This window comes from Streptomyces sp. SCL15-4, from assembly GCF_033366695.1.
Lineage (GTDB): Bacteria > Actinomycetota > Actinomycetes > Streptomycetales > Streptomycetaceae > Streptomyces.
Map to the genome: position 1 here is coordinate 2,291,291 of NZ_JAOBTQ010000001.1, position 115,343 is coordinate 2,406,633.

General features: G+C 72.1%; 92 protein-coding genes, 4 pseudogenes and 1 riboswitch (2 of these 97 running past the window's edge). Of the genes and pseudogenes, 33 read left to right on the forward strand and 63 right to left on the reverse strand.

All coding sequences use genetic code 11. The annotated features are described in order from the left end of the window. Both SCK26_RS09470 and SCK26_RS09475 read right to left on the reverse strand, forming a co-directional pair. Positions 1–1,542, reverse strand: partial view of a ribonuclease J gene (locus SCK26_RS09470; protein WP_318200839.1) — the 5' portion only. The gene continues 144 nt to the left of window position 1, outside the view; only the first 1,542 of its 1,686 coding nucleotides appear in the window; it begins with the start codon at positions 1,540–1,542; the stop codon falls past the left edge of the window. Positions 1,543–2,108: 566 nt separating this feature from the next. Next, a complete protein-coding gene (locus SCK26_RS09475) occupies positions 2,109–2,312 on the reverse strand; it encodes a cold-shock protein (protein ID WP_014145516.1) in 204 nt (67 codons plus the stop codon). A 304-nt stretch (positions 2,313–2,616) separates the two neighbouring features. Between SCK26_RS09475 and SCK26_RS09480 the strand changes: the two are divergent. Together SCK26_RS09480 and SCK26_RS09485 are read left to right on the forward strand one after the other, a co-directional pair. After that, positions 2,617–3,119, forward strand: a pseudogene (locus SCK26_RS09480) (transposase). 122 nt (positions 3,120–3,241) lie between these two features. Further along, positions 3,242–3,631 (forward strand): VOC family protein, encoded by a 390-nt coding sequence (locus SCK26_RS09485; RefSeq protein WP_318200840.1) that lies wholly within the window; start codon positions 3,242–3,244, stop codon positions 3,629–3,631. 283 nt (positions 3,632–3,914) lie between these two features. On the opposite strand, the pseudogene SCK26_RS09490 reads toward SCK26_RS09485, so the two are convergent. Then, a pseudogene (locus SCK26_RS09490) lies at positions 3,915–4,253 on the reverse strand (RHS repeat-associated core domain-containing protein); the annotation flags it as partial. Between the two features lie 89 nt (positions 4,254–4,342). Here SCK26_RS09490 and SCK26_RS09495 point away from each other — a divergent pair. Continuing rightward, positions 4,343–4,807, forward strand: a pseudogene (locus tag SCK26_RS09495) (DUF4383 domain-containing protein); the annotation flags it as partial. Positions 4,808–5,019: 212 nt separating this feature from the next. Here SCK26_RS09495 and SCK26_RS09500 read toward each other — a convergent pair. Further along, positions 5,020–5,187 carry a hypothetical protein gene (locus tag SCK26_RS09500; protein ID WP_318200841.1) on the reverse strand — a complete coding sequence of 56 codons (168 nt, stop codon included), beginning with the start codon at positions 5,185–5,187 and terminating at the stop codon, positions 5,020–5,022. Between the two features lie 292 nt (positions 5,188–5,479). Here SCK26_RS09500 and SCK26_RS09505 point away from each other — a divergent pair, with 292 nt between their 5' ends. Continuing rightward, on the forward strand, positions 5,480–6,922 hold the full coding sequence (locus SCK26_RS09505; protein ID WP_318200842.1) for a GAF domain-containing SpoIIE family protein phosphatase: 1,443 nt from the start codon (positions 5,480–5,482) through the stop codon (positions 6,920–6,922). Beyond that, positions 6,922–7,353 (forward strand): STAS domain-containing protein, encoded by a 432-nt coding sequence (locus tag SCK26_RS09510; protein WP_318200843.1) that lies wholly within the window; start codon positions 6,922–6,924, stop codon positions 7,351–7,353. The genes SCK26_RS09505 and SCK26_RS09510 overlap by 1 nt, the downstream gene beginning before the upstream one ends. A 226-nt stretch (positions 7,354–7,579) precedes the next feature. Here SCK26_RS09510 and SCK26_RS09515 read toward each other — a convergent pair whose 3' ends face one another. The 4 genes from SCK26_RS09515 to SCK26_RS09530 all read right to left on the reverse strand — a co-directional run bounded on the left by SCK26_RS09515 (position 7,580) and on the right by SCK26_RS09530 (position 12,824). Further along, positions 7,580–8,245 carry an ATP-binding protein gene (locus SCK26_RS09515; protein WP_318200844.1) on the reverse strand — a complete coding sequence of 222 codons (666 nt, stop codon included), beginning with the start codon at positions 8,243–8,245 and terminating at the stop codon, positions 7,580–7,582. Positions 8,246–8,314: 69 nt separating this feature from the next. Beyond that, positions 8,315–8,485, reverse strand: coding sequence for a hydrophobic protein (locus SCK26_RS09520; RefSeq protein WP_318200845.1), 171 nt, complete (start codon positions 8,483–8,485; stop codon positions 8,315–8,317). Between the two features lie 774 nt (positions 8,486–9,259). Next, positions 9,260–10,588: a class I SAM-dependent RNA methyltransferase gene (locus SCK26_RS09525; RefSeq protein WP_318200846.1), complete on the reverse strand. Its 1,329-nt coding sequence runs from the start codon at positions 10,586–10,588 to the stop codon at positions 9,260–9,262. A 187-nt stretch (positions 10,589–10,775) separates the two neighbouring features. Further along, positions 10,776–12,824 carry an APC family permease gene (locus SCK26_RS09530; protein ID WP_318200847.1) on the reverse strand — a complete coding sequence of 683 codons (2,049 nt, stop codon included), beginning with the start codon at positions 12,822–12,824 and terminating at the stop codon, positions 10,776–10,778. A 372-nt stretch (positions 12,825–13,196) separates the two neighbouring features. On the opposite strand from SCK26_RS09530, the gene SCK26_RS09535 reads away from it, so the two are divergent. Next, complete coding sequence (locus tag SCK26_RS09535; protein ID WP_318200848.1) at positions 13,197–13,868, forward strand: potassium channel family protein; 672 nt, start codon at positions 13,197–13,199, stop codon at positions 13,866–13,868. After that, positions 13,868–14,536, forward strand: coding sequence for a potassium channel family protein (locus SCK26_RS09540; RefSeq protein WP_318200849.1), 669 nt, complete (start codon positions 13,868–13,870; stop codon positions 14,534–14,536). Before SCK26_RS09535 ends, SCK26_RS09540 begins: the two co-directional genes overlap by 1 nt. A 178-nt stretch (positions 14,537–14,714) precedes the next feature. Here SCK26_RS09540 and SCK26_RS09545 read toward each other — a convergent pair whose 3' ends face one another. From SCK26_RS09545 to SCK26_RS09575, 7 genes are all read right to left on the reverse strand, one after another. Then, positions 14,715–15,506, reverse strand: coding sequence for a DUF3159 domain-containing protein (locus tag SCK26_RS09545; protein WP_318200850.1), 792 nt, complete (start codon positions 15,504–15,506; stop codon positions 14,715–14,717). Positions 15,507–15,509: 3 nt separating this feature from the next. After that, on the reverse strand, positions 15,510–15,908 hold the full coding sequence (locus SCK26_RS09550) for an OB-fold nucleic acid binding domain-containing protein (RefSeq protein ID WP_078844252.1): 399 nt from the start codon (positions 15,906–15,908) through the stop codon (positions 15,510–15,512). Between the two features lie 59 nt (positions 15,909–15,967). Then, positions 15,968–16,654, reverse strand: a complete 687-nt coding sequence (locus SCK26_RS09555) for a response regulator (protein ID WP_318200851.1) — start codon at positions 16,652–16,654, stop codon at positions 15,968–15,970. Beyond that, positions 16,651–19,206: a sensor histidine kinase KdpD gene (locus SCK26_RS09560; RefSeq protein WP_318200852.1), complete on the reverse strand. Its 2,556-nt coding sequence runs from the start codon at positions 19,204–19,206 to the stop codon at positions 16,651–16,653. Before SCK26_RS09560 ends, SCK26_RS09555 begins: the two co-directional genes overlap by 4 nt. Before the next feature lie 204 nt (positions 19,207–19,410). Beyond that, complete coding sequence (locus SCK26_RS09565; protein ID WP_318200853.1) at positions 19,411–20,172, reverse strand: DUF3710 domain-containing protein; 762 nt, start codon at positions 20,170–20,172, stop codon at positions 19,411–19,413. Position 20,173: 1 nt separating this feature from the next. Beyond that, positions 20,174–20,725, reverse strand: a complete 552-nt coding sequence (gene dut, locus SCK26_RS09570) for a dUTP diphosphatase (RefSeq protein ID WP_318200854.1) — start codon at positions 20,723–20,725, stop codon at positions 20,174–20,176. Further along, positions 20,722–21,306 carry a PaaI family thioesterase gene (locus SCK26_RS09575; protein ID WP_318200855.1) on the reverse strand — a complete coding sequence of 195 codons (585 nt, stop codon included), beginning with the start codon at positions 21,304–21,306 and terminating at the stop codon, positions 20,722–20,724. Before SCK26_RS09575 ends, dut begins: the two co-directional genes overlap by 4 nt. Positions 21,307–21,364: 58 nt before the next feature. On the opposite strand from SCK26_RS09575, the gene SCK26_RS09580 reads away from it, so the two are divergent. Then, on the forward strand, positions 21,365–21,829 hold the full coding sequence (locus SCK26_RS09580) for a DUF3093 domain-containing protein (protein ID WP_318200856.1): 465 nt from the start codon (positions 21,365–21,367) through the stop codon (positions 21,827–21,829). Between the two features lie 22 nt (positions 21,830–21,851). Here SCK26_RS09580 and SCK26_RS09585 read toward each other — a convergent pair. The 4 genes and pseudogenes from SCK26_RS09585 to SCK26_RS09600 form a co-directional block, all read right to left on the reverse strand. Further along, positions 21,852–22,785, reverse strand: a pseudogene (locus tag SCK26_RS09585) (hypothetical protein). Positions 22,786–22,798: 13 nt separating this feature from the next. Then, the gene (locus SCK26_RS09590) at positions 22,799–23,095 is read right to left on the reverse strand and encodes a DUF4193 domain-containing protein (RefSeq protein WP_005481602.1); all 297 of its coding nucleotides are present in this window, start codon (positions 23,093–23,095) and stop codon (positions 22,799–22,801) included. Positions 23,096–23,487: 392 nt separating this feature from the next. After that, a complete protein-coding gene (locus SCK26_RS09595) occupies positions 23,488–24,744 on the reverse strand; it encodes a sensor histidine kinase (RefSeq protein ID WP_318200857.1) in 1,257 nt (418 codons plus the stop codon). A 5-nt stretch (positions 24,745–24,749) separates the two neighbouring features. Then, positions 24,750–25,403 (reverse strand): response regulator transcription factor, encoded by a 654-nt coding sequence (locus SCK26_RS09600; protein ID WP_007387794.1) that lies wholly within the window; start codon positions 25,401–25,403, stop codon positions 24,750–24,752. Positions 25,404–25,816: 413 nt separating this feature from the next. Here SCK26_RS09600 and SCK26_RS09605 point away from each other — a divergent pair, with 413 nt between their 5' ends. Then, positions 25,817–25,990, forward strand: a complete 174-nt coding sequence (locus tag SCK26_RS09605; RefSeq protein WP_167345744.1) for a hypothetical protein — start codon at positions 25,817–25,819, stop codon at positions 25,988–25,990. A 103-nt stretch (positions 25,991–26,093) separates the two neighbouring features. Here the strand turns inward: SCK26_RS09605 and SCK26_RS09610 are convergent, their stop codons facing one another. Then, entirely contained in the window at positions 26,094–26,909 is an 816-nt protein-coding gene (locus SCK26_RS09610; protein ID WP_318200858.1) for an inositol monophosphatase family protein, read from the reverse strand. A gap of 8 nt (positions 26,910–26,917) precedes the next feature. Further along, complete coding sequence (locus SCK26_RS09615) at positions 26,918–28,045, reverse strand: ferrochelatase (protein ID WP_318200859.1); 1,128 nt, start codon at positions 28,043–28,045, stop codon at positions 26,918–26,920. Between the two features lie 195 nt (positions 28,046–28,240). Between SCK26_RS09615 and SCK26_RS09620 the strand changes: the two genes are divergently transcribed. Both SCK26_RS09620 and SCK26_RS09625 read left to right on the forward strand, forming a co-directional pair. Further along, on the forward strand, positions 28,241–29,482 hold the full coding sequence (locus tag SCK26_RS09620; protein WP_318200860.1) for an MFS transporter: 1,242 nt from the start codon (positions 28,241–28,243) through the stop codon (positions 29,480–29,482). Continuing rightward, positions 29,442–30,761, forward strand: a complete 1,320-nt coding sequence (locus SCK26_RS09625) for a D-arabinono-1,4-lactone oxidase (RefSeq protein WP_318200861.1) — start codon at positions 29,442–29,444, stop codon at positions 30,759–30,761. Before SCK26_RS09620 ends, SCK26_RS09625 begins: the two co-directional genes overlap by 41 nt. On the opposite strand, the gene SCK26_RS09630 is transcribed toward SCK26_RS09625, so the two are convergent. Further along, positions 30,685–31,455: a hypothetical protein gene (locus SCK26_RS09630; protein ID WP_318200862.1), complete on the reverse strand. Its 771-nt coding sequence runs from the start codon at positions 31,453–31,455 to the stop codon at positions 30,685–30,687. The two genes, SCK26_RS09625 and SCK26_RS09630, sit on opposite strands and share 77 nt — an antisense overlap. 482 nt (positions 31,456–31,937) lie before the next feature. Between SCK26_RS09630 and sepH the strand changes: the two genes are divergently transcribed. Beyond that, the gene (gene sepH / locus SCK26_RS09635; protein ID WP_318200863.1) at positions 31,938–32,978 is read left to right on the forward strand and encodes a septation protein SepH; all 1,041 of its coding nucleotides are present in this window, start codon (positions 31,938–31,940) and stop codon (positions 32,976–32,978) included. A gap of 85 nt (positions 32,979–33,063) precedes the next feature. On the opposite strand, the gene SCK26_RS09640 is transcribed toward sepH, so the two are convergent. After that, positions 33,064–33,915, reverse strand: coding sequence for a sulfurtransferase (locus tag SCK26_RS09640; RefSeq protein ID WP_318200864.1), 852 nt, complete (start codon positions 33,913–33,915; stop codon positions 33,064–33,066). Positions 33,916–34,232: 317 nt separating this feature from the next. On the opposite strand from SCK26_RS09640, the gene SCK26_RS09645 reads away from it, so the two are divergent. Next, positions 34,233–35,024, forward strand: coding sequence for a VOC family protein (locus tag SCK26_RS09645; protein ID WP_318200865.1), 792 nt, complete (start codon positions 34,233–34,235; stop codon positions 35,022–35,024). A 4-nt stretch (positions 35,025–35,028) separates the two neighbouring features. Here SCK26_RS09645 and SCK26_RS09650 read toward each other — a convergent pair whose 3' ends face one another. The 4 genes from SCK26_RS09650 to SCK26_RS09665 all read right to left on the reverse strand — a co-directional run bounded on the left by SCK26_RS09650 (position 35,029) and on the right by SCK26_RS09665 (position 40,798). Then, positions 35,029–35,679 (reverse strand): thymidine kinase, encoded by a 651-nt coding sequence (locus SCK26_RS09650; protein WP_318200866.1) that lies wholly within the window; start codon positions 35,677–35,679, stop codon positions 35,029–35,031. Positions 35,680–35,720: 41 nt separating this feature from the next. After that, positions 35,721–36,911 (reverse strand): alkaline phosphatase family protein, encoded by a 1,191-nt coding sequence (locus tag SCK26_RS09655; protein ID WP_318200867.1) that lies wholly within the window; start codon positions 36,909–36,911, stop codon positions 35,721–35,723. Next, positions 36,911–37,498, reverse strand: coding sequence for a DUF5998 family protein (locus tag SCK26_RS09660; RefSeq protein ID WP_245172793.1), 588 nt, complete (start codon positions 37,496–37,498; stop codon positions 36,911–36,913). The genes SCK26_RS09655 and SCK26_RS09660 overlap by 1 nt, the downstream gene beginning before the upstream one ends. A 453-nt stretch (positions 37,499–37,951) precedes the next feature. Next, complete coding sequence (locus SCK26_RS09665; protein WP_318200868.1) at positions 37,952–40,798, reverse strand: GNAT family N-acetyltransferase; 2,847 nt, start codon at positions 40,796–40,798, stop codon at positions 37,952–37,954. Between the two features lie 178 nt (positions 40,799–40,976). On the opposite strand from SCK26_RS09665, the gene SCK26_RS09670 reads away from it, so the two are divergent. Further along, the gene (locus SCK26_RS09670; RefSeq protein WP_030609104.1) at positions 40,977–41,258 is read left to right on the forward strand and encodes an HPr family phosphocarrier protein; all 282 of its coding nucleotides are present in this window, start codon (positions 40,977–40,979) and stop codon (positions 41,256–41,258) included. A 205-nt stretch (positions 41,259–41,463) separates the two neighbouring features. On the opposite strand, the gene SCK26_RS09675 is transcribed toward SCK26_RS09670, so the two are convergent. The 4 genes from SCK26_RS09675 to SCK26_RS09690 form a co-directional block, all read right to left on the reverse strand. Continuing rightward, on the reverse strand, positions 41,464–42,150 hold the full coding sequence (locus SCK26_RS09675) for a GntR family transcriptional regulator (protein WP_318200869.1): 687 nt from the start codon (positions 42,148–42,150) through the stop codon (positions 41,464–41,466). A 198-nt stretch (positions 42,151–42,348) separates the two neighbouring features. After that, positions 42,349–43,104, reverse strand: a complete 756-nt coding sequence (locus tag SCK26_RS09680) for a M23 family metallopeptidase (protein WP_318200870.1) — start codon at positions 43,102–43,104, stop codon at positions 42,349–42,351. Between the two features lie 12 nt (positions 43,105–43,116). Then, a riboswitch (cyclic di-AMP (ydaO/yuaA leader) is annotated at positions 43,117–43,269 on the reverse strand. A 231-nt stretch (positions 43,270–43,500) separates the two neighbouring features. Continuing rightward, positions 43,501–44,889: a pitrilysin family protein gene (locus SCK26_RS09685; RefSeq protein WP_318200871.1), complete on the reverse strand. Its 1,389-nt coding sequence runs from the start codon at positions 44,887–44,889 to the stop codon at positions 43,501–43,503. Continuing rightward, complete coding sequence (locus tag SCK26_RS09690) at positions 44,886–46,289, reverse strand: pitrilysin family protein (protein WP_318200872.1); 1,404 nt, start codon at positions 46,287–46,289, stop codon at positions 44,886–44,888. The genes SCK26_RS09685 and SCK26_RS09690 overlap by 4 nt, the downstream gene beginning before the upstream one ends. 318 nt (positions 46,290–46,607) lie before the next feature. On the opposite strand from SCK26_RS09690, the gene SCK26_RS09695 reads away from it, so the two are divergent. Further along, complete coding sequence (locus SCK26_RS09695; RefSeq protein ID WP_318200873.1) at positions 46,608–49,064, forward strand: DNA topoisomerase IV subunit A; 2,457 nt, start codon at positions 46,608–46,610, stop codon at positions 49,062–49,064. Between the two features lie 599 nt (positions 49,065–49,663). Here the strand turns inward: SCK26_RS09695 and SCK26_RS09700 are convergent. Further along, positions 49,664–50,755: a GTP-binding protein gene (locus tag SCK26_RS09700; RefSeq protein ID WP_318200874.1), complete on the reverse strand. Its 1,092-nt coding sequence runs from the start codon at positions 50,753–50,755 to the stop codon at positions 49,664–49,666. Between the two features lie 172 nt (positions 50,756–50,927). On the opposite strand from SCK26_RS09700, the gene SCK26_RS09705 reads away from it, so the two are divergent. The 4 genes from SCK26_RS09705 to SCK26_RS09720 all read left to right on the forward strand — a co-directional run bounded on the left by SCK26_RS09705 (position 50,928) and on the right by SCK26_RS09720 (position 55,630). Further along, complete coding sequence (locus SCK26_RS09705) at positions 50,928–52,184, forward strand: citrate synthase (RefSeq protein WP_318200875.1); 1,257 nt, start codon at positions 50,928–50,930, stop codon at positions 52,182–52,184. 53 nt (positions 52,185–52,237) lie between these two features. Beyond that, positions 52,238–53,179: a sucrase ferredoxin gene (locus tag SCK26_RS09710; protein WP_318200876.1), complete on the forward strand. Its 942-nt coding sequence runs from the start codon at positions 52,238–52,240 to the stop codon at positions 53,177–53,179. 97 nt (positions 53,180–53,276) lie between these two features. Beyond that, on the forward strand, positions 53,277–54,953 hold the full coding sequence (locus SCK26_RS09715) for a sensor histidine kinase (protein ID WP_318200877.1): 1,677 nt from the start codon (positions 53,277–53,279) through the stop codon (positions 54,951–54,953). Further along, complete coding sequence (locus tag SCK26_RS09720) at positions 54,950–55,630, forward strand: response regulator (RefSeq protein WP_318200878.1); 681 nt, start codon at positions 54,950–54,952, stop codon at positions 55,628–55,630. Before SCK26_RS09715 ends, SCK26_RS09720 begins: the two co-directional genes overlap by 4 nt. A gap of 105 nt (positions 55,631–55,735) precedes the next feature. On the opposite strand, the gene SCK26_RS09725 is transcribed toward SCK26_RS09720, so the two are convergent. From SCK26_RS09725 to SCK26_RS09740, 4 genes are all read right to left on the reverse strand, one after another. Continuing rightward, positions 55,736–56,425: a response regulator transcription factor gene (locus tag SCK26_RS09725; protein ID WP_318200879.1), complete on the reverse strand. Its 690-nt coding sequence runs from the start codon at positions 56,423–56,425 to the stop codon at positions 55,736–55,738. Beyond that, positions 56,422–57,573, reverse strand: a complete 1,152-nt coding sequence (locus SCK26_RS09730) for a sensor histidine kinase (RefSeq protein ID WP_318200880.1) — start codon at positions 57,571–57,573, stop codon at positions 56,422–56,424. The genes SCK26_RS09725 and SCK26_RS09730 overlap by 4 nt, the downstream gene beginning before the upstream one ends. Then, positions 57,570–58,091 (reverse strand): CcdC protein domain-containing protein, encoded by a 522-nt coding sequence (locus SCK26_RS09735; RefSeq protein ID WP_318200881.1) that lies wholly within the window; start codon positions 58,089–58,091, stop codon positions 57,570–57,572. Before SCK26_RS09735 ends, SCK26_RS09730 begins: the two co-directional genes overlap by 4 nt. 651 nt (positions 58,092–58,742) lie before the next feature. Then, the gene (locus SCK26_RS09740; protein WP_318200882.1) at positions 58,743–60,866 is read right to left on the reverse strand and encodes a DNA topoisomerase IV subunit B; all 2,124 of its coding nucleotides are present in this window, start codon (positions 60,864–60,866) and stop codon (positions 58,743–58,745) included. Positions 60,867–61,306: 440 nt separating this feature from the next. Here SCK26_RS09740 and SCK26_RS09745 point away from each other — a divergent pair, with 440 nt between their 5' ends. After that, positions 61,307–61,537 carry a hypothetical protein gene (locus SCK26_RS09745; protein ID WP_318200883.1) on the forward strand — a complete coding sequence of 77 codons (231 nt, stop codon included), beginning with the start codon at positions 61,307–61,309 and terminating at the stop codon, positions 61,535–61,537. Positions 61,538–61,635: 98 nt separating this feature from the next. Here the strand turns inward: SCK26_RS09745 and SCK26_RS09750 are convergent, their stop codons facing one another. From SCK26_RS09750 to SCK26_RS09775, 6 genes are all read right to left on the reverse strand, one after another. Then, complete coding sequence (locus tag SCK26_RS09750; RefSeq protein ID WP_318200884.1) at positions 61,636–62,496, reverse strand: serine protease; 861 nt, start codon at positions 62,494–62,496, stop codon at positions 61,636–61,638. A gap of 122 nt (positions 62,497–62,618) precedes the next feature. Further along, the gene (locus SCK26_RS09755) at positions 62,619–64,175 is read right to left on the reverse strand and encodes an RNA polymerase sigma factor (RefSeq protein ID WP_318200885.1); all 1,557 of its coding nucleotides are present in this window, start codon (positions 64,173–64,175) and stop codon (positions 62,619–62,621) included. Between the two features lie 435 nt (positions 64,176–64,610). Beyond that, the gene (locus tag SCK26_RS09760) at positions 64,611–65,498 is read right to left on the reverse strand and encodes a FadR/GntR family transcriptional regulator (RefSeq protein WP_318200886.1); all 888 of its coding nucleotides are present in this window, start codon (positions 65,496–65,498) and stop codon (positions 64,611–64,613) included. A 162-nt stretch (positions 65,499–65,660) separates the two neighbouring features. Then, positions 65,661–68,174, reverse strand: coding sequence for an ATP-binding cassette domain-containing protein (locus SCK26_RS09765; protein ID WP_318200887.1), 2,514 nt, complete (start codon positions 68,172–68,174; stop codon positions 65,661–65,663). A gap of 188 nt (positions 68,175–68,362) precedes the next feature. Next, positions 68,363–69,121 carry an NUDIX hydrolase gene (locus tag SCK26_RS09770; protein ID WP_318200888.1) on the reverse strand — a complete coding sequence of 253 codons (759 nt, stop codon included), beginning with the start codon at positions 69,119–69,121 and terminating at the stop codon, positions 68,363–68,365. Positions 69,122–69,416: 295 nt separating this feature from the next. Continuing rightward, a complete protein-coding gene (locus tag SCK26_RS09775; protein WP_318200889.1) occupies positions 69,417–71,000 on the reverse strand; it encodes a DUF4192 domain-containing protein in 1,584 nt (527 codons plus the stop codon). 142 nt (positions 71,001–71,142) lie between these two features. On the opposite strand from SCK26_RS09775, the gene SCK26_RS09780 reads away from it, so the two are divergent. Further along, the gene (locus tag SCK26_RS09780) at positions 71,143–73,308 is read left to right on the forward strand and encodes a RecQ family ATP-dependent DNA helicase (protein ID WP_318200890.1); all 2,166 of its coding nucleotides are present in this window, start codon (positions 71,143–71,145) and stop codon (positions 73,306–73,308) included. Between the two features lie 292 nt (positions 73,309–73,600). Next, positions 73,601–74,221 (forward strand): hypothetical protein, encoded by a 621-nt coding sequence (locus SCK26_RS09785; RefSeq protein WP_318200891.1) that lies wholly within the window; start codon positions 73,601–73,603, stop codon positions 74,219–74,221. Positions 74,222–74,688: 467 nt separating this feature from the next. Here the strand turns inward: SCK26_RS09785 and SCK26_RS09790 are convergent, their stop codons facing one another. The 3 genes from SCK26_RS09790 to SCK26_RS09800 all read right to left on the reverse strand — a co-directional run bounded on the left by SCK26_RS09790 (position 74,689) and on the right by SCK26_RS09800 (position 76,784). Continuing rightward, the gene (locus tag SCK26_RS09790; protein ID WP_318200892.1) at positions 74,689–75,309 is read right to left on the reverse strand and encodes a hypothetical protein; all 621 of its coding nucleotides are present in this window, start codon (positions 75,307–75,309) and stop codon (positions 74,689–74,691) included. Positions 75,310–75,377: 68 nt separating this feature from the next. Then, positions 75,378–76,079: a ribonuclease HII gene (locus SCK26_RS09795; protein ID WP_318200893.1), complete on the reverse strand. Its 702-nt coding sequence runs from the start codon at positions 76,077–76,079 to the stop codon at positions 75,378–75,380. An 81-nt stretch (positions 76,080–76,160) separates the two neighbouring features. Then, positions 76,161–76,784 (reverse strand): TetR/AcrR family transcriptional regulator, encoded by a 624-nt coding sequence (locus SCK26_RS09800; RefSeq protein ID WP_318200894.1) that lies wholly within the window; start codon positions 76,782–76,784, stop codon positions 76,161–76,163. 183 nt (positions 76,785–76,967) lie between these two features. Between SCK26_RS09800 and SCK26_RS09805 the strand changes: the two genes are divergently transcribed. Further along, entirely contained in the window at positions 76,968–78,518 is a 1,551-nt protein-coding gene (locus tag SCK26_RS09805) for an MFS transporter (protein ID WP_318200895.1), read from the forward strand. Positions 78,519–78,863: 345 nt separating this feature from the next. Here SCK26_RS09805 and SCK26_RS09810 read toward each other — a convergent pair whose 3' ends face one another. The 3 genes from SCK26_RS09810 to SCK26_RS09820 form a co-directional block, all read right to left on the reverse strand. Continuing rightward, positions 78,864–79,769 (reverse strand): ADP-ribosylglycohydrolase family protein, encoded by a 906-nt coding sequence (locus SCK26_RS09810; protein ID WP_318200896.1) that lies wholly within the window; start codon positions 79,767–79,769, stop codon positions 78,864–78,866. 12 nt (positions 79,770–79,781) lie between these two features. Further along, the gene (locus tag SCK26_RS09815) at positions 79,782–80,441 is read right to left on the reverse strand and encodes a histidine phosphatase family protein (RefSeq protein ID WP_318200897.1); all 660 of its coding nucleotides are present in this window, start codon (positions 80,439–80,441) and stop codon (positions 79,782–79,784) included. 210 nt (positions 80,442–80,651) lie between these two features. Further along, a complete protein-coding gene (locus SCK26_RS09820; RefSeq protein ID WP_318200898.1) occupies positions 80,652–81,257 on the reverse strand; it encodes a YdbC family protein in 606 nt (201 codons plus the stop codon). A gap of 141 nt (positions 81,258–81,398) precedes the next feature. Here SCK26_RS09820 and SCK26_RS09825 point away from each other — a divergent pair, with 141 nt between their 5' ends. Then, a complete protein-coding gene (locus SCK26_RS09825; protein WP_318200899.1) occupies positions 81,399–81,932 on the forward strand; it encodes a TerD family protein in 534 nt (177 codons plus the stop codon). 70 nt (positions 81,933–82,002) lie between these two features. Here SCK26_RS09825 and SCK26_RS09830 read toward each other — a convergent pair whose 3' ends face one another. Together SCK26_RS09830 and nrdR are read right to left on the reverse strand one after the other, a co-directional pair. Then, positions 82,003–84,894 (reverse strand): vitamin B12-dependent ribonucleotide reductase, encoded by a 2,892-nt coding sequence (locus SCK26_RS09830; protein ID WP_318200900.1) that lies wholly within the window; start codon positions 84,892–84,894, stop codon positions 82,003–82,005. A gap of 164 nt (positions 84,895–85,058) precedes the next feature. Then, positions 85,059–85,607, reverse strand: a complete 549-nt coding sequence (gene nrdR, locus SCK26_RS09835; RefSeq protein WP_318200901.1) for a transcriptional regulator NrdR — start codon at positions 85,605–85,607, stop codon at positions 85,059–85,061. Between the two features lie 560 nt (positions 85,608–86,167). Here nrdR and lexA point away from each other — a divergent pair. Next, positions 86,168–86,947, forward strand: a complete 780-nt coding sequence (gene lexA / locus SCK26_RS09840; protein WP_318200902.1) for a transcriptional repressor LexA — start codon at positions 86,168–86,170, stop codon at positions 86,945–86,947. A gap of 141 nt (positions 86,948–87,088) precedes the next feature. On the opposite strand, the gene SCK26_RS09845 is transcribed toward lexA, so the two are convergent. The 4 genes from SCK26_RS09845 to SCK26_RS09860 form a co-directional block, all read right to left on the reverse strand. Next, complete coding sequence (locus SCK26_RS09845) at positions 87,089–89,065, reverse strand: ATP-dependent DNA helicase (protein WP_318200903.1); 1,977 nt, start codon at positions 89,063–89,065, stop codon at positions 87,089–87,091. Positions 89,066–89,405: 340 nt separating this feature from the next. Further along, positions 89,406–90,176: a GNAT family N-acetyltransferase gene (locus SCK26_RS09850; protein WP_318200904.1), complete on the reverse strand. Its 771-nt coding sequence runs from the start codon at positions 90,174–90,176 to the stop codon at positions 89,406–89,408. A gap of 44 nt (positions 90,177–90,220) precedes the next feature. Continuing rightward, positions 90,221–92,251: an IucA/IucC family protein gene (locus SCK26_RS09855; RefSeq protein ID WP_318200905.1), complete on the reverse strand. Its 2,031-nt coding sequence runs from the start codon at positions 92,249–92,251 to the stop codon at positions 90,221–90,223. A 219-nt stretch (positions 92,252–92,470) separates the two neighbouring features. Then, positions 92,471–94,075, reverse strand: coding sequence for a diaminobutyrate--2-oxoglutarate transaminase family protein (locus SCK26_RS09860; protein WP_412080729.1), 1,605 nt, complete (start codon positions 94,073–94,075; stop codon positions 92,471–92,473). Positions 94,076–94,472: 397 nt separating this feature from the next. On the opposite strand from SCK26_RS09860, the gene SCK26_RS09865 reads away from it, so the two are divergent. Next, entirely contained in the window at positions 94,473–95,696 is a 1,224-nt protein-coding gene (locus SCK26_RS09865; RefSeq protein WP_318200906.1) for a hypothetical protein, read from the forward strand. Between the two features lie 72 nt (positions 95,697–95,768). Here SCK26_RS09865 and hflX read toward each other — a convergent pair whose 3' ends face one another. From hflX to miaA, 6 genes are all read right to left on the reverse strand, one after another. Then, positions 95,769–97,256 carry a GTPase HflX gene (hflX, locus tag SCK26_RS09870; RefSeq protein ID WP_318200907.1) on the reverse strand — a complete coding sequence of 496 codons (1,488 nt, stop codon included), beginning with the start codon at positions 97,254–97,256 and terminating at the stop codon, positions 95,769–95,771. A 160-nt stretch (positions 97,257–97,416) separates the two neighbouring features. Next, positions 97,417–98,997: a M1 family metallopeptidase gene (locus tag SCK26_RS09875; RefSeq protein WP_318200908.1), complete on the reverse strand. Its 1,581-nt coding sequence runs from the start codon at positions 98,995–98,997 to the stop codon at positions 97,417–97,419. A 394-nt stretch (positions 98,998–99,391) separates the two neighbouring features. Further along, positions 99,392–101,674, reverse strand: a complete 2,283-nt coding sequence (locus SCK26_RS09880; protein ID WP_318200909.1) for a RelA/SpoT family protein — start codon at positions 101,672–101,674, stop codon at positions 99,392–99,394. 185 nt (positions 101,675–101,859) lie between these two features. Then, positions 101,860–102,729 (reverse strand): diaminopimelate epimerase, encoded by an 870-nt coding sequence (gene dapF, locus SCK26_RS09885; protein WP_318200910.1) that lies wholly within the window; start codon positions 102,727–102,729, stop codon positions 101,860–101,862. A 44-nt stretch (positions 102,730–102,773) separates the two neighbouring features. Continuing rightward, the gene (locus SCK26_RS09890; protein ID WP_318205970.1) at positions 102,774–103,226 is read right to left on the reverse strand and encodes a hypothetical protein; all 453 of its coding nucleotides are present in this window, start codon (positions 103,224–103,226) and stop codon (positions 102,774–102,776) included. A gap of 416 nt (positions 103,227–103,642) precedes the next feature. Further along, positions 103,643–104,581 (reverse strand): tRNA (adenosine(37)-N6)-dimethylallyltransferase MiaA, encoded by a 939-nt coding sequence (miaA, locus tag SCK26_RS09895; RefSeq protein ID WP_318200911.1) that lies wholly within the window; start codon positions 104,579–104,581, stop codon positions 103,643–103,645. Positions 104,582–104,813: 232 nt separating this feature from the next. On the opposite strand from miaA, the gene SCK26_RS09900 reads away from it, so the two are divergent. After that, positions 104,814–105,098: an antitoxin gene (locus SCK26_RS09900; protein ID WP_318200912.1), complete on the forward strand. Its 285-nt coding sequence runs from the start codon at positions 104,814–104,816 to the stop codon at positions 105,096–105,098. A gap of 75 nt (positions 105,099–105,173) precedes the next feature. On the opposite strand, the gene SCK26_RS09905 is transcribed toward SCK26_RS09900, so the two are convergent. Then, on the reverse strand, positions 105,174–105,887 hold the full coding sequence (locus SCK26_RS09905; RefSeq protein ID WP_318200913.1) for a class III extradiol dioxygenase subunit B-like domain-containing protein: 714 nt from the start codon (positions 105,885–105,887) through the stop codon (positions 105,174–105,176). Positions 105,888–106,191: 304 nt separating this feature from the next. After that, positions 106,192–107,721, reverse strand: coding sequence for a tRNA (N6-isopentenyl adenosine(37)-C2)-methylthiotransferase MiaB (gene miaB, locus SCK26_RS09910; protein WP_318200914.1), 1,530 nt, complete (start codon positions 107,719–107,721; stop codon positions 106,192–106,194). Positions 107,722–108,226: 505 nt separating this feature from the next. Here miaB and SCK26_RS09915 point away from each other — a divergent pair. After that, complete coding sequence (locus tag SCK26_RS09915; protein ID WP_318200915.1) at positions 108,227–108,682, forward strand: regulator component; 456 nt, start codon at positions 108,227–108,229, stop codon at positions 108,680–108,682. After that, the gene (locus SCK26_RS09920; RefSeq protein WP_318200916.1) at positions 108,669–109,844 is read left to right on the forward strand and encodes an MAB_1171c family putative transporter; all 1,176 of its coding nucleotides are present in this window, start codon (positions 108,669–108,671) and stop codon (positions 109,842–109,844) included. Before SCK26_RS09915 ends, SCK26_RS09920 begins: the two co-directional genes overlap by 14 nt. 12 nt (positions 109,845–109,856) lie before the next feature. Here SCK26_RS09920 and SCK26_RS09925 read toward each other — a convergent pair whose 3' ends face one another. Beyond that, on the reverse strand, positions 109,857–110,675 hold the full coding sequence (locus tag SCK26_RS09925) for an SDR family oxidoreductase (RefSeq protein WP_318205971.1): 819 nt from the start codon (positions 110,673–110,675) through the stop codon (positions 109,857–109,859). A 413-nt stretch (positions 110,676–111,088) separates the two neighbouring features. Here SCK26_RS09925 and SCK26_RS09930 point away from each other — a divergent pair, with 413 nt between their 5' ends. From SCK26_RS09930 to SCK26_RS09945, 4 genes are all read left to right on the forward strand, one after another. After that, positions 111,089–112,111, forward strand: a complete 1,023-nt coding sequence (locus SCK26_RS09930) for a LacI family DNA-binding transcriptional regulator (RefSeq protein WP_318200917.1) — start codon at positions 111,089–111,091, stop codon at positions 112,109–112,111. A gap of 634 nt (positions 112,112–112,745) precedes the next feature. Beyond that, positions 112,746–113,873, forward strand: coding sequence for a GH12 family glycosyl hydrolase domain-containing protein (locus SCK26_RS09935; RefSeq protein WP_318200918.1), 1,128 nt, complete (start codon positions 112,746–112,748; stop codon positions 113,871–113,873). Between the two features lie 118 nt (positions 113,874–113,991). Then, positions 113,992–115,116, forward strand: a complete 1,125-nt coding sequence (locus SCK26_RS09940; protein WP_318200919.1) for a lytic polysaccharide monooxygenase — start codon at positions 113,992–113,994, stop codon at positions 115,114–115,116. 218 nt (positions 115,117–115,334) lie between these two features. After that, positions 115,335–115,343: the 5' end (the start) of a cation:proton antiporter gene (locus SCK26_RS09945; protein ID WP_318200920.1), read on the forward strand. It continues 1,251 nt past the right edge of the window; only the first 9 of its 1,260 coding nucleotides appear in the window; it begins with the start codon at positions 115,335–115,337; its stop codon lies beyond the right edge, outside the window.

A 115,343-nucleotide genomic window follows, 5' to 3' on the forward strand; every position in this document is an offset into this window, starting at 1 on the left:
GATGACAGGGATGACCGGCTCGAAGGTGGTGTCGTCGTGGACGAAGCCGCGGGCCAGGAAGTCGGGGGCCTCGGCGAGCGCGCCGGTGTCGGCGTCGACGATCGCCACCACCGTGACCACGCCTTCGGCGGCGAGGGTGAGGCGGTCCTTGAGGGAGGCCTCGGTGGCGCCGCCGACTTCCATGCCGTCCACATAGACGTTGCCGGCGGGGACCTTGCCGGTGATGGACGCGCGCCCGTCGACGAGGTCGACGACGACGCCGTCCTCGGCGATGACGACCCGGTCGGGGTCGACGCCGGTACGGATGGCGAGGTCGCCGTTGGCCCGCAGGTGACGCCATTCGCCGTGGACCGGCATCACGTTGCGGGGTTTGACGATGTTGTAGCAGTAGACGAGTTCACCGGCGCTCGCGTGCCCGGAGACGTGCACCTTGGCGTTGCCCTTGTGGACCACGTGGGCGCCCCACCGGGTGAGCCCGTTGATGACCCGGTAGATGGCGTTCTCGTTGCCGGGGATGAGGGAGCTGGCGAGCAGGACGGTGTCGCCCTTGCCGATGCGGATCATGTGGTCGCGGTTGGCCATCCGTGACAGCGCGGCCATCGGTTCGCCCTGGGAGCCGGTGCACACGAGGGTGATCTTGTGGTCCGGGAGCTTCTCCAGCTCCTTGGTGCTCACGACCAGACCGGACGGGACCTTCAGATAGCCGAGGTCACGGGCGATGCCCATGTTGCGGACCATCGATCGGCCGACGAAGGCGACCTTGCGGCCGTGCTGGTGGGCGGCGTCCAGGACCTGCTGGATGCGGTGCACATGGCTGGCGAAGCTGGAGACGATGACCCGGCGGGGCGCGGTGCGCATGACCTGCTCGATCGCCGGGTTCAGCTCACGCTCGGAGGTGGTGAAGCCGGGCACCTCGGCGTTGGTGGAGTCGGTGAGGAACAGGTCCACGCCTTCCTCGCCGAGGCGGGCGAAGGCGCGCAGGTCGGTGATGCGGTCGTCGAGCGGGAACTGGTCCATCTTGAAGTCGCCGGTGTGCAGCACCATCCCGGCCGGCGTCCGGATGGCGACCGCCAGACTGTCCGGGATGGAGTGGTTGACCGCGACGAACTCGCAGTCGAAGGGACCGAAGCCGCGCCGGTCGCCCTCCCGCACCCGCACCGTACGCGGCCGGATCCCGTGTTCCTTGAGCTTGGCCTCCAGGAAGGCCAGCGTCAGCTTGGAGCCGACGACCGGAATGTCGGACCGCTCGCGCAGCAGGTACGGCACGCCGCCGATGTGGTCCTCGTGGCCGTGGGTGAGGACTACGGCCACGATGTCGTCCAGCCGGTCCCGGATCGAGGTGAAGTCCGGCAGGATCACGTCCACGCCGGGCTGGGTCTCCTCGGGGAACAGCACGCCGCAGTCGACGATGAGCAGTTTGCCCGCGTGCTCGAAGACGGTCATGTTGCGGCCGATCTCACCCAGGCCGCCCAGGGCAATGACCCGCAGCCCTCCTGCAGGCAGGGGAGGGGCGGCTTTCAGTTCCGGGTGTGGATGACTCATACCTTGACGGTACCCGGAGAGGGGGAGGGGATGATTCATTGCCTCTGTGATCTCTTCTTCGGTACCGCCTCCGGTGGGTCAGCCGCGAGCCCGGTCGTGCCGGCGGAGGTCTCCTGCCCCTTGTCCCGGCGGCCGGCCTCCCGGTGCGCCCCGCCGCTGCGCCACCAGGTGTACGGCAGTGCTCCAGCGCCGTCGGCACTGCGCCGGAAGTGTGTCCGGTCTTGCCCAGATGCCCGCCGTCTCCTCGGCCGGGCAGCGCTCCCGGCGTCCGTGACGGCGCACTGCCACTCGGAGATCGGCTGCCGCCCCTGCCGGAGTCGGTACTGCCCTCACGGCGGAACGTGAAAACGAATCCGACCGGCGAGAAATCCGTGCAAACACAGGCGCTGGAACGGGCGGCGCGAAACGGACGCAATATCCGGACGTCCGGACGCTTGGCATACGGCGAGCCTACGGGATTACCTGATTGCCGTCCGCAAGTAAAACTACCGGGGAGAAATGCGAGTAGCTGGGGCCCGCACCCCGAAGGATGCGAGCCCCAGCTACAAGCTACGTGACAGGCAGCGTCAGGCGAGAACGATGTTCTCGGCCGTCGGGCCCTTCTGGCCCTGCGCGATGTCGAAGGTCACCTTCTGGCCCTCCAGCAGCTCACGGAAGCCCTGGGCGGCGATGTTCGAGTAGTGGGCGAACACATCGGCGCCGCCACCGTCCTGCTCGATGAAGCCGAAGCCCTTTTCCGCGTTGAACCACTTCACGGTACCAGCAGCCATTTCATTTCTCCTTTGGGGCAGTGCATCGGGATCCGCACTGCGCGGACCCAGTGTCGCCGCGATGATCACCCCGCCCGGAAAAAAGAACCGGCTAACAAAAGCGCCTCCAGCGGCACAGAATGCCACCGCGAGGCACTTGAGGTTTTGGGAACCACAACTGCAACTGACACCGACAGTAGCACGCCGCAGCGGCCCGTGTGCGGCAAAGAATCCCACTCCACTTAATGCGGCAGAGAATCTGTCTACCTGTTCCGCCGAAATCTCAGCTCACGAGTACAGATATTGAATGAGCCGGAGCGTAACGTTGGTCGCGCTTCCGATTCTGAGGGAGTCAGGCGGTCAACGTCTCTCCCCCCGACCCACGCAGGAACCTGCCCTTGGGCGAGTGGTGGATGGTCCGGCCCTGCGGCCTGGACGGGTGCTGCGGATTGGTGTTGCCTGGCGCGACGTCCCCGCCGAGACCGTGGACTGCTCCGGAGTCACGGCCTGGCGCCGGCTACGGGACTGGACCGAGGCCGGAGTCTGGCCGCGCCTGCACGCCGTCCTGCTCACCGAACTGCGCCGCGCCGGCTCGCGCCTACCGCCGCCTTCTTCGGGGGCGCGGCATCAAACCACTGATCGCCCGTCGTGGCGTCGCCCACGGCTCCGGTCTGGGCAGGATCCGGTGGGTGGTAGAGCGCACGTTCGCCTGGCTGCATCAGTTCAAGCGACTCCGCACCCGCTACGAACGACGTGCCGACCCATCAGGGCCTGCTCGAACTCGCCTGCAGCATCATCTGCCTCCGACGACTCCGAAGGGCGTTCTGAAACGATCAGTTACTACGTAGACGACAGGACGACGACAGGACTAGGGTCTACGGCAGCATCGCGTGTCGGTCACCGGCCGGGTGAGACATGGAGGTGCCGGGACATGCCTTCGGAGGCATTCCTTGTCAGTCGAGTTGAACCACACGATCGTCCATGCCCGGGACAATCGGGAGTCCGCAGAATTCTTCGCGAACCTGCTCAGCCTTGAGATCACCGCTAAGTGGGGTCCGTTCATCGCGGTCAGCCTGAGCAACGGCGTCACTCTGGACTTCGCCACTGTTCCCGCGGACAGCATCACCCCCCAGCACTACGCCTTCTTGATCTCCGAGGAGGAGTTCGAGGCGGCGTACGCGCGGATCAGACAGCGCGGCATCGAGCACTACGCCGACCCCCACCGGAAGCAGCCCGGCACGATCAACCACAACGACGGTGGCCGCGGCGTGTACTTCATGGATCCGGCGGGCCATGCCATGGAACTCATCACCGTGCCGTACGGCGGCTGGACCTCGTAACCACGTGCATCGAGGGCCGCATCCCCGGCGCGGAGTGCGGCCCTCAACCGCTGTATGTGCCCCACGTGATCGCCTCCGCCGCCCGGGCGCCGTCAGCATCAAAGGCGCGGTGGGTGATCCTTGTCCGGCCCCCTGTCGTTGCGTTGGGGTACCGACGTGGTGCACTACTTGCGTCTCGTACGTCCTATTACGGCTGCGACTGCCAGGACGGCTACGATTGTGATCACCAGAATTGAGATCGGCGTTCCGGACGGCCAGCCTTTGTAGGCCATCGTCACGTAGTTCATTTCACCTCACGAAGTGGCTCGGTCATAGATTCCTGAGTCGCAATTCTCCATGGGGCATCGGACACAAAACCGGCCTTCTTAGACGCAGACTCCGCAAAACTCATGAATGAGGTTCCGCTGGGATCGATGCGGTTGACGGGGTCGCCGGCAGCGTAGAGGTACGGATTCTGTTCCTGGCCGGAGGGGTCGGGCTGGGTGAAGCGGCCGATGTTGGCGTCGTAGTAGCGGGCCTGGAGGTGGTAGAGGCCGGCGGGGTCTTGGTAGTTGCCGGCGAACCGATGGGGTTGGTCGACCGGTTCACCGGACTGGGCGGGCAGGTGGACGCCGCAGGGACTGGTACACATGCTTCCCCCCGTTAGGTTTTTCGCGGTCCTGCAACAGAGCCGTTGGCCTCCGGGTCCGGCATGGCTGTTCCCCCGCCAAGCTCCTGGGCGTCTTCCAGGTGTCCATCCTGCACAACATCACCCACCTGCTCTTCGGTATCGCCGGCCTCGCTCTGGCCCGCAGCATCAGCGCCGCCCGCGACTACCTGCTGCTCCCTGCTGTCTCCGGTTCGGGCGGCGGCGAACCGGCTCCGCCGCCCGAACCGCGTCCGTCGGCATCCTGTCCGCCACCGGGCTGTGCCCGGCCGCCGCTTGCCGGCTGTGCGGACCCGCACCCTGCCGGACGCCGCGTGCTATCCCGAGGCCGCAGCCCGGCCCGCCAGCCGCGCCACCGTCCGTCCGTCCCATTCCGGTCTGCGCCGCGCGCGGGTCGTTCGCGCCCGGACTGGCGCCCGCCGTCCCTCGCCCGCTGTGCGTGTGCCCGGGTCGGCCGACTTCCGGTCCCGGTCCGGGACGTTCGCTCTTGGCATCACGGAGAGGCGTGCTGGCCCGTCCGGCCTACGTGAGTGACTGCGTGGTCTGCGCAATCCCCCACGGCCGGGCTGCAGCCGTCGAGGACGTGGTTGCAGCGCCTCCTGCCGGTGGCCCGCCCGGAGGGCGGGAACTTCAGCACTGCGCCCCGCGGACCGCTCGCGCTTGGGCACCGTGCCGCTGTCAGCGCGGCGACATCAGGTGAGAACGTCGGTGGGGTGGGTGCGCTGTCGGCGGGCGGGTGGCGCTACGGGCCGGAGGCGTCACGGGCGACGTCGAAACCGACCTCCACCACCAGCTCGGAGTCCGCCAGCGTGACGTCCAGCTGCTCCTTGCCGCCCACCCGGCGGGGGAACGACCAACGTCGTGACTGCTGAGCAGCGGGGCGCCAGACCGTCATCCGATCGGTGGCCACGCTGAAAGAGCTCACTGGTCGCGACCCCGACGGCATCCTGGACGGCGAGCGGTGGATCGAGTGGCGCGGCGGCCTGGCTCACCAGTGGAGCGCCGCCTGAGCGCAACCCTCTGCCAGGCGGGGTTCGAGTCCTTCGAACATGCGAGGTCACAGCGAAGCGCCGGAAGGAGGTCAGCGATGCTGCCGCAAGCAATCCGGCCTTCACCGCGATATTGGCGTTGGGACGTGTACTCGATTTAGGCTGCGTCGGTTCGTGCCGCTCGCGGCAGCCCATCGACCGAGTGGAAAGCCGATGATCCAGCAAGCGTCGGTCACCGACCCGGCTCCCGGGCGCCGCCCCGAGCTGGTCCCGGACCTGGATGTGGAAGCGGCCCGTATAGCGGCGGTACGCCGCTACGACATCCTCGACACGCCGCCCGACGGCGCGTTCGACCGGGTGGCGGCGATGGCGGCACGCCTCTTCGACGTACCTGTGGCGACGGTCACGATCGTGGACACCGACCGCATCTGGTTCAAGGCCGCCCACGGCCTGGAAGGCGTCAAGGAGATCGGCCGCGACCCGGGACTGTGCGGCTCGGCGATTCTGCGCGATGACGCCCTGGTCATCCCCGACACCCTTCAGGACCCGGTCGCAGTGGACAATCCGCTGGTCGCCGGAGAGATGGGTGTGCGCTTCTACGCCGCCGCACCGATCATCACCCCCGACGGGCACCGGCTCGGCACGGTCAACGTCCTCGACACCAAACCGCGCTCCATCACCGAGGACGACACCGCCACCCTGGCCGATCTCGCCGCAATCGTGCTGGACGAGATGGAGCTGCGGCTATCGGCGCTGCGCGCCCTGCGCGACGAACAGGAGCGGCGGGAGGCGGAACGGGCGGCGCGGGAGCGGGCGGAGCAGGACAAGGCCGCCATCGCCGCGTTCGCCTCCACCCTCCAGCGCACCCTGCTGCCCCCGGCACTTCCCGTGGTGCCCGGCCTGGAGCTGGCCTGCCACTATCGCACCGCCTCCATCCACGACGTGGGCGGCGACTTCTACGACGTCTTCCCCGTCGACAGCGGCCGGTGGGCGTTCTTCCTCGGTGACGTGTGCGGCAAGGGCCCCGAGGCGGCGACCGTCACGGCCCTGGCCCGTCACACCCTGCGCGCCGCGGCCCAGATCGACCCGGAGCCGGTCACCGTCCTTCGAACGCTCAACACCGCCCTGCTCACCGACGTCACTGCCGGAAGCAGATTTTGCACCGCCCTCTTCGGCCTCCTGGTACGCCGGGAGGATGGCGGCTTCACCGTCACCCTGGCCACCGGCGGTCACCCGCAGGCCTACCATGTGCGTCCCGACGACAGCGGCGCCGTATGGGTCAAGGCGGTACGCCCTGAAGGTGGCATGCTCGTCGGCGCCTTCCCCCAGGCATCCTTCGCCCGGACCACTTTCTCCCTGGCTCCCGGGGAGAGCCTGTTCCTCTACACCGACGGGCTGACCGAAGCCCGCACCGCCGAGGGCGCCATGCTCGGCCAGGACGGTCTGACCGGCTTCCTCCACCAGCGCACCGGGCCCGTCACCGCCACCTCCCTGGTCGAGGACACCGTTACGCTGCTGGCCTCGCTGCCCGACGGAGCCGGCGACGACGTGGCCCTGCTGGCCCTGTCCGTGCCCGGCCCCCAAACCGCACCCGACAGTGGTGTCGCCGCCACCGCCCACACCGCCGCCGCACCCGAACACTTCGGCCAGGAGTGATGACCGACGTGACCGACACGCTTCACCTGACCGTTCAGCACCCCAGCCCCGGCCTTGCCGTCGCCGCGGTCGTGGGGGAGGTGGACATGCACACTGCGCTCACCCTGCACTCCGAAGCCCTGGAGATCATCCAGCGGGGACACCCGCGCCTGGTCCTGGACCTGGCACAGGTCGGGTTCTGCGACTCCGCCGGTCTGAGCGCGCTCATCCGCATCTGGCACGCGGCCCAGGCGGCGGGCGGCTCGCTCAGCGTCGCCGCTGTCCCCGACCGTCTGATGCGCATGCTCTGCATGACCGGTGTCGACTCACTTCTGCCGGTCCATGCCACAGCCGCCGAAGCGGTCGCCGCCATGAGTGCCGGCCAGTCCACGAGCGCAGATGTGCACGGCTCCGTCACCAGCTCTTCCACCGGGGCGGGTACGGCGAGCTGACCGAGGGCGAGCAGGTGGCCTTCGACAACGCTCAGGGGCAGAAGGCACCGCAGGCGCAGAACGTCGTTCAGGGCTGAGCGGACGCGCGGAAGCCCGGAGTGCGCGGTCCGGCGGACCACTCATGCGCACAACGTCGACGGCGAACTACAGGCCGGGAAGTGACCGCTGCGCTGCACGCCGCCCTGTAAGAAGCTCTCGAACCTCCCCCGGAACCCGTCTCACGGACTTATGGTTCTGCCGAGCCTGCTGGTGTGCTGCGGTACAACAGGTGGGCGGTGATCCGCTTTCCCGTAGCGCGCAAGGCGACGACGACTTTCTTGCTGACGGTCTCGACCAGATGCAGGCCATGACCACCGATGCGGCGCGGGTCGGCCTTCTTCGGCGCCGGCTTCTCGGTGGAGCTGTCCCACACGGTGATCGTCAGCTCTTCTCCGGACAACCGCAGGGTCATCCCGCAGGGACCCCGAGTGTGCCGGACGGCGTTGGTGACCAGTTCACTGACGGCGAGTTCGGCGTCCATGGCCAGGGTGGACGGCACGTTTTGGCGGCCGGTTCGCGGGGCGTGGGCGAGGAAGGCCCGCAGGGAGCGACGGGCGTCCGTGACCTGGGCCGCTCCCTCGTCCCAGCTCGCGTGGTAGCGCAGTGTGGCTTCCTCCTCCGTGCCCGTGGTGTCTGCCGTCTGTTTCCTCGGCGGATGGGCCCATGCGGATTCTTTCAGGGGAAGCTCCTCTAGGTGCGGGCTTGAGGTGACGCGGCGGTCGAGGTGCGGGCTGGAGCCCGGTGGTTGGAGGTGGTTCCACTGCGTTACCGGGCCCCAGCTGTGAGTCCTGGTGCCCGCGAAGGGGACATTCACGCCCTTTGGTGCGTGATGACCCTCTGACGCGCGAGGCATGCATGCCAGTGGGCCCCGGAAAATATTCCGGGGCCCACTGATGGCTCGTGTCGGTTCGTGCCGACTGGTCTACCAGCGATACCAGCGGCCCTTACGGCCGCCGCTGTCCGCAGTGCGGATGACGAAACCCAGCAGCCAGATCACCAGCACGATCACGGCGATCCACCACAGCGCCTTCAGCGCGAAGCCCGCGCCGAAGAGGATGAGAGCCAGCAGGAGAACGAGAAGCAGGGGAACCATAGTTATCAACCTCCGCCGCTCCTCGTGCCCCTCGAAAGGCGGAAACACACTGCCGAATTCCCAGGTTTCTTCACCGCGCCTGCGGGCATCGGACTCAAGTTCCCTCACCTGGATCGACCGGTTTGGTCGGCGCTTCTGCAGCAACACCACCCGCTCGGCTCATGGCCGTGGCCAGAGCCGGCGGTACCGCCGTCGTCCAAGCCGCCGGCACCGACGCATGGACCGGTCCGCCCGCCGAGTACGGACATACGGAGTTCGGCGAGCAGGACCTGGCCGAAGCGGCCGGGGACGTCGCGGATACGTGCGCGCAGGAAAGAGACGTGCACACCGTGGAGGTGGAGCGGTCGGCCATCACCGTGCCGGAACCACTGGCCGACCTGCTCGCGCTGGTCGAGTCGGAGATCGAGCTGGAGGCCCCGCCGAGCCCGCTCCCCTGGACGACCCATGGTCGGTCACATCACCCGGACAACTGTGCACTTTGCTGGTGGCACTGGCGGCTGACTTCCCCCGGGACCGCGCCTGGACAGCAAACAGGCGGGCTCGGGGGCTGTGGGCCGGTGACGGTGGTGGCTGGGCGAGCGGCTCGATGTCTCCGGCAGCCCGCCACACCTACGAAACCAGGAGACCGCCTGAACAGCGACGCGATAGACCTGACGCCCCACCAGAACGAGCGTCAAATGAGCGTCAAGACACCTCGCAGAGCGTCATTCGAGCCTCAAGATATCGCCCGTAACGCCCATAGCGCACATCATGCGCACCCATCGAAACCGCAGGTCAGCGGCCCTTCTCGGCAGGCTCCAGAATCGCCACGCACTCCACATGATGCGTCATCGGAAACAGATCGAACGCCCGAAGCGTCCGCACCCGGTATCCGCCCTCCCGGAAGTACGCCAGGTCCCGGGCCAGCGCGGCGGGGTCGCAGGCGACGTAGGCGATGCGGCGGGCGCCGAGGGTGGAGAGGTGGGACACCGTTTTACGGCCGGCGCCCGCTCGCGGGGGGTCGAGGACGATGAGGTCGACCTCGGTGATTCCGGTGCGCGGCAGGACCGACTCGACCTTGCCCTGCTCGATGCGGACCCGCGGGAAGTCGGCCAGGTTGTGCCGCGCGTCCTCCACCGCCCGCTTGCCGGACTCGATGCCGAGCACCGCGCCCTGCTCGCCGAGGCGGTCGGCGAGGGCGCCGGCGAAGAGGCCGACGCCGCAGTAGAGGTCCAGCGCCATGTCGCCCTTGCGCGGCAGCAGGCCCTGCATGACCGCCGTGACCAGCGTGTCCGCCGCCTTCGGGTGGACCTGCCAGAAGCCGCCGCCGCCCACCCGGTACGTCCGGTCGTCCGCCCGTTCGCGGACGAAGGGACGGCCGTGGACGCGGTGCACGCCGCCGGACTTCTCGTCCACCCGCAGGACCGACACCGGCCGGTCCAGCTCGACCAGCGGCAGGCGGCCGCCGGGGCGCGGGGTGAGGACCACCTGACGGTCCTGCGAGCCGGTCGCCGCGATCGCCTCGACCGACTCCATGCCGGTCCAGTCCCGCGTCTCGATGCCCAGCTCGCTGACGCCCGCCGCCGCGATCATGCAGTGGTCGATGCGCTCGACCTCGTGCGAGCGGTGCCGGCGCAGACCGGCGTGGCCCTCGGCGTCGACGGCGTACTGGACCCGGGTGCGCCACTGCGGGACCTGACCGGCGGGCAGCTTGTCGCCCTCGGCCGGGACCACCGTGCCGTCCCAGCCCGCCTCCTCGGGAGTGAGGCCGGCCAGCCGCTGGAGCTGTTCGGCGATCACCTCGCCCTTGAGGCGGCGCTGGGCGCCCGGCTTGGCGTGCTGCCAGTCGCAGCCGCCGCAGCGGCCGGGGCCGGCGAACGGGCAGGGCGCCTCGATGCGGTCCTTGGACGGCTCCAGGATGCGTACGGCGTCCGCGCGCAGGAAACGCGCGCCCTCCTCGCCCTCGGTCACCCGTGCCACCACCCGCTCGCCGGGCAGCGTGTGCCGGACGAACAGCACCTGTCCCTCGGACGTACGGGCGATGCAGTGGCCGCCGTGGGCGACGGGGCCGATCTCGACCTCGTACTCCTCACCCACCAGAGACTTGGTCGGTTCTGCCTGCATGGTGGGATGACTCCAGATCGAAGAGAGAACGAGGGAACGAGGCAACGAAGGAAGGAAAAGGGAGGACGGGGCGGCCGGCTGCCGGTGGGCCGGTCGACAGCCCACCAGTCTACGGCCTCCCCGTCTCTCCTCGGTCCTGCCGGACGGCCCGGCCCGGTCCTCGCCGGACACCGGACCGTCCGCCGCCTCAGTCCTTGCCCGACGGCTCCTTGGGCCGCTCCACGGCCGGGCCCCGGCGGACCGCGCCCGGCGCGTTCCACTCCTGCCGCTTGCGGGCGCGGGCCCGGGCGGCCTCGGAGGAGGCGAGCTGGTAGGGCACGGAGGTGACCATCACGCCGGGCGTGAAGAGCAGGCGGCCCTTCAGGCGCAGGGCGCTCTGGTTGTGCAGCAGGTGTTCGTACCAGTGGCCGACCACGTACTCGGGGATGATCACGGAGATCGCGTCGCGCGGGGATTCCTTGCGCAGGCTCTTGACGTACTCGATCACCGGTCGGGTGATCTCCCGGTACGGCGAGTCCAGGACCTTCAGCGGTACGTCGATCCCGCGCCGCTCCCACTCCTCGCGCAGCACCTTCGTCTCGGCCGGGTCGACGTTGACGGTCAGCGCCTCCAGGGTGTCCGAGCGCATCAGCTTGGCGTAGGCCAGGGCGCGCAGCGTGGGGCGGTGGATCTTGGAGATGAGGACGACGGAGTGGACGCGGGAGGGGCGGACCATGTCGTCGCTCGGGCCCTCGGGCGCGGCGATCTCCTCGGCGACCCGGTCGTAGTGCTTCCGGATCGCGGTCATCGTCGCGTAGAAGATGCACATGCCGAGCAGGGCCACCCAGGCGCCGTGGGTGAACTTGGTGACCAGGACGACGACGAGCACCAGGCCGGTGAAGAAGGCGCCGAACGCGTTGATCGCGCGGGAGCGGATCATGTGGCTGCGCTTGGCCGGGTCCTTCTCGGCGGCGAGGTGGCGGTTCCAGTGCCGGACCATGCCGGTCTGGCTGAGCGTGAAGGACACGAACACGCCGACGATGTACAGCTGGATGAGGCGGGTGGAGTCCGCGCCGTAGATGAACACCAGCAGCATGGCCGCGCCGGCGAGCAGCACGATGCCGTTGGAGAAGGCGAGCCGGTCGCCGCGCGTGTGCAGCTGGCGCGGCAGGTAGCGGTCCTGGGCGAGGATCGCGCCGAGCAGCGGGAAGCCGTTGTACGCGGTGTTGGCGGCCAGGAACAGCACCAGCGCGGTGGCGGCGGCGAGCAGGACGAACAGCAGGCTGCCCTTGCCGAAGACCGCCTCGGCGACCTGCGAGATCACCGGGTTCTGGACGTAGTCGGGGCCGACCGGGATGCCGTGGTGCAGCAGGTCGGTGGCCGGGGTCTCGGCCATGCGGACCTTCGTCGTCATGGCGAGGGCGATGATGCCGCAGAACATGGTGACGGCGAGCAGGCCCATCATCGCGAGCGTGGTCGCCGCGTTCTTGGACTTGGGCTTGCGAAAGGCCGGGACGCCGTTGGAGATGGCCTCGACGCCGGTGAGGGCCGCACAGCCGGAGGAGAAGGCGCGCAGCAGCAGGAAGACGAGCGCGAAGCCGGCGAGGCCCTGGTGCTCGGCCTTGATGTGGTAGTCGGCCGTCGGGGCGCGCATGGAGTCGCCGAGGACCAGACCCCGGAAGGCGCCCCAGAGGATCATGATGAAGACGCCGCCGACGAAGACGTACGTCGGGATCGCGAAGAGTTTGCCGGACTCTTTCACGCCGCGCAGGTTCATCAGCGTCAGCAGCACGATCACGGCGGCCGCGCAGAGCACCTTGTGCTCGACCACGAAGGGGATCGCGGAGCCGAGGTTCTCGATGCCGGAGGAGATGGAGACGGCGACGGTCAGGACGTAGTCCACCAGCAGGGCGCTGGCCACGGTGAGGCCGGCCTGGGGGCCGAGGTTGGTGGTGGCGACCTCGTAGTCGCCGCCGCCGCTCGGGTAGGCGTGCACGTTCTGCCGGTAGGAGGCGACCACGGTGAACATCAGCACGACGACCGCGACCGCGATCCAGGGGCTGAAGTGGTACGCCGACACGCCCGCGATGGACAGGACCAGCAGGACCTCCCCCGGCGCGTAGGCGACGGAGGACAGCGGGTCGGAGGCGAAGACGGGGAGTGCGATGCGCTTCGGCAGGAAAGTCTCACCCAGCCGGTCACTGCGCAGTGCGCGCCCGATCAGGATCCGTTTGGGCACGTCGGTCAGTTTGGACACGAGAGAGGATCGTAAGCCTTCGAACTGGCACCCGCCCACCCGGCGTGCTGCATCTGCCTCACGAGTGAAATCGGGGGCACGCGGAACTTCGGAATCCGTGGTGTGGGTGCCCGCCGTCCGCGGGTGGCAAACACCGCCTGTCGCCGCAGTCCGGAGGTCCCCCGCCCGGGCCCGCGGTGCTGTTCGGGGCGCCGGCGGCGCCGGCCTGCCTCGGAATCATGAGGGTGCGCGGCGTGCGCAGTATCACTCGGCGGCGCCGCGCGCCGCGCCGGGGCGGGGGTGCCGGGCGCGTGGCGCCCGTGTGTAGCTTTGGGCCCCGGTCTGAGACCCTCATGCTTGAGCAGTAACTTTTTGAACACCGGAAGGACGGTCGTGCACATCGTCATCATGGGCTGCGGGAGAGTGGGTTCCGCTCTTGCCCAGACCCTGGAGCAACAGGGCCACACGGTCGCCGTGATCGACCAGGACCCCACCGCCTTCCGCCGGCTGGGCCCGGGGTTCGGGGGCCGCCGGGTCACCGGTGTCGGCTTCGACCAGGACACCCTGCGCGAGGCGGGTATCGAGGAGGCCGGCGCGTTCGCCGCGGTCTCCAGCGGTGACAACTCCAACATCATCTCCGCGCGGGTGGCCCGTGAGATGTTCGGCGTGCAGAACGTGGCGGCCCGCATCTACGACCCCCGTCGCGCCGAGGTCTACCAGCGCCTGGGCATCCCCACCGTGGCCACGGTCCGCTGGACCGCCGACCAGATGCTGCGCCGGCTGCTGCCCTCGGGAGCCGAGCCGCTGTGGCGCGATCCCACCGGCGGCGTGCAGCTCGCCGAGGTGCACGCCTCGCCGAAGTGGGTCGGCCACAAGATCAGCAAGCTCCAGGAGGAGACGGGCGTCCGGGTGGCGTTCCTGACCCGGCTGGGCGAGGCGGTCCTGCCCACCTCCCAGACGGTGCTGCAGGAGGGCGACCTCGTGCATGTGATGATGCGGACGGACGACGTGGACAAGGTCGAGGCGGCGTTCGCCGGTGGCCCGGAAGAGGAGGGCGGTCACTGATGAGGGTCGCCATTGCCGGGGCCGGCGCGGTCGGCCGCTCGATCGCGGGCGAACTGCTGGAGAACGGCCACGAGGTCCTGCTGATCGACAAGGCGCCGACCGCCATCTCGGTCGAGCGCGTCCCGCAGGCGGAGTGGCTGCTCGCCGACGCCTGTGAGATCACCTCCCTGGACGAGGCGGCGCTCCAGCGCTGCAACGTCGTGATCGCCGCGACCGGCGACGACAAGGTGAACCTGGTCGTCTCGCTGCTCGCGAAGACGGAGTACGGCGTCCCGCGCGTCGTCGCCCGGGTGAACAACCCCAAGAACGAGTGGCTGTTCAACGAGGCATGGGGCGTGGACGTGGCCGTCTCCACCCCGCGCCTGATGTCGGCGCTGGTCGAGGAGGCGGTGAGCGTCGGCGACCTGGTCCGGCTGCTGCGCTTCAGCCACGGCGACGCCAACCTGGTCGAGCTGACCCTGCCCGAGGAGTCGGCCCTGGCCGGCACCCAGGTGGGGGACGTGGAGTGGCCGGAGGACACCTCCCTGGTCACGATCATCCGCGGCACCCGTGTGCTGACCCCCTCCAAGGAGGACTCCCTGGAGGCGGGCGACGAGCTGCTGTTCGTGGCCGCCCAGGCCCGGGAGGAGCAGCTGGAGGAGCTGCTCTCGGTACGGCGCGAAGGCTGAACCCGGACGGACGGACGGCCGAGCCGGGACGGGACACGCGGAAGGGCGCCCTTGGTGACAAGGGCGCCCTTCCGCGTCGTACGACGGCTGCTCGTGGCCGTACGACGGGCGGCTGCTCGTGGGCCGTACGACGGCGTTCGCCGGCTACGGCAGCGGCTCGCCGCCGTAGGACGGCTGCTCACGCCTCCCGGCGGTGGCGGCCTCCACTCGCGTCGCCGGTGCCGGTGTCGGCGGCCGGCGCGGTGCCGGCGGCGAGGGCGGCCTTGCGCTCCTCCTCGGCCTTCTCCTGCGCCTCCATCTCCGCGAACACGTCGATGGGCGCGGGTGCCTTCGCCAGGAAGACCCAGGTCAGCCATACCGCGAGCAGGAACGGCGGGATCTTCAGGGCGACCAGGACCCAGCCGAGCTGCGTGGTGTCGGCCCACCAGTACAGCGGGAAGAGGATCGCGCACTTGGCGAGCAGGATCAGGCCCCAGGCCCAGCTCGCCTTGGCGTACGCCTTCTTGCGGCCCGGGTTGCGGGTGCGCCAGGAGAGGTTCTCCTTGAAGACCGGGCCCAGGATGAGGCCGATCAGGGGCACGCCGGCGAGGGTCGTGACGATGTACGCCACCGCCAGGCCCAGTGTGTAGAGCATGCCCGGGAGGTAGAAGTCCTTGGCGTTGCCGGTGAACATCGCGAAGACGACACCGAAGACCACGCCGAAGACACCGCTGAAGGCGTGCTTGACGGTGTCCCTCATGGCCAGCCGGACCACGACCAGCAGCAGGGACACCGCCAGCGCGGCGATCGCGGACAGGTGCAGGTCCTTGTTCAGCGTGAAGATCGTGACGAAGAGCAGGCCCGGCACGACCGTCTCGACCATGCCGCGGACCCCGCCGAAGGCCTCGAAGAGCGCCGCCTCGGTCACCGCTCGGGCGTCGCCGGGCTGGGTCTGGTCGGTGTCTTCGGTCGGCTTGTCGAGGGACGTCACCGGCTACTCCCGTCCGAGGGGTCGCAGTTCGTATTTCGGGTTGAACAGCACCCGGCGGCCCCGGCTCATGGAGATCCGGCCCGATGCGATCAGCTTGCGCCCCGGTTCTATCCCCACGATGGAGCGCCTGCCGAGCCACACCACGTCCAGCGCGGCGGAGCCGTCGAAGAGTTCGGCCTCCAGGGCCGGGACTCCGGCGCGCGGGCGCAGGGTGACCGTGCGCAAGGTACCAGTTACCGTGACGATCTGCCGGTCGTGGCAGTCGCCGATCTTGATGCAGCCCGCCGTCTCCGCGTCTTCGCGCAGCTCCTCCGACTCCAGGTCCTCCTGCGACGAGGAGAGCCGGTCGAGCATGCGCCGGAACCGGCCGGCCGGCTTTTCGGAACGAGGAACAGCAGTCATATGTGAAGCGTACCGGGGCCGCCGACGGGGCCGACAGGGCACTGAGAGCGCCCGCCGGCTCACTTCTCGAACCGGTAGCCCATCCCCGGCTCCGTGATGAAGTGCCGCGGGTGCGACGGGTCGGCCTCCAGCTTGCGCCGCAGCTGGGCCATGTACACCCGCAGGTAGTTGGTCTCGGTGCCGTACGACGGCCCCCACACCTCCCGCAGCAGCTGCTTCTGGCCGACGAGGCGGCCGGTGTTGCGCACCAGCACCTCCAGCAGGTGCCACTCGGTCGGGGTGAGCCGGACGTCCTTGCCGCCGCGGTGGACCTTCTTCGCGGCGAGGTCGACGGTGAAGCTTTCGGTCTCCACGACCGTCAGGTCGTCCTCGCCCGGTCCGGCCGGTTCGGCGCGGCGCACCGCGGCCCGCAGCCGGGCCAGCAGCTCGTCCATGCCGAACGGCTTGGTCACGTAGTCGTCGGCGCCCGCGTCCAGCGCCTCCACCTTCTCGTCGGAGGAGTGCCGGGCGGACAGCACCAGGACCGGCACCCGGGTCCAGCCGCGCAGGCCCCGGATGACCTCCACGCCGTCCATGTCGGGCAGGCCCAGGTCGAGGACGACCACGTCGGGGTGGCGGGAGGCGGCGAGTTCGAGCGCGGTCCTGCCGTCGGGGGCCGCGTCCACCTCGTAGGCGCGTGCCTTGAGGTTGATCACGAGGGCGCGCACGATCTGCGGCTCGTCGTCGACCACGAGCACCCGGGTCATATGGTGTGCCTTTCCGGTTCGGTACGGGGCTCCCCGGCGGGGAGCGGCTCGGGACGCGGTCCCGCCGCGCGCAGGCTCAGCACCATGGTGAGCCCGCCGCCCGGCGTGTCCTCCGCGGTGAGGGTGGCGCGCATGGCCTCGGCGAAACCCCGGGCGACCGCGAGGCCGAGCCCGACGCCGGCGCCGCGCGGAGCGTCACCGTAGCGCTGGAAGGGCTCGAAGATCCGCTCCTTGGCCTCGTCCGGCACTCCCGGCCCGCGGTCCACCACGCGCACCTCGACGCGGTCGGCGATGGCGCTCGCGGCCACCAGGACGCGCCGTCCGCGCGGACTGTACTTGACGGCGTTCTCGACGAGGTTGGCCACCGACCGCTCCAGCAGCCCGGGGTCGACGGCGACCATCGGCAGCGTCTCGGGCACGTCCAGGTCGACGCCGTCCTCGGGTACGCCGACCAGGGCCATCGGGACGACCTCGTCCACGTCGATCTCCCGGATCAGCGGGGTGACCGTGCCGGTCTGGAGCCGGGACATGTCCAGCAGGTTGCCCACGAGGTGGTCGAGGCGGTCGGCGCCCTCCTCGATGCCCTCCAGCAGCTCCGCCCGGTCCTCCTCGGACCACGCCACGTCGTCGGAGCGCAGGGAGGACACGGCGGCCTTGATGCCGGCCAGCGGGGTGCGCAGATCGTGGCTGACGGCGGCGAGCAGCGCGGTGCGGATGCGGTTGCCCTCGGCGAGCGCACGGGACCGGTCGGCCTCCTCCTGGAGGCGCCGGCGTTCCAGGACGACGGCGGCCTGGGCGGCGAAGGCGGCCAGCACCCGGCGGTCCGCGGCGGGCAGCACCCGGCCGGTGAGGGCGAGCGCCATGTGGTCGCCGACGGGCATGTCCACGTCGGCGTCCTCGGGGCGTTCCAGCGGCGGCCCGAAACCGGCCCGGCCGGCGCAGGTCCAGGGCGCCACGTCGCTCTCCCGCTCCAGCAGGGCGGCCGACTCCATGGCGAAGGTCTCGCGGACCCGTTCCAGCAGTTCCTCCAGGCTGGTCTCGCCGCGCAGCACGTTGCCGGCGAGGAAGGAGAGGATCTCCGACTCGGCGCGCAGCCTCGCCGCCTGGTCGGTGCGCCGGGCGGCGAGGTCCACCACCGAGGAGACCGCCATGCCCACTCCGAAGAAGATCGCGATGGCGACGATGTTCTTCGGGTCGGCGACGGTGAGCCGGTGCAGCGGCGGGGTGTAGAAGTAGTTCAGCAGCAGCGAGCCGAAGGCGGCCGAGGCCAGCGCGGGCAGCAGGCCGCCGAGCAGGGCCGCGGCGACGGTGACGGCCAGGAACAGCAGCATGTCGTTGGCGAGGCCGAGGCCGGCGGTGTTCAGGCCCAGCGCGAGGACGACCGGACCGGCCAGGCCGACCGCCCAGCCCCACAGGATGCGGGCCCGCCCGAGCCGGCCGCCGCGGGCCACGGGCAGTCCCCGGCCCTTGGCGGCCTCCTCGTGGGTGACGATGTGCACGTCGAGGTCGGGGCCGGAATCCCGGGCGACCGTGGCGCCGACGCCGGGCCCGAAGACGTACTGCCAGGCCTTGCGGCGCGAGGAGCCCAGCACGATCTGGGTGGCGTTCACTCCGCGCGCGAAGTCGAGCAGGGCAGCCGGTATGTCGTCGCCGACCACATGGTGGAACGTTCCGCCGAGGTCCTCCACCAGGGTGCGCTGGACGGCCAGCTCCTTCGGGGAGGCCGAGGTCAGGCCGTCGCTGCGGGCGATGTAGACGGCCATGACCTCGCCGCCGGCGCCCTTCTCGGCGAGCCGGGCGGCCCGGCGGATGAGGGTGCGCCCCTCGGGACCGCCGGTCAGGCCCACCACGATCCGCTCCCGGGAGCCCCATATCGCCGAGACCCGGTGGGCGCTGCGGTACTGGGTCAGGTACTCGTCGGCCCGGTCGGCCACCCACAGCAGCGCCAGCTCGCGCAGGGCGGTGAGGTTGCCGGGCCGGAAGTAGTTGGACAGGGCCGCGTCGACCTTGTCCGGCGCGTAGATGTTGCCGTGCGCCATGCGGCGGCGCAGGGCCTGCGGGGACATGTCGACCAGTTCGATCTGGTCGGCCCGGCGTACCACCTCGTCGGGAACGGTCTCGCGCTGCCGCACCCCGGTGATCGACTCCACGACGTCGCCGAGTGACTCCAGGTGCTGGATGTTGACGGTGGAGACGACGTCGATGCCGGCGGCGAGCAGTTCCGCGACGTCCTGCCAGCGCTTGGCGTTGCGGGAGCCGGGGACGTTGGTGTGGGCCAGCTCGTCCACGAGGGCGACGGCGGGGGCCCGGCGCAGCACGGCGTCGACGTCCATCTCCTCGAAGACGGCCGCACGGTGCTCCAGCCGTCCGCGCGGCACCTGCTCCAGGCCGTGCAGCAGCACCTCGGTGCGCGGCCTGCCGTGGTGCTCCACGAACGCGACCACACAGTCCGTGCCCCGCTCGACGCGGCGGTGCGCCTCGGCGAGCATGGCGTAGGTCTTGCCCACGCCCGGTGCCGCGCCGAGGTAGATCCGAAGCGTGCCGCGTGCCATGCCCACATCGTCTTTCCGTGCCTGAAGTATGCGCAGCGTCGACCTTACGGCCGACCACCACGGCGATCAGGACCGGAGGGACGAACAGGGTCCGACTTTGACGCAACCCTGACGAGGCACGCGCCAAAGGGGCGCGGGGCGCGAAAAACGGGCCGCGCCCTCGAAGGCACGGCCCGTACATCCCCGCTGAACCCGGCGGAGCGCCTAGCGGACCTCGGTGATCTCCGGCCCCCGCTGCAACTGCCCCATCCCGCCGGAGAAGCGCGAGCCCTCCTCCTGCTGGACACCCTCGGGCACCATCTGCGCGTCGTTCGGCAGCTTCAGGACGATCGGGTCGCGCGGAGCCATCGGGCCCTCGCCGCGGACCACGACCGTGTCACGGAAGATCTGCTCCAGCAGCCCGGCGGCCTCCGGCTGCACCGCGCCCTGCCCGGAGATCACACCGCGCAGGAACCAGCGCGGGCCGTCCACGCCGACGAACCGGACGACCTGGAATCCGCCGGTGCCGTCGGGCAGCTGCACCGGCACCCGGGCGCGCAGCTCCCAGCCGAGCGGGCCCTCGACCTCGTCGACGATGCCACCCTGCTGGGTGATGCCGGACGCGATCTCCTCGCGGACCTCGGCCCAGATGCCCTCGCGCTTGGGCGCGGCGAACGCCTGGAGCTGGACGGCGCTGTCGCGCAGGACGACGGTCGCGGCGACGATGGCGTCACCGGCCACCTCGACCCGCAGCTCCATGCCGTCGACGCCCGGCACGAACAGCCCGCCGAGGTCGACGCGGCCCTCGGCCGGGTCGCGGACCTCGCTGCTGTCCCACGGCCCGTCGGGGCGGGGCCCGGGCTCCAGCCGGAGGCGCTCGCGCCCGGTCTCCTCCTCGCCCGCCTCGGTGTCGACGCTGTCGACGACCTGCTCGGCCTCGCCGGCCGCGTCCTCGGCGGCACCCTTCTTCTTGCGACGTCCGAACACGTCACTGTCCTTCCCGGTCGGATACGACCGAAGCGTATCGATTCCCACCCGTCGGACCGCCTACGGCGGCCTGACCGCTTGTGCCGCTGTCGCCGCCCACCGCGGCATGGCCGCCGGTGGACCCGAAGCCCCCCTCGGCCCGCGCCGAGCCGGGAAGTTCCGCGACCTCCTGGAAGCGGACCCTCTCGACCTGCTGGACGACCAGTTGGGCAATCCGGTCGAAGCGCTCGAACCGCACGCTCTCGCGCGGGTCGAGATTCACCACGATCACCTTGATCTCCCCACGGTACCCGGCATCAACCGTCCCCGGGGCATTCACCAGGGCGACACCGCAGCGGGCGGCCAGGCCGGACCGCGGGTGCACGAACGCCGCGTACCCCTCCGGGAGGGCGATCGACACTCCGGTGGGCAGCACGGCACGCTCGCCGGGCGCCAGCTCGCGGGGTTCGGTGGTGCGCAGATCGGCTCCGGCGTCACCCGGGTGTTCGTACGCCGGGAGCGGGACGTCGGGGTCGACGCGGCGGATCAGCACGTCGAGGGGGCTACGGCTCACGGGTTCACCTCGAAGGCGCGGGTGCGCCGGATCTGGTCCGGGTCGTTCATGGCGGCCTGGATCTCCTCCCGGCGGCCGTGGTCGGTGAAGTGGTCCACCTTGACCTCGACGAAGAGGGCGTCGGCGCGGACGGCGACCGGTCCGCCGGGGCCGTTGAGGCGTCCGGTGGCGGTGCAGTAGATCTTGCGCCCCGCGACGGCGGTGACCTCGGCCTGGAGGAAGAGCGTGGCGCCCACGGGCACCGGCCTAACGAAGTCCGTCTCCAGCCGCCCGGTCACGGCGATGGTGCGCAGCAGCCAGTTCAGCGAGCCGAGGGTCTCGTCCAGGGCCGCGGTGAGCACTCCGCCGTGCGCGAGACCCGGGGCACCCTGGTGGGCGGGCCGCACGGTGAACTCGGCGGTCAGCGAGACGCCCTCGCCGGCCCGGGCCTCCAGGTGCAGTCCGTGCGGCTGACCGGGGCCACAGCCGAAGCAGTGCCCGTAGTGGGCGCCGAGGAGTTCCCCGGGCGCGGGCGCGTCGGGGTGCCGTATGGGCTTGCCCGCGTCGGCGGGAGGCTGAAGAGCTGCGGAACTACCACTCACAGCCGCAGACCTTACCCGCGCATCGGCCGACTACGGATCCCATGCCAAGCTTGGTTTCATGCAGCTCTCCGCCACCCCCTACGAAGAACGTCTCACGGCTCCCCGCTCGTGGTGGGTGATCAGCCTCCTGGTGGGCGTCTCGTTCGCCCTGATCCTCCTGCCGTTCGGCACGCTGCCGCTGCTCGGCGGCCTGGTCGGGGGTACGGCCGCGGCGGCGGTGGTGGCGAGCGCCTACGGCTCCCCGCGCATCCGGGTGGTGGGCGGCTCGCTGATCGCGGGCGAGGCGAAGATCCCGGTGTCGGCGCTCGGCACGACGGAGATCCTGGACGCCGAGCAGGCCCGCGCCTGGCGGACGTACAAGGCCGACACCCGCGCCTTCCTGCTGCTGCGCGCCTACATCCCGACGGCGCTGCGCGTGGAGGTCACCGACCCCGAGGACCCGACGCCGTACCTGTACCTGTCGACGCGGGAGCCCGAGAAGCTGGCGGCGGCGATCGACGCGGCCCGCACGGCCGGCGTCTGAGGCACGCCCCAGTACCAGCCTCCTACGGTTTTCCGGAGGTACCCGGCGCTTCCGGAAGCTCCGGCAGCTCCAGTGGTTCCGCCGGCTTCTCCAGCGGCGGCAGCTCCGGCAGCTCGTCCCAGGGCACCTGGCTCTTGCGCAGGTCGGCCCGGATCCGGGCGGCGAGCTTTCTGGTCTCGCGGCGGTTCATGACCGCCCCGACCGCGGCTCCGACCAGGAACGGCATCAGGTTGGGCAGGTCGCGGACCATTCGCTTCATGATCCGCTGGCGCAGTTCGCGCTTCATGCGGCCGCCGAGGGCCGTGTCGTACGACGAGGGCTTCATCACGTCGATGCCGCGCTCCCCCGACCAGGAGGACAGATACGCGGCGGTACGCGTCTTGAGGCCGCCGGGCGGGCGTACGCCGTAGACCTCGTGCAGTTCCGCGATGAGCTTCAGCTCGATCGCGGCGACCCCGGTGATCTCCGCGGCCAGTTCGGTCGGCATGGCCGGGGGCACCGGCAGCATCGCCGCCGCCCCGACTCCGGCACCGACCGTGGAGGTGCCGGCCGCGGCGCCCGCCACCAGCTTGTCGGCCAGTTCCTCGGGTCCGAGGCCGGGGAACTGGCGGCGCAGGGCCGCGAGGTCGCGTACGGGGATCCGCGGGGCGATCTCGATGATGCGGTCCGCGAGGGTACGACAGGCCCGCGCGGGCCCGGCTGCCGCCCCTGCGGGCGCCTTCCCGGGCCAGGTCCCGGGTCTTCTCGCGGATCACCGCCACCCGGCGCCGGGCGACGGGTGCGGGGTGGTGCGACGGTGCCGGGAGGCCGTCCCGGTCCGCCGCCGGTCCGAACGGGGCTCCCGCTCCGGGGGAGCCCCGCTCGTCGTCACGCGCGCCGTGCGGGCCGTCGAGCGGCCCTTGGTCCGCTTTCCCCAGGGGGAAGCGGCGCTTCCGGGGAGGGGTCGAGCCAGACACGGCCGACCCCTCCTCAGTCGCAGTCGCGGCAGATCGGCTGGCCGTTCTTCTCCCGGGCCAGCTGGCTGCGGTGGTGCACCAGGAAGCAGCTCATGCAGGTGAACTCGTCCTGCTGCTTGGGCAGGACCCGGACGGCCAGTTCCTCGTTGGAAAGGTCCGCGCCGGGCAGTTCGAGGCCCTCTGCGGCCTCGAACTCGTCGACGTCCACCGCGGAGGTGGACTTGTCGTTCCTCCGGGCCTTCAGCTCTTCAAGGCTGTCCGAGTCGACGTCGTCGTCGGTCTTGCGTGGAGTGTCGTAATCGGTTGCCATATCGCTCTCCCCCTCTGGGTGTCTGCGGTGTCTCCAGCGCACGTAACGCGTGAGAGGCCGGACTTGTGCCCGACCTGAAGCGGAGATTTTGCCTCACATCAAGGTCTGTTACTCAATCGACACCCAATCCGACCCCTCAGGAGTGATCGGCTTGGACGGCGGTGAGGACCGTACACGGTCCGAACGTCGCACCTCAAAGGCGCCTCCCCGTGTACTTCCCGTGATCAAGAGCCCTGAAAACCAGGACATTACCGTCTTTCCACCCTCTGTCATGATCACTCTGCGTACATGGCCGGAAATCCGCCCATGTGATCGATCACACAGGAGGACGTCCGTTCGGTCGCCGGGAAATTCCGCGTAGAGCGAACACAATCCGCGCGTGTCCTCCCGTGTCACATGGGCAGAGTGACACGCATCTCCAGTCCACCGCCCTCTCGTGGGCGGGCGTGGATGTGGCCGCCGTGCGCCCGGGCCACGGACCGGACGATGGACAGACCGAGGCCCACGCCCTTGTCGCTGCCCGTGCGCTCGGTGCGCAGGCGGCGGAAGGGCTCGAAGAGGTTGTCGATCTCGTACGCCGGCACCACCGGCCCGGTGTTGGAGACCGTCAGCACCGCCTGCCCGTGCTCGACCTCGGTGTTCACCTCCACCCACCCGGCCTCCGGCACGTTGTAGCGCACCGCGTTCTGCACCAGGTTCAGCGCGATCCGCTCCAGCAGCACGCCGTTGCCCCGCACCACCGCCGGTTTGCGCTCGCCCCGGATCCGCACACCCTTGGCCTCCGCCTCGGCGTGCACCTGGTCGACGGCCTGGGTGGCGACCTCGGCCAGGTCGACCGGTTTGCGCTCGACGATCTGGTTGTCGCTGCGGGCCAGCAGCAGCAATCCCTCGACCAGCTGTTCGCTGCGCTCGTTGGTGGCCAGCAGCGTCTTGCCGAGCTGCTGGAGCTCCACCGGCGCGTTCGGGTCCGACAGGTGCACTTCGAGGAGCGTGCGGTTGATCGCGAGCGGGGTGCGCAGCTCGTGCGAGGCGTTGCCGACGAAGCGCTGCTGGGCGGTGAAGGCCCGCTGCAGCCGCTCCAGCATGTCGTCGAAGGTGTCCGCCAGCTCCTTCAGCTCGTCGTCGGGGCCGTCCAGCTCGATCCGGCGGGACAGGTCCGAGCCGGCCACCTGGCGGGCGGTGCGGGTGATCCGGCCGAGCGGGGACAGCACGCGGCCGGCCATCGCGTACCCGAACGCGAACGCGATCACGGCGAGGCCCAGCAGGGCCAGCAGGGAGCGGCTGAGCAGGTTGTCCAGGGCTCCCTGGCGCTGCTGGTCGACGCAGTGGGCGATCGCCTCGTTGAAGTCGGACAGCGGCAGGCTGGTGGTGTTGATCGCGGTGATCGCGGGGCAGTTGTCGCTGGTGACCCGGATCGACGTGCCGCTCACGATCTTGAACAGCGGCTGGTTGCCGGTGCTGATCGCCTGCGCGGCCAGCAGATAGATGATCGACAGCAGCAGGATGCCGGCGATCAGGAACATGCCGCCGTACAGCAGCGTCAGCCGTATGCGGATGGTCGGCCGCAGCCACGGGAAGGGGGGCTGCGGCCTCCTGGGGTCCCAGGTGGGCTTCGGCGGCGCCTGGGGCGGCGCGGGTGTCGCGGCCACCGGGATCAGATCCGGTAGCCGGAGCCGGGGACGGTGACGATGACCGGCGGCTCGCCCAGCTTGCGGCGCAGGGTCATCACCGTCACCCGCACCACGTTGGTGAAGGGGTCGGTGTTCTCGTCCCAGGCCTTCTCCAGCAGCTGCTCCGCCGACACGACGGCGCCCTCGCTGCGCATCAGCACCTCCAGCACCGCGAACTCCTTGGGAGCCAGCTGGACCTCCTTGCCGTCGCGGAAGACCTCGCGGCGGTTGGGGTCGAGCTTGATGCCGGCGCGCTCCAGGACCGGCGGCAGGGGCACGCTGGTACGGCGGCCGAGGGCCCGCACGCGCGCGATCAGCTCGCTGAACGCGAACGGCTTGGGCAGGTAGTCGTCGGCGCCGATCTCCAGGCCCTCGACCCGGTCGCTGACGTCGCCGGAGGCGGTGAGCATCAGCACGCGCGTGGGCATGCCCAGCTCGACGATCCTGCGGCAGACGTCGTCGCCGTGCACCAGCGGGAGGTCGCGGTCGAGAACGACCACGTCGTAGTCGTTGACGCCGATGCGTTCCAGGGCGGCCGCACCGTCGTACACGACGTCGACGGCCATGGCCTCCCGGCGCAGGCCGGTGGCCACCGCATCGGCGAGCAGTTGCTCGTCCTCGACGACGAGTACGCGCACGTCGCTTGTCCTTCCTGTGTCCGCCCGCGGGACGCGCCGCGGGCGCGTGCGGGCAGGGGTCTGCGTTGGGGTGTGGCCCCCATCCTGCCCTTTTCGGCCATAAGTCGGCTGTAAGGCGGTCCCGGGACCGCAGGGACTGGAGTTCCGGGGCGGGAATACAAGAATTTCTCCTCCGGTTAGGTTTCCCCGGAGAGGAGCGGGGGGAGGACGGCTTTACACCCCGCGATCACGCTCTGCATGTGCCGCAGCACCATGCGGCACTCCGCCTTCCGCTTCCGCAGAGCGGGCGTGGGTGTCCGGCACCGTCGCCGCCCGGCCGGGCAGCGCTGGGCACCTGCGAGAGACGTGATCGCCCCTTCCATACGGCACACCCCCGTGCCACCGACCCACGACCCAGGACGAGGGGGCGCAGCATGGACGCTTTCACCTCAGGACTTCTGCAGCGCATAAGGGCGACCGAGTCCGACCTTTCGCGGGCTCGTGACGAAGGCGACGACTTCCTCGTCGAAGTGGAGCAGGCGGAACTCGACGACCTGCGACGCCTCGCCGCCGAACACGGTGTGGAGGTCGGCGCGTCACGCGTCTGATCGGCCCGAGCGCGACGAGGGACCCCGGCGAATCCAGCGCCGGGGTCCCTTCGCGTGCGGCCGGCGGTGTCCCGCCGGCCCGTCCGTCCTGCCGGTGTCCCGGTCAGTCGTGCCACGCCCCGAGGTCCTCCAGCAGCCGCTGGAGCGGCTCGAAGACGCCCGGCGTGCCCGCGACCGCCAGTTCCCGCGACGGCCCCTCACCGGGCCGTCCGCCGGTCAGCGCGCCGGCCTCCCGGGCGATGAGGTCCCCGGCCGCGTAGTCCCACGGGTGCAGGCCCCGTTCGTAGTACCCGTCCAGCCGGCCGCAGGCCACGTCGCACAGGTCGACGGCCGCCGAGCCGCCGCGCCGGATGTCGCGCAGCACCGGGATCAGCCGGGCGGCCACCGCGGCCTGGTGGGTGCGCACCTCGGCGACGTAGTTGAAACCGGTGGAGACCAGGGCCTGGTCCAGCGGGGGCGCGGGCCGGCAGGCGAGCGCCCGCTCGCCCTCCCACGCGCCCGTGGCCCAGGCGCCGCCGCCTCGCACGGCGTGGTACGTCTCGCCGCGCATCGGCGCCGCGACGACCCCGACGACGGTCTCGCCGTCCTGCTCGGCGGCGATGGACACCGCCCAGGTCGGCAGCCCGTACAGGTAGTTGACCGTGCCGTCCAGCGGGTCGATCACCCAGCGGATGCCGCTCGTGCCCTCGGCCGAGGCCCCCTCCTCGCCGAGGAAGCCGTCGTCGGGGCGCCGGCCGGAGATCAGGTCGGTGATCAGCTTCTCGGCCGCGATGTCCATCTCGGTGACGACGTCGATGGGGCTGGACTTCGTCCGGGCCACGGCCAGGTCGCTCGGGCGGCCGTCGCGCAGCAGCTCGCCGGCCCGGCGGGCGGCCTCGCGGGCGAGTGCGAGCAGGTCCCGGTGCAGGGGGTCGGTCACGGCTCTCCTCACGCTTCGGTGCTGTCGGCGCCCGCGGCGGCGGGGCGCGGGGTGCGGGCCGGGCAGCAGCCGACCGGGCACACGTCGTGGCTCGGGCCGAGGGCGCCCAGGGCGCAGGGGGTGACCTCCCGGCCGCGCTCGGCGGCGGCCCGCTCCAGGATCAGCTCGCGGACGGCGGCGGCGAACCGCGGGTCGGCGCCGACGGTGGCCGAGCGGCGCACCGGCAGGCCCAGCTCCTCGGCCTTGGCCTTCGCCTCGGTGTCGAGGTCGTAGAGGACCTCCATGTGGTCGGAGACGAAGCCGATGGGGGCCATGACCACGGCGGGGACGCCGGCGGCGTGCCGCTCCTCGAGGTGGTCGCAGATGTCGGGCTCCAGCCACGGGATGTGCGGGGCGCCGGAGCGGGACTGGTAGACGAGCCGCCAGGGGTGGTCGACGCCGGTGCGCTCGCGGACGGCGTCGGCGATCAGCCGGGCCACGTCCAGGTGCTGGGCGACGTAGGCGCCGCCGTCGCCGTGGGACTCCACGGGGCCGGAGGTGTCGGCGGCGGAGGTGGGGATGGAGTGGGTGGTGAAGGCGATGTGGGCGCCCGCGCGGACGTCCTCGGGCAGGTCGGCGAGGGCGCGCAGCACGCCGTCGGTCATGGGCTCGACGAAGCCGGGGTGGTTGAAGTAGTGCCGCAGCTTGTCGACGGCCGGCGGTTCCAGGCCCTCGGCCCGCAGGGCGGCCAGCGCGTCGGCGAGGTTCTCCCGGTACTGCCGGCAGCCCGAGTAGGAGGCGTAGGCGCTGGTGGTGAGGACCAGGACGCGCCGGCGGCCGGCGGCCGCCATCTCCCGCAGGGTGTCGGTCAGATACGGCGCCCAGTTGCGGTTGCCCCAGTAGACCGGCAGGTCCAGGCCGTGTCCGGCGAAGTCCTCGCGCAGGGCCCGGAGCAGGGCGCGGTTCTGGTCGTTGATGGGACTGACCCCGCCGAAGAGGAAGTAGTGCTGCCCCACTTCCTTGAGGCGTTCCTTGGGGATGCCGCGCCCGCGCGTGACGTTCTCCAGGAACGGGACCACGTCGTCCGGGCCTTCGGGGCCGCCGAAGGAGAGCAGGAGCAGGGCGTCGTACGGGGTGGCATCGAGCGCGTCTGGCATGAGTCGATCCTGCCACCCGGCACCGACAGCCGGACAACAGCCGGGCGACGAGTCGGATCAGGGCTGTTTCAGGCGATTTGTCCAGATGCCCATATTGGCGCTTTCCGGACCACCGGCACGGGTTCAGTTAGGTGGCCCTTACTTGTAACCTGTATCGGCGATATTCACGCCTTACCGAGCCGCTTCGGAGACCCCGTGCCCAGCCCCTACAGAGCCTTGTTCGCCGCGCCCGGCACCAAGGCCTTCTCCGCCGCCGGATTCCTCGGCCGGATGCCGCTGTCGATGATGGGCATCGGCGTGGTCACGATGGTCTCCCAGGTCACCGGGCGGTACGGCCTCGCGGGCGCCCTGTCGGCCACTCTCGCGCTGTCCGCCGCCGCCGTCGGACCGCGCGTCTCCCGGCTGGTGGACCGGCACGGACAGCGCCGGGTGCTGCGCCCCGCGACCCTGGTGGCCCTGACCGCGGCGGCCGGGCTGCTGTGCGCGGTCCGGTTCCGGTGGCCGGACTGGGTGCTGTTCGTCTGCGCCGCCGGGACCGGCTCGGTGCCGAGCCTCGGTGCGATGATCCGGTCCCGCTGGGCCGCGCTGTACCGCGGCACGCCCCAGCTGCACACCGCCTACTCGTTCGAGTCGGTGGTGGACGAGGTCTGCTTCATCTTCGGGCCGATCATCTCCATCGGCCTGTCCACGGCCTGGTTCCCGGAGGCGGGCCCGCTGCTGGCGGCCTGCTTCCTCGTGGCCGGCGTCTTCTGGCTGACCGCCCAGCGGGCCACCGAACCGGCGCCGCACCCGCGCGAGGCGCACGACGGCGGCAGCGCCCTGCGCTCGGCGGGACTGCGGGTGCTGGTGGCCACCTTCGTGGCGACCGGGTCGATCTTCGGCGCCGTGGACGTGGTGACCGTCGCCTTCGCCGACGAGCGCGGCCACAAGGGCGCCGCGAGCGTGGTTCTCGCGCTGTACGCGGCCGGTTCCTGTGTGGCCGGCGCGGTCTTCGGGCTGCTGCGCTTCGGCGGGGCGCCGGAACGCCGCTGGCTGCTGGGCGTGGCGGCGATGGCCGTGAGTATGATCCCCCTCCTACTGGTCGGAAACCTGCCGCTTCTGGCCGTGGCGCTGTTCGTTGCGGGGCTGTCCATCGCGCCGACGATGATCACGACGATGTCCCTCATCGAAGAGCACGTACCTCGCGCGCGGCTCACCGAGGGCATGACCTGGGTGAGCACCGGCCTGGCGGTCGGCGTCGCGCTCGGCTCCTCCGCGGCCGGCTGGGCGATCGACGCGGCCGGGGCACGGGCCGGGTACGGGGTTCCGGCCGTGTCCGGGGCCGTCGCGGTCGTGGTCGGTTTCCTCGGGTACCGCCGGCTGCGCAGGCCGCCGGCGGCGGGGCGGGGAGGCACCGTTGAGCAGCACGGCGAGCGGGACGTACGGAACCTGGCGTAACTGGGGCGGCAACGTCCGCGCACGGCCCGCCCGGCAGGTCGCGCCGGCCTCGGTGGAGGAGCTGGCCGCGGCGGTGCGCCGGGCGAGGGAGGACGGCCTGAGGGTGAAGGCGGTCGGCACCGGCCACTCCTTCACCTCGATCGCCGCCACCGACGGCCTCTTGATACGCCCGCAACTGCTGACGGGCATACGCGGGATCGACCGGCGGTCCATGACGGTCACGGTGGAGGCGGGCACTCCGCTCAAGAGACTCAATGCCGCCCTCGCGCGCGAAGGTCTGTCGCTCACCAATATGGGCGACATCATGGAGCAGACCGTCTCCGGGGCCACCAGCACCGGCACCCACGGCACGGGCCGCACGTCCGGCTCCCTCGCCGCGCAGATCAGGGGACTCGAACTGGTCACGGCCGACGGTTCGGTCCTCACCTGCTCCGAGCAGGAGAATTCCGAGGTCTTCGCCGCCGCCCGGCTGGGCCTGGGCGCCCTGGGCGTCGTCACCGCGATCACGTTCGCCGTCGAACCCCTCTTCCTCCTGACCGCGCGGGAAGAGCCGATGCCGCTGGAACGGGTCCTGTCCGAGTTCGACCAGCTGTGGGCGGAGAACGAGCACTTCGAGTTCTACTGGTTCCCGCACACCGGGAACACCAACACCAAGCGCAACAACCGCAGCGCCGGTCCCGAACGCCCCGTGGGACGGCTGGCCGGCTGGTTCGAGGACGAGTTCCTGTCCAACGGGGTCTTCCAGGCGGCCCAGTGGGTCGGCCGCGCCGCGCCGGCCACCGTTCCGGGCATCGCGCGGATCTCCAGCAGGGCCCTGTCCGCGCGGACGTACACCGACATCCCCTACAAGGTGTTCACCTCGCCGCGCCGGGTGCGCTTCGTGGAGATGGAGTACGCCGTCCCGCGCGCCGCGCTGGTGGAGACCCTGCGCGAGCTGCGGGCCGTGATCGACCGCTCGGGGCTGCGCATCAGCTTCCCGGTGGAGGTGCGCACCGCCCCGGCCGACGACATCACCCTGTCCACCGCCTCCGGCCGGGACAGCGCCTACATCGCCGTGCACATGTTCCGCGGCACGCCGTACCAGGCGTACTTCACCGCCGCCGAGCGGGTCTTCACCGCGCACGAGGGGCGCCCGCACTGGGGCAAGGTGCACACGCGGGACGCGGAGTACTTCTCCCGGGTGTATCCGCGCTTCGGCGAGTTCACGGCGCTGCGGGACCGTCTCGACCCGGATCGGCTGTTCCAGAACGACTATCTGCGGAGGGTGCTGGGGGCGTAGCGGGCGCCGTGGCGGACGTGCCGGGCGCGCTGGGCGTGGGGCTCGGGGTGGCGGGGGCGGACGGGGTGGTCGGAGTGGCCGGGGTGGCGCTCGGGGTCCTGTCCGGACCGGTGCCCGGCCCGTCGTCCGCCGAACCGCCGGGCGCGGGGGACGAGGTGCCGGGGGCCGTCGCGCCGCCGGACGGTGTGTGCCGCGGGGACGGCGTGTCCGACGGGGACGGTGTGTCGTCGGACCGGGTGCCGGAGGAGTTCCGGCCGGAGACGGCGTCGCTCACGGTCGTGCCCTTGCCGCCGCTGAAGCTGTTGCCGGAGACCAGTTCGTACACCGTGATGCCGGCCATCGTGACCCCGAACACCAGGGCGGCGGCGACCAGCGGACGGCGCCAGCTCTTCACCCGGGCGCGGTAGACGGTGCCCGCGGTGAACTCGCCCGGCACCGGCGCCGCCTGTCCCCGTGGCCGGGCCGCCACCACCGTCTTCTCCCTCAGCTGCTCCCCGGTCCGCTTGAAGAAGTGCTGGAAGACCGAGCCTCCGCAGGTGGCCAGGACGCTGACGACGCCCGCGCCGAGGATCGTGCCGTACACCCCGAAGTACGAAGCCAGTTTGGCCGCCACGACCGCCGCCACGGCGCTGCCCGCGACCTGGGGGACGTTCAGATCGATCCGCTTCCGCCCCGTATCGGGTGTCTCACGCATACCCGGACCTTGCCTGCCTTTCCCGTACTTGATCGACATTGACCGACCGACTGCACGAGAAGGGGACGTACGGACGAAACCATTAGTTCCGTTTCTGGCGATTGCGTGAACTTCACCACGTTCATGATCGACAAATCCGGTTGCGAACGGCCAAGTCGCACCCCTTGCGAGAAGTTGGCCAGCGAGCCAATCCACGCACGTGGCCCGAATGGAGTACTGTTGCGAGCCCTGGGAACCGGTCTCCCACCAGGGTGTCCGCGACCACGCAATGATCGCCGGGAGGGGACTAGTTGCACAGGGTGACGGAATTGGTCACTTAGCGTGGCGAACAGGTAACCGTGCCATAACGGCGGTCCCGGGCCCGCGCCCGACACGCCGGGCAACTCGGCAAGGTTGTGGCAGGCTGCACCCGGGCAGGCCACACTCGACTAGCGGAAGCAGCGACGCACGTGACGTCGGCAGGCACCACCCGGGAGGTCCCCATGCCCGAACTGCGTGTCGTGGCCGTCTCGAATGACGGCACACGGCTGGTGCTGAAGGCTGCCGACTCCACGGAGTACACACTTCCGATCGACGAACGCCTGCGCGCCGCCGTGCGTGGCGACCGGCCGCGTCTCGGCCAGATCGAGATCGAGGTCGAGAGCCATCTGCGCCCGCGCGACATCCAGGCGCGGATACGGGCCGGAGCCACCGCGGAAGAGGTCGCACAGCTCGCCGGCATCCCCGTCGACCGGGTGCGGCGCTTCGAGGGGCCCGTGCTGGCCGAGCGCGCCTTCATGGCCGAGCGCGCCCGCAAGACCCCGGTCCGCCGTCCCGGCGAGAACTCCGGCCCGCTGCTCGGCGAGGCCGTGCAGGAGCGGCTGCTGCTGCGCGGCGCCGACAAGGACACCGTGCAGTGGGACTCCTGGCGCCGCGACGACGGCACCTGGGAGGTGCTGCTCGTCTACCGGGTCGCGGGCGAACCGCACTCGGCGAGCTGGACGTACGACCCGCCCCGGCGGCTCGTCCAGGCCGTCGACGACGAGGCGCGCTCGCTGATCGGCGAGTCCGACGACCTCGCCGCGCCCGAGCCGAGCTTCCCGTTCGTCCCGCGGATCGCCCGGCTGCCGCGCGAACGCTCGATGGACCGTGCGCTCGAACGGCTGGACCGGGAGCGGCCCGGACTGCCCGCGCAGCCGTCGGAGCCGGCCGAGGAGGGCACCGGCGAGCGTGACTCGCTGACCAGCCTGCTGGAGGCCGTGCCGAGCTTCAGGGGCGATCTCGTCGTCCCGGAGCGCCCGTCGGAGTCCGCGGAGGAGCCCGGCGACGAGCCCGCCGCCGAGGAGCCGCCGGCGCCCGCCGCCTCGGCGGGTTCCGCCTACGCGGACGTCCTCATGCCGCGCTCCGTCGGCAGCCACCGCGACCGGCTCGTCGGCGCGACGGACCGCCAGGCCGAGGCCGACGGCGTCCGCCCCGGCCGCCGCGCCGCCGTGCCGAGCTGGGACGAGATCGTGTTCGGCACCCGCCGCAAGAAGCAGGAGTAGGCAACCGGGAAAGGGGGGGGCACGCGCGCGTGCCTCCCCTCTTCCTGGCCTTGGCCCTGTCGCGGTCCGCTTCCAGGCGCCGGTCCTATCGCGGGTCCGCCCCGACCGCCACCGGACGCGACGGGTCCGAGGACCACTGCGACCAGGAGCCGACGTACAGGGCCGCCGGAATGTCCGCCACGGCCAGCGCGAGCACCTCGTGGGCGGCGGAGACGCCCGAGCCGCAGTACACGCCCACCTCGGTGTCCCCGGAGACCCCCAGCGCCTTGAAGCGGTCCCTCAGCTCCGCCGCGGGCAGGAAACGGCCGTCGGGACCCACGTTCTCCGTCGTCGGCGCCGACACCGCGCCCGGGATGTGCCCGCCGACCCGGTCGATCGGCTCCACCTCACCCCGGTACCGCTCCCCCGCGCGGGCGTCCAGCAGCACACCCGTACGGGCCAGCGCCGCGGCCCCGTCCGCGTCCAGCAGGCCGCCGGCCGCCGGCGCCGGGACGAAGTCGCCTTCGGCCCGGGCCGGCGCCTCGGTCGACAGCTCACCCGGCCAGGACGGCAACCCGCCGTCGAGGACCCGCACGTCCGGGTGACCCGTCCAGCGCAGCAGCCACCACGCGCGCGCCGCCGCCCAGCCCTGTCCGCCGTCGTACACGACGACCGGCCGGGCCGCCGACACGCCCGCGCGGCGCATCGCGGCGCCGAATTCCGCGAGGTCGGGCAGCGGATGCCGGCCCTCCGCCCCCGGCGCGCCGGCCAGCTCCCGGTCCAGGTCGACGAAGACCGCGCCGGGAAGGTGTCCGGCCGCGTACTCGGCCCGGCCGTCGAAGGCCGGCGCGCCCGCGGCCCGGGCCAGGCTGAGCTGCCAGCGGACGTCCAGAAGTAGGGGCGGGTTGTCGCCGGCCAGCGCGAGCGCGAGGTCGGATGCGGTGATGATGGCTGTCATGGGGTCCATCCATACGTCAGGGGTGGCCGCGGCGTCCAGGTCCGACTACTCTGCTCGGCCGGACAGGCTCGATCACCCGGCGTACGGGATCGAGCACGTGGTGTACAAACGGCGGACACCCCTCGGCCATCGCCGAGAAGCGGTGAAAGACGGCAGATCGGGCATCCTCTCGTGGGTACGGCGAGCGGCGCGGTACGACCCCGCGGCGCCCGGAGGGTGCGGGGACCGGCACGGGCGTACGCGCCGACGGCGTGGACGTCCCTTCCGGACGGCGGAAGCGACACGGCCACCGCGAGGGGCCGGGGAGAGAGTGATCGATGACCGAGGCACGGGAGCCGGCCGGTCCGCACGCGCGGCGTCTGCCCGGCACACCCTGCTGGGTGAGTCTGATGACGCACGGGCTGGAGGCCACCGAGGCGTTCTACGGCGAGCTGTTCGGCTGGGAGTTCCGGCCGGGTCCGCAGCAGCTCGGCCCGTATGTGCGGGCGCTGCTCGACGGGCGCGAGGTGGCGGGCGTGGGCCGGCTGCCGACGGGCCGCCGGCTGCCGGTCGCCTGGACGCCGTACCTCGCCTCGGACGACGTGGACCGCACGGCCGACACGGTACGGCTGTGCGGCGGCACGCTGGCCGTCGGCCCGCTGGACGCCGCCGAGGCCGGGCGGATGGCGATCGCCTCCGATCCCTCCGGTGCGGTGTTCGGGATCTGGCAGGGTGCCGCGCATGCCGGCACGGCGGTCACCGGCGTGCCCGGCGCCCCCGTGTGGAACGAACTGCTCACCTTCGAGACGGAAAGCGTCGCGAAGTTCTACAAAAGCGTCTTCCGCTACCAGGACGAGCCGGTGGTCTCCGCCGGCACCGACTCGCTGGCCCTGCTGCTGGACGGCCGTCCGGTGGCCGAGCTGCACGGGGTGGGCCAAGGGCTGCCTCCGGGCCGCGGGCCGCACTGGCGGACCTACTTCGAGGTCGCCGACCTCGACGTGACACTGCGGCAGGTCGCCGAGCTGGGCGGCCGCGTGCTGGCACCGGCGCACGACGGACCGCACGGGCGGACGGCGACGGTGGCGGACCCGGAGGGCGCCGAGTTCTCGGTGGTCCAGGATCCGCGCTGAGCGCTCAGGAGGACGGGACGGGCAGGACGTCCGGGGACAGGGCCGCCGCACGGGCGGTGGCGGCGGTCATCCGGCGCCGGTGGTGACGGCGGCACAGCACCTCGTAGCCGACCTCGCCCGCGGTCTGGTTGACGTCGCCGACGACCACCTGGGCGCCCTCGACCACCATCTCGCCGTCTATCGTCCGGGCGTTGTGCGTGGCCCGGGCGCCGCACCAGCACAGCGCCTCCACCTGGAGCACCTCGATCCGGTCGGCCAGTTCCACCAGCCGCTGGGAGCCGGGGAACAGCTTGGAGCGGAAGTCGGTGGTGATGCCGAAGGCGAAGACGTCCAGGCCGAGATCGTCCACCACGCGCGCGAGCTGGTCGATCTGCTCGGGCGCGAGGAACTGCGCCTCGTCCGCGATCACATAGTCGGCCCGGCCGCCCTGGGAGAGATGGTCCACGAGGTACGCGTACAGGTCCTGGCCGTCCTCGACCTCCACCGCGTCGGTGACCAGGCCCAGCCGGGAGGACAACTTGCCCTCGCCGGCGCGGTCGTCGCGAGTGAAGATCATGCCCGCCAGGCCGCGCGCGGACCGGTTGTGCTCGATCTGCAGAGCCAGCGTCGACTTCCCGCAGTCCATCGTTCCGGAGAAGAACACCAGCTCGGGCATGAGGGGTTGAGCACCTTTCGGCAAAGGGAGGGGGCAGGGGGTCAGGAACGTACTTCGAGCAGCGGGACGAGCTGTTCCGCCGGGGTCATCGAGCCGTGGTTGCCGACCAGCGCCGACTCCTTGGGCTCCCGCTCCGAGGCGATGATCAGCACGTCGTCGTGCGCGGCGGCGACCACGTCCCCGATCCGCTGGTACACGCGCTCGTCCACGTGCGGTCCGAACCAGCCCGCCGCGATCGCCTCGTCCCGCGAGGCCACCCAGAACTGCTCCCCGAGCACCTCGCGCCACACGGTCAGCACGTCGTTCCCGGCGCCCGGGACCGCGTACACGTGCCGGGCCCGGCCCTCACCGCCGAGCAGCGCGACGCCGGCCCGCAGCTCCCAGTCCTCGTCGAAGTCGATGCGGTGCCGCTCGTCGAACGGCACGTCGACCATGCCGTGGTCGGCGGTGACGTAGAGGGCGCTGCGCGGGGGCAGCTGCTCGGCCAGCCGCTGGACGAGCCGGTCGACGTACATCAGCTGGCCGCGCCAGGTGTCGGAGGCGATGCCGTAGCGGTGTCCGGAGCCGTCCAGCTCGGCGTAGTACGTGTACACCAGCGAGCGGTCCCCGGCGGCCAGCTGCTCGGCCGCGAGGTCCATGCGCTCCTCGCCGGTGAGCCGCCCGTGGAAGGTGCCGCCGCTGAGCGCGACCTTGGTGAGCGGGGTGTGCTCGAAGGCGGGCGAGGTCACCTGGGCGGTGTGCACGCCGGCCTCGTGGGCCAGCTGGAAGACGGTCGGGTACGGCTGCCAGGGGCCCGGCTCGGTGTACGGCTGCCAGCGGAGCTGGTTCATCAGCTCGCCGGTGGCCGGGTTGCGCACCGCGTACCCGGGCAGGCCGTGCGCGCCGGGCGGCAGGCCGGTGCCGACGGAGGCGAGGGAGGTCGCGGTGGTCGCCGGGTAGCCGGCGGTGAGCGGGCGGCCGGTGCCGCCGCGGGAGCTGCCGAGCAGGGAGGTCAGGAAGGGTGCCTCGTCCGGGTGGGCGGCGAGCTGCTCCCAGCCGAGGCCGTCGACCAGGAAGACGCAGACCCGGTCGGCGGGGGCCAGCTCCCCGATGGAAGCGGTCAGGCCGGGCACGCCCAGGCCGGCGGCGAGGGTGGGCAGCAGGTCGGCCAGGGAGCCGCTGCCGTACTCGGGCAGCGGCGCGGTGGTCAGGGCGAGGGGCTCCGGGTGGTCCCAGGCGGAGAGCTGGGACATCAGCGCGTGAGGTCCGCGGTCGCCTCCGAGATGGCCTGCGCGAAGGCGAGCGCCTGGCGCACCGTCTCCGGGCCGTCCCCGGCCTCGCTCACGCGCAGGCTGAGGTCGTCCGCCGTGGAGCTGCCCGTGTAGCCGTGGTCGGCGTCGCAGTTGGGGTCGCCGCAGGCGGCGGGCTCCAGGTCGATGCGGTTGACCGCGCCCCAGCCGATGGTCAGCACGACCTCGCGGGGCAGCGTGCCCGGCGTGTACTGCTCCGGGTTCGCGACCACCCGGCTGACCACCACGGACGAGACCCGGTCGAGCTTCACGGACTCGGTGGAGGTGGTGGCGTACGGCGTCGGGGAGGTGCTGTCGGCGGCCTGCTCGTCGGTGTGGCTGACGATGAAGCGGTTGCCGGTGAGGACCAGCACGGTGACGTGCCGGCGGACCTCGTTCTGGTCGAACGTCGTCTCCTGGTGGACCAGGTACGACCGGACGGGCTCGCCGCCCACCGCGGCCTCCACCGCCTCGGCCACGAGGGCCGGGTAGTAGCCGCTGCGCTCGATCGCCGCGCGCAGCCCCTGGGTCGTCGTACTGGTCTTGGCCATGGCGTCCATCCTAATCCGTGGGCAAGGGCACTCCGGGCCAGTCGGACGGACCGGGGGCGGGGGCCGGGGCGGGCGGGTGCCTCCGTGCGGGGGCCCGGACACGAGTCCCGGGTGGTTCTCCGGCCGGTCGGCGGCGATCGGGCAGGAGGCCGGGCCGGGGCCGCCGGCGTCCGCCTCGCAGGCGGTGGCGGACGGCCGGGGTGCCGCCCGGCGCCTGCCGGGGCCGTGCCGTCTCCTCGGCGGTGGGCTCGCGGAAGACGGGGTCCCGGACGGCGGCGGGGCACGCGGCGGAGGCCGGGCCGACGAAGATCGCTTCCGGACCGTGGTGGCGGGCGAGGTCGTATACGGCGGCGGGCCGGAGCCGTCCGGCGTCCCGGCCGGTCACCTCCCGTCCCACCAGCTCTCCTCGGGCCTCCGGGCGGGCGGCGGCTCTCCACGGGTCCTTATGCCGCGTCAGTAGGCCGGCATCGTGCGCGGGCCGAGGTCGTCGCGGGCGGGCGGGGGCGCGAGCCGTACCGTGGCGCCGAGGACGCTCGCCCCGTGCGGGGCGACGACGACCGGCTCCAGGGTGACCGCGACCACCTCCGGGTGGTCGTCGACCAGCCGGGACACCCGCAGCAGCAGCTCCTCCAGCGCCGGGGTGTCCACGGGTGTGGAGCCGCGCCAGCCGAACAGCAGCGGCGCGGTGCGGATGGACCGCACCAGCGAGGTCGCCTCCCGGTCGGTGACGGGGATCAGCCGGTGGGCCATGTCGCCGAGCAGCTGGGAGGCGGCGCCGGCCAGGCCGAAGGACAGCACGGCCCCGGCCGCCGGGTCGATCACCGCGCGGACGACGGTGTCCACGCCCCGGGGCGCCATCGCCTGCACCACCGGCCGCAGTTCCTCCGGCCGGCCGAACAGCTCGGTCAACTCGGTGTACGCGCGCAGCAGTTGCTCCTCGTCGGCGAGGTCCAGGCGGACGCCGCCCAGGTCGGCGCGGTGCCTGAGGTGCGGGGCGGTCGCCTTGAGGGCCACCGGATAGCCGAGCGCGCGGGCGGCCCGCACGGCGGCGTCCGGGCCGGGCGCGGGCAGGGCGCGGCGCACGGGGATGCCGTACCGGCCGAGCAGCTCGCAGGTGTGCTCGTCGGAGATGGTCAGCCCTTCGCCGCGCGCGAGCAGCTCGCCGATCAGCCGGGCGGCCCCCTTCTCGTCGATGTCGTCGAACTCCGGCACCTTCCCGGGATCGGCCGCCTCCCGCCGCCACTGCCCGTACTTCACGGCCTCGGCGAGCGCCCGCACCGCGCGCTCGGCGGCGGGGTAGGCGGGGATGAGACGGGTGCCGTCACGGGGAGGTGCCGGAGGTTCCCCGGCGGATGCGGCCGGCGTGGCGGGCCGCATGCGCACCGCTTCGGTGCCGGCCGTGCCGGGCGCCCTGTCCGCGGCCCCCGGCGCGGTGCTCGTCGCGGCCGACAGCGCCTGCGCCAGTCCGCCGAGTTCCACATGGACCACCAGCACCGGCTTCCCCGGCACCGCCGCCGCGGCCGACCGCAGCGCCGCTGCCAGTTCCGCGTCCCCGGGCGAGCCTTCCCCGATCGCGGGGATCGCCGTGACGACGACGGCGTCGTTCGTGTCGTCGGCCAGCGCGGCGGCCAGCGCCCGGTGGAAGTCCTCCGCCGTCGCCCCGGTGGTCAGGTCCACCGGCCGGTCCGGCCGCAGCCCCTCCGCCACGCACCGGTCGTACGTCAGCACGCCCAGCGACTCCGAGTTGCCGAGGATGGCCACGCGCGGCCCCGCGGGCAGCGGCTGCCGGGCGAGCAGCAGCCCCGCGTCGACCAGCTCGGTGATCGTGTCGACCCGGATCACCCCGGCCTGCCGCAGCAGCGCGGACACGGTCGCGTGCGGCAGCCGGGTGGCGCGCACGGCGTGGCCCTGCGGGGCGGTGCCGGTGCCCTGCACGACGACCAGGGGCTTCGCGGCGGCCGTCCGCCGGGCGAGCCGGGTGAACTTGCGGGGGTTGCCGATGGACTCCAGGTACATGAGGACGACATCGGTGTCCGGGTCGTCGTACCAGTACTGGAGGACGTCGTTGCCGGAGACGTCGGCGCGGTTGCCGGCGGACACGAAGGTGGAGACGCCGGTCACCCCGGTCACCCCTCCCCCGCGCCGGTGCAGCCGGGACAGCAGGGCGATGCCGATGGCGCCGGACTGGGCGAAGAGCCCGATGCGGCCGGGGCGGGGCGGCTCGGGGGCGAGCGAGGCGTTGAGCCGGACGCCGTCGGCGGTGTTGATGATGCCGAAGGCGTTCGGGCCGATGAGGCGCATGCCGTAGGCGCGTGCGGCCCGGACGAGCGCGCGCTGCCGTTCGCGCCCCTCGGGCCCGCTCTCGGCGTACCCGGCGGAGAGCACGACCAGTCCCTGGACGCCGTGTTCGCCGCACTCGGCGACCACGGCGGGCACGTGCTCGGCCGGTACGGCGACGACGGCGAGGTCCACGTGCCCGTCGATGTCGCGCACCGAGCGGTGCGCGGGCACGCCGTCGATCTCCTTGAGGTCTTCGGGGAAGGCCTTGTTCACGGCGTGCAGCGGGCCCGGGTAGCCGGCCTCGCGGATGTTGCCGAGGATGCCGCGGCCGACTCCGCCGGGGGCGCGGCCGACGCCGACGACCGCGACCGAGCCGGGCGCGAGGAGCCGCCGGACCGAGCGGGCCTCGGCGCGCTGTTCCCGGGCGTGCTGCACGGCCACGGAGCGGTCGGTGGGTTCGAGGTCCAGTTCCAGGCGTACGACGCCGTCCTCGAAGCTGCGCTTCTGGGTGTAGCCGGCGTCCGTGAACACCTTGATCATCTTGGTGTTGGCGGGCAGCACCTCGGCGGCGAAGCGGCGGATGCCGCGCTCGCGCGCGACGGCCGCGATGTGCTCCAGGAGGGCGGAGGCGACGCCGCGGCCCTGGTGGGCGTCCTGGACCAGGAACGCGACCTCGGCCTCCTCGGCGGGCGCGGTGGCAGGCAGGCCGTCGCCGCCTATGCGGTCGTAGCGTACGGTGGCGATGAACTCGCCGCCGATGGTGGCCGCGAGCCCCACCCTGTCCACGAAGTCGTGGTGCGTGAAGCGGTGGACGTCCTTGGCGGACAGGCGTGGATAGGGCGCGAAGAAGCGGTAGTACTTCGACTCGTCCGAGACCTGCTCGTAGAAACTGACCAGGCGGTCGGCGTCATCGACGGTGATGGGCCTGATGCGCGCGGTGCCGCCGTCGCGCAGCACCACGTCCGCCTCCCAGTGGGCGGGGTACTGGTGCCGGTCCTGCGGGTCCGCCGAGGTCTGCATGGGCCCCAGAGTAAGGCTCGCGTACGACAACGGCGCGAGGCAGGCTATGGGGGGCGAACGCCGGACCGAGGCCGCGGTCCGGCGCCGCTCCGGGGCGGGTCTTCGGGCCTGCTCCGGGCACGCTCCACGGTATGGGAAACTGGTCTAGACAACCCTGAACACTGAAGGGCAGCAACACATGGCTGAGCGCCGCGTCAACGTCGGCTGGGCCGAGGGTCTCCACGCCCGCCCCGCCTCCCTCTTCGTCCGAGCCGCCACGGCCACAGGCGTCCCGGTGACGATCGCCAAGGCCGGGGGCAACCCCGTCAACGCGGCCTCGATGCTGGCCGTCCTGGGCCTGGGCGCCCAGGGAGGCGAGGAGATCGTCCTCGCCTCCGACGCCGAGGGCGCCGACGCCGCCCTGGACCGTCTGGCCAAGCTGGTCTCCGAGGGCCTGGAGGAACTGCCCGAGACCGTCTGAGAAGAGCGGGGAAGCCGCGCCGCCCGCACCGGGTGGCGCGGCTTCCGCGTATCCGCGGCCACTTGTGTCGTCCCTACGGCTTTCCGTCGGCCGAATTCGCCGCCGCCGGCCGAAGGACCGCGCCCGAGAATTCCTTGCACCACGAAAAGGGCAGCAGAAAACGCCCGCCGCCGAATAACCCTCTTCTTTGTATACGGCGCCCGTGTTAATGTCGCAGACCCGACATGTTTACGGCATGTTGCGAAGTCCTCACACGTTCGCCGGCGCCGGAAAAGCGAAGCCGGTGCGCGCCGGTCGCGCGTTCCGCGTGCAGAGCGGTCAGCGCCCGCGCCCGTTCGCCGTCCCCGCGCGCCACCGCGTCCACGATCGCCCCGTGTTCCGCCCAGTACTCCACCGGGCTCACCGGCGCCTCCACCGCGTACATCCAGGCGATCTTGTGGCGCAGCTGGGTCAGCACCGAGGTGAGCGAGGGGCTGCCGCAGGCCTGGGCCAGCGTCTCGTGGAACCAGCCGCCCAACGAGCGCAGATCCTCGCTGTTGCCCTTCCTGGCCCGCTCCTGTCCGAGCCGGACCAGGCCGCGCAGCACCTTCAGATGGGCCTCCGTGCGCCGCTGGGCGGCCCGCGCGGCGCCCAGCGGCTCCAGCAGCGTCCGCATCTCCAGCACGTCGGCGGCCTCCCGCTCGGTCGGCTCGGCCACGCACGCGCCCGCGTGCCGGCGCGTCACCACGAAGCCCTCGGCCTCCAGGGTGCGCAGCGCCTCGCGCACGGGGACGCGCGAGACGCCGTAGCGGCGGGCCAGGACTTCCTCGGTCAGCCGGCTGCCGCGCTCGTAGACACCGGCGACGATGTCGTCCCGGACAGCGGTGCACACCGAGTGCGCCGGAATACGCATGACCGACCTCCGCCTTAATCCCCGTGAAACGCCGACGATGGACGCGTGTTCCGTGACTCTATTCCAGTCGGCCGGAATTTCCGACGGCGGGTCCTAATCCATGGATATTTTTTGGACAACGGAACCGGCGGAGAGCATGAAAAACGGCGAAAGCCCCGGCTCGGTGAGCCGGGGCCGCCAAGGAAGGCGCGAGGCGCGTCAGATGTGCACGCCGTGGTTGCGGAGGTAGGCGACGGGATCGACGTCGGAGCCGTAGTCCGGGCTCGTGCGCGCCTCGAAGTGCAGGTGCGGGCCGGTGACGTTGCCCGTGGCGCCGGAGAGACCGATCTGCTGGCCCGGCACGACCTTCTGGCCCACCGTGACGCCGATGGACGACAGGTGCCCGTACTGCGTGTACATGCCGTCGGCCATCCGGATCACGACCTGGTTGCCGTACGCCCCGCCCCAGCCGGTGGAGACGACCGTGCCGGAGCCCACCGCGTGCACGGTGGTGCCGGCGGCCGCGTGGAAGTCGATGCCGGTGTGCGAACCGGAGGACCACAGGGAGCTGGAGGCCTGGTAGGCCGTGGAGACGTAGGAGTGCTCGATGGGGGCGACGAAGGCGTTCAGCCGGCGGCGCTCGGCCTCGCGCGCGGCGCGGGCCCTGGCCTCGCGCAGCTCCTCGGCCCGTTCGGCGGCCGCCTTCGCGGCGGCCTCCTCGGCCGCCTTCCGGTCGGCGGCCTCCTGCTGGGCGGTGGCCTGCGCGGCGATCTGCGCGGCGACGTCGTCCGTGGCGGCGAGGACCGGGGTGAGGCCGGTCTGGTCCACGGGGTTGTCGGCGGCGAGGGCCGGGGAGGCGGCGAGGGTGCCGATGACACCGGTGGTGGTCAGGGCCGCGACGCCGGCCGCCTGCGCGGTCGTCCGCTTGACCCGCCCGGGCTTGCGGTGCTTCCCGGTGGCGCACATGAACGCCATGAAGTGGCTGGTCCTTTCCTTCCCTCTCGCCTACCGGGTTAGCTGACGGGTTCGGAGCAGGAAGGTCTCCTACGGACTCCCTCGCGGGCGCCCGATTCACCCCAGGGACGATGGGTCCCCGGCTCCCCTGGCTCGCGCCGTACGGGGACTCGGCGATGACTGTCCGGTGCCGCGGGTGCGGCGCACTGCCTGACGAACAGCCCGGACGACGCTACGGCGGCCCGCTTTCGATCCTCAAACGGATCCGGCTTTTTGTAGCGCATCCCACAGGTCAGACAGGCAACCTCCGCACCAAAACGGGCATCTGAGGAACCGAGTGGAACAGCGTGGGGCCCTGACGGCTCGTAAGCCGTCAGGGCCCCACGCGCGCGTACGCCGGACGGGCCGGCCGCGTCGCTACTCGGCCGACACCACGCTCACCGGGCCGATGCCGAGCGCCTCGACCGGTGCCTTGATCTGGGCGGCGTCGCCGACGAGGACGGTCACCAGGCGGTCCACCGGGAAGGCGTTCACGACGGCCGCGGTGGCCTCCACCGTGCCCGTGGCGGCCAGCTGCCGGTACAGCGTCGCCTGGAAGTCGTCGGGCAGGTGCTGCTCGACCTGGTCGGCCAGCGTGCCCGCGACGGCCGCCGCGGTCTCGTACTTCAGCGGCGCCACGCCGACGAGGTTCTGCACGGCGACGTCCCGCTCGGTGTCGGTCAGCCCCTCCGCGGCGACGGTGCGCAGCACCTTCCACAGGTCGTCCAGCGCCGGACCGGTGTTCGGCGTGTCCACGGAGCCGCTGATGGCGAGCATCGCCGCGCCGCTGCCGTCCGGCGCGGACCTGAGGACCTGCCCGAAGGAGCGCACGCCGTAGGTGTAGCCCTTCTCCTCGCGCAGGACGCGGTCCAGCCGGGAGGTGAGGGTGCCGCCGAGGCAGTACGTGCCGAGCACCTGGGCGGGCCACACCCGGTCGTGCCGGTCGGGACCGATCCGGCCGATCAGCAGCTGCGTCTGCACGGCGCCGGGCCGGTCCACGATGACCACGCGCCCGGTGTCGTCGGCGGTCACCGGCGGCACCGGCCGGGGCTCGCCGGGGGTGCCGGTCCAGGCGCCCAGGGTGTCGGCGAGCAGCGCGTCGAGGTCGGTGCCGGTCAGGTCGCCGACGACGACCAGAGTGGCGGTGGCGGGCCGCACATGGCGGTCGTAGAAGGCGCGTACGGCCGCGGCGTCGATCTTCTCGACGGTCTCCTCGGTGCCCTGGCGCGGCCGGGACATGCGCGAGGTCGCCGGGAACAGCTCCTTGGAGAGTTCCTTGGCGGCCCGGCGGGAGGGGTTGGCCAGCTCGTGCGGGATCTCGTCCAGGCGGTTGCGCACGAGGCGCTCGACCTCGCTCGGGGCGAAGGCGGGGGCGCGCAGCGCGTCGGCGAGCAGGCCGAGGCCCTTGGCCAGGCGGGAGGCGGGGACCTCCAGGCCGAGCCGGACGCCGGGGTGGTCCGCGTGCGCGTCCAGGGTGGCGCCCGCGCGCTCCAGTTCGGCGGCGAACTCCTCCGCGGAGTGCTTGTCGGTGCCCTCGGAGAAGGCGCGCGCCATGATCGTGGCGACGCCGTCCAGGCCGGCCGGCTCGGCGTCCAGCGGCGCGTCCAGCAGCACCTCGACGGCGACGACCTGCTGGCCGGGCCGGTGGCAGCGCAGCACGGTCAGGCCGTTGTCGAGCGCGGTGCGCTCGGGGGCGGGGAACGCCCACGGCCTGGCCTCGCCGGGCTGCGGCTGAGGGTGGAACTCCATGGTGGCGAGCTCGGTCACTTGGCCGTCTCCTCGTTCTCGGTCTCGTCGCGGCCCGCCTCTACGGTCGCTTCCTGCTCCGGGTCCTGCGGCACGTCGGCGTCCGGGGCGGCCTCCGGGGACTTCGGTTCGTAGACGAGGACCGCGCGGTTGTCGGGCCGCAGGCGGGCCGCCGCGACCTCCTGGACCTCCTGCGGAGTGACCTCCAGGACGCGCTTGACGGCGGTCAGGGCGAGCTGCGGGTCGCCGAACAGGACGGCGAACCGGCACAGTTCGTCGGCGCGGCCGGCGACCGTGCCGAGCCGGTCCAGCCACTCGCGTTCCAGCTGGGCCTGGGCGCGCTCCATCTCCTCGGCGGTGGGGCCCTCCGCGGCGAAGCGGGCCAGCTCCTCGTCGATGGCGGCCTCGATCACCGGCACCTCGACGTCACCGGAGGTCTTCACGTCCAGCCAGCCCATGGAGGGCGCGCCGGCCAGACGCAGCAGGCCGAAGCCGGCGGCGACGGCCGTACGGTCGCGGCGCACCAGGCGGTTGTACAGGCGGGAGGACTCGCCGCCGCCGAGGATGGTCAGGGCGAGGTCGACCGCGTCGCACGCGCGCGTGCCGTCGTGCGGGAGCCGGTAGGCGGCCATCAGGGCGCGCGCCGGGACCTCCTCCACGAGGACCTCGCGCTTCTGCTCGCCGATGATGTCCGGCAGGGAGCCGTCGCGGGGCGCGGGCTTGCCGTCGTGGGAGGCGATGGAGCCGAAGTACTTCTCGATCCAGGCGAGGGTCTGCTCCGGGTCGATGTCGCCGACCACGGAGAGCACCGCGTTGTTCGGCGCGTAGTAGGTGCGGAAGAACCGGCGGGCGTCCTCCAGGGTGGCCGCGTCCAGGTCCGCCATCGAACCGATCGGCGTGTGGTGGTACGGGTGGCCCTCCGGGTAGGACAGGGCGGTCAGCTTCTCGAAGGCGGTGCCGTAGGGGACGTTGTCGTAGCGCTGGCGGCGCTCGTTCTTGACGACGTCCCGCTGGTTCTCCATGGACTCCTCGTCCAGGGCGGCCAGCAGCGAGCCCATGCGGTCCGCCTCCAGCCAGAGGGCCAGCTCCAGCTGGTGGGCGGGCATGGTCTCGAAGTAGTTGGTGCGCTCGAAGCTGGTGGTGCCGTTCAGCGAGCCGCCGGCGCCCTGCACCAGCTCGAAGTGGCCGTTGCCCTTGACCTGTGCCGAGCCCTGGAACATCAGGTGCTCGAAAAGGTGAGCCAGGCCGGTACGCCCCTTGACTTCGTGGCGGGAGCCGACGTCGTACCAGAGGCAGACCGCCGCCACCGGGGTCAGGTGGTCCTCGGAGAGCACCACGCGGAGACCGTTGGCCAGGCGGTGCTCGGTCGCTGTCAGGCCCCCGGAGCCTGCCTCGGCTGTGGTCGTGTGACCCATGGGCATGTACGTCCCTTCGCGAGCGGAGGCGGTTGATGGAAACCGCGGTTTTGCTGCCGTTCCTGCCACTGTATGCAAAGCGTGCGGGGCCTTCGCGAAGTTCCCGCGCACGTACGCCGACAGCGGATCGCGTACCCTGCGTCGGACCCCCTCCCGGACGGTTCTCCGGTGCCAGGGGCGGGCCGCTCCCCCGGTGCCGCCCGGACCGGGTCGTGGCACGGGTTGTCAGTGCCTCGGTCCACAATGGTCCGCGTCAGATCCGTCAAACGCTTCAGCAAGAGCGCCCCGTAGGCGAGCGACCAGATCAGAAGGAGCCAGGCAGCGATGGCCCGCCGCAGCACGAAGACCCCGCCGCCCGACGATTCGTTCGAGGAGAGAATCCTCGACATCGACGTCGTGGACGAGATGCGTGGCTCCTACCTCGAGTACGCGTACTCGGTCATCTACTCGCGCGCCCTGCCGGACGCCCGTGACGGCCTGAAACCGGTGCACCGCCGGATCGTTTACCAGATGAACGAGATGGGCCTGCGCCCCGAACGCGGCTATGTGAAGTGCGCGCGCGTCGTCGGCGAGGTCATGGGCAAGCTCCACCCGCACGGCGACGCGTCGATCTACGACGCGCTGGTGCGCATGGCGCAGCCCTTCTCCATGCGCGTGCCGCTCGTCGACGGCCACGGCAACTTCGGTTCGCTGGGCAACGACGACCCGCCGGCCGCCATGCGGTACACCGAGTGCCGGATGGCCGAGGCGACGGGCCTGATGACGGAGTCGATCGACGAGGACACGGTCGACTTCGCACCGAACTACGACGGCCAGGAGCAGGAGCCGGTGGCCCTGCCCGCCGCCTTCCCGAACCTGCTGGTCAACGGCTCATCGGGCATCGCGGTCGGCATGGCGACGAACATGCCGCCGCACAACCTGCGCGAGGTCATCGCCGCCGCCCGCCATCTGATCCGGCAGCCGAACGCCGACCTGGACGCGCTGATGAAGCACGTCCCGGGACCCGACCTGCCCACCGGCGGCCGGATCGTCGGCCTGGACGGCATCCGGGACGCGTACGCGACCGGCCGCGGCACCTTCAAGATCCGCGCGACGGTCTCCATCGAGGACTTCACCGCCCGCCGCAAGGGCCTGGTGGTCACGGAACTGCCGTTCACCGTCGGCCCCGAGAAGGTCATCGCGAAGATCAAGGACCTGGTCAACGCGAAGAAGGTCCAGGGCATCGCCGACGTCAAGGACCTCACCGACCGCGAGCACGGCCTGCGTCTGGTCGTCGAGATCAAGAACGGCTTCGTGCCGGAGGCGATCCTGGAGCAGCTCTACAAGCTGACTCCGATGGAGGAGTCCTTCGGCATCAACAACGTCGCCCTGGTCGACGGCCAGCCGCTCACCCTGGGTCTGAAGGAGCTGCTGGAGGTCTATCTGGACCACCGGTTCGACGTGGTCCGGCGGCGCAGCGAGTTCCGCCGCGGCAAGAAGCGCGACCGGCTGCACCTGGTCGAGGGTCTGCTGACCGCGCTGGTCGACATCGACGAGGTCATCCGGATCATCCGGTCCAGCGAGAACTCCGCGCAGGCCAAGGAGCGCCTGATCGAGCGCTTCTCGCTGAGCGAGGTACAGACGCAGTACATCCTCGACACGCCGCTGCGCCGGCTCACCAAGTACGACCGGATCGAGCTGGAGGCGGAGAAGGACAAGCTCACCGCGGAGATCGAGGAGCTGACCCGGATCCTGGAGTCCGACGCGGAGCTGCGCAAGCTGGTCTCGGCGGAACTGGCGGCCGTGGCGAAGAAGTTCGGCACCGACCGGCGCACGGTCCTGCTGGAGTCCGCGGCCACTCCGGTCGCCGTGCCGCTGCAGGTGGCCGACGACCCGTGCCGGGTGCTGCTGTCCTCGACGGGGCTGCTGGCCCGTACGGCGACCGACGCGCCGCTTCCGCGGGCGGCGGGCGGCAAGCGGGTCAAGCACGACGTGATCGTCTCGGCTGTGCGGACGACCGCGCGCGGGGTGATCGGGGCGGTGACCTCGGCGGGCCGGCTGCTGCGCATCAACGTCGTCGACCTGCCGCAGCTGCCCGAGCCGGTGGGCGCGCCGAACCTCTCCGGCGGGGCGCCGCTGGCGGAGTTCGTCTCTCTGGAGGACGACGAGACGCTGGTCTGCCTGACCACGCTGGACGAGTCGTCGCCGGGCCTGGCGCTCGGCACCGAGCAGGGCGTCGTCAAGCGGGTGGTGCCCGACTATCCGTCCAACAAGGACGAGTTGGAGGTCATCACGCTCAAGGAGGGCGACCGGATCGTCGGCGCGGTGGAGCTGCGCACCGGCGAGGAGGACCTGGTGTTCATCACGGACGACGCGCAGCTGCTGCGTTTCCAGGCCTCCATCGTCCGCCCGCAGGGCCGCCCGGCGGGCGGCATGGCGGGCATCAAGCTCACCGAGGGCGCGAAGGTGATCTCCTTCACGGCGGTCGACCCGGCCGCCGACGCGGTGGTGTTCACGGTGGCGGGCTCGCGCGGCACGCTGGACGACTCGGTGCAGACGACGGCCAAGCTGACCCCGTTCGACCAGTACCCGCGCAAGGGCCGGGCCACGGGCGGGGTGCGCTGCCAGCGGTTCCTGAAGGGCGAGGACTGCCTCTCGGTGGCCTGGGCGGGCCCGGCGCCGGCCCGGGCGGCACAGAAGAACGGCACCCCGGCGGAGCTGCCGGAACCGGACCCGCGCCGGGACGGCTCGGGCACGTCACTGCCGAAGACGGTGGCGGTGGTGGCGGGACCGGTGCTCTAGCGACCCGGGCGGAAGCCCGGCAGGGCGACTCGGGCGGAAGCCCGGCAGGACGGCCGGGGCCGGAGCCCAGCACGACGGCCCGAGCCAAGAGCCTGACAGGACGGCCGGGGCCGGCAGCCCGGCAGGGCGATCCGAGCCGGAGCCTGGCAGGGTGGCCGGACGGAAGCCAGGGAGGGTGGCCCGAGCGGAAGCTCCGCAGGGCGATCCGAGCCGGAGCCTGGCATAGGGGCCGGACGGAAGCCGGGGAGGGTGACCGAGCGGAAGCCCGACACGGCAACCCGAGCAGGAGCCCGACAGGACCGCCCGGGCCGAAGCCCGAGACGGCGCCCCGAGCCGGAGCCCGGCACGGGGCCCGGGTGGGTGCCCGGGTGGGTGACCCGAGCGGAAGCCCGAGCCGAAGCCCGGCACGGCGGCCCGGGCGGAAGCCCCGCAGTACGACCCGGGCCAAGAGCCTGACAGCACGGCCCGGGCCGGCAGCCCGGCAGGGCGATCCGAGCCGAAGCCTGGCAGGGTGGCCGGACGGAGGCCCCGCAGGGCGGCCCGGGCCGGAGCCGGCAGGACGGCCCGGGCGGAGGCTAGAGGGGCGACCCGGGTGGGGACTAGAGGGGCGGCTCCGCCAGGTCGGCTGCCGCCTCGTCCTCGTCCGGTCCCTGTACGTAGCGCAGGACGCCCCACATGCCGTGCTCGTCGGCGTGCGGGGTGTCGTTCGCGCAGGCCTCCAGTTCCTTGCGGAGGGCGGCCGCGTCGATGCCGGAGCCGATCAGCACGAGCTGGGTGAGCCGGTCGTCACCGGGTGCCCAGGGTTCCGGGTAGAAGCGCAGGAACCGGCCGACGGCGTGCACGGTGTAGCGGTTGAACGTGTCGTACGGCCCGAAGTCGACGTATCCCTTGATCCGGTACAGCCCCTCGGGCCGGCTGTCCAGGAACCGCATGAGCCGCCGGGGCTCCAGAGGGACGGCGGAGGTGTGGGACAGGCTGTCGTAGCCGGTGTGCAGGTGCCCGGCCCCGCCCGGGTCCCCGTGGTCGTGCAGGTCCTCGAAGGACAGCTGGCCGATGCGCTCCTCGGTCGGCCGGCAGTCGAAGAGGAACTCGGGATCGATCCTGCCGTAGGTGGCGGGCACGACGGCCGCGCGGTCGGTGAGCGAGCGGACGAGCCCGAGGACCCGGTCGGCGTCGGCGGCGCGGTCGAGCTTGTTGACGACGACCAGGTCGGCGAGCGCGAGGTGCCGGTCGATCTCCGGATGCTTCGCGCGCGTGCCGTCGAACTCGGCGGCGTCGACCACCTCGACCAGGCCGCCGTAGACGATGCCGGGGTGCTCGCTGGCCAGGACCATGCGCACGAGTTCCTGGGGTTCGGCGAGTCCGCTGGCCTCGATGACGATCACGTCGATGCCGGCGGCGGGCGCGGCGAGCCGGTCCAGGTACAGGTCGAGTTCCCCGGCGTCGACGGCGCAGCACAGGCAGCCGTTGCCGAGCGAGACGGTCGAGTCGCCGAGAGCGCCGGCGACGGCCATCGCGTCGATCTCGATGGCGCCGAAGTCGTTGACGATGGCCCCGATGCGACTGCCTCCGCTGCGGTGCAGCAGGTGGTTGAGGAGCGTGGTCTTCCCGGAACCCAGAAAACCGGCGAGCACGACGACCGGAATCTGCCGCGGACCGCCGCCGCTTCCGCTTACCAAGCTGTTCCCCAACGGGCGACCTCTCAGACGTACCAGCGCGCACCGGCTCCCGGTGCGCGCACGGGCGTGGACGGAGCGTCCAGGATACGAGCGGCGGGAAGCCGACTCGGGGTGACGACCGGTTCACATTGATGGAATCAACATGTGGCCGTCAACATGTGCAGAGGCCGCTACGGTGGCCCTCATGCGCGATCACGACACCGTCCCCCACCTCCCCGGGCGTCGGCTGACCACCAAGGAGACCGCCGAACTGCTCGGTGTGAAGCCCGAGACGGTCTACGCGTATGTGAGCCGAGGTCTGCTCAGCAGCAGGCGTGCGGCCGGCGGCCGGGCCAGCACCTTCGAGGCCGGGGAGGTCGAGGCGCTCGCCCGCCGCAACCGGCGCGAGGCCGCCGGCAGCCCGGGCACCGGCGGCGACCTGTCCGTCCGCACCCGCATCACGCTGATCGAGCGGGACCGGTACTACTTCCGCGGCGTCGACGCCGTCGAGCTGGCCACCCGTCACCCCTACGAGGAGGTCGCGGAGTGGCTGTGGACCGGCCGGCCCGCCCCGGGAGCGACGTTCACCGCGCCCGCGGCCACCGTCGAGGCCGCCCGGCGCGCGGTGGACGCCCTGTCCGAGCACGCCTCCCCGGTCGACCGGCTGCGGGTGGCGGCGATCGCCGCGGCGGCCGAGGACCCGCTGCGCTTCGACCTGTCCGAGGAGGCCGTGCTGCACACGGCGCGCACCCTCGTCCCCACCCTCGTCGCCGCGCTGCCGCCGGCCCGGCACGGCCACAAGGACGACGGCCCGCTGGCCCACCGCCTGTGGGGCCGGCTGACCGGCCGCCCGGCCGACGAGGCCTCCCTGCGCGTCCTGGACACCGCGCTGGCCCTGCTGGCCGACCACGACCTGGCCGCGTCCACGCTGGCGGTCCGGGTCGCCGCCTCGGCCCGGGCACACGCCTACGCCGCCGTCTCCGCCGGGCTCGGCGTACTGGAGGGCCCGCTGCACGGCGCGGCCTGCGGTCTGGCCCACCGGATGCTGCTGGACGTGCTCGACCAGGGCACGGCGGTCCCGGTGATCGCCGAGGAACTGCGCGCGGGCCGCCGCGTCCCCGGCCTCGGCCACCCGCTGTACACCGGCGAGGACCCCCGCGCGCGGGCGTTGTTCGCGCTGCTGGAGCAGGTCCCGCGCGCGGAGCCCGCGCTGCTCGCGGCCCGGGACGTCGTCGCCACCACCGCCCGGCACACCCCGCTGCACGCCAACGTCGACCTGGCCCTCGCTGTGTTCACCGCCTCCAGCGGCATGCCCGCCGCGGCCGGCGAGACGATCTTCGCCGTCGCCCGGACCGCGGGCTGGATCGCCCACGCCCTGGAGGAGTACGGCGAGCGGCCGCTGCGCATGCGCCCCAGCGGCCACTACGTCGGCCCGCGCCCGCCCCGGACCCTCCCGGAGTAGGACACGGCCGGGCCGGAAGTCACCGCGGGGCGAGTCAGGTTAGGCTCACCTCTGTGAGTAGGTGTGCGACCGTCTCCCGCAGCCTGGACGAGCCGGTGGCCGGTACGGCTGCCACGGCGACGACGTGGCTGCTGCTGGAACAGGCCGGCCCGTGGGGCGCCAAGGCCCTCACGTCCAGCCATCTCGACCCCGCGCTGGGGCGCGCGCTGGAGGCCGCCGCCGACGGAACCGGCGTGCGCGTCGCCCTGATCCGCCGCCCCGGCCGCCACGCCGATCCCGGCCCGCCTCCGATGCGGCAGGTGTACGCCGCGCACACCGTTCCCGGGCGCCTGTGGCTGCACGGTGCCGCCACCCGCGATCCGCGGCACCTGCTCGACCTGGACTTCGCCGCCCTCGGGACGGGCGACCACCGGTCCTTCGGCGCCGCGCTAGGCGGGCGGCCCCATCGGGGCGACCCGCTGGCGCTGGTCTGCACCAACGGCAAGCGCGACCGCTGCTGCGCCCTCCTGGGCCGCCCCCTGGCCACCGAGCTGGTCGCGTCGGGGGTGCGCGGCGTCTGGGAGGTCACCCATCTGGGCGGCCATCGATTCGCGCCCACGGTGCTCGTCCTGCCGTACGGCTACGCCTACGGTCGCGCCGGTGCCCACACCGTCAAGGAGGCCCTGCACGGCGTGCGGGAGGGACGCGTACTGGTCGAGGGGTGCCGGGGGTGCTCCGCGTGGGGGCGGCCCGGCCAGGCGGCGGAGCTGGCCGTGCGCACGGCGGCGGGCGAGTACCGGGCGGGTGTGCTGAGCGTCGTACGGACCGACGGCGCGGCCCCACGCTGGGAGGTCACCGTCGCCCATGCCGACGGCCGCCGGTGGCGGGTCGCCGTGGCACAGGGCGCGGCGCTGCCGCCCCGGCCTGAGAGCTGCGGCGCGGCGGTGCTCGGCACGCCCGCGCGGATGGACGTCGTCGAGGTGCGCGAGCTGAGGCCGACGGCGCTGGCGAGCTGATCCGGCAGGGGCCCCGTCAACGTTGATCAATGGTGGATCAAGAGATCCACGCCACACCCGCTGGGGGCTCCCGGCCGTCCCACGTACCGTCATGGGTATGCGCTCCACCTCCCCCGTACGCCGTCTGCGCCTGCGTCTGCCCCGGCGGATGTTCTCCCAGGTGCTGCTGATGCAGGTGGCGATCGCCGCGGGAGTCGCGGTGCTCGCGACCGGGCTCTTCCTGGCGCCGCTGAGCAGGCAGCTGGACGAGGAGGCGATGCGCCGCGCCCTGGCCATCGCCGAGACCACCGCGCAGGACCCGCAGATCGCCGAAGACGTCCGTACCACCGCGCCGGACAGGAACGGCCCGGTGCAGCGGCAGGCCGAGCGGATCCGGCGGGCCACGCACGCGGAGTACATCGTGGTGCTGGACCGGGACTGGGTGCGCTGGTCACACCCGACGCCCTCGGAGATCGGCCGGCGGGTCTCCACCGACCCTTCGGACGCTCTGGCCGGCAAGGAGGTCATGGAGATCGACAAGGGCACCCTCGGCCGCTCGGCGCGCGGCAAGGTGCCGCTGTACGACGCCCGTCACCGTGTCGTCGGCGCGGTCTCGGTCGGCATCGCCTACGACAGCGTGCGGGCGCGGCTGATCAGCGCGATCCCGGGGCTGTTCGCGTACGCCGGCGGGGCACTCGCGGTGGGCGCGCTGGCCGCCTGGCTGATCTCCCGGCGGGTCCAGCGGCAGACCCGGGACCTGGCCTTCTCCGACATCTCGGCGCTGCTCGCCGAGCGCGAGGCGATGCTGCACGGCATTCGCGAGGCGGTGGTGGCGCTGGACTGCGGCGGCCGCATCCGCCTGCTCAACGACGAGGCGCGGCGGCTGCTCGGGATCGGCGACGAGGCCCTCGGACGGACCCCGGACGAGGCGCTCGGCGCGGGCCGTACGACGGATGTGCTGGCGGGCCGGGTGTCCGGGACCGACCTGCTCACCGTGCGCGGACAGCGGGTGCTGATCGCCAACCGCATGCCCACCGGCGACGGCGGCGCCGTGGCCACCCTGCGCGACCGCACCGAGCTGGAGCAGCTCGGGCGCGAACTGGACTCCACGCGCGGCCTGATCGACGCCCTGCGCGCCCAGGACCACGAGCACGCCAACCGCATGCACACTCTGCTGGGCCTGCTGGAGCTGGAGATGTACGACGACGCCATGGAGTTCGTCGGCGAGGTGGTCGGAGACCACCGGGCCACCGCCGAGCAGGTCGCGGAGCGGATCCGGGACCCGCTGCTGGCCGCGCTGCTGGTGGGCAAGGCGACCGTGGCGGCCGAGCGCGGGGTCGCCCTGTGGGTGTCGGAGCACACCCGGCTCCCGGACCGGCTGGTCGATCCGCGCGGGCTGGTCACGGTCGTGGGCAACCTCGTGGACAACGCCCTCGACGCGGTCGCGGGCACCCCGCACGCGCGCGTGGAGGTCGAGCTGCGCACGGAGGGCCGTACGGTCGTCCTCGGGGTACGCGACACGGGGCCCGGAGTGCCGGAGGGCCAACGGGAGCTGATCTTCACCGAGGGCTGGTCCACCAAGAAGCCGCCCGCGCACGGCAAGCGGGGCATCGGGCTGTCCCTGGTCCGGCGGCTCGCCGAACGGCAGGGTGGCAGCGCGACCGTGGGTCCGGCGGCCGGCGGGGGCGCCGAGTTCACCGTGGTGCTGCCGGAGGCGCTGGCCGAGCGGGAACTGGTGCCCGCGGCGCCCGAGGAACCTGCCGAGGCCGCCGTCGCCGAGGAGGAGGCGCGATGATCGAGGTCCTGGTCGTGGACGACGACACCCGTGTGGCCCGTGTCAACGCCGCCTACGTGGAGAAGGTGCCCGGTTTCCACGTGGCCGGCGAGGCGCACAGCGCGGCCGAGGCACTGCGCCGGGTGGAGAGCCTGCCGCGGCTCGATCTGGTCCTGATGGACCACTACCTGCCCGACGGCACCGGTCTCGCGGTCGTCCGGGAGATGCGCCGGCGCGGCCACCAGACCGACGTGATCATGGTGACAGCGGCGCGGGACGTGTCGACCGTGCAGGCTGCCATGCGGCAGGGCGCGTTGCAGTACCTGGTGAAACCGTTCGCCTTCGCCGGTCTGCGGGCCAAGCTGGAGGCGTACGCCGAGCTGCGGCGCACGCTGGACGGCGGCGGCGAGGCCGAGCAGGCGGAGGTGGACCGTATCTTCGGCGCGCTGTCCGCCCCGTCCGAGCCCGAGTTGCCCAAGGGGCACTCCCCCACGACCGCCGAGCTGGTACGCCAGGCGCTGCTGAGCGCCGAACGCCCGCTGTCCGCCCAGGAGATCGCCGAGCGGACGGGGGTGAGCCGGCAGACCGCCCAGCGGTACCTGAAACTGCTGGAGCGCACCGGCCGGGCACGGCTGACCCTCAAGTACGGCGACGCGGGGCGTCCGGAGCACCGTTATGTGTGGGCGACCCACGCCTGAACGTGGTGGGAAACCGCTCGAGCCCCTTGACTGCGTGTCCGAGGCCCGGCAGCCCGGGCCGATTCCCGGCTCTTCCTCCTCCTTCTCCTCACCCCATCAGGTGGGTCATCGGGCGGGTGGCTTCGCCAGCCCCTTGCTGTAGGCGTACCGCACGGCCTGCGCCCGGTCCTTGAGGCCCGCCTTGGCGAAGAGGTTGTTGATGTGGGTCTTCACGGTCGCTGTCGACACATGCAGCCTGCGGGCGATCTCCTGATTGCTCAGCCCTTCGGCGATCAGCACCAGGACCTCGGTCTCCCGCGTGGTGAGGCCGTCGGGCGGCTGGCCGACGGACGGTGCGGGTTCGGGCTCCGGCCGCGACAGCCGCTCCAGCAGCCGTCTCTGGACACTCGGCGACAGCCCCGCGTCCCCCGACAGCACACTGTGTACGGCGCGCACGATCTCGTCACCGTCCGCGTCCTTGGTCAGGTATCCCCGGGCGCCGGCCCGCAGCGCGGGAAACAGCGACTCGTCGTCCGAGAAGGTGGTGAGCACCACGACCTGGGTTCCGGGGTATTCAGCACGGATCCGCCGGGTGGCCGCCACGCCGTCGCAGCGCGGCATCCTGAGGTCCATCAGCACGACGTCCGGCGCGAGTTCACCGACCAGTCTGACGGCCTCCTCGCCGTCACCCGCCGCCCCCACGACCTCCACACCGGGCAGCAGTCCGAGCAGCATCACGATGCCTTCACGGACCACGGTCTGGTCGTCGGCGACAACCACCCGTGCGATCTTGGTCTGACCCTCCTTCTCCGTCATACGGGCACCTTCAGCGTCACCACGAATCCTTCTTCGTCCGGCCCCGCGTCCAGCGAACCGCCCAGCAGTTCGGCGCGCTCACGCATGCCCAGCAGACCGTACCCACCTCCGGCTCCGTCGAGTTCGCCCGGCCGCCCGCCCGAGTCCCGCACGTCCAGCGTGACTTCGTGCTCGCTGTAGTCGAGCCGCACATTCACTCTGGCGCCATAGGCGTGCTTGCGGACGTTCGTCAGCGCCTCCTGTGCCACCCGCCGCACGGCCTGGGACGCCTCGGCCGGCAGGGGTCTGCGCTCACCTGTGACGGTGACCTCGGCGCCGTCGGCCGTGCTGACGAGTTCGGTCAGGAAGTCCTCCAGCGGTGTCATCTCACCACGCAGCGCGGACAGCGCCTGCCGGGTCTCGGCGAGCCCGTCGCGGGCCATCCCGCGGGCGGCCACCACGCGCTCCAGGACCCGTTCCCGGTCCGCGCCGTTCTCGATCAGCAACCGGGCCGCCTCCAGGTGCACGAGCTGCGCCGAGAGACTGTGGGCCAGCACGTCGTGGATCTCCCGTGCGATGCGGGCCCGCTCGGCCAGCGCGGCGGACTCGGCCTCGGCCGCGCGGGCGGCGCGCTCCTGGGTGAGCAGCCGCTGCGCGTTGCCGCGGGCTTCCGCGTCCAGCCGCAGGACGTACCCGGCGAGGGCCAGGCCGGCCACGGTGGCTGCCGTGGTCAGCCAGACGTCGTTGGTGAACGCGGAGTAGGAGGCCAGCGCCACCGACGCGACGGGGACCGCGGCGCCGAGCGGCAGCCGTTCCAGCGCGCTGACTCCACAGCCGCACCAGATCACCAGGGCCGGGCCTCCGAATCCCGTCGCCTCGGCGGCGACCGCGATACCGAGGAGCACGCCCATGAGCGCGAGGGACGGCACCAGCCGGTGCTCATAGGTCGTCCGGAAGAACGCCCAGGACACGAGAGCGGCGAGCGCGACTCCCGCCGCCGCCGCGAGCGCTCCCCAGACGCCGACGTGGCGCTGGCTGAAGGCCGCCCACAGCAGTATGGACAGCACGAGCAGACGGACCGTCCAGGCGAGCAGGCGCCGGGGTCGGCTGAGGCCCACGGGACCCAGCGCTTCGCGCGACGGCCAGCGTGTCCAGGCGTTCTCTGTCACACGCGCTCCTTCCAGGCCGACGGGTTGTCGCCACCGTACGCCGGGGCGAGTCGGCTCGCGGGGCCGAAGGACTGGGCCCGCCACGCCAGGATCCCGCCGCGGGCCAGCAGTGTGACGGCGAGGCCGAGCAAGAACGCGGAGCCGTCCTGGTGCGGGCCGAGTGCGGTGCAGAGGGCGAGGACACCGGCTCGCAGGGCTATGCCCACGATCCATACGGCGATGCTCGCCGTGGTGCCCTTGGTCCACACGGTGCCGTCCGGCGCGGTCCAGAGCCGGGTGGTCCAGCCCCAGCCGAGGCCGGTGGCCAGGCCGATGATCAGTTCGGCCGCGAGCAGGGCGGCGGATTCCGCGCGGTCATGGGCCTCGACTATGCCGGGTTCGCGCAGCGCGACGACGGTGAGCACGACGGGCAGCAGCCACCAGCGCCGGTCCGTGTCGATCGCGCGAGCGCGGGACTGCCGCACGATCATCACGGCGACGACGGCCACGATCGCCAGCGCGTTGACGAGCCCGGACATCAGAGCCTCCGTGAGCGAAAGGTGGTGCCGGAGCGAGCGCTCCCGACGCCTTCCAAGCTACGGAAATTCGCAGGTCGGGTGATCGGAGCAGGGGTGGATCACGGGTGGAACCTCAACGCGGTCCGCCTCCACCCGCGGGTGGAGAGACCTCCGGGGGCGGGGCGCGGGTCCGCCGCGCCACGGGATGCCCCGCCGACACGGTCCTCTCCGCATGCGCCGACCAGCGCCGGAATACACGGAGCCACGACCGGTTCCGGGTGGCTCGCGGGCCGACGACGCCGACACCGGCCGGCGGGAGTCCGGCAGCCGGCCGAGCCGGACCACGACGCGCGGTGCCACCCGCTCGCTCAGCTGCCCGGCGCGGCAGGCGCGAACGACGAGCACGCCCGCACCGCGGACACCTCCTCCAGCCGATCCATCCCACCGATCGGCCACTCGGCCCGGCCGGCGCTCCGTGTCCGCCGACCGGCCGACCCCGGCCCAGGCTGCGTCTGCCTACCACCCGCTTCCGGCCCGGTCCGCCTCCAGCGCCCGGCCCTGACCCGACGACCGGCGAGACCGGCACGCCTCAGCCGCTCCAGCGCGGGCCACACCCCCGGCCCGGCCGCCCGGCACGCTCCCGTCCCGTCGGCCGAGCCCCAGTGGCAGCGGCTACGCGTCGATGCGGGACCGGTCCAGCGTCGCCGCGGAGCTGGAGATGAACTCCTTCCGAGGCGCCACGTCATTGCCCATCAGCAAGTCGAAGACCTGCTCGGCGGCCTCCAGGTCGGAGAGGTTGATGCGGCGCAGGGTGCGGTGGCGCGGGTCCATCGTGGTCTCGGCCAGCTGGTCGGCGTCCATCTCGCCGAGGCCCTTGTAGCGCTGGATCGAATCCTTGTACCGGATGCCCTTGCTCTGGAATTCCATGAGCTTGTCGCGCAGCTCGCGGTCGGAGTACGTGTAGACGTACTTCTCCTGGCCCTTCTTCGGCTGGATCAGCTCGATGCGGTGCAGCGGCGGCACGGCGGCGAAGACCCGGCCCGCCTCGACCATGGGCCGCATGTAGCGCTGGAACAGCGTCAGCAGCAGACAGCGGATGTGCGAGCCGTCCACGTCGGCGTCGGTCATCATGATGATCTTGCCGTACCGGGCCTGGTCGATGTCGAAGGTGCGGCCCGAGCCGGCTCCTATGACCTGGATGATCGCCCCGCACTCGGCGTTCTTGAGCATGTCGGTCACCGACGACCGCTGCACGTTCAGGATCTTGCCGCGGATCGGGAGCAGGGCCTGGAACTCGGAGTTCCGCGCCAGCTTGGCCGTACCGAGCGCGGAGTCGCCCTCGACGATGAACAGCTCGCTGCGGTCGACGTCGTCGCTGCGGCAGTCGGCGAGCTTGGCCGGCAGGGACGAGGACTCCAGGGCGGTCTTCCGGCGCTGGGCGTCCTTGTGCTGGCGGGCCGCGACCCGGGTGCGGGCGGCGGCGACCACCTTCTCCATGACGACCCGGGCCTGGGCGGCGGCGTCCCGCTTGGTGGCCGTCAGGAACGCCTTCAGCTCGCTGCCGACCACATTGTTCACGATGCGGCGGGCCGCCGAGGTGCCGAGGACCTCCTTGGTCTGTCCCTCGAACTGCGGCTCGGCCAGGCGGACCGTGACGACGGCGGTCAGGCCCTCCAGGGCGTCGTCCTTGACGATGTTGTCCTCGGCGACGCGCAGCAGCTTCTTGGCGCGCAGCACGTCGTTCATGGTCTGGGTGAGGGCCTGTTCGAAGCCGGCGACGTGGGTGCCGCCCTTGGGGGTGGCGATGATGTTGACGAACGACCTGACCGTCGTGTCGTAGCCGGTCCCCCAGCGCAGCGCGATGTCGACGCCCAGCTCGCGGGTTACCTCGGTCGGGGTCATCTGGCCGTGTTCGTCCAGAACCGGGACGGTCTCCTTGAAGGTGCCCTTGCCCGAGAAGCGGAGGACGTCGCAGATCGCCCTGTCGTTCGCCAGATACTCGCAGAACTCGCTGATGCCGCCGTCGAAGCGGAAGGACTCCTCGCCCTTGCTCCCGCCCTCGCCGAGGCCCAGCTCGTCGCGGACGACGATGGTCAGGCCGGGCACCAGGAACGCGGTCTGCCGGGCGCGCTGGTGCAGGGTCTCCAGGGAGAGCTTGGCGTCCTTGAGGAAGATCTGCCGGTCGGCCCAGTAACGCACGCGCGTGCCGGTGCGCGTCTTGGGGACCTTCTTGGTCTTGCGCAGGCCGCTCTTGGCCTCGAACTTCGCCTCGGCCCCGTCGGCGGCGAAGGCACCGGGCACGCCCCGCCGGAAGCTGATCGCGTGCGTGTGGCCGCCGCGGTCCACTTCGACGTCGAGACGGGCGGAGAGCGCGTTGACCACGGAGGCGCCGACGCCGTGCAGGCCGCCGGAGGCCGCGTAGGACCCGCCGCCGAACTTGCCGCCGGCGTGCAGCTTGGTCATGACGACCTCGACTCCGGACAGGCCGGTCCGCGGCTCCACGTCCACGGGGATGCCGCGGCCGTTGTCCCGCACCTCCACCGAGCCGTCGTCGTGAAGGATCACCTCGATGTGGTCGCAGACACCCGCGAGGGCCTCGTCCACCGAGTTGTCGATGATCTCCCACAGGCAGTGCATGAGGCCGCGACTGTCGGTCGAGCCGATGTACATACCGGGGCGTTTGCGCACGGCCTCAAGGCCCTCGAGGACGAGCAGGTGCCGCGCGGTGTAGTTGGAACCGTCGCGGTCTGCTCCTGCCAGCAGAGCTGTGGACGGCACGGACGTCTCGGCGGTCACGCGGTTCGCTCCTCGCTGAATTTCAGATGGCCCCCTTCTGGGTAAGGGGGCGGCTTCGGTCGCCGCTCAGAGGGTACCGAGCCCTGGTAGAGCCGGTGTAACGCCACCCTCGTCGGCACTTCACACTAGTCCAGCCTCGCATGCCTGTTCGATCCCTCGATGGAGTGAAGCACATATCACGTTCCCTTTGGGGCATGAACCATTTAGGCTCCGGGCACGTCCTCATGAACAACCGGCAACCCAGCCGGGAGGACGACACAGCAAGAGAGCGCGAACCCGTACGCACCCAAGACACGCAATACGGCACATTCGCCGCCAACCGGCAGCAGACAGCCGTCCCCGGAAAAAATTTTCGCGGAAAGGCCACGAGCGGGAACGTTTTCGGGCTGGTTGGATGTTGACCCTGGTACGACAGCTCGTCGAGCTAGAGAAGAGGCGACGTGACTACTGTTCTGACCCCCGCGAGCCCGCTGACGGCCGCCGATCGCTGCGACCGCTGCGGCGCCCAGGCATACCTGCGCGTCGTGCTGCTCAGCGGCGGAGAACTGCTCTTCTGCGCCCACCACGGTCGCAAGTTCGAGCCGGAACTCAAGAAGATCGCCGCTGAGATACAGGACGAGACCGAGCGACTGACGTCCGCTCCGGGCCCCGCTTCCGAAGAAGAGCGCTGAATCTCGCAGACACGACGAGCCAGCCCCGGCACAGGCCGGTGATCGGGCGGCCGCTCCTCACCAGGAGTGGCCGCCCGTGCTCATATCCGCTCACGCGCTCAGGAGCGGCCGTGAGGCCGCTTCCCGACCCCTGTGGCCGACTCCAGGGCCCGTACGACCTCGGAGACGCGCGTGTAGACGCCGGGGTGTTCCGGCTGCCCGCAGCCACTCCCCCACGACACCAGGCCGATCAGCCGCCCCTGGGCCACGAGGGGGCCGCCGCTGTCGCCCTGGCAGCCGTCGGGCCCTCCGGCGACCTCACCGGCGCACAGCATCGTGGTGGCCTGATAGGCACCCTCGGGGCCGCCCGGGTAGGCCTTGGCGCACACGTCATCGGAGAGTACGCGTACGTGTGCGGCACGCAGCCGCCGCGCATAGGCTCCCTCGCCGGTCGTGTCGCCCCATCCGGACACCAGTGCCTCCGTACCGGTCCGGTAGGCCGCGTCCCCGGCGCGGGCCATCGTGATGACCGCGCTCTCCGGCAGGGGCCTGGCCAGCACGGCGACCGCGAAGTCCCCGGAGTTGGTCGTGCGGTCGAACCGGGGATTGAGCCGGATCTCCCGTACGGCGATCTCCTCGCCCTGCGATGACAGCAGATCGGTGCGGCCGGCGATGACCTTCAGGTCGCGCACCCGGTTCGGCGGCACCCCGAGAGCTTCTTCGCTCAGACAGTGTGCCGCCGTGAGCACCGTGGTCCGCCCGACGGCCACAGCGCCGCAGAACTGCCCGGCCCGCGTTCCGCCGAACAGGTCACGGCTGGCCAGTGCGACCGTCCACGGGGCCTGGGAGACATCGATCGGGAAGCCCCCGACGACCACGCTGCCGGCGGCCGGGTGAGCCGTGCCCACCACAGGTATGGCGGCCATGGCGGCCGCCAGCGCCAGCGGCCGGACCAGTGCCCGGGTAAGGGAACGGCGCATACGGGCTCCTCACTCTCAGGACTTCCTGGGGCACCCAGAGTGATTCACCGAGCCGGATCGCGCAGCACGAAGGCCCGGCTCCCGCGAGGGGAACCGGGCCTTCGGCGCCGTACGGCCGCGACTTAGTCGAGGTAGTCGCGCAGCACCTGGGAGCGCGACGGGTGGCGCAGCTTCGACATGGTCTTGGACTCGATCTGGCGGATGCGCTCACGCGTCACGCCGTAGACCTTGCCGATCTCGTCGAGGGTCTTCGGCTGACCGTCGGTGAGACCGAAGCGCATGGAGACGACGCCGGCCTCGCGCTCGGACAGGGTGTCCAGGACGGAGTGCAGCTGCTCCTGAAGGAGTGTGAAGCTGACCGCGTCAGCAGGCACGACGGCCTCGGAGTCCTCGATGAGGTCACCGAACTCGCTGTCGCCGTCCTCGCCCAGCGGGGTGTGCAGGGAGATGGGCTCACGACCGTACTTCTGGACCTCGATGACCTTCTCAGGGGTCATGTCGAGTTCCTTGGCCAGCTCCTCCGGAGTGGGCTCGCGGCCCAGGTCCTGGAGCATCTGGCGCTGCACGCGCGCGAGCTTGTTGATGACCTCGACCATGTGCACCGGGATACGGATGGTGCGGGCCTGGTCGGCCATGGCGCGGGTGATCGCCTGACGGATCCACCAGGTGGCGTACGTGGAGAACTTGTAGCCCTTGGTGTAGTCGAACTTCTCGACCGCGCGGATCAGACCGAGGTTGCCTTCCTGGATGAGGTCCAGGAAGAGCATGCCGCGGCCGGTGTAGCGCTTGGCCAGGGAGACCACCAGGCGGAGGTTGGCCTCCAGGAGGTGGTTCTTGGCGCGGCGGCCGTCCTCCGCGATGATCTCCAGCTCGCGCTTGAGCTTCGGGGCGAGCTTGTCGGAGTTGGCGAGCTTGTCCTCGGCGAAGAGACCGGCCTCGATGCGCTTGGCCAGCTCGACCTCCTGCTCGGCGTTGAGCAGGGGGACCTTGCCGATCTGCTTCAGGTAGTCCTTGACCGGGTCGGCGGTGGCGCCGGCCGCGGCGACCTGCTGCGCGGGCGCGTCGTCCTCGTCCTCGTCGGACAGGACGAAACCGGCGCTCTCGGTGCCCTCGGGCTCGTCGGCGACCTTGGTGTCCTCGAGAACCTCGTCCTCGAGAAGCTCGACGTCGTCCTTCTTGGCGGTGGTCTTCTTGGCGGCCGTCGCCTTCTTCGCGACGGTCTTCTTGGCGGTCGCCTTCTTGGCGGCCGTCGTCTTCTTCGCGGCAGCCTTCCTGGCGGTGGCGGCTTCCTCGGCGGAATCGGCGGAATCAGCTGCGGACGCGGCGGTGGGCGCCGCGGGGGCGGCCGTGGTGGCGGTGGCCTTCCTGGTGGTCACCGTCTTCGCCGCGACCGTCCTGGTGGCGGTGCGCTTGGCCGGGCTCTTCGCTGCGACGCTCTTGCGGGTGCGCTTGGGCTCTGCGGCACTGACCATCAGCGTCACACCCTCTTCCTCAAGGATCTGGTTGAGGCTGCGCAGTACGTTCTTCCACTGAGTGGCCGGAATCTGGTCAGCTTCGAAGGCCCGACGCACATCGTCGCCGGCGATCTGCCCCTCAGCCTTTCCCCGCTCAATGAGCGCCATGACAGAGACGGACTCGGCGATCTCCGGCGGGAGCGTACGGGATGTGCTGGCCGACACGAACAACCTCTCGGAACGTTGGAAAACGGCTTCCGGCACCGTCCACTGCGGACAGGAGCCGACCACCGGCCTGGGAATGGGCCGACGGCGCGGGCGGGGGCCGGGAAGATGCACAGCGCCATGCATGGCGTCCGTATTCCCTCCGCGGCTGTCACCTCTTAGGTCATCGCGCTGTCTTCACGAGCGTTACGCCCATTCTGCGTGGCCCGAGTCACACCCCGTAAGTGGTCAAAAGTGGCCAGATGTGCGCAGACGAGGTCATCGGTGGTCTCTTTCCCGGCTGCCTCCGCTACCAGGGGGCCTGTCGCACCGCCGGACGCCGCCGGACTCCAGAAGGTCCGGCGAGGTCCGGCGGCGGCCGGTACCCGGGCCCGGCGCCACCGTGAGCACCACCAGGACGCCGCACACTGGCGACCGCACCACGTCCCTCGCGGGTCAGTGCTCGCGCGGGGCGGGCACCACGCGCTCCACCTCGGGCTGGACCGTGAGCAGCTGGCGCATGGCCGTCTCCGCCGCCGCGCCGTCGCCGGTGCCGAGGGCGTCGACGATCCGCGCGTGCTGGGCGAGCGACGCCTCGCTGGGGCGGTCACAGGCGGTGACCGGGCCGCCGGAGACCTGGAGTGCCGCCGAGACGATGCCGGAGAGGTGCTCCAGCATGCGGTTGCCCGCGATCTGGATCAGCATCGCGTGGAACTCGTTGTCCGCCCGCGCGTACGTGAGCGCGTCGCCCTGCGCCATGGCGTGGCTCATGATCTCGACCATGTCGCACAGGCGCTGCTGCACCTCCTCGCGTCCGTGGCCGGCGGCGAGGCGGGCGGCCAGCGGCTCGATCGTCCAGCGCAGCTCGCTGAGCTCCCGGCGCTGGTTGTCGCGCTGCGGCCCGAAGGCCCGCCACTCGATGATGTCCGGGTCGAGGAGGTTCCAGTCGCTGACGGGACGCACGCGCGTGCCGACGTTCGGGCGGGCGCTGACCAGGCCCTTGGCCTCGAGGACGCGCAGGGACTCGCGGACGACGGTGCGGGAGACCTCGAAGCGCTGGCCGATCTCCTCCGGCACCAGCGGGCGGTCCGCGCCCAGGTCGCCGGAGACGATCATCTGTCCCAGCTGCTGGACGAGTTGGCCGTGCAGCCCGCGTCCGCGGCTGGCCGCGGCCCGCCGGCCGACGCGGCCCAGTTCGGGTTCCCCGGTGTCCCAGGCGGAGGTGCCGGCGCGGTCGGCCACCGGGCCTTCGGCGTAGGGGTAGCGGTCGAGTTCGCCCGGGCCGACCAGACCTGAGTCTGCGGAGCGGGCGGCGGTCATCATGGTGTGCGCAAGGGTACTCACGGATCCTTTGTCGGCGTCGCCTTCAACTCCCTTGAGGTCTTTGGTGAAAAGCACACGAAAGGGTGATCGCTCACCCCGTCGCAATTGACGCCTTATCGGAAAGAAATGGCCTTTCTGCGGGGAGTTGCGGGCAGAGCAGGGCCTCAAGTGTGCGAAGGGCGGTCAGCGCAGCCGGGTCCGCAGCGCCGTGCACAGATACGCGCAGAGGAGCCCCGCGAGCGACAACGCCAGTGCGCCGCCGAAGGGTTGAGCGAGGATGCGCGCGGCCGCGAGCAGGTACCGGTCGCCTCCGAAGGGCCACTGCAGCAGGAAGACCTCCCGCATCCGCACGGGGAAGTCCGCCGCCAGGCGCACGGCCGGGCCCTGGAGCGCCTTGTGGACGACGGGTACGAGGAGGACGGGCACGGCGAGCACCGCGGCCAGCCCGGCCGTGGTGGACCGGAACACGCCGGCCGCCAGCACACCGGCCCAGGCGCAGCCCACGATCAGCCCGAACCAACTCGCGGTCAGCGGGAGCCAGTCCGCGGGAACTTCCGTCAGCTCCCGGCCGTAGACGACGTAGAGCGCTTCGGCGTCGCAGCCAAGGGTGAGGAAGGCGAGCAGCCACGCGGTGGCTCCGGAGACGAGCAGTTTCGCGGTGAGCAGCCCCAGCCGGCGGGGGACGGTGCCGCGGTCCGCCGCGAGGGCGGGGTGGCGGAACTCGTCTCCGAAGGCCAGCGCGCCGAGCAGTCCCGCTCCCAGCGCCGCGGGCGGCAGCGGCAGCTCGCGCGGCCACGCCGCGAACAGCCGCGCCTGCGGAGTGTGACCGATCCGGGCCAGGAGCAGGGCGGTGAGTACGGACACGACGAGTACGGCGCCGCAGGTGAGGAAGCCGGTGCCGATGCCGGCGGCGCGCCGGATCTCGTAACGGAGCGGGCGGAGCGGGCTCGGGGCGGGGCGGACGGAGATGGGGGGCGGGAGGGGAGAGGAGACGAGGACCGCGCGGTCACGGTCGGGGTGGCCCGGCTGGTCGGCTTGCGTCTGCCGGGCACCGGAGTTCCTCGCCCCCGGCAGGCGGAGACGAGCGCCGAGGACGGCCGTCGCGCGGGTGGACGTGCCGTCGGTCCGCGGCCTGGCGGGTGACGCGTCCGCGCGACGGCCGGTCTCCGGTGCGGCCGTCGCCCCCGCGGGCCGGCCGCCATCGCTGCCGTTCTCGCCGTTGCCCGCCGACTCGGCGCGGCGGTGCCGCGGCTGTGCGGTTCTTCCCGGAGCCTCGGCGGACGTGCCGCCCGCACCGGACGCGGTGCCGGTCCGCGTGGAGGCGCCGGCCGGGGCGGCCACGGCGGCGGGGGCCGCGTCGCGGGTCGCCGGACCGTCGGCGGGCAAGGCCGCGACGGCCGGGGCCGCGTCGTGGGACGGAGCGCCGGAGACTGCCGTGGAGTGATCCCGTCCGATCTGTCGTTCGACGGCGCGGGAATGCCCGCCGTCGGTGTTCCGTGCCCACTGCGGGGCCGAACGGGCGGACGCGGACCGCCCTTCGGCCATCGGGGACGAGCCGGCCGCCGCCCGCTCCGTCTCCGGTGCCGGCGGTTCGGACGGGGCGTGTTCCCGCCGCCCGGCCGGCTGTCCGGACGCTGCCGCGTCGCCTGGCGAGAGTCCCTGGGCCGGGTTGTGCGGCCCTGCGGTCCGGTCGAGGGCCGTTGAGCGGAGGTCGGCCGGGTCCCGCTCCGGCCGGGCCCGCCGATCGGCAGGCGCCGAGTCCGACACGGTCGGCCGGGATTCGGCACGGCGCCCGTCCTCGTCGCTCTGTGCTCCGGCGCCCGGTCCCATGTCGCCAACCTCGTCGGCGAGTTGATGGACGAGAATGCCGTGGCGGAAGGCGATCTCACCGACGTCGGCGGTCGTGCTGCCGTACACCGACAGGCGGTTGCCGCCCTCGCGCACGACTTCGACGGAGCGGCGGGCGGTGCGGGCGTCCTTGGCGAGCAGGGCGGCGAGGCGAGCCGCGTGGGGGCTGCGGACGGCCACGCGCCGACGCAGCCGGGTGCGGGCGAAAACCCTTGCCTCCTGCTCGGCGACGAGCCTGCCGCCGTCGAGCGTGACGACCCGGTCGGCGGTCCGCGCGGCCTCCTTGGGCACGGCCGTGGTGAACAGCACCGTGCCGCCCTGGTCGGCGTGGGCCCGCAACATGCCGTGCAGCCACTGGGCCTCCCGGGCGGAGAGGCCGTCGGTGGGTTCGTCCAGGACGAGCGTGTGCGGGTCGGGCAGCAGGGCGCAGGCGAGACCGAGTCTGCGGTCCATGCCGCGCGACAGCGTGTCGAGGCGTTCCTCACGGAAGCTGACGAGACCCACCACTTCGAGCACCTCGTCGGCTCGTCGCGCGGGAACTCCCGCCGCCGCGCACAGCATGCGCAGATGACCGCGGACCGAGCGGGCCGGATGACCGGGCACATCGCCGAGGAGTACGCCGACTTCCCGCGACGGATGGGCGATCCGGTGCAGAGGACGGCCTCTGAAGTAGGTGACACCGCGCCCTTGTTGGAGTTCAAGCATGAGTTTGAGCGTCGTGGTCTTTCCCGCGCCGGCGCGTCCCAGGAGCGCGGTGACTTGCCCGGCACGCGCTTCGAAGGAGACATCGTCGACGGCGGGCGGATGCGCCTTGCGGGAATTGCTGGTCAGTCCGAAGGCCTGGATCACCTGCAGCAAGATAGCGCGACATGTCTGGTTTTTCGGGTATAAGGCGATTTGCGGGAAGGCGCCATGCGAGCCGGCCCCGCCTTTGTCCACCGTTCGATGGAGCCCGGGGTCGACGCGAACGCGCGGCGGCCGACGAGTGGCGGCGGCAGGCGGCAGGTCAGGCGATCACCGGGCCGCCTTCCCGTGCCTCAGACCTCGGGACGCAGCATCGGCGGGTTGAGCAGCGTGGCGCCGCCGGCCCGGAAGAGCTGGGCCGGCCGGCCGCCCTGGCGCGTGGTCGTCCCTCCGGTGGGGACGAGGAAGCCGGGAGTTCCGGTCACCTTGCGGTGGAAGTTGCGCGGATCGAGGGCCACGCCCCACACCGCCTCGTACACCCGGCGCAACTCGCCGACGGTGAACTCGGGCGGGCAGAAGGCGGTGGCCAGCGACGAGTACTCGATCTTGGAGCGGGCGCGTTCCACGCCGTCCGCGAGGATCTGGGCGTGATCGAAGGCGAGCGGTGCCACGGGCTCGCCCTCGCGGCCGTAGCCGCCCTGCTCGAGCAGTTCCTCGACCGGGGCCCAGCGCGCGTTGCTGGCGTCGCCGCCGGCCCGCGGCGCGGGCAGGTCGGGTGCGAGCGCGAGATGCGCGACGCTGACGACGCGCATGCGCGGGTCCCGCTCGGGATCGCCATAGGTGGCGAGCTGCTCCAGATGGGCTCCGTTGTCCTGCGCCGGAGCGGCGGGGTCGTGGGCGCAGAGCCCCGTCTCCTCGGCCAGCTCGCGCGCCGCTGCCTGGGACAGATCCTCGTCGGCCCGCACGAAGCCTCCGGGCAGCGCCCAGCGCCCTTGGAAAGGCGGCTCCCCCCTGCGTACCGCCAGCGCGCACAGGGCATGGCGGCGCACGGTCAGCACGACCAGGTCCACGGTGACGGCGAAGGGCGGAAAGGCTGACGGGTCGTAGGGCATGCCGCGATCATAGTCGTCTCCCTGACGATAAACACTCCCCCCGATGGCCGCATCGAGGCTGTTCCGCTTCGTTCCGGCATGACGCGCGAGGTCGGGCCTCCCTCCGGCGGTCCGGTGGCCTTGGGCAGTGCTCCGTCGCTGCCAGCGGCCCTTTCAGCAGGTCGGGAGCGTCCTTCAAGCAACCGGCCGAGGTGTTCGGCGCGGACCTTGCCGGGCAGGCCCGACGGCGAGGCGGTGGGCGCCGGGCGGGCCGGTGTCGACGGTCAGGTGGGGCACGGCGCACACCGGTCGGCGGTCATGCGTCGCCCTCGGGTCGTGTACGTACGCCGTCCGGGTGCGCACCGCCGGGCGCGGTGTCGTCAGGGCTGATGCGCGTGCGCGTGGTGCTCGCTCCCCGGGTGCCGGGCCGGGTGGGGCCGGCCGGGGCCGACCGGGGGCGGGAGTCGGCCGGCCTGCGCCGGTCGGCCTTGGTCCGGGCCGTGTGACGGTCGTCGTCGCGCGCCGTGCTCCGTGACCGGCGCCTGCGCTGCCCGCCCGGCCGGGGGCCGGAATCCCGGCCGTCCGCCGCGGCCCCGGGCGCCGGGGCCGGGTCCTGAGCGGGCTCGGCGAGCGGCTGCTGCGGTGCGGGAACCTGGGCCGGCTCGGTGAGCGGCTGCTGCGGTGCCTGGTCCGTTCGCCGGGTGGTCCGCTCCGGTGGGTCCGAGGGGCTCTGGGCGCGCAGGCAGCGGCGGACCGCTTCCGGGTCGAGCCCTTCGTTGCATGCCTGGTGCAGCAGGCGGGCGAAGAGGTAGTCGGGGTCCGCGCCCAGCGCCATGGCCAGTGCCTCGCGCGCCTCCAGTTCGTCGCCCGTGGACCAGGCGACCCAGCCCGCGAGGGTCAGCGGTGCGGCGGCGTGTTCGCTGTAGGGGCCGACGCAGCGGCGGGCCAGGGCGCGCCAGAGTCGCAGTGCGGGACCTGCCACGTCCCCTTCCATCCAGGCGGCGGCCCTGTCGCGGGTCGTACGGTCCTGGAGTCCGAGGATCAGGGCCGCCGCCTCGTCGGCGCCGAGGAGGCCGTCGTCGCGGACGTCCGCCGGATGCGTGCCGGAGACCGGTGCCGCCGCGGCCAGGCGGTGGATGATCCGCTCGGCGAGTGCGAGGGTCTCCTCCGCCACCTGCCGGCGGGTCGTCTCGTCCAGGATGCGGGGCACCAGGCTCATGCCCGCCGCGTCCAGGGCGATCTCCTGGTCCAGCGCCGCGGTGGACTCCCGGGGTTGCAGCCTGGCGCGCAGTTCCTTCAGCGTGCCGCGCACCTGGAGGCCGGCGTAGGTGGCCGCCGCGGCGAGCACGGAGGTGCCGGGCAGACCCATCGGCGAGCCTTCCTCGGGGCAGCAGCCCGCGACCGGGCAGCAGTACGACCAGAAGCGTCCGTCCGAGACGCACAGGGCCTCGACGACCGGCACGTCGAGGCTGCCGCACTCGATGCGCATCAGCTGGGCGAGCCTCGTCAGCCGCTGTTTGACATCCCGGCCGGACTCTCCGGGGCCCGGTTCCTGGCAGACGTAGGCCACCATGCCCTCGGGCCGGGCGCCGCGCCGCTCGCTGCCGGTCACCAGCCCGCGGGCCAGCTGCCGGGCGGCGGCCTCCCAGTCCTCCTCGTTCGCGGGGATGCCGAGCCGGGCCCGGCCGCCGAACCGGCCGCGGCCTCCCCGGTCGTGCAGGGCGAGAAGCACCATGCTGTCCTCGGGGCGGTAGCCGAGCAGGTAGGGCAGGGCGTCGGCCAGTTCGGCGGGGGTGCGCAGGGTGACCTGCGCGGCGTGGTCGGCCGGTCCGGCCGAAGGGTCGTGACCGGAGATGTCGTCGTTTCCGAAGGGTCCGGCGGTTTCGCTGTGATTCGTCATGCGCCGACGATCTCGCGGATCTTCGGATTCCGCTTGACCCTGTGGACAACTCGGATCAGGGACACGACAAGGCCGTTCTGGTTGTCCACAGCTTCGGCCCGTGCCCGCCCGGTTGTCGGTCCCGTCCTGTTGTATGGAACGCATGGAACACACGAGCAACGCGGATCTCCGGACCGAGGCCGATGCCGTCCTCGCCCGGCTCGTCGGGGACGCCACGGGCGCCGCCCGGCTGCGGGAGGACCAGTGGCGGGCGATCGAGGCACTGGTCGCCGACCGGCGCCGGGCCCTGGTCGTCCAGCGCACGGGCTGGGGCAAGTCCGCGGTGTACTTCGTCGCGACCTCGCTGCTGCGGGCCAGAGGCAGTGGCCCCACGGTGATCGTCTCGCCGCTGCTCGCGCTCATGCGCAACCAGGTGGACGCCGCGGGCCGGGCCGGTATCCGTGCCCGGACGATCAACTCGGCCAACACCGAGGAGTGGGACGCCGTCCAGGCGGAGATCGCGGCGGGCGAGGTCGACGTGCTGCTCGTCTCGCCCGAGCGGCTGAACAACCCCGACTTCCGTGACCAGGTGCTGCCCAAGCTGTCCGCCGCCACCGGTCTGCTGGTCGTGGACGAGGCCCACTGCATCTCCGACTGGGGCCACGACTTCCGCCCCGACTACCGCCGGCTGCGCACCATGCTCGGCGACCTGCCGTCCGGCGTGCCCGTGCTGGCGACCACCGCCACGGCCAACGCGCGGGTGACCGCGGACGTCGCCGAGCAGCTCGGCACGGGCGGTGCGTCCGACGCGCTGGTGCTGCGCGGGCCGCTGGACCGGGAGAGTCTGAGCCTCAACGTGCTGCGGCTGCCGGACGCCGCGCACCGGATGGCCTGGCTCGCCGACCACCTCGACGACCTGCCGGGCTCCGGCATCGTCTACACACTCACCGTCGCCGCCGCCGAGGAGGTCACCGCCTTTCTGCGCCAGCGCGGACACGTCGTCGCCTCGTACACGGGCAAGACGGAGAACGCCGAGCGGCAGCAGGCGGAGGACGACCTGCTCGCCAACCGCGTCAAGGCCCTGGTGGCCACCTCCGCGCTCGGCATGGGCTTCGACAAGCCGGACCTCGGCTTCGTCGTCCATCTCGGCTCGCCCTCCTCCCCCATCGCCTACTACCAGCAGGTCGGCAGGGCCGGTCGCGGTGTCGCCCACGCCGAGGTGCTGCTGCTGCCGGGCAAGGAGGACGAGGCGATCTGGGAGTACTTCGCCTCGCTGGCCTTTCCCTCCGAGGAACTGGTCCGGCGCACCCTCGACGTCCTCGCCCGAGCGGACGGACCCCTGTCGCTGCCCGCCCTGGAACCGCTGGTGGAGCTGCGCCGTTCCCGCCTGGAGACGATGCTGAAGGTCCTGGACGTGGACGGGGCGGTACGGCGGGTCAAGGGCGGCTGGACGGCCACCGGACAGCCGTGGTCGTACGACGCCGAGCGCTATGCGTGGGTGGCCCGGCAGCGCGCGGCCGAGCAGCAGGCGATGCGCGAGTACGCGACGACCACCGAGTGCCGCATGGAGTTCCTCCAGCGTCAGCTGGACGACGAGGGCGCCAAGCCGTGCGGCCGCTGTGACAACTGCGCGGGTTCCCGCTTCACCTCCGGCCTGTCCCCGGCGGCCCTGGACGCGGCGCGGAGCGACCTCGGCCGGGCCGGGGTGGAGGTGGAGCCCCGGCGGATGTGGCCGACCGGGCTGCCGGCCATCGGCATCGCTCTCAAGGGACGCATCCCGGCGGGGGAACAGGCCCTGCCCGGACGGGCTCTGGGGCGTCTGTCGGACATCGGCTGGGGCAACCGGCTGCGTCCGCTGCTCGCGCCGCAGACGCCGGACGCGCCGGTGCCGGACGACGTGGCGCGAGCCGTGGTCGACGTGCTGGCCGACTGGTCCCGTGGCCCCGGCGGCTGGGCCTCCGGCGCCTCCGATGCCCCGGCCCGGCCGGTCGGCGTGGTCACCATGGCCTCGCGCAGCAGGCCCCGGCTGATCCACTCCCTGGGCGCGCACATCTCCGAGATCGGTAGGCTGCCCCTGCTCGGCTCGGTGGAATACGCCGGGGACACGCCCCGCGTGCACCGCAGCAACAGCGCACAGCGGCTGAAGGCCCTCGACGGGGCGTTGACGGTGCCGCCGGCCCTGGCGGCGGCGCTCGCCGCGGCCGAAGGTCCGGTGCTGCTGGTCGACGACTTCACGGAGACGGGCTGGACCCTGGCCGTCGCGGCCCGGCTGCTCCGCAGGTCCGGAGCGCGCGGTGTGCTGCCGCTGGTCCTCGCCGTCCAGGGGTGAGCGCCGATTCCGCTGGTCCGGGCCGCCGTGTGGCTGATCGCGGCGGTCCGCCGGACCGGGTCCGGGCGGCGCAGGCGTCGACGACCCGACCTTTGGGTAGGGATATAAGCCACGCACCACCAGATAACCCTCGGCGGCCCCAATTGCTCGTTGCCGCAACCCAGTTCGACAGGAAGAATTGAGGTCCGCCACCCGCACGACTCACCCGTGATCCGGTTGGGCTCCGCTGCGGTGCGCGCTCCCCCGAATCCGACCTCGCCCGCAGTACGGGCGCGTAGCCGAAGGGAGGAACGTGACCTTCGGATTCGCATCGTCCTCGGCGGCCTCGTTGTCGACGCCCGCGTCCGCCGCTTCCGCCAGCCGTCTGCTTGAACCGGCGGAGTGGGCCGCCGCCGGGATTCCTCTGCTGCGCAACCCCCGTGAGGTCGTCAGCGGCCTGCACACCCGCCACGACCCGAAGCCGCTCACGGCGGTCGTGGCCGTTCTCGACCCGGACGAGCGGCTGCGGGCGAGCGCCTCGTTCACGCGCCGCGCGGCCCCGGCCGACGGCTGGATGTTCCGCAACGCGCTGCTGGCCCAACTGCGCAGGGTGATTCCGCACGACCTGCGCCGCCGTACCCCCGTGCGCACGGCCGTCCTGCTCTACTGCCGTGAGGGCGACGCGCGTTGGACCGAGGAGGACGGTGCCTGGATGTGGGGGCTGCGCGACGCCTGCACCCTGCACGGGCTGCGCTGTGGCGCGTACATCACGCTGACCCACGACGGCTGGCAGGTGCTCGGCGAGGGACGCGGCGGGCGCCGGCCCAACGCGCACTCGGCGCCGGAACCGTTCGCCACGTCGCAGGCCCCGCCGCTCGCGCCGCGCACCGGCGGCCCGGTCTCCGACGTACTGCGCCGGGCGGCGGCTCGCTGACCGGCGCGGTGCGGACGGTACGACGATGCGTGCCACCGACCGGATGCCAGTGCGGTCCCGTCCGGCCGGTGCGCGAGGACCGGGCCGGACGCGTGCGCGAGGACCACGCCGAGAGACACCGGTGAGTACGCACGCCCCTGCCCCGCTCACGGCTTGCGGAGCCCTGATGTCTGCCCGGTCGGCGCCAACCGCCGGTCGGCCGCCGGCGTCCGCTGCGGGCGTGCCCGACGGCAGTTGACGGTCGTCGCCGACCGCACCGGCAGGGTGTGTGTCCGGTGCGGCACGCACCACCACGACGGCCCGGATGACTCTCCCGGCACGACCGCTGCCGACGCTCCCCGGGTCTCCCCGGGAGGCCGGTCCTTACAGCCACGACCCGTCGTCCGGGCACGCCGAAAGCCGCACCGTGCGGATTCCGCCGGAGCGGCTCCTTCGGCACCTCGGTGTCCCGAGGTGCCGGACGCGACTCAGACGCCCGCGCCCAGCACCGAGTTGATCTGCTGCGGGTCGCCGCAGACGATCAGCAGGGCACCTGCACGGGAGTGGGCCAGCGGGAGGGCGGTGGCAGCCACGGAGGCGGGGCCTCCGTTGACGGCCACGACGACCACCGGGCGGGAGGCGGCACGGGAGGCGACGGCGGCGTCCGCGTAGAAGACGTCGTCGCCGGCGTCGTGCTGCGCCCAGTAGGACGTCTCACCGAAGGACAGTTCGTGTTCGGCCCACGGGTGCTGCGCACCGGTGGTGATCACGAGCACGTCGCCGGGGGCGCGGCCCGAGTCCAGGAGCAGGTCCACCGCCTCCTCGGCGGCGTCGAGCGCACCCTCGGCCGAAGCCGGGATCAACTGGATCTGCGGGCTCGCCGGGGCGGCGGGGGCGGCCGGGCCGGGCTGGGCCGGAACCACGTCTCGCGGTGTGCGCTGCGCCGGCGGCGTGGGCCGCAGAGGGCCGGGACGACCGGGGCGGGACGGAGCCGCGGGACGGGGGCCGGGTACGGGGCGTGGGGTCGGCGCGGTACGGCCGCTGGCCGGAGTGGCGCGGGGACCCTGGGCACTCTCGTGAATCTGAGGCTCCTCGGGAATGAGAGGCATGAGCTGATTTTTATCAAACGTTGGTGCGGCGCGGATGACCGGGTGGCACATCAGTGCGAGCGGAACCGTCAGAAATCGAAGCCGAGCTGACCCTCGATTTCCGGAACGCTTCCGTCCGCCCAGTTGCGGACCTTCTTGAGGTGCCGCCACTGAGGCAACGCATCAAGATACGCCCATGACAAACGGTGGTGCGGGGTGGGCCCCCGCTCCGCCAGCGCGGCCTTGTGCACGGGCGACGGATACCCGGCGTTGGCCGCGAATCCGAAGTCTGCATGGTCGACACCCAGTTCGGCCATCATTTTGTCGCGCTGAACCTTGGCGATCACCGACGCCGCCGCGACGGCCACACACGACTGATCGCCCTTGATCACCGTGCGGACCTTCCAGGGAGCGCCGAGGTAGTCGTGCTTCCCGTCGAGGATCACGGCGTCGGGACGGACCGGCAGGGCCTCCAGGGCGCGCACCGCGGCCAGCCGCAGCGCGGCCGTCATCCCCAGGTCGTCGATCTCCTCGGGGGAAGCATGCCCCAGCGCATAGGCCGTCACCCATGCCCGCAGGGTCTCGGCGAGTTCTGTGCGTCGTTTGACCGTGAGCAGCTTGGAGTCGGTCAGGCCCTCGGGCGGGCGGCGCAGTCCGGTGATCGCCGCGCAGACCGTGACGGGACCGGCCCAGGCGCCGCGCCCCACCTCGTCGACACCGGCAATGACCTTCGCTCCGGTCGTGGCGCGCAGGGAGCGCTCGACGGTGTGAGTAGGCGGTTCGTACGGCATGGCGCCCTTAGCGTACGCCGCCGGGATCGCCGCGCGACACCCCGGTCTCCCCGCGGGCGCGAAGGGGGCTGGCGCGGGGTGTCAGGCGCCGTAGGGCCGCAGCAGCGGGAGCATCAGCAGGTCGACCATCTCTTCGAGATCTCGGTCGTTCCATTCGCTGGCGCACATCTTCGAGCGGTACATCATCATGGCCGGGATGGCGTCGAAGACATAACCGTTGGCCGCGTCCTCTCGGACCTCTCCTCGCTTTATTCCACGGACGATGACCTCGCGCACCAGCTTGACGGTCGGCTCGACCACGCTCCCGAGGATCACTCCTTCGAAGCGCTCCGCCTGCACCTGATCGCATTCGTGAATGACCGAGCGCAGTGCGGTGCCGGGCCGCGAGTACATGATCTGCCGCACCTGCCGGCACAGGGTGAGGAGGTCCTCGCGCACGCTGCCCAGGTCCGGGGCCTTCTCCACCCGGGGCAGTCCGGACACCAGGGCGTCCGCGACCAGGTCCTCCTTGGAGGGCCAGCGGCGGTAGACCGCCGCCTTGCCGGTGTGGGCGCCGGCCGCGACGCCCTCCATGGTCAGGCCCTTCCAGCCGACCGTACTGAGCTGTTCCAGAGCGGCGTCGAGGATCGCCCGCTCCAGCACCGCACCGCGCCGGCGTGGGGAAGCCGTCCCGGTCGGCGCGGCCGTACAGCGCGAGGTAACCATCTGTGTTTCTCCAGCGGGCGAGGTGAGCGGGATTTCCGGGGCGGCGACGCCGCACCGCGGCAACGGGGGACGCGGGGCGCGACGCGCGGTTGAGTGAACGCTTGCGTTCACTGTTGAGGACTCACTACCGTGGGCGCGACAGTGAACGCGAGCGTTCACTAAAGCCGGTATGGGGGACCCATCGTGACAACCTCTCAGCTTCTCACAGACGACCAGAAAACGGGCGCGGCCCGCCGGGCGGGGCATCCCGGCATCGCACTCACCGTCATCGCGGCCTGCCAACTCATGGTGGTACTCGACGCGACGATTGTGAATATCGCGCTCCCGCACATTCAAGAAGCGCTCAGCTTCAGCACGACCGATCTGACATGGGTGGTCAGCGCCTACACGCTCACCTTCGGCGGTCTGCTGCTGCTCGGCGCGCGGGCCGGTGACATCCTCGGCCGTCGCCGGGTGTTCATGGCGGGCATCCTGCTGTTCACCTTCGCGTCGCTGCTGGGCGGACTGGCCCAGGAGCCCTGGCAGTTGCTCGCCGCGCGGGCCCTGCAAGGTGTGGGCGGCGCGATAGCGTCCCCCACGGCACTGGCGCTGATAACCACCACCTTCCCCGAAGGCCCGGAACGCAACCGGGCCTTCGGTGTGTTCGCCGCCGTGTCCGCCGGTGGCGGTGCCATCGGCCTGCTCGCGGGCGGCATGCTCACCGACTGGCTCGACTGGCGCTGGGTGCTGTTCGTCAACGTGCCCATCGGTGTGCTGATCGCGTTCCTCGCGCCGCTGTACATCAACGAGTCCGTGCGTCATCCGGGACGCTTCGACCTCGCCGGCGCCCTCACCTCCACGGTCGGCATGGCGTCGCTGGTGTACGGGTTCATCCGCGCCGCGGAGGACGGCTGGCGGGACGGGCTCACGATCGGGTCCTTCGCCGCGGCCGTCGTGTTGCTGTTCGCCTTCGTCTACATCGAGACGCGGGCGAAGGAGCCGATCACCCCGCTCCGGATGTTCGCGGACCGGAACCGCTGGGGCACCTACGTGATCATGCTGAGCCTGGCCGCGGCGATGTTCGGCATGTTCTTCTACATCGTGCTGTTCGTGCAGAACGTGCTCGGCTACAGCGCCATCGAGGCCGGTTTCGCCTTCCTTCCCGTGACGGCCGCGATCGCGGTGGGCGCGGGTCTGTCGCAGCGCTTCCTGCCGGTCTTCGGCCCCAAGCCGTTCATGATGGCCGGCGCGGCGCTGGTGACGGTCGGGCTGGCCTGGCAGACCTTCATCAAGCCCGACAGCACCTACACCGGCGGGGTGCTGGGTCCGATGCTGGTGTTCGGCTTCGGCATGGGCCTGACGTTCGTGACGGCCACCGTCACCGCCGTGGCCGGTGTCGCTCCGCACGAGGCGGGCGCGGCCTCGGGTCTGCTCAACGCCATGCAGCAGGTCGGCGGTTCGCTCGGGCTGTCCATCCTGACGACCGTCTTCGGGTCGGCCAGCAAGGACGAGGCGAAGAAGCAGCTGCCGCAGTTCCTCGCCGACGCCTCGTCGGAGCAGAAGGCGCGGTTCGCCACCACACACCAGCTGCCCGCGCCGTGGGGTCACGACGTGCTCGCCCACGGCATCTCCACCGCCTTCGTCCCGGCCGCCGCGATGGCCGCGCTCGCCTTCGTCACCGCCGCGCTGGTGCTGAGGGTCCGCAAGAGCGACCTCGACTCCCTCGCGGGCACCGCGGGCCCGCACCTGGGCTGAGCCGGGCCGCGCCGCGCGCGACCGCGGCCGGGCGGGCCCCTGCCGGACAGCGGACGGCACAGACGGGGACCCGGCCGGCCGCGCCACGGCCACCAGCACCCACAAGACGACCGGGGCCAGGGCCGGGAGCAGAGCCGGATGCGGCAGCAGCACGGACACCGGCGGGCCGAACGCCATCGCACATCCCCTCCGTCCCTCGTCCTCGCGCCTGCGCCGGCCCGCCGGTCACGGACACGGCAGACGGCGGACACCGGGACAACGAGCGACGGTCACGGAGAGTTCCCACCGGGCACGGAGAGTTTCCGTCGTCCCGACGCGGGCCGGCCTGCCCGACGGCAGGAGCCGTCAGACTCCGGCGGGCACCCAGTCCGGCAGTGCCTCGGTACGCCCGGCCCACTCGGCGGGCGGGGCCCCCGCCTTGTCCGCGGCCAGCACACCGCCCACGATCGCGCAGGTGGTGTCCACGTCACCGCCTACCTGCGCCGTGGTCCAGAAGGCCGTCGGGTAGTCGCCGAGGGAGCGAGCGGCGGACCAGAGCGCGAAGGGGACCGTGTCGTGGGCGGTCGTACGGCGCCCGCAGCCCAGGACGGCCGCGACGGTGCCCGCGTCGCCGTAGTCGAGCATGTCCCGGGCACGGCGGAGGCCCTGGCCGACCGCGCTCTTCGGGACGAGGGCGATGACGCCGTCGAGGAGGGCTTCCGGGGCGGGCGGACCGTCGGGGGAACCGGCGAACGCCGCCGCGGCGGCCACGGCCATGGCCCCGACCACGGCTTCCCGGTGCTGATGCGTGGTGTAGGCCGAGATCTCCGCCTGGTGGGTCGCCTGCTCCGGATCGTCCGCGTACCACGCGCCCAGGGGCGCGATCCGCATCGCCGCGCCGTTGCCCCAGGAGCCCTGGCCGTTGAACAGCCCGGCGGCCAGCCGGCGCCAGTCCTCGCCCTCCCGGACCAGGCGCAGCAGCCGGTTGACCGCGGGGCCGTAGCCCCGGTCGAAGTCGTGGTGCTCGGCGAAGGAGCGCGCGAGCGCGTCCTGGTCGACGCGGTGGTGGGCGGCCAGGACGGTGACCACGGAGCAGGCCATCTCGGTGTCGTCCGTCCACTGCCAGGGGCCGGCGGGCAGCTCGCGGCGCTTGAGCAGGGGAAGGTTCGCGGGGACGAAGAACTGGGAGCCCAGCGCGTCTCCCACGGCCAGTCCCCGCAGGCTCGCCAGGGCCCGCTCCAGGCGTCCGGGGGAAGAGGAGTCAGCGGTCATCGCCCTGCCACCTTATCCGGTGACCCAGTGCGGCACCGGCTCGCGCCAGCGTTCGAAGGGCCGGTCGAGTGTGTACTTACCGTCCTCTCCGAGAACGAGCATCCGCATCTCGGCGTTCCCGGGATTGGCCAGCGACTCGAATTCCGCGACCGTCCAGTGGAACCAGCGCATGCAGAACAGCCGCATGGCGAGCCCGTGGGTCACCAGGAGGACGTTCGGGGGATGGTCAGGGGCCTCGAAGCTGCGGAAGAGGCTCTCCAGGAAGCCGCCGACGCGGTCGTACACGTCGGCGCCGGACTCGCCCTGCGGGAAGCGGAAGAAGAAGTGGCCGTACGCGTCCCGGTACGCCTTCTGCAGGCGCACGTCGTCGCGGTCCTGCCAGTTGCCCCAGTCCTGCTCGCGCAGCCGGGGCTCCTCCCGGACGCGTATCAGGCCGGGGTCGAGGTGGAAGGCGCGGAGGGTCTCGTGGGTACGGCGGTACGGGGAGACGTACACGCTCACCCGCTCCCGGCCGAACAGTTCGCGCAGCCGCTCTCCGGTCTCCTCGGCCTGCCGCCGTCCGCGTTCGGTCAGCGCGAGGGCGTGGTCGGGCTCGCGCTCGTACACGGAGTCGTCGACGTTGCCCGTGGACTCGCCGTGCCGGACAAGGACGATGCGCCGTGGTCGTGCCATGCCGAAACCCTAGATCGAACGGCGGCCGGTCGAGCACTCGTACCGGCTCCATACGGCGTAGGTCACACGAATCCGGCGTGCCGGGCCGTTCCGGAGGTGCCGTGAGGCCGTCTTGGCGTGCGTCCGCTCGTCAAACCTTCGCGCGCCCGGAAGCACCTCGCAAGCGGCGGATCGTCTGCGCGCGCCTCCGGACCGCCTTCGCGCCCCTCCTCAGACCGTCCAGGACGGCTCCAGGTCCACGAGGTCACCGGTGAGTGCCGCGATGTCCGCCTCGGTCTGGGCGCGCAGGGCGAGGCGTTCCACGCGCTCGGTGCGGTATTTGCCGTGCTCGGCCGCCGAGCGCCACATCGACAGGATCAGGAACTCCTGCTCGGGCGCCTCGGCGAACATGCCGCGGATCATGCCGGGCGAGCCGGCCATCGCCGGGTTCCAGACCTTCTCCTGCATGAGCGTGAAGTGCTCGACGCGCTCTTCACGGACCGTGCACAGGGCCACGCGGATCAGGTCGGCGTCGGTGAAGCGGGGCTCGAATCCGGTCTTCACGTCGAAGCGGTACTCGAACAGCTTGACCTGTGCGTCCTTGAAGGTGCCGGACTGGGCCGCGGCCAAGCGGTCGTGGGAGCGGGCCATGAAGGAGTCGTAGAAGGCCCGGCTCTCCCAGAAGGCGAAGAGGTGCGCCACTCCCGGCCGCTGCCGGCTCCAGCCCCCGCCCTGTCCCCGGAAACCCGGCTCCCCCGGGAGCCCCGCCCATTTCCGCTGCCCGCGCTCGAACCCGCGGCGGTCCACCACGGTGCAGCGAATCCACTTGACCAGCACCGCGCCATCGTACGGCCAGCGGACGTGGCGCCGGTCACGTCTTGGGGAGATCGACCGCGCGTACGCGGCCGCGTACGTGGCACGATAAGCAAGAAACCCCGGCCGCACGGGAGTTGGGGTCGAGCCACAGGGGGAAGCCTGATGACCGGCTTCAGCAAGGGAATCCGCAAGGTCGAGGTCGCGCTCAAGTGGGACCCCAGTCCGGCGGGAGGCCCGCCGACCGATCTCGACATCGTCGCCGCGACCTTCGTCTCGGACGACGCGTACGGGGATCCGGCCTATCTGGTGCACTTCGACAGCCGCTCGCCGGACGGCACGATCACCCTCAACCGTGACAGCACGGACGGCAAGGGTTTCGGCTGGGACGAGGTGATGACGCTCGAACTGGACCGTCTCGACGGCCGCTACGCGCGCGTGGTGGTGGGCGCCGTCATCCAGCAGAGGTACGGCCACAGGACGTTCGCCGGCGTGCTGCGTCCCGCTCTGCGCATCCGTGAGGGCTACACCGTGCTCGCCGAGGACGACTTCGGCACGGTGGCCGGGGCGACGGCCGCCGCGGTCGCCGAGTTCGTCCGGGACGGCTCCGGTGAGTGGACCTTCCGTCCCGGCCTGCGCGGCTTCGAGGACGACCCGGCGACCTTCACCCGGGTCATGGGCCGGGCGCACCGGTCCTGACGTCCTCGTACCGCACGCGTAAGGGGCGCCGGCCATGGCTGGCGCCCCTTACCTCACGAACGGCGTGTCATCAGCTGCAGCCGCTGGTCGAGCCGCAGCCCTCGCAGATGTAGCAGGAGCCGGCCCGCTGCATCTTCGTACCGCAGGAGAAGCACAGCGGGGCGTCGGCCTGGATGCCCAGCTGCATCTCCACCAGCTCGGCGCTGGTGTGGGCCTGCTTCGGGGCGGGCTTGGCCGCCTCGGTCTCGGCCTTCGGCGTGGCGACCGCCTTCAGCTCCTGGGCGCGCGGCGCCGACTGGGCCAGGCCCTCGACGTCGACCTCGTCGTCGGCCGGCTCATAGGAACCGGTCTCCAGGTGGCGCTGACGCTCCTCGGCGGAGTGGATGCCGAGCGCGGAGCGGGTCTCGAAGGGCAGGAAGTCCAGCGCCAGGCGGCGGAAGATGTAGTCGACGATCGACTGCGCCATCCGCACGTCCGGGTCGTCCGTCATGCCGGCCGGCTCGAAGCGCATGTTGGTGAACTTCGAGACGTACGTCTCCAGCGGCACGCCGTACTGGAGGCCGACGGAGACGGCGATGGAGAAGGCGTCCATCATGCCCGCGAGGGTGGAGCCCTGCTTGGACATCTTCAGGAAGACCTCGCCGAGACCGTCGTCGGGGTAGGAGTTGGCGGTCATGTAACCCTCGGCGCCACCGACCGTGAAGGAGGTGGTGATGCCCGGGCGGCCCTTGGGGAGGCGCTTGCGGACCGGACGGTACTCGACGACCTTCTCGACCTTGGTCTCGACGGCCGCGGGCTCCTCGGCCTTCTTCTCGTCCGCCGAGTCCTTCTTCTTGGCGGAGAGCGGCTGGCCCACCTTGCAGTTGTCGCGGTAGATCGCCAGCGCCTTGACGCCCAGCTTCCAGGCCTCGAAGTAGATCTCCTCGACCTCCTCGACGGTCGCCGTCTCCGGCATGTTGACCGTCTTGGAGATGGCACCGGAGATCCACGGCTGGATCGCGGCCATCATGCGGACGTGGCCCATCGGGGAGATGGCGCGCTCGCCCATGGCGCAGTCGAACACCTCGTAGTGCTCCTGCTTGAGGCCGGGGGCGTCGATCACATTGCCGTTCTCGGCGATGTGGGCGACGATCGCCTCGATCTGCTCCTCCTGGTAGCCCAGGCGGCGCAGGGCCTGCGGGACGGTGCCGTTGACGATCTGCATCGAGCCGCCGCCGACCAGCTTCTTGAACTTCACCAGCGCGAGGTCGGGCTCGACACCGGTGGTGTCGCAGGACATCGCGAGACCGATGGTGCCGGTCGGCGCGAGAACGGACGCCTGGGAGTTACGGAAACCGTTCTTCTCGCCGAGCCGCAGCACGTCCTGCCAGGCCTCCGTGGCGGCGGCCCAGACCGGGGTGTCCAGGTCGTCCATGCGGACGGCCGTGCCGTTGGCGTCGGAGTGCTGCTTCATGACGCGCTTGTGGGCGTCGGCGTTGCGGGCGTAGCCGTCGTAGGTGCCGACGACCTCGGCCAGCTCGGCGGAGCGGCGGTAGGCCGTACCCGTCATCAGGGAGGTGATCGCGCCGGCCAGGGCGCGACCGCCGTCGGAGTCGTAGGCGTGGCCGGTGGCCATCAGCAGGGCGCCGAGGTTGGCGTAGCCGATGCCGAGCTGGCGGAAGGCGCGGGTGTTCTCGCCGATCTTCTGGGTCGGGAAGTCCGCGAAGCAGATCGAGATGTCCATCGCGGTGATGACCAGCTCGACGACCTTCTGGAAGCGCTCGGTCTCGAAGGACTGGCTGCCCTTGCCGTCGTCCTTCAGGAACTTCATCAGGTTCAGCGAGGCCAGGTTGCAGGACGTGTTGTCCAGGTGCATGTACTCGCTGCACGGGTTCGACGCGGTGATCCGGCCGGACTCGGGGCAGGTGTGCCAGTTGTTGATCGTGTCGTCGTACTGGATGCCCGGGTCGGCGCAGGCCCAGGCGGCCTCGGCGATCTTGCGGAAGAGCGCCTTGGCGTCGACCTCCTCGATGACCTCACCGGTCATACGGGCGCGCAGGCCGAACTTGCCGCCGTCCTCGACCGCCTTCATGAACTCGTCGTTCACGCGGACCGAGTTGTTGGCGTTCTGGTACTGGACGGACGTGATGTCGTCGCCGCCCAGGTCCATGTCGAAGCCCGCGTCGCGCAGGACGCGGATCTTCTCCTCTTCCTTGACCTTGGTCTCGATGAAGTCCTCGATGTCGGGGTGGTCGACGTCGAGCACCACCATCTTGGCGGCGCGGCGGGTGGCACCGCCGGACTTGATGGTGCCGGCGGAGGCGTCGGCGCCGCGCATGAAGGAGACGGGGCCCGAGGCGTTGCCGCCGGAGGAGAGCAGCTCCTTGGAGGAGCGGATGCGGGAGAGGTTCAGGCCGGCGCCGGAACCGCCCTTGAAGATCATGCCCTCTTCCTTGTACCAGTCGAGGATCGACTCCATGGAGTCGTCGACGGACAGGATGAAGCAGGCCGAGACCTGCTGGGGCTGCTTGGTGCCGACGTTGAACCACACCGGGCTGTTGAAGCTGAAGATCTGGTGCAGGAGGGCGTACGCCAGCTCGTGCTCGAAGATCTCGGCGTCGGCGGGAGAGGAGAAGTACTTGTGGTCCTCACCGGCCTTCCGGTACGTCTTCACGATGCGGTCGATCAGCTGCTTGAGGCTGGTCTCGCGCTGCGGGGTGCCGACGGCACCACGGAAGTACTTGCTGGTGACGATGTTGACCGCGTTCACCGACCAGAAGTCGGGGAATTCGACGCCACGCTGCTCGAAGTTGACCGAGCCGTCGCGCCAGTTGGTCATGACGACGTCACGGCGCTCCCACGCCACCTCGTCGTACGGGTGCACGCCGGGGGTGGTGTGGATGCGCTCGATGCGCAGGCCCTTGCTGCCCTTGGTGCCCTTGGCGCGGGCACCTCGTGCCGGACCGCTCGCCGTCTCTGTCATGCCGCCTCCCTACGGGCGAAAACGCCCTGAAATGCCCCCGTTGTTCCCGTGGGCACATGTTTCTGTCTTGCGTCGCGGGCAGCCGCAGCCGCCGCCCGCAACAGGTCTTCGTTCGCCGCCGTACGACCGGAACCCGGTTCTCCGTCCGGATTCCGGTCCGTCGGTCAGTCGGCGGCTTGCGCGGGCTCGGGAACCCGAGTGGTCCCGGCCGGCCCGCGATGGTCTTCCTGGCTCCCCGCGCCGCCGTCTTCCTCGTCCGCGGCGGGGCGCGTCGCCTCCCTCAGCTCCGCGATGGCGGCCTCGAAGTCCTCGAGCGAGTCGAACGCCCGGTAGACGGAGGCGAACCGCAGAAAGGCGACGAGGTCCAGCTCCTGCAACGGGCCGAGTATGGCCAGCCCCACGTCGTGGGTGGTCAGCTCGGCGCTTCCGGTCGCCCGCACCGCCTCCTCGACCCGCTGCCCGAGCTGGGCGAGCGCGTCCTCGGTGACCGGCCGTCCCTGGCACGCCTTGCGCACGCCGTTGATGACCTTGGTGCGGCTGAACGGTTCGGTGACTCCGGACCGCTTCACCACCATGAGCGAGCACGTCTCCACGGTCGTGAAACGACGGGAGCAGTCAGGGCACTGGCGGCGCCTGCGGATGGACGTGCCGTCGTCGGTCGTACGACTGTCGACCACACGGCTGTCGGGGTGCCTGCAGAAGGGGCAGTGCATGTTCTCCAACCCTCCTCACAGCAGACTCGTCAGCCTCGTCCGACCCACAGGCCTCGCGAAGCAGCCCCAAGCATAGGCGATCGAAGAGCCGCCTCCGACCGGGGGGACCACAACTTGTGGGCCGCTGTGACCATCCAACCACTACATGTGGGGATCGACTCATTCGCCAAGGCAGACACGCGTGTCGCGCCGGGACGGCGCCCGGAGCGCCGTGGCGATCCGGCCGCGCACGCGGACGCGGAGCCGCTCCACCGCGCGTTCACGGGGATACGGTGGGCGCCGCGGGGAGGACGCGTGGCACTTCCGCACAGAAGGGGCCCCGGATACCGGACCGTGGCATTCCGGATGGCAGACTGAGGAGGCCGCTCGCGAGGCGTGCGACTCCAGCGGTGAAGAGTACAACAATGGGCGCTTTTGTCCGCCGAACGTCGCGCTACCTATACACCGGAAGACCCGGTCACGTCACGCGAAACGCCCTTTTTCACTCGAACGTGTGTTTGGCGCAACCTTTCGAAAGCAACTACCGTTGTGCAGCAGGGAGACCATCGAGAGGGGCCGCCGTGACCACCACCGCAGACAGTGCCATCATCACCGCCCAGGACCGCTCCCAGGGCCGAGTCGAGCCGGTACACGCGATGAACGAAGCCACGAATCCCGAGGGAAACAAGCGCTCCCTGCCGGGCCGACCTCCGGGCATCCGGGCGGACAGCTCCGGGCTCACCGACCGGCAGCGCCGGGTGATCGAGGTCATCAGGGACTCCGTGCAGCGGCGCGGTTACCCGCCGTCGATGCGGGAGATCGGTCAGGCCGTCGGCCTTTCCAGCACGTCCTCCGTCGCCCACCAGCTGATGGCACTGGAGCGCAAGGGCTTCCTGCGCCGCGACCCCCACCGCCCGCGCGCCTACGAGGTCCGCGGTTCGGACCAGACCGTCACCGTGCAGCCCACGGACACCGCCGGCAAGCCCGCCGCGTCGTACGTCCCGCTGGTCGGCCGCATCGCCGCCGGTGGCCCCATCCTGGCGGAGGAGTCCGTCGAGGACGTCTTCCCCCTCCCCCGCCAGCTCGTCGGCGACGGCGAACTCTTCGTCCTGAAGGTCGTCGGCGACTCCATGATCGAGGCCGCGATCTGCGACGGCGACTGGGTCACCGTGCGCCGCCAGCCGGTCGCCGAGAACGGCGACATCGTGGCCGCGATGCTCGACGGCGAGGCCACCGTCAAGCGCTTCAAGCGCGAGGACGGCCACGTATGGCTCCTCCCCCACAACGCGGCCTACGAGCCGATCCCCGGCGACGACGCGACCATCCTGGGCAAGGTCGTCGCCGTGCTGCGGCGCGTGTGACGGCCGCGGCGAACGAGCCCCGTCGGCTCGCTCCCTGACCGGGCCCCGGAACCCCTGCGCCGGTTCCGGGGCCCTGCTCGTCCCCCAGGCGGCCGTGCGGCGCCGCGCCCGTCCCGGGTGGCCGCCGCCGGCGACCAGGGATCACTTCCCCTCCGCCTCCTTCGCCGCGGCGTCGATCGCCGAGAGCGACCTGCGGACCTGGTTGCGGTCCGTGGTGTACCAGAAGTCCGGCAGTGACGCCTTGAGGTAGCCGCCGTAGCGCGCGGTCGCCAGCCGCTGGTCCAGCACGGCCACCACGCCCCGGTCGCCGGAGGCCCGGACGAGGCGGCCGGCGCCCTGTGCCATGAGCAGGGCCGCGTGGGTGGCGGCGACCGCCATGAAGCCGTTGCCGCCGGCGTCCTCCACCGCCTTCTGGCGCGCGCTCATCAGCGGGTCGTCGGGGCGCGGGAACGGGATCTTGTCCATGACGACCAGCTGGCAACTGGGCCCCGGGACGTCGACGCCCTGCCAGAGCGACAGCGTGCCGAACAGACATGTCTTCGGATCGGCGGCGAAGTTCTTGATCAGCTCGCCGAGCGTCTCCTCGCCCTGGAGCAGGATCGGGAACTCGGGGATCCGGGAGCGCAGCTCCTCCGCCGCGAGCTGGGCGGCCCGCATGGACGAGAAGAGGCCGAGGGTGCGCCCGCCGGCCGCCTGGATCAGCTCGGTCAGCTCGTCCAGCATGTCGGCGCGCTCGCCGTCGCGCGCGGGCCGAGCGAGGTGTGCGGCGACGTACAGGATGCCCTGCTTGCGGTAGTCGAAGGGCGAGCCGACGTCGATGCCCTTCCACTGCGGCAGGTCCTCGCCCTGCGCGCCCTCCGGGCCGAGGCCCAGGGAAGCGCCGACGCCGTTGAAGTCACCGCCGAGCTTGAGCGTCGCCGAGGTGAGGACGACGGACCGGTCGGCGAAGAGCTTCTCCCTGAGCAGGCCGGAGACCGACATGGGAGCGACCCGCAGGGACGCGCCGAACCGGTCGTGCCGCTCGTACCAGACGACGTCCCACTCCGAGCCGTTCAGGATCCGTTCCGCCACGTCGTGGACCGTCTCCACCGAGGCCAGCGCCTGCTTGCGGACCGCGTCCTCGTCCTGGACGGACTTGTCGCGGGTCGCGCCGATCGCGGAGATCACCGTGCGGGCGGCGTCCCGCAGCTGCATCAGGGCGTAGCCGAGGTCTTCCGGGATCTCCTCCAGACGGCCCGGAAGCGCGAGTTCCATGAGCCGCTCGAAGCCCTCGGCGGCGGTCTGGAGCTGGTCGGCGGCCTTTTCGTTGACGAGCTTGGCGGCACGGCGCACGGCACGGTTGACCTGGCCGGGCGTGAGTTCGCCGGTGGCGACGCCGGTGACGCGGGAGACGAGTTCGTGCGCCTCGTCCACGATCAGCACCTCGTGCTGCGGCAGTACCGGGGCGCCTTCGATGGCGTCGATGGCGAGCAGGGCGTGGTTGGTGACGACCACCTCGGCGAGCTTGGCCCGCTCACGGGCCATCTCCGCGAAGCACTCGGCGCCGTACGCGCATTTCGAGGCGCCCAGGCACTCCCGCGACGACACCGACACCTGGGCCCAGGCGCGGTCCGACACACCGGGCGTGAGGTCGTCCCGGTCGCCGTTCTCGGTCTCGTCCGCCCAGTCCCGCAGTCGCAGCAGGTCCTGGCCCAGCTTGCTGGTGGGCGCGGCGGCCTCGAACTGGTCGAAGAGCCCCTCTTCCTCGTCCTGCGGCATGCCCTCGTGCAGGCGGTGCAGGCACAGGTAGTTCGACCGGCCCTTGAGCATGGCGAAGTCCGGACGGCGGCGCAGCAGCGGGTGCAGGGCGTCGACCGTGCGCGGCAGGTCCCGCTCCACGAGCTGGCGCTGCAGGGCGAGCGTGGCCGTCGCGACGATCACTCTCTCTCCGTGCGCGAGCGCGGGCACGAGGTAGCCCAGCGACTTACCGGTGCCGGTGCCGGCCTGGACCAGCAGGTGGGAACCGTCGTCGATCGCCTCGGCGACCGCTTCGGCCATGGTGACCTGGCCGGGGCGCTCCGTGCCGCCGACGGCGGCGACGGCGGCATGCAGGAGTTCGGAGAGGGAGGGCTTCGTCATAGCCTGACCACCCTACGGCCCCGCACTGACAAACGGGGGGCTGCGGCGGGGACGGGGGACGGGATCACGACCGGGGCTCCTGGGATGGGGGGTGCGGGACGGCGGGACGCGTGCGGGATGGGGCGACGGCTCCGTAGGCGAGGCGAGGCGGCGGATCTCGTCGGTGGCGGCGCGCGGTGGCCGTCGTGCGGCCGGCGGCTCCTTGACCTTCGGTGGTTTCCTCGGGTCGTCGCACGCCTCTCGCCGTGGCGGCACGGAACACCCCGGACTTCTTTCCCGGTTCCGGGAACACCACGGCACCGCCACTCGTATCTCATGGTGAGCGCGCGATCACGTGCCGCTACAGCGCATCGCGCAGGACCCGGTCCCGGATCATGAGGGCGGCCCGCTTGCCGGGCAGGTCGATCTCGGCCGCGAACCGGAAGCCCGCGCTGAGGAACGCGGCGATGGAGGGGGTGTTGCGGAGATCGGGTTCAGCCACCACGCGTGGGCAGGCGGGACGCCGGTCGAGGATCAGGTCGGCCACGGCGCGGAGCAGCGCGGAGCCCAGCCCGCGTCCCCGGTCCGCCGCGTCACCGATGAGCAGATGGACACCGGTGTCGTGCGGACGGGCCGGATAACCGCGGGCGAGCGGGTCCAGGTCCGCCCGGTAGATCTCCCAGTAGCTCATCGGGGTGCCGTCGAGTACGCCGAGACACGGCACGCAGCATCCGTCGCCGTTCAGTTGGGCCCGCAGGTGCTCCTCCGTCCGGCGCGGAGGCCCGGCGAGTTCCCAGAAGGCGGCGACGGCCGGGTCGTTCATCCAGCGGTGCACGAGCGGCAGGTCGTGATCGATGTGCACGGGCACCAGCCGGAAGGAACCGGCGGGGGTGGCGACCGGGCCCCAGGTGGCGAGCCGGTCGAGGAGGTCCGTCGTCGTCCCGGCGCGGAGGGCGAGGAATTCCGCGGGCAGGTGCAGTTCCAGCGTGTCCTCGCTGTCCGGGTCGTCGTCCTCGATGGCGAACGGGCCGAACGGGGAGGTCCGGAGGTCCGTGGCGGCGGGCCACGGGCCGGCGCGGTACGGACGGGCGGAGGCCGGGCCGGTTTCGGTGGTCATGTCGGTGGGAGCCACGGTGCTCCCTCCTCTCATCAGGTGGGGTGGTGTGCGTACGGTGCTCAGGAGTGCAGGGGGTTGGCGATGGTGACGTAGACGGACTGGGTGTCGACCGGACCGGTGAGTTCGTCGAGGCCGTGCAGCCGGGTCAGCAGGTTGGCCTTGCAGTGCAGCTTGGGTGAGTCGAGCAGGCGGCCGGGCAGCGAGGTGCGCGACGGGGCGGGCCCCGTGGCCAGGGCGGTCAGGAAGCGGCGGAAGGCCGCGAGGAGCAGGCGTTCGTCGGCGAGGTGCTGGGAGCCGAAGGCGCCGATCAGGCCGAACACGTTGTTGACGGCGAGGTAGTAGACGAGGCGTTCGTCGGCGACCTCGTCCGGGACGAAGGTCTCGCTGCGTTCGCCGAGGCCGGGCAGCCGGGCGGCCAGTCCGGCGCGCCGGGACTCGCGGAAGTAGTAGCCCTGGTTGTCGCGGTAACGGCCGCCGGCGGGCCAGCCGTCGGCGTCCAGCAGGAGCAGCGTGTTCTGCTGGTGCGCTTCGAGGGCGATGCCGGCCTCGCCGTCCAGCCAGAGGACGGGGCGGACGACGTGCTCCAGGTAGCGCAGGAACCACTCCGCCGCCACGGCGCCGACGGCCTGGCCGGTGCGTGCCGCGAGCCGTGCGACGAGATGGGCCAGGCGCGACCGGACCGGCCAAGTGGTGCGCTGCGGCGCCGGGTTGTACGGCGGTACGGCGCGGGGGCGCGGTGATACGAGTCCGGCGACGCAGCCGACGTCGTCGGCCGGAGTGAACGGGTTGTGCCGGATCATCACGTCGAGTCCCGGCACGGGCAGGCCGTCCGGATCGTCCACGGCCAGCCAGGCCGGGTCGCGCACGATGTCGAAGCCGGGGTGCGCCGCCCGCCACTGCGCGGCGAGGCCGGTGCGCAGCAGCCGGTGCGCCTCCACTCCCCGGTGGAGTTCCTTGCGCAGGTTCTCCCGGCGGGAGTTGGTGATGCGCAGGGCCAGCGAGAGCTTGAGCATCGCGGGGGCGCCGGGCCGGTGGACGGTTCGTACGGAGGAGGTGGGGTGCCAAGGAGTGCCGAGCGGGCCCAGGTCGCGGAGGAGTCCGGAGTCGAGCAGTGCGGCGACGGCCGGGCGGTGCCGTACCTCGCGTGCCTGCCAGGGGTGCAGCGGCAGGGCGGTGTGGCCGTCGGGCAGCGGCAGTTCGGTGCCGGCGAGGCGCCGGATCAGATGGCCTGCGGGAACGGGACGGCCGCGTTCGGTCCAGGCCGAGTCGGTCGCGAGGAGAGAGGGGGCGACGGCGAGCCAGTGCAGGGGGAAGGAGCCGTGCGACTCCGGTGAGTACCGGTCGGCCTCGGCCTCGGTCAGGCCCTCCCGGCTCTTCGGCGTCGGATGCAGCGGGTGTCCGAGGAGGAGGGCTTGTTCGGCGCTGAGGAAGAGATCGGGGGTGTCGGCGGGGTTTTCGCGCCGGTGCCGGATGAACTCGGCGGTGCGGCGGACGGAGTCGGCGACCCGGGCCACGAGATCGCCGCCGGCCGCGGCGCGGGAGCCGTCGGCGGGTGCGCCGTCAGGGCCGTGGCAGGAGCGGAGACCGGGGCCGTCGCCGCCGGTGCGGGCGCCGGGCGTGACGGGGCCCGTGGTGGCCGGTGGGCTGGTGGCTTCCCTGGTCAGCAGGGCCGCGACGGTGACGGCGTCGACGGGCGGGGCGGTGGCGGGAGCGCAGGCCAGGCGGGGTGGGTCGAAGCGGTGCCAGCCCGTCGGGGACCAGTACCGGACGGGCGCGATGAGGGCGGTGCCGCTGGCGGGCAGCGGGATGTGGAGGTGTCCGGTGACCGGGGCGGCGAGGCCGGTCTCGCGGATCCAGCACCGCAGCAGGTTCTCCACGGCGGCGGCCTCGGCGGCGGTGTGCGGGTCGGGGTCCTCCAGCGGGTCGGAGTCCCTCGGCGTGGCGGTGCCGGGCACGGTCCGCCGGCCGGTGTCCACTTCCCGCCTCTTCTGCTGGGGGACCGCGCCGGTGAGCAGGACGGCGGCGGGCGGAGGGTCTCCCTGGTCGTCGGGGGCGCCGGAGCGGCCGTCGGGCTGAGGGGTGGCGTTCATGACGGCTCCTCTGGGGCTGGTGGTACGGGGCGGTGCGGGCTGGTCCCGTCGTCCGCCCGGCCGCCCCGCGGGGCGGCCGTCGGTGGTGCCCGAGCGACGCGGCCGGGTCGGGCAGCGGGCCGCGCGGGACGGCCGTGAAGGGGTGGCCGACGGTCGGTGTCGGCCGGGACGCGTGGAAGGGAAGGGCGGTCGTGATGGCGTCGGGCGGGTGTGTGGTCCTCAGTCCGTGTGCCGGGCCGGGCCGGGGTGGCGTTGCCGGTGCGGGCCGTGGGTCCCGTGCTCGCGGGCCGCCGCCGCGATCGCGTCGGTCAGGCGGTCGAGTACCGCCTTCGCCTGTTCGTCGCTGATCGTCAGCGGCGGAAGCAGCCGGACCACGGCACTGTGCCGGCCGCCCAGTTCGACGATCAGCCCGCGCCGAAGGCACTCGCGCTGGACCGCGGCGGCGAGGCCGGGCGCGGGCGGATGCGGCGTGCGGCCGGCGCCCCACCCGGCCGGCACCGCACAGCCCTCACCGAGGCCGGTACGGGCGGCGGGCACCCGGAGGCGTCCGGGACCGCCGGGATCACCCGGGCCCCCGCCGGGCCCCGGGCCACGCGGCCCGGCAGGCACAGCCTGATCACCCACGCCGCCGGGGCCACCCGGACCGGTCGGCTTCCCGGCGTCGTGAGCGGCTCGGTCCGCCTCCGGATCCACCAGTTCGATGCCGATCATCAGGCCCCGGCCTCGTACCTCACCCACGCACGCGTACTCACGGCCGAAGTCCGCGAGTTGGCTCAGCATGCGGGAGCCGAGGGCGGCGGCTCGTTCGGCGAGGGCGTTCTCGCGGACGTAGGCGAGGGTGGCGGTGCCCGCGGCCATGGCGAGCTGGTTGCCGCGGAAGGTGCCGGCGTGGGCGCCGGGTTGCCAGGTGTCGAGGTCGTCGCGGTAGACGATCACGGCCAGCGGGAGGCTGCCGCCGATGGCCTTGGACAGGACCATGACGTCCGGGGTGATGCCGCTGTGGTCGACGGCCCAGAAGGCGCCCGTGCGGCCGACTCCGGTCTGGATCTCGTCGGCGATCAGCGGGACGGAGCGGTCCGCCGTGAGCCGGCGCATCCGGCGCAGCCAGTCGTCCGGCGCCGGGAGCACTCCGCCCTCGCCCTGGACCGGTTCCAGGATCATCCCGGCCGGCAGGGGCACACCGGACTTGGGATCGTCCAGGAGGGACTCGGTCCAGCGGGCGGCGAGTTCGGCGCCGGGCGGGCCTCCGATGCCGAACGGGCAGCGGTAGTCCTGCGGGTAGGGCAGGCGGGTGACCCGGACGTCGGGAGCGCCGCCGGAGGCGGCCAGGGCGCCGGCGGTCATGCCGTGGTAGGCGCCGGCGAAGGCGAGGACGCCGGTGCGGCCGGTCGCGGTGCGGACCAGTTTGAGGGCGGCCTCGACGGCGTCGGTGCCGGCCGGTCCGCAGAACTGGACGCGGGCGCGGCCGGCGAGGCCGGGCGGGAGGGTGCGGAACAGTTCGGTGACGAAGGCGTCCTTGACCGGGGTCGCGAGGTCGAGGACGGAGAGCGGGGCGCCCGAGTCGAGGACTCCTCGGATGGCCTCCAGGACGACCGGGTGGTTGTGGCCGAGGGCGAGGGTGCCGGCGCCGGAGAGGCAGTCCAGGTAACGGCGGCCGTCGGCGCCCTCGATGGTGAGCCCCCGCGCCCGGACGGGAACGATGGGCAGGGCGCGGGCGTAGGTGCGCGCCGAGGACTCGCGCGCCGCCTGGCGTCTGAGGATCCCCTCGTGCGCGGCCCGCGCATCCGCGGGCGAGCCTTCCGCCATCGACTCCGTAACGGCCACGACGCGCTGTCCTTCCGGCTGGTCAAAGGCGAGTTGGTCGGGACCGGGCACGGACGGCTGGTCCCACCGGCTACAACCTCCGACCGTTCGGCCGGTTACGGGGTGGCACGGAGATCCTTGACCGGAAGGTGAGGTGAGGCTTCCCATCGCGCCTCCGGGAGCGGGCGGACGGCAGGCGGCACCGGCGCGCGGTGGGACGAACCGCCCTGCCCCACGGCCCTGTTCGGGCAGCCTGTGACGGAACCGTTGCCGTCCGGGCAGAACTCCCCCACGGCGACCGCATAGTGTGTGATGCCGTTCCCGGAAGGTCGCGGGACCAGCGTGAACCGTCCACGAGTTCGCCGCCGGTGCCGGGGCCGAAGCGCCGGGTTCCTTCACAGCAAGGGGAGTCAACACCATGCGATCCATACGGCCGTCGTTCACCGCTCGGCGAGGCAGGGGCGGTCGCCGCACCTCGGCCTCGCTGACGGCGGTCGCCCTCGTCTCGGCGCTGGCGCTGACCGCCACCGCCTGCGACAGCGGCGGTACCGACGACGGCAACCCGAGCGCCACCGCGACCGCGGCGGGCACCGGTGACGGCAAGATCCGTATCCCGGAGGACCTCAAGCGCAGGCTCAAGGACCACGGCATCGACATCGACAAGTGGAAGAACGGCGCCTGGAAGAACTGGAACAAGGACGACTGGCTGCGCGAGGCCAACGACTTCGTCAACCCGATCATCAGCGGTCTGTGGGACCCGGACCGGATGCGGGAGGCCGACGACCCGGACCGGGGCGTCGACGACAACGACATCTCGGGTGACCAGGGCGTGACGGACCCGACGCCGCAGCCGGTGAAGGCGCGGGCGGTCGACGCGCCGTACCACGCCAACGCGGCCACGTCGGGCAAGCTGCTCTTCGACTCGCCCGAGGGCACCATGGTCTGCTCGGCGACGGTCGTCCAGGACCCGGCGCACCCGGGCAAGTCCAACCTCGTGTGGACGGCCGGTCACTGTGTGCACGCCGGGAAGAAGGGCGGCTGGTACCGCAACCTCGCGTTCGTGCCGTCGTACAACAACCAGGCCCTGTCGGCGACCGGACTGCAGAACGCCAGCCGGTCCCAGGTCGCCCCGTACGGCGTGTGGTGGGCGGACGCGGCGAAGACCTCGCAGCAGTGGATCAGCGAGGGCGGCAAGACGGGCGGTGCCGGTGCCGCGTACGACTTCGCGGTCATCCATGTGACGCCGGAGCAGGGCAGCGGCGGCAAGTCGCTGGAGGAGACGGTCGGCGGGGCGCTGCCGGTCGACTTCGACGCGCCGGCCGTGGCGAAGGTGAGCAGTGTGACGGCGTCCGGTTACCCGGCGGCGGCGCCGTACGACGGCGGGCTGCTGTACCGCTGCCAGGACAAGCCGGGCCGGCTGTCCCTCGAACAGTCCGACCCGACGATGTACCGGATCGGCTGCACGATGACCGGTGGTGCGTCCGGCGGCGGCTGGGTGGAGACCGGCGCCGACGGCAAGCCCGCGCTGGTGTCCAACACGTCCATCGGCCCGGTGAACGCGGGCTGGCTGGCCGGCCCGCGGCTGGGCGAGGTGGCCAAGAGCGTCTACGACTCGGTGAGCGAGCAGTTCGCCGGGCACTGAGCCCGACGGTGCCCTGCGCACGGCGAGGACCCGCCACCCGAGGGGGGTGGCGGGCCCTGTTACTGCCGTGGGTCAGGCGGAGACCGGTGTGTACGGTGCCAGGTCCGCCGCCAGTTCCTCGTGCACCCGGACCTTGAGCAGGGTGCCCTCCGCGGTGTGCTCCTCGGAGATCACCTCGCCCTCGGCGTGCGCACGGGCGACCAGCTTGCCGTGGGTGTAGGGCACGAGCGCCGTGGTCTCCACCGCGGGACGGGGCAGCTCGTCGTCGATCAGGGCGAGGAGTTCCGCGATGCCCTGGCCGGTGCGCGCCGAGACGGCGATCGAGCGCTTCTCGACCCGCAGCAGCCGCTGGAGGACCAGCGGGTCGGCCGCGTCCGCCTTGTTGATCACGACGATCTCGGGCACGTCGGTGGCGCCGACGTCCCGGATCACCTCGCGCACGGCGGCGAGCTGCTCCTCCGGGGTCGGGTGCGAGCCGTCCACCACGTGCAGGATCAGGTCGGAGTCGCCGACCTCCTCCATGGTGGAGCGGAACGCCTCGACCAGGTGGTGCGGCAGGTGCCGGACGAAGCCGACGGTGTCGGCCAGCGTGTACAGCCGGCCGCTCGGGGTCTCGGCCCGGCGGACGGTCGGGTCCAGGGTCGCGAAGAGCGCGTTCTCGACCAGGACGCCGGCGCCGGTGAGGCGGTTGAGCAGGGAGGACTTGCCGGCGTTGGTGTAGCCCGCGATGGCGACGGACGGCACCTTGTTGCGCCGGCGCTCCTGGCGCTTGACCTCGCGGCCGGTCTTCATCTCCGCGATCTCCCGGCGCATCTTCGCCATCTTCTCGCGGATCCGGCGCCGGTCCGTCTCGATCTTGGTCTCACCGGGGCCACGCGTGGCGAGGCCGCCGCGACCGCCGCCCATCTGCCGGGACAGCGACTGACCCCAGCCGCGCAGCCGCGGCAGCATGTACTGCATCTGCGCGAGCGCGACCTGCGCCTTGCCCTCACGGGACTTGGCGTGCTGGGCGAAGATGTCCAGGATCAGGGCCGTACGGTCGATGACCTTGACCTTGGTCACGTCCTCCAGCTGGATCAGCTGGCCCGGGCTCAGCTCACCGTCGCAGATGACGGTGTCCGCGCCCGTTTCGAGGACGACGTCCCGCAGCTCGGCGGCCTTGCCGGAGCCGATGTAGGTGGCCGCGTCGGGCTTGTCCCGGCGCTGGATGACGCCGTCGAGCACGAGCGCGCCCGCGGTCTCCGCGAGGGCGGCCAGCTCCGCGAGGGAGTTCTCGGCGTCCCGCGCGGTGCCGGTGGTCCACACGCCGACGAGCACGACCCGCTCCAGGCGGAGCTGGCGGTACTCGACCTCGGTGACGTCCTCCAGCTCGGTGGACAGGCCGACGACGCGGCGCAGGGCCGCGCGCTCCGAGCGGTCGAACTGGTCACCGTCCCGCTCGCCGTCGATCTCGTGGCTCCAGGCGACGTCCTCTTCCATCAGGGCATCGGCCCGAAGACCCTCGGGATAGGCGTGCGCGAGGCGCTTGGTGTCCTGGGAAGGGGAAGAAGAGGAGGTCATTGGATCCTTACGTCGATGGAGTTGCCGTTACGGCGTCGGTGCGGCGGTCGTAATCGGCCGCTCGCCTGGTTCAACGTACGGGTACCCCGGGAGATTCCCGTGTCCCGTCCGTGCGCCGACTCGTAGATGGTCGCACGGGACGGTGCGTCTCGTCACCGGGTTATCGCCGGAGGTGGGGCTCGGCCGCCTTGGCCGCCGCCGTCGGCTTCCAGTCCGGGTGGCCGGGCATCGGCGGGGTCTTCCGGTCGTAGAGCCAGGGCCGCAGGAAGTCGCCGAGGTCGCGGCCGGCGACGGCCGAGGCCAGCCGGACGAAGTCGCCGGTGGTGGCGGTGGCGTCGCGGTGCTCCCGGACCCAGAGGCGCTCCAGCCGCTCGAAGGCCGGCCGGCCGATCTCCTGCCGCAGGGCGTAGAGGATGAGGGCGGCGCCGTCGTAGACGTTGGGCCGGAAGAGGTCGATCTTCTGGCCGGGGGCGGGCGGCTTGGGCCGGGCGGGCGGGCCGCCGGCCTCGCGCCAGCGGTCGGAGGCGCCGTACGCGGCCTTCATCCGCGCCTCCATGGGCCGGTTCGCGGTCTCCTCGCTGTACAGCGCCTCGTACCAGGTGGCGTGCCCCTCGTTCAGCCAGACGTCGGACCAGGCGCGCGGGGTGACGCTGTCGCCGAACCACTGGTGGGACAGCTCGTGCACCATGATCGATTCCAGGTACCACTTCGGGTAGCCGGGCTCGGTGAACAAGCTCTTCTCGAAGAGGGAGAGGGTCTGTGTCTCCAGTTCGAAGCCCGTGGACGCCTGCGCCATGAGCACGCCGTACGTCTCGAAGGGGTACTGGCCGATCTTGCTCTCCATCCAGGCGATCTGGCCGGGCGTCTTCGCGAGCCACGGTTCGAGCTTCTCGCGGTCGGTGGCGGGGACGACGTCGCGCAGGGGCAGCCCGTGCGGTCCCTCGCGGCGGACCACGGCGGAACGGCCGATGGACACCTGGGCGAGTTCGGTGGCCATGGGGTGCCGGGTGCGGTAGGTCCAGGTGGTGGTGGGGCCGTCCCGGTCCGCTCCGCCGGGCAGGCCGTTGGCCACGACCGTGTAGGCGTTGGGCGCGGTGACCCGGAAGGTGAACATGGCCTTGTCGGACGGGTGGTCGTTGGAGGGGAACACCAGGTGGGCGGCGTCGGCCTGGTTGGCCATGGCGAGCCCGTCGGCGGTGCGCACCCAGCCGCCCTGCTCGTCCTTGCCGTAGACGGGGTCGCTGGTGTGCCGCACGGTGATCCGGAACCAGCGGCCCTCGGTCAGCGGGTGGTGCGGGGTGACGACCAGGTCCTCGCCGGCGCTGGTGAAGCCGGCCGGGAGTCCGTCGACCTCCACCGAGCGCACGGTGCCGTGGGTGAAGTCGAGGTTCACGCGCTCCAGGTCGGCGGTGGTCCAGGCGTCGATGGTCGTCACGGCCTCCAGCGGCTTGTCCTGGGCGCCGCTGTAGGTGAGGGCCAGGTCGTATGAGGCGACGTCGTAGCCGGGGTTGCCGAGGTACGGGAAGAGACGGTCGCCGACGCCGAGGGGTTCCGCCGGGGCCGCGGCGGCGACGAGGCAGAGGGAGACGGCGGAGGCGAGCAGGGCCGCCTTGCGGTACCGGCGCCTTGCGGAGCGGGTGCGGTGCGCGCGGGTGTCGGGCTCGACGCGGGGACGGGGGTGGTACGGGGAGGTCTCGGGCTGGGTCGGGGGACGGAGGCGGGGGCGGGGACTGAGCGGCATGGACCACCGCTACCAGGGCGGCCCCACCGCACGACGGCGACGCGCGTCCGGCCCACCCGAACGAGTAACCCGGACGCCGTCGTCAGGAGGCGGCGGACCGGGCGTCACCGCCGGGACACGCAGGACGGACGCCACCGCCAGGGCCCGGCGCCGGGCCGAACGGATGCCACGTGCAGGGACCAGGGCCGGCAGGACGGAGGCCGCCATCAGGAACCGGAGCCACACGGGGGACGGACATCATCGCCAGAGACCGGCGCCCAGCCGGACGGATGCCACGACCAGAGACCGGCCGCCGGCGGCCGGGGCCGGGCGGAACGGAGGTCGTCGGCGGAGACCTGCGCGGCGCGGTCCCGTCGGCCGGGGTTCGGGCGTCAGGCGCTTCGGGTTCTCGTCGTCAGGACGCGGGGGTCTGGTGCTGGGCGCGGCTCACGTCGTACACGCCTGGTACGTCCCGCATGGCGCGCATGAGGGACGGGAGGCGGGAGGCGTCGGGGAGTTCGAGGGTGTAGGTGTGGCGCACCCGCTGCTGGCTGGGCGGCTCGACGGTGGCGGAGACGATCTCGGCGCCTTCCAGGGCGATGGCCTCGGTGAGGTCGGCGAGCAGATGGGGGCGGCCGAACGATTCCGCGACCAGGGTGACCCGGCACTCGGCGGTCTCCCCCCAGCGCACGCCGACCTCGGCGCGCCCCAGGCTCTTCATGTGCGCCACCGCGGCGCACCCCGCGCGGTGCACGGTCACCACTCCCCCGCGCACCGCGAAGCCGGTGATCTCGTCGGGCGGTACGGGCGTACAGCACCCGGCGAGCCGTACGGCGGCGCCGGCGCGGTCCGCCAGGACGTCGGCGCGCCGGGAGCGCGGCCCGCCGGCGTCCGCGGGACGCGCGGGCACCGCTCCCGGGCGCGCTCCGGCGGCGCCGGGACTCGCGCTGTCGCCGTCACGGAACGCGGGGGCGGTGCCATGGGCCTCCGGCTCGGCCGCGCCGTCGTCCGTGTGGGTGCCGCCGCCGGGGTGGGTGGCCAGCCAGCGCTGGATGGCGATGCGGGCGGCCGGTGTGTGGGCGTGGTCCAGCCATTCGCGGGAGGGCTCGGAGGCGGGGTCCTGGCCCATCAGGAGCTGGACGGTGTCGCCGTCGCGCAGGACCGTGCTGAGGGTGGCGAGGCGGCCGTTGACCCGGGCGCCGATGCAGGCGTGCGCGTCCTCGCCGTACTGCGCGTAGGCGGCGTCCACGCAGGTGGCGCCCTCGGGCAGGCCGAGGGTGCCGCCGTCGGGGCGGAAGACGGTGATCTCGCGGTCCTGGGCGAGGTCCTCGCGCAGGGTGGACCAGAAGGTGTCGGGGTCGGGAGCGGCCCGCTGCCAGTCGAGGAGGCGGGAGAGCCAGCCGGGGCGGGTGGGGTCGACGCGCTCGCCCTCGGCGGAGGAGGCGTCGTGCGCGGGCGCGTCGGGAGCGGGTGCGTACGGGTTGCCGAGGGCGACGACGCCGGCCTCGGCGACCTTGTGCATCTGGTGGGTGCGGATGAGGACTTCGACGACCCGGGCGGTGGCGGGGGTCCCGCCGGGCGAGTCGGTCCGGCCCTGGGGAAGGGCGACGGCGGTGTGCAGGGACTGGTAGAGGTTGAACTTCGGTACGGCGATGAAGTCCTTGAACTCCGAGACCACCGGCGTCATACAGGTGTGCAGTTCGCCGAGGACGGCGTAACAGTCCGCGTCCTCGTTCACCAGCACCAGCAGGCGGCCGAAGTCCGTACCGCGCAGCCTGCCGCGTTTGCGGGCCACACGGTGGACGGAGACGAAGTGCCGGGGCCGGATGAGCACCTCGGCCGGGATGTCGGCCTCGCGCAGCACCCCGCGCACCACCTCGGCGACCTCGGCGAGCGGGTCGCCGGTGCGGGCGGCGTTCTCCGCGATGAGTTCGCGGGTGCGGGCGTACTCCTCGGGGTGGAGGACGGCGAAGACCAGGTCCTCCAGTTCGGTCTTGAGGGCCTGTACGCCGAGACGTTCGGCGAGCGGGATGAGGACGTCCCGGGTGACCTTGGCGATCCGCGCCTGCTTCTCGGGGCGCATCACGCCGAGGGTGCGCATGTTGTGCAGGCGGTCGGCGAGTTTGATCGACATCACGCGCACGTCGTTGCCGGTGGCGACGAGCATTTTGCGGAAGGTCTCCGGTTCGGCGGCGGCTCCGTAGTCGACCTTCTCCAGTTTCGTGACGCCGTCGACCAGATAACGGACCTCCTCGCCGAACTGTTCCCGCACCTGCTCCAGCGTCACCTCGGTGTCCTCGACCGTGTCGTGCAGCAGTGAGGCCGTCAGTGTCGTGGTCTCGGCGCCGAGTTCGGCGAGGATGAGGGTGACGGCGAGCGGGTGCGTGATGTACGGCTCGCCGCTCTTGCGCGTCTGGCCGCGGTGCGAGGACTCGGCCAGGACGTAGGCGCGGCGCAGGGGTTCGATGTCGGCGTCGGGGTGGTGGGCGCGGTGCGCCTCCACGACATGGCCGATCGCGTCGGGGAGTTTGTCCCGGGTGGCGGAGCCGAGCAGCGCGGCGCGGCCGAGCCTGCGCAGGTCGAGCCGGGGCCGGGCCTTTCTGCGCGTCGCCGCGGGTGCCGCGGACGCGGTGAGCGCCTGCGGCACCGGGGGCACCGCCGGACCAGCGGTCGCGGGGTTCGTGGCCTCCGCACTCATGGGCACCTCCGGCTCGTGGACCGGCGGACGGAGCCCCAGGGCGCACGCGGCTCAGGGTTGGCGACGTTCCCCCGTCCGTGCCGGTGCTTGATGCTACCGAGCCCGCCACCCGTGACCGACCGCCTCCGGCCGAGCGTGAAACGGATCACCCATTCGAGCGATGGAATCGAGGTTTAGGTTTTCGGTCAGCCGGACGACCGGGCGAGCCACTCGGCGTCGATCCCGCCCTCGGCGACGATCACGGCGGGGCCGGTCATCTCGATCTCCCCGTCGGGCCGCTCGGTGATGACCAGGCGTCCGCCGGGCACGTCGACGGTGTACGTCGCCGGGGTGCCGGTGACGGCCGGGTCAATGCCGTCCCGGCGGGCGGCGGCCACGGCGACGGCGCACGCGCCCGTGCCGCACGAGCGGGTCTCGCCGGAGCCGCGCTCGTGCACGCGCATGGCGACGTGGCGGGGGCCGCGGTCGACGACGAACTCGACGTTCACGCCGTCCGGGTAGGCGGACGCCGGGCTGACCGGCGGCGCGGTGTGCAGGTCGCCGGCGTGCGCCAGGTCGGCCACGAAGGCCACCGCGTGCGGGTTGCCCATGTTGACGTTGCGCGCGGGCCAGCTGCGCTCGCCGACGGCCACCGTGACGTCCCCTTCGGGCAGGCGGGCGCGGCCCATGCCGACGGTGACGTCACCGTCCTTCGCGATGTGGACGGTCCTCACGCCCGCGCGCGTGGCGATCGCGAGGTCGCCTTCGGCCACATGCCCGGCGTGCTGAAGATAGCGCGCGAACACACGTACGCCATTGCCGCACATCTCGGCTACCGAGCCGTCGCCGTTGCGGTAGTCCATGAACCACTCGGCCTCGCCGGCCATCGCCCGGGCCTCGGGGTGGGCCGCCGACCGTACGACGTGCAGCACGCCGTCGCCTCCGATGCCCGCCCGGCGGTCGCAGAGCGCGGCCACGGCGGCCGGGGACAGGTCGAGGGCGTTCTCCGGGTCCGGGACGATCACGAAGTCGTTCTCGGTGCCGTGACCCTTGAGGAAGGCGATCCGTGTGCTCATTCCTCGATCGTACGGGAGCGGACCACGACCGTTTCAGGGGCGCTTCAGCGCAGTCGGGCCACTCGCCACACGGCGAGGATCACCGCCAGGGCCACCAGCAGGACGTAGCCGAGGACGACCCGCCAGTCCGGGCGGCGGCCCGAGCCGCGCGGCGGCAGGCCCGGCCAGGTGTAGCCGACCCTGCGGGCGGCCATCATGCCCCAGCCGGCGGCGCAGGAGCAGATCAGCAGGCCGAGCATGGCGATGACCGCGCCGCTGTCGCCGAAGTCGAAGGCGAGCGGGAAGGCGAACATCAGGGAGCCGACGGCGGCGAGGCTCACGATGGGCGCGAGCTGCCAGATGCGCAGCCGGCGCTGCGGGCGCAGCTCGACCTCGACCTCCGGTCCGCCCGGGTACATCTCCTCGGGCGCCGGTCCGTCGGCGGTGACGCCGTCCGGGGCCTCGTCGGGGCCGTCGTCGGCGAGCCGGTCGTCGTCCGTCAGACGATCCGTGACCAAGGAGTCCGGGGCCAAGAGGTCCGGAGCCAGAGAGTCGGAGACCAGGGAGTCGGGGACCAGGGAGTCCGGGGCCAGCGGGTCCGGGGCCAGGGTGATCTCGGCCGGGCGGTCGTCCGTCGGGCCGTCTTCGTGCGGGCCGCTGCCGTGACGGCCGCCGTCGTGGGAGCCGTTCGGCTGCCAACCGGTCGGCAGCGGGCCGTCCGTCCGGGAGTGGCGCTCGGCCGGGCGGTCCCCGCCCGGGCCGGGATCGTCACTCTCGGTGGTGACGTGCTCGGTGCTTCGTGCGGTGTCGCGAGGGCCGGCCTCCATCGCCACGCGCCCTCCCAACTAGGCTCCACTTGGTCGATCGAAGCTCGATGATGGCACGGCGCCACAGGCCTCGATGACCGGCGACGCATCCCGATGCCATGACGTGATCAGGCTGTAACCGGTCGTTCGACCAACGCCAGGGCCTGCTGCGGAAGTTCCCCGCGGTCGGCGGCGGCCCCACTCAACCAGTGCACCCGGGGATCCCGCCTGAACCACGAATCCTGGCGGCGCGCGAAGCGCTTGGTGGCACGCACGGTCTCGGCGCGTGCTTCCGCTTCGGTGCACTCCCCGGCCAGCGCCGCGAGGACCTGCTGGTAGCCGAGCGCGCGCGACGCCGTGCGCCCCTCGCGCAGCCCCTGCGCCTCCAGTGCGCGCACCTCGTCCACGAGGCCCGCCTCCCACATCCGGTCGACGCGCCGCGCGATGCGCTCGTCCAGTTCCGGGCGGGCGACGTCGACGCCGATCTGGATCGTGTCGTACACCGAGTCGTGGCCCGGCAGATTCGCGGTGAAGGGCTGGCCGGTGATCTCGATCACCTCCAGTGCCCGGACGATCCGGCGTCCGTTGCTCGGCAGGATCGCGCGGCCGGCCCCGGGGTCGGCCGCGGCGAGCCGGGCGTGCAGGGCCCCGGGGCCGCGCAGCGCCAGCTCCTCCTCCAGCCGGGCCCGGACCTCCGGGTCGGTGCCGGGGAACTCCAGGTTGTCGACGGCTCCGCGGACGTACAGGCCGGAGCCGCCGACCAGGACGGGCCAGCGGCCCTCGGCGAGCAGCGCGTCGATCCGCGCGCGGGCCAGTTTCTGGTACTCGGCGACCGAGGCGGTGGCCGTCACGTCCCAGATGTCCAGCAGGTGGTGCGGGACGCCGCCGCGCTCCTCGGGTGTCAGCTTGGCGGTACCGATGTCCATCCCCCGGTACAGCTGCATGGAGTCGGCGTTGACGACCTCGCCGCCGAGTTGCCGGGCCAGGAAGACGCCGAGATCGGACTTGCCGGCCGCGGTGGGTCCTACGACGGCGATGACACGGGGGGCGACGGGTGCGCTGCTCACCGCACCAGTCTCGCAAACGTCCAGGCGAGCCCTCGAACGAGTGACGAGTCACGCGCGGAGGTGATCTCACCGTGTCCGCGCCGGATACGCGGCGTCCGCGGTGGGTAGGCACGGGGTGACGCGGGATTTCGTCCCCACGAGTACCGTATGGAGTGGATATGGTCGTGTTCACACGGCTTCTCGGCAGGCCGGAGGCGACGGCCGGACGTGCCGGGGCGAGGGAAGGTGGACCATGGGTCTGTTGGACAACATGAAGGCCAAGCTGGGCCCGGCCAAGGACAAGGTGTCGGATCTCGCTCGGCAGCACGGGGACAAGGTCCAGCACGGGATCGACAAGGCCGCCAAGGCCGTCGACGAGCGGACCAAGGGCAAGTACAGCGACAAGATCCACACGGGTACGGACAAGGCCAAGGAGGCCATGGACCGCCTCGCGCAGAAGAGCGGCCCCACGGCGACACCGCCGCCTGCGGACCCGACGACCCCGACGCGCCCGGAGGGACCACCGCCGACTTCGTGACCGAGGGGTCGGGGCGCGCCGGACGCGTACGGGGGCTGCCGGATTCCGGGCGGTGTCCGCGGGCCGCCGCCGGCGTCAGGTCCAGGTGGCGACCAGATAGCCCACGCCGTACGGCGCGTCCTCGTAGAGCAGCGCGCCGTTGAGGCGGGCGTCCCGCGCCGCGCCGGCGAGGATCTGCCAGGGTGCGCGGCCGGCCGCCTTCAGTTCGCGGGCGAGGGCGGGGTCCAGCGCGCGCAGGGCCGCCAGGTCCGCCGTGCCGAGTGCCCGGGCGGCCTCCGCGTCGAAGGGCGCCGCCCGTTCGTCCAGGTAACCGGGCGCCTTGAGGGTGCGGCAGGCGCTGGCGTCCCCCATCACCAGCAGCGCCACGCGGCCTGCCCGGCCGGCCAGTTCCCGGCCGGTCTCGGCGCATCGCTCGGGCTCCAGCGTGTCGGCGACACCGAGCCCCTCGATCGGGGCGTCGGCCCAGCCGGTCCGCTCCAGCAGCCAGGCGCCGACGGCCAGCGAGGCCGGCAGTTCGCGCTCCGGTGCGGCGCCGGTGGCGTGGCCCAGGCGTACGTCCACGTCGACCCCGAAGCCGCGGAAGGTGCCCGAGGTGCCCTGCGGGAACGGGCCGAGGCCGTCCGGACCGGCGGTGCCGACGACCACCAGCAGGTCGGGGCGGGCGGCGGCGAGCACGCCGAGCGCGTCCGAGCAGGCCGCGCGTGCGGCGTCCAGTTCCGGTGCGGCACCCGCGGCGACCTCGGGCACGAGCAGCGGCGGGCAGGGGCAGACTGCGGCGGCGACAAGCATGGTCGGCAGGTTAACTCCCCGCGCGGACCCGTCCGGACCGCGGTCCCAGGTCGGCACGCCGGTCAGCCGTTCCGGGCCGCGCTCCGGCACATCACGCGGATCGACGAGCCGCTCCCGCCGGCCTCCGCCGTGAACGCGGCCCGGAACGGCACCGTCCGAGGCACCCGCCGCCCCGCCGCCACGGACGCCGACACGCTCGTCCGCCCGCCCGGATGCTCGCAGCCGCGACGGAACCCGCACGCTCGTACGAGGCTCCTTCCCGGACCCTCGTACGAGCCCCGCGCCCCGGTCCGCCGGCAGGCCGTCAGTCGCAGCCGCAGCCGCTTCCCGCGGCCACCGGCAGCGGTTCCGGCACACCGATCTTCGGCAGGCCCAGCATCACGCCCGCCGGCTTGGCGGCCTCCGCCGCGTTGCGCTTCTCCCAGGCGTCGCCCGCGCGCGTGCGGCGCACGGCGAGGGCGGGACCCTCGGCGAGGAGGTGGTGCGGAGCGGCGTACGTGACCTCGACGGTGACGACGTCGCCGGGACGGACCTCCTGGTCGGGCTTGGTGAAGTGGACCAGGCGGTTGTCGGGGGCGCGGCCGGAGAGGCGGTGGGTGGCACCGTCCTTGCGGCCCTCGCCCTCGGCGACCATCAGCTCCAGCGTGCGGCCGACCTGCTTCTTGTTCTCCTCCCAGGAGATCTCCTCCTGGAGGGCCACCAGCCGTTCGTAGCGCGCCTGGACGACCTCCTTGGGGATCTGGCCGTCCATGGTCGCGGCGGGAGTGCCGGGGCGCTTGGAGTACTGGAAGGTGAAGGCCTGGGCGAAGCGGGCCTCGCGGACGACGTGCAGCGTCTGCTCGAAGTCCTCCTCGGTCTCGCCGGGGAAGCCCACGATGATGTCGGTGGTGATCGCCGCGTGCGGGATCGCGGCCCGCACCTTCTCGATGATCCCCAGGTACCGCTCCTGGCGGTAGGAGCGGCGCATCGCCTTCAGGACCGTGTCCGAGCCCGACTGGAGCGGCATGTGCAGCTGGGGCATGACGTTCGGGGTCTCGGCCATGGCCGCGATCACGTCGTCCGTGAAGTCGCGCGGGTGCGGGGAGGTGAAGCGGACCCGCTCCAGGCCCTCGATCTTCCCGCAGGCGCGCAGCAGCTTGCTGAAGGCCTCGCGGTCGCCGATGTCGGAGCCGTAGGCGTTGACGTTCTGGCCGAGCAGAGTGATCTCCGAGACGCCCTCGCCGACCAGGGTCTCGATCTCGGCGAGGATGTCGCCCGGGCGGCGGTCCTTCTCCTTGCCGCGCAGCGCCGGGACGATACAGAAGGTGCAGGTGTTGTTGCAGCCGACGGAGATCGACACCCAGGCCGCGTACGCGCTCTCGCGGCGGGTGGGCAGCGTGGAGGGGAAAGTCTCCAGGGACTCGGCGATCTCCACCTGCGCCTCCTCCTGGACGCGGGCGCGCTCCAGCAGGACGGGCAGCTTGCCGATGTTGTGCGTGCCGAAGACGACGTCCACCCAGGGCGCCTTCTTCACGATGGTGTCGCGGTCCTTCTGCGCGAGGCAGCCGCCGACCGCGATCTGCATGCCCGGACGCGAGGTCTTCTTCGGCGCGAGCCGGCCGAGGTTGCCGTAGAGCCGGTTGTCGGCGTTCTCCCGGACCGCGCAGGTGTTGAAGACGACGACGTCCGCGTCCCCGTCCGACCCTTCGGGGGCACGTACGTATCCGGCCTCTTCGAGCAGCCCGGCCAATCGCTCCGAATCGTGGACGTTCATCTGGCACCCGTAGGTGCGGATCTCGTAACTCTTGGGGGCGGGAACGTCCACTGCCGGGCTCCGGTCGCTGCTGCTGGTCATGCGTTCCAGGGTAGGCGGTCCGCGGAGACCGGTGTCCCGGAGTTCCCAGGTGGCACGGCCGCCCGGCGCGGCGGTCAGGGACGACGGCACCCCCGTCCCGGAGCCCTGTGACGGCAGTCACAGAGGTTTATCCGTGTGGTGTTCGCGAAGGGCTCGTGGGGCAGGAGAGGTTTTCCGCCAAAGGGCGTCCGAAAGCCCGGACGGGCGTGTGCAAAAGGGCGGACGACCTGCTTAGGTGGGTCGGCAGCTTGCCCCCGGGACACGGTCGTCTCCGTAGCGGCAAAGCCTTCCGGGGTCACACCGGGCCACTTCACCGACGAGGAGGTCTTCGAGCGAGTGAGACGCCACAGCGAGTCCGCCGTCGCCCCCGGCGCTTCCGGGACGGGGAGCCGCCGCGGCCCTTCCGGCCGGTGAGAACAGCGAACGGGGGTGACGACAGGTGAGGAGAACGAGCGAGCACACGGCCCTGCAGCGCCGGTGTGCCGCGATTCTGCGTGATCTCGGGGTGGATCGGTCGCTCACCCTGGAGGCGCTCCGCGCGCGGGTGGAGGAACTGAGAGGCCGTCCGCTCGTGCTCCGGGAGCTGCCCGAAGCGGCGGCGGCCACCGGGGCCTGCGGACTGTGGCTGGGCACCGAGGACGCCGACTACGTGTTCTACGAGACCAGGACGGCTCCCCTGCACCAGGAGCACATCATCCTGCACGAGATCGGCCATGTGCTGTGTGATCACCACCGCAGCTTCACGGACGACGGCGCACGGCCCGCCGGCCGGCTCCTGGACGCTCCCACACCCCGTCTCGTCAGGCGGCTGATGGCCAGAACCAGTTACACGACCGTTGAGGAACAAGAAGCCGAGATGATCGCCAGCCTGATCCAGAGCGCCGGGAAGACCGGGCGGGTGGCCGGTCCTCTGGGACGCCTCGGCGCGTTCCTGGGAGTGACCGCCGATGACGGTGAGTGAGCTGGCGGCCCGGCTCGGACTCGTCGGCGTCGTCATCCTGTGGTGCGCTCTCGTCTGGCGGGCGCGCCCGGCGCTGCGCGAGCCGCGTCTGCGGGGACTGTGGATCACGGTGCTGGCCGCGACCACGGCCATCACGCTCTTCCAGCGCGGGGTCGTCGACGCGCTGACGTCCGCCGGCGTCACGGTGCACACGGTGTCGCTGATGCGCAATCTGATCGGTGTGCTCAGCGCGGGGCTGGTCCTGCTCTTCGTCGTGGACTGCCGGCGCTCGCCGCGGCTGCGTGCCTCGGTCGCGGCGGGGCTGACGGCGGCCCTGGTGTCGCTGCTGGTGCTGGATCTGCTGGGGGCCGGCCAGCCGGTCACGGGAGCGGCGTCGGCGCAGCGGCCCGCGTCCGCGACGGCCGCCTACTGGCTGATCCTCAGCATCGCCCATCTGCTCGGCGACGCCGTCGCCGTCGTGGTCTGCTGGCGGTACAGCCTGCGCACGACGGAACGCGATCTGGTGTGGTCGCTGCGGCTGTTCGCGGCGGGCAGCGTCCTCGCCCTCGTCTTCTGGTGCGGGTACCTCGGCCATCTCTACGGCCTCGCCCCCGGCCTGCTGCCCTGGCTCTCCATGGTGATGGGGGCGCACGGCTTCCTGCGGGCGGCGTCACTGCTCGTTCCCACCGCGACCGCGCTGGCCCGGTCGGCCGCCGCGCTGCGGACCTCCTGGCGGCTGTGGCCGCTGTGGCGGGACCTGGTGACGGCGGTGCCGCACGTGGCGCTCGCCAGCCCCCGGCGGACCCGGCTCCAGGAGGTGCTGCGGCCGCGCTATCCGCTGGTGCTCCAGGCGCACCGGCAGACCATCGAGACGTACGACGCGCTGCTGACGCTCCAGCAGTACGTCCAGCCGGACGCCTACGAGAGGGCGCACCGGCACGCCCGGCGGGCGGGGGTGCCGGAGGACCGTCTCGCGTGCGCGGCGCTGGCCGGTGCCGTGGGCCAGGCCCGCCGCGCGGTGCTGGTCGGCATGCCGCCGTCCGACCCGCGCCCGCTGCCCGGCGTGACCCACGGCAGTCCCCAGACCCTGCTGGGGATCGCCCGGATGTGGCCTGCCATGACCGACGCGCTGCCCTGCCGCGCGCGCACCTCTCCGGCCGCCGGTCACGCCGAGCCGCGCTGAAGGCGGCCGGGCTCAGCGGGCGGCGGCGCCGCGTGGCGTGATGCGGTAGTCGAAGCCGAGGGTCCCGAGGTCGAGGGCCGTCGCCCCGCCGTCCACGGTGAGCACCGCCCCGTTGACGTAGGAGGCCGCCGGGGACAGCAGCCAGGCGATCGCCTCGGCGACCTCGCGGGGCTCGCCGGGACGGCCCTGGGGCAGCGGCCTGGTCGCCTCGGCGTAGGCGTCCGCCATGCCGCCGGGCAGGTCCTCCTCCTCGGCGAAGCGGGCCATGCGCCGGTCGGCCATCTCGGTGCGCACCCAGCCCGGGCACACGGTGTTGGCGCGCACGCCCTGCCGGCCGTAGTCGACGGCGACGGAACGGCACAGCTGGAGCAGGGCCGCCTTGGAGGTGGCGTACGGGGCGTTGCCCGTGCCGTTGCGCAGCGCGGACACCGACGCCACGGCGACCACCGCGCCCTTGGACTCCAGCAGGTGCGGGATCGCGGCGCGCAGCAGGAGCATCGGGCCGGTGAGGTTGGTGCGCATCACCTCGTCCCAGTCGCGCAGCGACATGTCGCCGACGGCGCCGCCGCGCCCGATGCCCGCGTTCAGCACCACTCCGTCGAGCCGTCCGTACGCGTCCAGGGCCGCCCGGACGAGTCCCTCGACCGCGTCGGGGTCCCCCATGTCCGACGGATGCGCCAGCGCGCCGGTCTCCCGCGCGAGGCGCTCCAGGGGCTCGGCCCGCCGGCCGGAGACGACCACGTGGTGCCCGGCCTCGCCGAGCAGCCGGGCCGTGGCCTCTCCGATGCCCGAACCTCCGCCGGTCACGACGACAACCCTTTTGTCCTCCACCAGTTCCGGCCCCTTCACCAAGATCGACGAATTCGCCCAGCGAGTCCGAGCTTAGGGCCCGGTGATCTTCGGGTGACGACTTCCGGCCAGCGCCCGGAGCGGCACCGCGGTCTGTCCCGCGCCGGCTCCCGGTTCCGGTGGACGCGCGACCACCGTCCGGACGGCGGCTACGGCGTCGGGCCCGCGGAGGTCGCCGCCCTACCGGCGAGTTCACGCCGAGTTGCCGCTCGGGGCCGCCGGCCGTCCGGGGCGGCGCCGGACGCGCCGCCGTGCGCCTGGGCAGCCCCCGCCGCGCCGTACGCCGCCGGAGACCTGCCGGGCGGTGGGCGCCATACCGGTCGTCATCGGGAGAAGCCGTGTGCGCGATGCCCTGCGAATCGTAAGATCGGGGATCTCGTGGGGGGAGGTGGTCAATGGGCAGGCGGCGCCCTGAAACGCCGACGCTGGAGGAGGTGGCCGCCCGCGCCGGAGTGGGCCGGGGCACGGTCTCCCGCGTCGTCAACAACGCGGCGGGGGTGAAGGACTCGACACGCCAGGCCGTGCAGCAAGCCATCGCCGAGCTGGGGTACGTGCCCAACCTCGCGGCCCGGACCCTGGCCGGCCGGCGCGCCGACGCGGTCGCGCTCGTCGTGACGGAGCCGGACTGGCGGCTGTTCGCGGAACCGTTCTTCTCGGAGATCGTCAGCTCGCTGGGGGACGCGCTGGCCGACACCGGGATGCAGTTGCTGCTGACCATGGTCCGCTCGGACACCGAACGGAAGCGGTTCCTGGAGTACGCCCGCGGCGGCCGGGTCGACGGCGCGCTGCTGATCTCCGTGCGCACCGACGACTCCCTGCCCGACATGCTCGCCGAGGCCGGGCTGCCGACCGTGCTGCTGGGCCGCCGCTCGGGCGACGAGCACGTCAGCTACGTCGACGCGGACAACGCCGGGGGCGCCCGCAGCGCGGTCACCCACCTGCTGGCCACGGGCCGCAAGGCGATCGCCACCATCACCGGGCCGCTCGACATGTACGTCGCCCAGTGCCGGCTGCGCGGCTACCGCCAGGCCCTGGCGTCGGTCGGGCTGAGCACCGACGCGTCCTGGATCGCCGAGAGCGACTTCACCGAGGAGAGCGGCCGGCGCGCCATGGCCGGGCTGCTGGAACGGCATCCGGAGATCGACGGGGTGCTCGCCGCGTCGGACACCACGGCGGCCGGTGCGCTGCGGGCGCTGCGGGCGGCGGGCCGCCGGGTGCCGGAGGACGTGGCCGTCATCGGTTTCGACGACTTCCCGCTGGCCGAACAGACCGAGCCCCGCCTGACCACGGTCCGCCAGCCGCTGACCGACATCGGCCGGGCCATGGTCCGACTCCTGCTGGAGGAACTGGACGAACCGGCAATGGCCTGGCGCCACGTCATCCTCCGAACGGAACTGATCCGCCGCGATTCGGCCTGACGAGGAGAGGGGCACGACTGCGCGCGGGAGCGGGAGGGCTCGGCCGGCCCGCGCGCGGCCGCGTGCGGGGACGGGCCGGCGGGGACACGACCGGACGCGGGCCCGGCTTGTCGGCGGGACGGGGCGCGAAGGCGCGGACGCCCGGGGCCTCCGGCAACCTCCACGCGCGCGGCCGGCAGAGACGCGACCAGCCGCAGGCGCGGCCCGGCAACGGCTCGGCCGACGGCAGAGGCGTACGGTCGCGCGCAGCCGTACGCGGCTCAGGCGGTGGCGGTGTGGCGCAGGGGTGGGACCGGGCCGTCGTAGGGGCGCGGGAGCGCGCCGCATCCCGGCGGCGTGGCGCAGCCGGCCCGCCGGAGACCGGTCGGCCGGCCGCGCGCACCCGTCGGCCCGCCACGCCCTGAACCGGCCGCCGACCCCGCTTTCGGGAGCGCTCCCAGCAAGCGGCGCCGGGAAACCGTCGGCGCCCGGCCGCCTCACCTGCGTCTTCGAAACCTCTTCGACACATTCCCCGCGCGACACCTTGTCAGGGGCATGAACTCTCCCTACAGTCCCTGCCCAACGGAGGTAATGGGAGCGCTCCCATTCTGCGCTGGGAGCGCTCCCGCATCCGACCGTCCCCGAGAGGACCCGCATGCGACCGTCACCGCACTCCGCCCGTGCAGCGAGTGGCCTGATCGGCGCGCTGCTCGGCGCGCTCGCCGTACTGGCGGCCCTGCTCACCACGGCCCCGGCGGCCCAGGCCGACACCGCGATCTGCGAACAGTACGGCTCGACGACGATCCAGGGCCGTTACGTCGTCCAGAACAACCGCTGGGGCACCAGCGAGGCCCAGTGCATCAACGTCACGGACTCCGGCTTCCGGATCACCCAGGCCGACGGCTCGGTGCCGACGAACGGCGCCCCCAAGTCGTACCCGTCCGTCTTCAACGGCTGCCACTACACCAACTGCTCGCCCGGAACCAGCCTCCCGGCCCAGCTGAGCACCATCTCCAGCGCGCCCACCAGCATCTCGTACTCCTATGTGAGCAACGCGGTGTACGACGCCGCGTACGACATCTGGCTCGACCCCACGCCCCGCACCGACGGCGTCAACCGGACCGAGATCATGGTCTGGTTCAACAAGGTGGGCTCGATCCAGCCGGTGGGCTCGCAGGTCGGCACCGCCACCGTGGCCGGACGCCAGTGGCAGGTGTGGTCCGGCAACAACGGCTCCAACGACGTGCTGTCCTTCGTCGCGCCGTCGGCGATCGGCAGCTGGAGCTTCGACGTCATGGACTTCGCCCGGCAGGCCGTCTCGCGCGGACTGGCGCAGAACAGCTGGTACCTGACGAGCGTCCAGGCCGGCTTCGAGCCCTGGCAGAACGGCGCCGGGCTCGCCGTGACCGCGTTCTCCTCCACCGTCAACACGGGCGGCAGCGGGCCCGGCGGTCCCGGAAGCCCAGCGGCCTGCCAGGTGACGTACGGGACCAGCGTCTGGTCCGGCGGCTTCACCGCCGACGTCACCATCGCCAACACCGCCGCGACCCCGGTCGACGGCTGGCAGCTGGCGTTCACCCTGCCCGCCGGCCAGCGCGTCACCAGCGCCTGGAACGCCGGGCTCACGCCGTCGTCCGGCGCGGTCACGGCCACGAACCTGGCACACAACGGGCAGATCGCGGCCGGCGGCCGGGTGACCTTCGGTTTCCAGGGCACGTACAGCGGCACGTTCGCCAAGCCCGCCGGGTTCAGCCTCAACGGAACCGCCTGCACCACCGCGTGACGCGCGCCCCCGCGTCCCGTCTCCCCCGCACCCAGCCCGAGGAGCGCTCATGAGACACCCACCGGACGACCTCCACCCGGGGCGTACCGCCCGTCCGATCCGACGGAAGGAGAGAATCGTGGCCCGACGCGGCAGGCTCCTGTCGGTCGTGGCGGCCTTGTCGACCCTGCTGGCCGCGCTCGGCCTGGCCCTGCTGGGACAGGGCAGCGCCAAGGCGCACGGGGTGGCGATGCTGCCCGGCTCCCGTACCTATCTGTGTTACCTGGACGGCCACACGGGGACGGGCGGGATGAACCCGACCAACCCGGCGTGCAAGGACGCGCTGGCCAAGAGCGGGGCGACCGCGCTGTACAACTGGTTCGCCGTACTCGACTCCAACGCCGGTGGCCGTGGCGCCGGTTACGTCCCGGACGGCACCCTGTGCAGCGCGGGCGACCGGTCGCCTTACGACTTCTCCGCGTACAACGCCGCCCGCTCGGACTGGCCGCGCACCCACCTGACCAGCGGCGCGACGATCCAGGCGCAGTACAGCAACTGGGCGGCGCACCCGGGCAGTTTCCGGGTCTACCTCACCAAGGCCGGCTGGTCGCCCACCACTCCGCTGCGCTGGGCCGACCTCGACCTGATCCAGACCGTCACCAACCCGCCCCAGCAGGGCTCCGTCGGCACCGACGGCGGCCACTACTACTGGGACATGAAGCTGCCCGCCGGGCGCTCCGGTGACGCGCTGATGTTCATCCAGTGGGTCCGCTCGGACAGCCAGGAGAACTTCTTCTCCTGCTCCGACGTCGTCTTCGACGGCGGGCACGGCGAGGTGACGGGCATCGGCGGCTCCGGCACCACGCCCACGCCCACCCCGACTCCGACCCCCACCCCCACGCCGACCCCGACCCCGACCCCGACGCCCACGGACCCGCACACCGGTTCCTGCATGGCCACGTACTCCGTGGTCAGCGCGTGGAACGGCGGATTCCAGGCGTCCGTCGAGGTGATGAACCACGGCACCACCCCGCTCGACGGCTGGGCCGTGGCCTGGAAACCCGGCACCGGCACCAAGATCAGCAGCCTGTGGAACGGAACGTCGAGCACCGCCTCCGACGGCACGGTCACGGTCCGCAACGCGGACCACAACCGGGTGATCCCGGCCGACGGCACCACCACGTTCGGCTTCACCGCCACCTCCACCGGCAACAACCTGCCCGCCGGAACCATCGGTTGCGTCACGGCCCAGAGCACTTCGTGAGGACCGTGCGCCAGGCGCCGCCTCCCCGGCCCGCACCCGGGGAGGCGGCGCGTTCCGTTTGCCGCCACGCGGCCGGGGGCGACGTGTGTGCCGATTTCGGCCACCCGGATGGGGACATTGACAAGGCGGGCGCACGCGTCGAAGCATTGCTGGGCACGTCTACGGCACCTCACTAGTTCCCGGGTGGCACACGCGGCCCGTCGTCAAGGCAGGTACCGATGACCACG

Bases quoted from the DNA above. Each gene is read 5' to 3' on its own strand.
- SCK26_RS09520 (WP_318200845.1), bottom strand. From the start codon at position 8,485: ATGGTTCCCCTGCTTCTCGTTCTCCTGCTGGCTCTCATCCTCTTCGGC.
- SCK26_RS09555 (WP_318200851.1), bottom strand. From the start codon at position 16,654: ATGACCCGGGTGCTCGTGGTCGACGACGAGCCGCAGATCGTGCGCGCC.
- SCK26_RS09750 (WP_318200884.1), bottom strand. From the start codon at position 62,496: ATGCGCCGTTCCCTTACCCGGGCACTGGTCCGGCCGCTGGCGCTGGCG.
- SCK26_RS09630 (WP_318200862.1), bottom strand. From the start codon at position 31,455: ATGCGTGAGACACCCGATACGGGGCGGAAGCGGATCGATCTGAACGTC.
- SCK26_RS09930 (WP_318200917.1), top strand. From the start codon at position 111,089: ATGGGCAGGCGGCGCCCTGAAACGCCGACGCTGGAGGAGGTGGCCGCC.
- SCK26_RS09550 (WP_078844252.1), bottom strand. From the start codon at position 15,908: ATGACTGCTGTTCCTCGTTCCGAAAAGCCGGCCGGCCGGTTCCGGCGC.
- SCK26_RS09680 (WP_318200870.1), bottom strand. From the start codon at position 43,104: ATGGCGTTCATGTGCGCCACCGGGAAGCACCGCAAGCCCGGGCGGGTC.
- SCK26_RS09615 (WP_318200859.1), bottom strand. From the start codon at position 28,045: ATGCCAGACGCGCTCGATGCCACCCCGTACGACGCCCTGCTCCTGCTC.
- SCK26_RS09645 (WP_318200865.1), top strand. From the start codon at position 34,233: ATGACCGAGGCACGGGAGCCGGCCGGTCCGCACGCGCGGCGTCTGCCC.
- miaB (WP_318200914.1), bottom strand. From the start codon at position 107,721: ATGACCAGCAGCAGCGACCGGAGCCCGGCAGTGGACGTTCCCGCCCCC.
- SCK26_RS09810 (WP_318200896.1), bottom strand. From the start codon at position 79,769: ATGACCGCTGACTCCTCTTCCCCCGGACGCCTGGAGCGGGCCCTGGCG.
- SCK26_RS09660 (WP_245172793.1), bottom strand. From the start codon at position 37,498: ATGGCCAAGACCAGTACGACGACCCAGGGGCTGCGCGCGGCGATCGAG.
- SCK26_RS09775 (WP_318200889.1), bottom strand. From the start codon at position 71,000: ATGACGAATCACAGCGAAACCGCCGGACCCTTCGGAAACGACGACATC.
- SCK26_RS09505 (WP_318200842.1), top strand. From the start codon at position 5,480: ATGATCCAGCAAGCGTCGGTCACCGACCCGGCTCCCGGGCGCCGCCCC.
- sepH (WP_318200863.1), top strand. From the start codon at position 31,938: ATGCCCGAACTGCGTGTCGTGGCCGTCTCGAATGACGGCACACGGCTG.
- SCK26_RS09670 (WP_030609104.1), top strand. From the start codon at position 40,977: ATGGCTGAGCGCCGCGTCAACGTCGGCTGGGCCGAGGGTCTCCACGCC.
- SCK26_RS09650 (WP_318200866.1), bottom strand. From the start codon at position 35,679: ATGCCCGAGCTGGTGTTCTTCTCCGGAACGATGGACTGCGGGAAGTCG.
- SCK26_RS09770 (WP_318200888.1), bottom strand. From the start codon at position 69,121: ATGCCCTACGACCCGTCAGCCTTTCCGCCCTTCGCCGTCACCGTGGAC.
- hflX (WP_318200907.1), bottom strand. From the start codon at position 97,256: ATGACCTCCTCTTCTTCCCCTTCCCAGGACACCAAGCGCCTCGCGCAC.
- SCK26_RS09655 (WP_318200867.1), bottom strand. From the start codon at position 36,911: ATGTCCCAGCTCTCCGCCTGGGACCACCCGGAGCCCCTCGCCCTGACC.
- SCK26_RS09665 (WP_318200868.1), bottom strand. From the start codon at position 40,798: ATGCAGACCTCGGCGGACCCGCAGGACCGGCACCAGTACCCCGCCCAC.
- SCK26_RS09905 (WP_318200913.1), bottom strand. From the start codon at position 105,887: ATGCTTGTCGCCGCCGCAGTCTGCCCCTGCCCGCCGCTGCTCGTGCCC.
- SCK26_RS09690 (WP_318200872.1), bottom strand. From the start codon at position 46,289: ATGCCCATGGGTCACACGACCACAGCCGAGGCAGGCTCCGGGGGCCTG.
- SCK26_RS09935 (WP_318200918.1), top strand. From the start codon at position 112,746: ATGCGACCGTCACCGCACTCCGCCCGTGCAGCGAGTGGCCTGATCGGC.
- SCK26_RS09920 (WP_318200916.1), top strand. From the start codon at position 108,669: ATGACGGTGAGTGAGCTGGCGGCCCGGCTCGGACTCGTCGGCGTCGTC.
- SCK26_RS09815 (WP_318200897.1), bottom strand. From the start codon at position 80,441: ATGGCACGACCACGGCGCATCGTCCTTGTCCGGCACGGCGAGTCCACG.
- SCK26_RS09735 (WP_318200881.1), bottom strand. From the start codon at position 58,091: ATGTCCGGGCTCGTCAACGCGCTGGCGATCGTGGCCGTCGTCGCCGTG.
- SCK26_RS09900 (WP_318200912.1), top strand. From the start codon at position 104,814: ATGGGTCTGTTGGACAACATGAAGGCCAAGCTGGGCCCGGCCAAGGAC.
- SCK26_RS09795 (WP_318200893.1), bottom strand. From the start codon at position 76,079: ATGCCGTACGAACCGCCTACTCACACCGTCGAGCGCTCCCTGCGCGCC.
- SCK26_RS09720 (WP_318200878.1), top strand. From the start codon at position 54,950: ATGATCGAGGTCCTGGTCGTGGACGACGACACCCGTGTGGCCCGTGTC.
- SCK26_RS09510 (WP_318200843.1), top strand. From the start codon at position 6,922: ATGACCGACGTGACCGACACGCTTCACCTGACCGTTCAGCACCCCAGC.
- SCK26_RS09825 (WP_318200899.1), top strand. From the start codon at position 81,399: ATGACCGGCTTCAGCAAGGGAATCCGCAAGGTCGAGGTCGCGCTCAAG.
- SCK26_RS09705 (WP_318200875.1), top strand. From the start codon at position 50,928: ATGCGCGATCACGACACCGTCCCCCACCTCCCCGGGCGTCGGCTGACC.
- SCK26_RS09525 (WP_318200846.1), bottom strand. From the start codon at position 10,588: ATGCAGGCAGAACCGACCAAGTCTCTGGTGGGTGAGGAGTACGAGGTC.
- SCK26_RS09715 (WP_318200877.1), top strand. From the start codon at position 53,277: ATGCGCTCCACCTCCCCCGTACGCCGTCTGCGCCTGCGTCTGCCCCGG.
- dapF (WP_318200910.1), bottom strand. From the start codon at position 102,729: ATGAGCACACGGATCGCCTTCCTCAAGGGTCACGGCACCGAGAACGAC.
- SCK26_RS09830 (WP_318200900.1), bottom strand. From the start codon at position 84,894: ATGACAGAGACGGCGAGCGGTCCGGCACGAGGTGCCCGCGCCAAGGGC.
- SCK26_RS09780 (WP_318200890.1), top strand. From the start codon at position 71,143: ATGGAACACACGAGCAACGCGGATCTCCGGACCGAGGCCGATGCCGTC.
- SCK26_RS09880 (WP_318200909.1), bottom strand. From the start codon at position 101,674: ATGAGTGCGGAGGCCACGAACCCCGCGACCGCTGGTCCGGCGGTGCCC.
- SCK26_RS09725 (WP_318200879.1), bottom strand. From the start codon at position 56,425: ATGACGGAGAAGGAGGGTCAGACCAAGATCGCACGGGTGGTTGTCGCC.
- SCK26_RS09855 (WP_318200905.1), bottom strand. From the start codon at position 92,251: ATGAACGCCACCCCTCAGCCCGACGGCCGCTCCGGCGCCCCCGACGAC.
- SCK26_RS09640 (WP_318200864.1), bottom strand. From the start codon at position 33,915: ATGACAGCCATCATCACCGCATCCGACCTCGCGCTCGCGCTGGCCGGC.
- SCK26_RS09695 (WP_318200873.1), top strand. From the start codon at position 46,608: ATGGCCCGCCGCAGCACGAAGACCCCGCCGCCCGACGATTCGTTCGAG.
- SCK26_RS09845 (WP_318200903.1), bottom strand. From the start codon at position 89,065: ATGACGAAGCCCTCCCTCTCCGAACTCCTGCATGCCGCCGTCGCCGCC.
- SCK26_RS09800 (WP_318200894.1), bottom strand. From the start codon at position 76,784: ATGGTTACCTCGCGCTGTACGGCCGCGCCGACCGGGACGGCTTCCCCA.
- SCK26_RS09515 (WP_318200844.1), bottom strand. From the start codon at position 8,245: ATGCCTCGCGCGTCAGAGGGTCATCACGCACCAAAGGGCGTGAATGTC.
- nrdR (WP_318200901.1), bottom strand. From the start codon at position 85,607: ATGCACTGCCCCTTCTGCAGGCACCCCGACAGCCGTGTGGTCGACAGT.
- SCK26_RS09560 (WP_318200852.1), bottom strand. From the start codon at position 19,206: ATGGCACGCGGCACGCTTCGGATCTACCTCGGCGCGGCACCGGGCGTG.
- SCK26_RS09580 (WP_318200856.1), top strand. From the start codon at position 21,365: ATGCAGCTCTCCGCCACCCCCTACGAAGAACGTCTCACGGCTCCCCGC.
- SCK26_RS09475 (WP_014145516.1), bottom strand. From the start codon at position 2,312: ATGGCTGCTGGTACCGTGAAGTGGTTCAACGCGGAAAAGGGCTTCGGC.
- SCK26_RS09790 (WP_318200892.1), bottom strand. From the start codon at position 75,309: ATGCCTCTCATTCCCGAGGAGCCTCAGATTCACGAGAGTGCCCAGGGT.
- SCK26_RS09865 (WP_318200906.1), top strand. From the start codon at position 94,473: ATGCGATCCATACGGCCGTCGTTCACCGCTCGGCGAGGCAGGGGCGGT.
- SCK26_RS09675 (WP_318200869.1), bottom strand. From the start codon at position 42,150: ATGCGTATTCCGGCGCACTCGGTGTGCACCGCTGTCCGGGACGACATC.
- SCK26_RS09540 (WP_318200849.1), top strand. From the start codon at position 13,868: ATGAGGGTCGCCATTGCCGGGGCCGGCGCGGTCGGCCGCTCGATCGCG.
- SCK26_RS09605 (WP_167345744.1), top strand. From the start codon at position 25,817: ATGGACGCTTTCACCTCAGGACTTCTGCAGCGCATAAGGGCGACCGAG.
- SCK26_RS09590 (WP_005481602.1), bottom strand. From the start codon at position 23,095: ATGGCAACCGATTACGACACTCCACGCAAGACCGACGACGACGTCGAC.
- SCK26_RS09875 (WP_318200908.1), bottom strand. From the start codon at position 98,997: ATGCCGCTCAGTCCCCGCCCCCGCCTCCGTCCCCCGACCCAGCCCGAG.